This is a genomic window from Bdellovibrio sp. GT3 (assembly GCF_037996765.1).
In the GTDB taxonomy this organism is placed as follows: Bacteria; Bdellovibrionota; Bdellovibrionia; order Bdellovibrionales; family Bdellovibrionaceae; genus Bdellovibrio.
In genome coordinates this window covers 1-103661 of record NZ_JBBNAD010000003.1, presented here as the reverse complement: position 1 = coordinate 103661, position 103661 = coordinate 1, and the positions used below count along the sequence as shown (strand labels likewise).

The following is a 103661-nucleotide window of genomic DNA, read 5'->3' as shown; positions in this document are numbered from 1 at the left end:
TCAACCTCCATCATTACACTTATGCAGCAGCATCTTCAATACGTTTCGCATCAAGCTTCATCGCGCGGATGAGATTTATATCCCTTAGTTGACAGTGAGAGACCCAAAACCTTTGAAGCACGGCGTTCGCTGACGTCATGCCTTTCAATCAAATGTTGGGCTGCCAATCGCTTAGGTTTGGCTACCACTTTTTTGAGTGTACATCCTTGAGCATAACTATATCGAGAGCTTGATCCGCTACGATTCGTTTGAGCTTTGCATTTTCCAACTCGAGCTCCCGAATCCGTCGAGCTACGTTAACGTTCATATCGTTGTGTTTTTTCTTCCAAACCTGAATGGTGGCGATCGATATGCCGAGTTCTCTGGCTAGATCATCTTGCTTGATCCCATTCTTGAGACGCTGCAAAGCTCAGACAATTTATTCTTCCGTGAATCGTGATTTCATTGTCTTTCCGTTGATCAATTTTGACACAGCGGAGTTAAAAATCAAGTTGGATCTGTTTTTCCGGCAACCTCACTCAACCATTATCTAAATCAAAGACTCTGAACCAAATCGATCATACAAGCATGATAGCTTTTTGAAATCGACACGAAATTGACTTCTTCGTTTAGGTACCCCGTTTACCACGTGAATACCTGGATCATAATAAACAGCACCAATTTCGAGAGCACTAAGGAAGCGAACAAAGTCAGACCCTTCCCCTAAATAAACCATGTCGGAATATCTAAACTGATCGCAGTTATTGGATGCCTTTTTCTGAGATGGAACAAAGCAAACTTTATTATGCTTTTTGTTCCAATGCTCCATAAGACCACTGAAGTTCCATTTTGCAGCAATCTCACCGCGCTTCCCCACCAAGCACACTCCGCCATTAGTATCCGTAATTTTCCCCTTCGAGAATCCTTGAATTTCGATTTTCAACCCGGTGTTTTTGTTTATTTTCCCAAAATAATGAGGACTACTGAAGTTCATTCTATTCGGTTTCCCATTTTTATCGGGATAGCCATATGACTGTACAAACTGGTTTACACCCTTCACTACATATATTCCGCCGTCAGGCTCAGGCGTGAAAAGGGTGATGCGCCCAACTGGCATCTTTTCAAAACTCTTAGCTTGTACAGACTTTAACTCCCAACCCATAAAGTCAGGTTCGGACTTTCCATTATTTGAAATCCCCAGAAGGGCTTCCAAAGTGTAGCCTCCACAATTTACACCTTTACACGGTAAAATCTTATCATTGGATCTACGGCAGGATTTCAACCATCCCGACTTACTCACTTCTTTTAGAGATTTAAAAAGTTTATTCTTAGCGGAATTCGAATCTGAAAGAACACCAATATCCACCAACACGTCGTCGCTTGACTCTGCCACTTTTGCGACTTCTTTGGCAACCCGAGCCCCAGCAGACACAACAAGACCAATAACTCGCGAACCAGCAACTCCCAAGAATAGCACTCGTCCATGAACGCGCGTATCCTCCGCGAGCAATCGCGAATAGCTAATATCTGTCCCTCGAAGAAATCCAGAAAACCGAACCTCAGGATACTGAGGATAAAAAATTAACTTCGCTCCATTGGCCCCAAGAAGACAATTCTGTCCCTCCAGCCAATAGAAATCCAATAGCCCAAATAGGCTTTTCTTACCTTTTCCTTTGGTTACAGATAGAATTGGAAGAACGGACAATGCCTTGAAATTTGGACCAAAATAAATTTGATTTTTTGCATTGTCGTTTTCGGCCAGAATTTTTGCATACAACTCTGTACAGCCGTTTTCCCTAAACACACTACGAATTTTACTTAAACTGTCCAAAAGAATCCTCCAATGGACAGCTTAAATACTAAACAAATACTAGTGAATTTCTAAAACAACGAGCATCAAAAACTAGGCTATAGACTTAACGCAGAAGAAAAGGATTCGGTTTAAATGGCTTTTCTCGAGGAAGGCTTTGCAAGTGTTGATCAACCAGAAGTTTGTAGCATCTTACCAACGACCCGAGATCTTTCTCCAAGCTTTCCATTTCCCCTACAGCGTACTCCCGCCATTGAATTGTGGACTGTTCGAATGACGGACCGCTGCCACGTCCACTTTGGCTTAGAAGTCCTTTCGGTATTGCTCCCCTCGAAAAGGAATTCAACGCAGTAACGTTTGCAGCATCGATCTTATATGGTTTATAATTTATATGGCTACTAGATGTATTTGTCAGAACCAAAAATACTCTATCGAGACTTTCAGCAAAAATTAGCGCTACATAGAAGCCGTCGGACGCACGCTCAGTCACTCGAGTATCATAGATTGCAACCCAAGGAGTTCGCGACCAAGAACCTTTTCCAACACTTCCCTCAAATGCCAAATCACCGGAAATCGAATCTACTCCACAAAGGCTTTTTACCTCTTGAGGTAGTTCATAAACTCCCAACTGGAAAGCTGCTTGCTCAGAGGATATTTTATGACCCTTTGATTTATAAGCCTCCAAAAATTTAACAATATCCTGTGTTAATTTTCCCATTCGATTACGCCTCAACTAAATCATCATTAAATGTTAGCTGTTTAGCACTCTTGGTCTTTTTGTGCTTCATTGCACCTAACGTAGATACAATCTCTTCCGCCAAATGACGAATAACCGGCACAACTACCGAGTTACCAAAGCATTTATACGCGCGAGTATCAGAAACAGTAATTTCAAACGTTTCTGGGAATCCCATCAAACGAGCGCATTCACGTGGCGTCAGCCTGCGAGGATTTTTGTTCTTTTGCTCAATTAGAATCTCAGAACCATCTTTGTAGTATCTGGCAGAAAGAGTTCTTGCGATTCCAGATCTGTTCACAAGACCAAAACCAAATCCATTACCCTTTGCCTTGTGCTTCTGGGCATGCCTTTGAAGACCTGTCCAAAGACGATCAGACAAAGTGTACTTCGGATCAACAGAAGAGTCTTTTTCCAAGATATCACCCAGCTTATGACTGGCCTTAATCACATCAGGGAATTTAAAATTACGCTCTTTCGAGTCTACTCCCACAATATAAATTCTCTCACGGTGCTGAGGCACAAAATCTTTTGCATCGACAATCTGGTAGCTGACATTATACCCAAGATCATTGGTCAAAGTATCAATAATGACTTTAAAGGTGTTGCCTTTGTCATGAGAAAGAAGATTCTTAACGTTCTCTAACAAGAACATCTTTGGTCTGTGGTGCTCGATAATTCTGGCAACATCAAAGAACAGCGTTCCCTGAGTCTTATCTTTAAAACCATGCTCACGCCCCAGTGATTTCTTCTTAGAAACACCGGCAATAGAGAATGGCTGACAAGGGAAGCCCGCAAGCAATATATCATGTGCTGGAATATTAGCAGCGTCTACCTTCGTGATATCACCCGCCGGCTTGTCACCATAGTTGTCTGCATATACTTTCGCAGGATATGCGTCCCACTCACTGGTGAATACACAATCGCCACCAAGTTCTTCGAATGGCAATCTCATCCCGCCAATACCTGCAAACAAATCAATAAACTTGAAATTATGATCGCCATCTTTGGAATCTTTTTTCTTGGATTTCTTTTCAGAGAAATCCAGATCCAAGCCCTTTAATGTTGCATTCATATAGTGTGGAATCTCTCCCTCACCTTTTTCCCATTTGGAGATTTTTTGCGTCACTGCCTTCGCAGACATTTCAGGATACAGCAATTCACCAAACTCTTGCGCAGAGATTCCGTGTTTTGTTCTGAAGTTAATTAGATCATTTGGGGTAAGCTTCTTAGTGGCCATCTGTAGCTCCAGGCATGATTTGTAATAAAATTATTCCAATTAATTCCCAGACAATTCAAGTAAACAATATCCTGCAGTCCGTTATGCCTAACAAACCAGCATTCGGACACGTTTCATTTGAAAGCCAATCTGGTGGATTAAAATAGAACTATTAGAACGTAAGCAAAACCAATACCGCACTACAAACTACGTACGATCTTATCAAAAAGGACAGTTATGTCTCTCAATTCATGCTCCCAGATTCTAATGACTTTATACCCGAGCGTCCGCAGCTGCTTTCTGCGTATTTTATCCCTGAGAACATTTGATTCGATTTTCTTTTGCCAGAACAAGGCATTATTTTTGGGCTCGTGAAAATGCCGCGGGCATTTGTGCCAAAAACAGCCATCAATAAAGATGACTGTGTTCTGACCTACAATCTTAATATCGGGTTTCCCAGGAAGCGTTGAATCCAATCTATACCGAACCCCCAGTGAACGAAGGATTTGCCGCACATTTCTTTCAGGTGACGTATGCCGCGACTGAATTCGCGACATACAGTAGCTTCGCTGGGACTTGCTTAAGACATCCATGATCTAACTATAAACCATACGCATTAAATAGAGATTCATATTGGTAATGCTTTTTAGAATAGATTTTAGGCATAAAAAAACCGAAGACTAAGCTTCGGTGATTTCTGCCATGTTTTCAGAGAAAAAATGGCGGGGTGGACGGGACTCGAACCCGCGGCCTTCCGCGTGACAGGCGGACGTTATAACCAACTTAACTACCACCCCAGTGGTGTTTTGGAAGACTTGTTATAGCTATTGCGTCCCCGCAGATCAACATTATTTTTAAAATTTTTAATGATATTTTAAAGTCGGCCCAAAACTGATGCAGTGTGCTTCGCGTGGATCGCCGGGATTGCGTAAGAATTGTGCAAATGTAGGAAATCTCGGAGTTTTTCTGCCTTCGCACATGGTTTAATTGGCATTTTCCCTTCCACAGCCGATGACTCCCCCGCCCCGCTTTGCCATAATGGGGACATGATTATTCAATCCCCATCACGTAACGGCAAGCTCCTGATCATCGACGACGAAGAAGACCTTCGCGAGGTTTTAACCGCCATCCTTGAAGATTCGGCTTCGCAAATCGACACCGCAGCCAATGGCATTGAGGGCATCGAAAAGATGAAGTCGCAACACTACGATGCGGTTCTGTCAGATGAAAAAATGCCTAAGAAAAGCGGCCTTGAGGTCTTAAAGTGGATGCGCGAAAACGGCATTCAGACGCCGTTTATCATGCACACCGGTTACGGCCAAAAGGACATCATTCAGGAAGCACAGAGCCTGGGCGTCTTTGCCCTGATCGACAAGCCCTGGAATGAGAAAAAGCTGATTGAGACCGTCAAAACAGCTTTGCAAACTGGCACGGCTACGCCAAAATAATTTTGAACTACAGGAAGAAGGCTCTCATGGAAAAACTATTTTGGCTGGACATGGAAATGACCGGCCTTGATGTTGAAAAAGAACGTATCATCGAAGTCGCAGCGATCGTCACAGATCTGAACTTTAAAGAGCTGGATGTCTTTGAAACCGTAATCAAGCAGCCGCAAAAATTCCTGGATAGCATGGATGCCTGGAATACCGAGCACCACAAGAAATCGGGCCTGACTGCCAAGGTTCCAAACGGCATGCCGGAAGATCAAGCCGAAGCGATGTTGGTGGACCTGGTGAAAAAACACTGGCCAGAACCCAAGGATCGCCCGGTGATGGCAGGGAACTCGATCATGCAGGATCGTCTGTTCATTAATAAGTACATGCCGGATCTGGCAGGAAGACTGCACTATCGCCAAGTGGACGTGTCGTCATGGAAAGTGATCATCAATAACAAGTTCCGCTACATTTATCAAAAAACCAACAGCCACCGTGCTTTGGATGATATCCGCGAAAGCATCCAGGAACTTCGTCATTACTGTGATAACTTAAGTTTTAAAAAGTAATTAACGTCCCACCATCACAAAGGGGCCGGCGACATAGTCTTTTTGATATGCCAGGCCCCAACGGATCATCGCATACAACACGGGCTTCATCTCTTGCCCCGCCACTGTTAGTTCGTACTCGACCCCAGACAATTTATCCCGCCCCAGTTCTGAGCGCCTGACAATGCCGGAGTTTTCCAATTCCTTGAGTTGCCGGGTTAAGGTCGCTTGAGTGATTCCCGGAGTTAGTCTGCGAAGCTCGCCAAATCTTTTCGGAGTCTTGCGCAAATTATACAGAATGATCGCCTTCCACTTTCCCTGGATGAGTGAGGCCGTCAGTTCGGCGGGACAATTGAATTTCTTCTTTTTTACATTCATCTGCAACCACCCTTAATTTCCGCTTAATAACCACAGCTAGTATCAGATTTGATACTAGTTCATGAAAAAACCTATTTAATGAATTTACTGGTAACGTGATAGTATCCCTGGGTCAACAGCGAGGAAGCCATGTCGAAGTTTACCGTCACTAAATATGCTCCGGAACACCACACAGCCTTTGTTGAACTGAACACCGAATGGATTCAGAAGCATTTTGTCGTCGAAAAAATGGACCTGATTCAGTTAAATCAAGCGCAGGAAAGTATCTTGAATATCGGTGGCGAGATTTTTTTCATTTTGGATCAGGGCAAAGCGATCGCCACCTGTGCGATGGTTCCGCATGGGGAAAAGTCCTATGAGCTGGCGAAAATGGCGGTGTCACCGCATTACCGGGGACAGGGATTGGGCGACCTCCTGATTGAAACGGCCATCGCGTGGGCCAGAAAAAAGAAAGCCGAAGAAATCACCCTGCTTTCAAACACGGTGCTGACTCCGGCAATTACGCTTTACAAAAAACACGGCTTCGTGACCACGCATTTGGGTCCTCACCCCGACTATGACCGTAGTAATATCGAGATGAAATTAGTGTTGTAGGGACAGACCCTCATCCTGCAACTTGCGGTACAGGGTTTTGCGATCAATTCCCAAAGTCCTGGCTGTCAGATCTTTGACCCGGTCACATTTTTCAAAAACATATTGAATGTACTGCTTTTCCACCTCGTTCAGTGGGGCCACCTGATTCCCGTATCGGAAAACAAACGCATTTTGATTTTCCAAATCCAAATCCCCGTCCCCTGCCAACAACGACGGCTCGTCAAACATCAGGAAGGACGAAACATCAATTTCAGCTTCCGAACTTAAAACGACCGCTCGCTCGACGGTGTTTTCCAGTTCACGAACATTCCCGCGCCAATTTTGGGTTAACAGGAACTCCTTGGCGGCCTTGGTAAATCCAGTGACCTTGGAGCCGTTCAGTTCCGAGAATTTTTTCAGGAAGAACTCTGCCAAAGGCAAAATATCCTCACGACGTTCCCTTAATGGCGAAATCGTGATCGGGATAACATTCAGGCGGAAAAACAAATCCTCACGGAAACGTTTTTCATGAACCTCGGTGCGCAGATCCTTATGAGTCGCGGTGATAATACGGACATCAATTTGCCGCGTCTGATTTTCACCCACACGCTTGATCTCTTTTTCCTGCAACACACGTAAAAGTTTTGCTTGAAGTGAGAGGTTTAAGTCACCGATTTCATCCAAAAACAAGGTGCCACCATGGGCTTCCTCGAACAAGCCAATCTTCTTGTCATGGGCGCCAGTAAAGGATCCTTTGGCATGACCAAAAAGTTCGGACTCAAGCAGGTTCTCAGGAATCGCGGAGCAATTGATCGCCACAAAGGGCTTATCACTTCGCCCTGACCAATTATGAATGGCTTTGGCAAAAACCTCTTTACCGGTTCCCGACTCCCCTGTGATCGAAACGGTCGCCGTACTTTTCGCCACGCGCTTGGCAAGTTCCATGATCAGGCGAATGCTTTCACTTTTACCGATGATACCGTGAGGACTTAAACCTTTACTTTGATCAATGGCATCGCGCAGGTTTTTGTTTTCGCGATTCAAATGGTTATACTTAAATGCCCGTTGCGCCGAAATCAGCAACTGCGGAAAGTGAAGGGGCTTAACAACGAAATCATAAGCGCCGGCTTCAATCGCTGTCACCGCCGTATCCACGTCATTGGAAACTGTGATCAGAATAATGGGGACCATCAGTCCCTCGATGCGCATCTGGCGGATAAAATCCAATCCCGACATCTGCGGAAGATTCAAGTCCGTGATAATTGCATCGGGAACAAGTTTTCGCGTTTTCACATTCTGCAAAGCCTCTAACGGGTCTGCGCAGTGATGGACTTGAATGTCTTTTTGTCTGAAATAGGCGATGGCAAGCTCTGCCAAATCCAAGTCGTCTTCAATCAAAAGTATGTGTTTTGGAGAATTCATAATAATCCTGTGCCTCCATCAAAAGTGTGATCATTAAAGCGAGTGTGGAATTTAGCTACAACCACAAAGTCCCTTTATGCCCCAATCGTAATCTTTTTAAGAATCTTTCCTCAATAGATTTGAGCTGAGCACTTAGGTCCTGCGGCATCGGAAATGCACAATGCTTAGTTATCCAGAGCGTTAAAGATTCTGGGACGGAACAGAAGGAGAAACATTATGTTGCAAAGAAAAACACTTATTACCACAGCACTGGCTGCAACAACGGCACTCGCAATGGGCTGTGCCACGACCGAAACGAAAGAGGCCACTCAGGAAACTCCATCCAAAACATCACAGGCAGCGGCGCAAATGGGCGCGGCTTATTACACCGTGATTGATTTTCCGGAAGGGCAAAACACTGTCAGTGAAACAGAGAAAGTAAAACTTCGCCAGCTTGCGGGAGCCGCGAATGCCCACGGTGAAATTAAGGAAATTCAGGTTCTAGCCTGGGCCGATCGTGAGTATCCAGCTGAAGGTCAAAAAGTTCCAAGCAACGACAAGAAGCTGGCAGACGATCGCTTGTCAGCGGTGAAAGACTTCTTTAAAAAAGACATGCAGTCTGAAGCCGACATCGATGTTCACAACATGGCGAAGCGTCCGAATTTCTTTTCGGAGCTTGTGAACTCCGACGACAACAAAACAAAGAATACATTCGAAAACATTGGCGCGGCCCCTAACGACGTTGGTCCACGTCAGGCATTGATGGGAAACAAGGCTTCCAAAGCCGTGGTTCTGGTAAAATACGAATAGGAGGTATTTATGAATAAAGACGTACTTCAAGGAAAATGGAACGAGATCAAAGGCGAACTTCGCAAAACCTGGGGCAACATCACTGATGATGAGTTTGAAAAAACCAAAGGTGATGCCCAAGCTATCGCAGGTATCGTGCAACAGCGTTATGGACTTGCCAAAGAGGATGCTTCCAAAAAAGTGTCTTCATTGATGGATAAATACGCTGAATCGACAAAAGACAGCTTGCGCGAAAACCGCGATCAAGCAGAACGTAAAAGAAGTCATTAATTAAAGTTTCCGTGACTGGATCCTTCAGCGGTCACGGGTTCTCCGCCGCCCCTTTCAAAGTTTTCCGCCGAAAACTATGGGAGGGGCGGTCTCTCCTTAGGGAGCAAGCTCCTTCAAGTGAACACGCATCGAATTCAAAAGATTTCGCACCACATCCCGGACTCCCGCTTCGTCGCTTTGATCTGCCTTAGCCTCCAAAGCCCGCGCCATTTCCGTGAGGTTTGGAAATTCAAAAGTATCCGCATTCCCCTTGATCTGGTGGCCCATCTTTTTAGCAAGTTCAAAATTCACCGCATCGCTGGTTTCAATATCAGACAACTCACCAATACGGCGGAGCAAATATCTAACTTGGACATCGGCAGAAACTTTAAATTCATCTTCCATATAAAAAGCCTTTATCAAAGACTGCATTTTATTCGCAAGTCCCAGAATTCATCAAGAAGCGATTACCCATCCCTTTTCTCCTCGAAGTGTGGCATTTCGCCTCATTAAAAGCTTCTCTCATGGTTGTACTCGAATATATCCACGTTCCAGATGGCACCGCGGTTGCATTTCTAATTTCGCATGAAACACACAAGGAGAAAAACCATGAGACTAGTTACATCACTTCTATTTGCGGGATTTTTGACAGGCGCAGCGACTTACAGTTTTGCCGACGACATCAAGGAAACCACTAAAGAAGTCACGCAAGACACGAAAAAAGTCGTCAAAAAAAGCGCCAACCGCGTGGAAGAAACGGCCTGTGAAATGGTCAATGGCAAAATGGAATGCGCAGGAAAAAAGATCAAAAACCGCGCATCTGAAGCCACTGAAGAAGTTAAAGACATGGCCAACTAGTTTTCAGTTCTAATCACCGCTTCATCAGGAGGACATCATGATATTCAAAAACAAACTCATCATCGTAGCGGTCGCTGTTTTATGCTCCCCTTCCGTATTTGCACAAGACAGTACCGACTCCAGCAGTGACTTAAAACCTGGAGGCATGTTTATCGAGCCGATGTTGACCTATCAAACCGGCGACGTGAACGTTTCGTACCCCGCTCCTTTGAACGATTCCAAAGAAGACTTAAAAGGTTTCGGATTGGGTTTGCGCTTTGGAGTTCATGTCTGGGAATCCCTCTTCCTGGGGGCGGATGGCCGCTTCGCCAAACCCAACTATGACTCCTCCGCCCTGAACGGCGATGGCTCTTCCGATTCATACGATGCCGGTGTGACCCTGGGTGTGCAAACTCCCCTCTATGGCATCCGGGTTTGGGGTACCTACATTCTGACCGGCGGTCTGAATCCCGAAGAAATTAGCGGAGTGGATGTTAAGTTCAATGATCTGAAGGGCTACCGCATTGGTGCTGGTATCTATGTAAAAAGTGTCAGCATCAATCTGGAGTACCAAGACGCAACTTATGATTCGACTACAATTGAAAATGCCGGTCCCCTGTCTGGGAACCTAGATGGCATCGAAGGCAGAAACAAAAGCTATATCGTAAGCTTATCCTTCCCTGTCACTCTCTAACCACCCTTCCAACAAAGTGGGCAGTCTCATTGAGCCGAGCTGCCCGCTCCTCTATGCGTAGATGACGATTCTGTTAAGAAGTTGATAAAACTTGTCAGAATCAAGCAATTTTGTAACTACAGTCTCACACGAATCATCTCGGACCAAGAGGACTGCATCATCGCATACTGGATCTATGCCTTTATTTTATTATCGACTGCAATGGCAACCGCAGCCGGAGAGACCTCCCAAAAAGTAATTAATTTGGGCGTCCCATTTAAATATAATCGCAATCAGGCACTGGTTGAATATCACAATCTGGTCATTAGCTCATTCAATGATATAGGTTACAAAGTGGAAACAACCCTAAGAACGGCGCAAAGCTCTCGCGAAATCCTGTTGTCAGGACGAGTGGATGCTGTGGCTTATGATGATTTGAGTGATACACGCGAAGTCGAAAAGGTTGTTATTACCTCATTCCCCGTGGCAAAGACCTATGCCTCGGTTTTTCATTTGCGGTCCGAATCCCTGGATATTAAAAACCTTAAAAAATACAAAGGGACCATATCACTGAACAATTCGCGAATTCTGCAGATGGCGAAGCAGCGCAAGCTGAAATTTATCCAGGCGACCAATCCGTTTCATTGCATTCAGATGTTGCTTGAGAAGAAAGTGAAATACTGCATTTCTATCCGCGAAGTGGGCCTATCGGTGGTGAACGCCAATCCCGAAACCAAGAAAAAGATCGCCATGCTTCCGGAACCGTTTATGGAAACACCCGTGTACGTTGCCATGAGAAAAGAATTTGCGAAAGAGATGCCGAAACTGGAAGCGGCATTGAAAAAACGCCTGAGCGGTGATCTAAGCGCCTACCCCACGATTCGTGAAGTTCTGAATAAGAATCCATAAAAAAACCCCGCCTCATCAGCGGGGTTTTTATTATCGGTATGCGTTCCAAAAAGGGAACTGTTACCTCTAGTAACGGTAGTGTTCTGGTTTGAAAGGACCTGCTGGGTTCATGTGCAAGTACTTCGCTTGTTTTTGAGAAAGTTTTGTCAACTTCACACCTAGTTTGCCAAGGTGAAGAGCCGCCACTTTTTCGTCCAAGTGCTTCGGCAAACGGTAAACTGCGATCTCTTGGTATTTGTCGCGGTTCATGTAAAGTTCCATTTGAGCCAAAACTTGGTTCGTGAATGAATTCGACATTACGAAGCTTGGGTGACCTGTTGCACAGCCCAAGTTCACCAAACGACCTTTTGCAAGGATGATGATTTGGTTGCCGTTTTTCAAAGTGTGGATGTCCACTTGTGGTTTAACTTCGCGAACTTTTGAGTTCTTGTTGATCCATGCCATATCGATTTCGATATCGAAGTGACCAATGTTACAAACGATCGCGTTGTTTTTCATTTTAGTGAAGTGCTTTTCAGTGATGATATCGCAGCAACCAGTTGCAGTTACGAAGATATCGCCCATTGGAGCCGCTTCTTCCATAGTCACAACTTCGAAACCTTCCATAGCTGCTTGCAATGCGCAGATAGGATCGATTTCAGTTACAAGCACGCGAGCGCCCAAACCACGTAGAGAGTGCGCAGAACCTTTACCTACGTCACCGTAACCTGCAACAACGCAGATTTTACCAGCGATCATAACGTCCGTAGCACGTTTGATACCGTCAGCAAGTGATTCGCGGCAACCGTACAAGTTGTCGAATTTGGATTTAGTTACAGAGTCATTGATATTGATTGCTGGAACTTTCAATTTGCCAGCTTTCAACATCACTTCAAGATTGTGAACACCTGTCGTTGTCTCTTCAGAGATACCGATGATTTTCTTCAATTCTTTAGCGAAGCGTGGCTCATGCATCATGTTCGTCAAATCACCACCGTCGTCCAGGATCAAGTTGTAACCATCTTTACCCCAGCCAGTGATAGTTTGTTCGATACACCAGTTGAACTCAGTCTCAGTCAGACCTTTCCAAGCAAATACCGGGATACCCGCAGCAGCGATAGCAACAGCCGCGTGATCTTGAGTAGAGAAGATGTTGCAAGAAGACCAACGGATTTCAGCGCCAAGCTCTACAAGTGTTTCAATCAACACTGCAGTTTGGATAGTCATGTGCAAGCAACCTGCGATTTTTGCACCTTTGAATGGTTTTTGTTTGCCGAACTCTTTACGAAGCGCCATCAAACCTGGCATTTCAGTTTCAGCAATAGAGATCTCTTCACGACCCCATTTAGCAAGCTTAGCGAAAACCTCTGGGTTTTCCATAGCCTCTTTGCAAACCATGAAGTCACGGTTGTTTTTAGAAGTAGCTGTCTTATTAGAAGTCACTGCCATCGCAGCTTTCGCGTTGTTTTTTTTCATCGCTTTTCCGTTCGTAGTTGTAGTAGCCATTTTTTAAAACGTCCTTTGTTAAACTAAAAATTAAAATTTAAATTGTTAAGGCAGAGTCAGAATCTCGTAACCCGTGTCAGTCACAAGAACTGTGTGCTCATACTGGGCCGACAGTTTTCCATCAGCCGTATTGTAGTACTTGATCGAAGAGCCCGGGATGTTGAACTCAACCACATCCTCAACCCCTTGATTCACCATCGGTTCAACAGTGATACAATGGAATGGCACCAGGCGCTCGCCCTTGCCCTTTTTCCCGAATGCCGGAACAAAAGGTTCATCGTGGAATGTACGACCCACACCGTGACCACCGATTTCCTTAACAACTGTATAACCCTTGCGAGTCACATATTTGTAAGTTTCAAAACCGATATCCCCCGTGTAACCGCGAGGAGTGATCGCCTCAATCCCCTTGTCACGAGCCATCTGCGCGGTTTCCACCAGATCGCGAGCCTGATCAGAAACATTCCCGATCATATACATGCGCGAAGTATCCCCAAAGAACCCATCAATCCAAGCCGTCACATCGACATTGATAATGTCGCCATCCTTCAAAATAACCGAAGGATCCGGCAAACCATGACAAACCACTTCGTTCACAGAAGTGCACGTGTACTTAGGATACCCATGGTAGCCCAAGCAAGCCGACTTAGCCCCACGAGTTTGCATGAAATCAAAGGCAAGCTCGTCAATCTCCTGAGTAGAGATCCCAATTTTCACATACTTTTCAAGATAAGTAAGAGTATCAGCCGCAATCCTGCAGGCCACCGTCATTTTTTTGATCTCTTCAAGAGAAAGAGGCTTAATTCCCATAGGCAAAAGGTATAACACACCCCCACCCCCGAGCCAAGCCAAGGATTACCCAGAAACCACATAAGCCCTCCCCCTCCCCCTCCCCCATGCTCGCCCAAAGGGCGGCCAAAAGCGGCGCCAACTCGCCAAAAGCGAGGGCCAGCCATTTCGGGCGGCGTCGCAGACCAGCCCGAAAACGCGAACAAGTTCAACTATGGGGTGATTCAAAAGGCCCCAGGAGCAAGGCGGAGTGGGCCGCCCGCAGCGCAGGCGTACTTAATGTACGTCGGAGCGAGGACGGCCCGCTCCAACGCCGCGATGGGGTCTTTTCAATCATCCCGACTCGAAGGCAAAAAAAAAGCCACCCGAAGGTGGCTTTTTTCCATCTTAATGTAGCTAGAGACTACTTAAGGTGTTTGGAAACAAGTTTAGTCATGTCAAACATGCTAACTTGAGTTTTACCGCCGAAAACTTCTTTAAGTTTAGCGTCAGCGTTGATGTTACGTTTGTTTTTAGAATCTTGAAGATTGTTCTTCTTGATGTAAGCCCAAAGTTTTTTAACAACTTCAGTGCGTGGAAGTGGTGAAGCACCAACTACTGCTGCTAGAGCTGCAGATGGAGTCAAAGCTTTCATGAAAGCTGCGTTTGGCTTACGAGCAGTTTTTGGTTTAGCTGCTTTAGGAGCTTTTGCTGCTTTAGCTTTAGGAGCTGCTTTTTTAGTAGTAGCTTTTGCTTTAGGAGCTGCTTTTTTAGCAGTAGTTTTTTTTGCTGCAGCTTTTTTAGGAGCAGCTTTCTTAGTAGCTTTTTTAGTAGCTTTTGCCATTGTTAATTCCTCCGTTAGGATTATTGTCTTGTTTCTCTCGAATGAGTTAAGTGTCTATCTAAGTCCAGTCGTTTGTCCAAAAAAAAATGCACACCCCTCATTTTTTTTCGCACCCCCTCTCAAAACCGCATTTTTCCCTCTGAAACAGCCATTTCCACCTCTGAAAACAGGGGGAAAACCCCGAGAAACCGCCTTTTTCCCCTCGAGAAACAGGATTTCCAGAGGGAAAAAGGTCTAATTTTGGTTCACTTGCCACCTCTGGACTCCTCGAAAAACCCCGTTTTCCGAATAGAAAGGCATGAGTTTTCAGACGAGTTTCAAACAAATCCTAAGAGAAAAGATGGGCCAAGAGACGGCTTCTCAGGGAAATTACTCTTCTGTCATGGACTCTGATCCTCTTCACCTGGCTTACCTTTTGGGCCAAATTAACAAAGTAGAATCCCAAGCTCCCCGTGGACAATATCCTCGCCCAGCGGTTCGTCCACAACGCAAACCCCATGCATTCTCTCCTGTACAGCGCCAGTCCTATGAGTTCCTTAAATGCTGGGTGCACGGTCTTTCTGAAGGTTTCACTGAAACTGAATTAAGAAAAGCCTACCGTCAGGCCGCTTTGATTCTTCACCCCGACCAAGGTGGAAACACCGAGCAGTTCCTGAACCTTAAGGAACATTACGAAATCTTACGAAGCTTGTTCTAGGCTTTAGAATCCTTATATAAATCCGAATTGTTTATCATAAATGAACCAGAACTTTTCGGTCGTAGACCACCGCAAGCGGCTTCTCTATATGCAGATCATGTATGCCTTTGGGGCATTCATGTCGGTGTTCTATACCTTCAGATTCGCTGGAGCCTTTAAATCCCCCGAGTACACCAGCATCATGACTCCACTGTCGATCGCGATCATTCTGGGGCCGCCCTTGCTATGGTATCGCTTTAAACTGTATCGCACAGCGGCCGTGAGCCTTTTGATAACTTTGATTTTTATGATGATCCTGCTGATCTATGTGACCGGAGGGCTTTTTGCGCCCGGCGTATATTGGCTGGCAACCATTCCCTTGGCCACGGCCATTCTGTTTGGTACCCGCGGTGCCATCACGGGTTATTTCATCATCTTTGCGACTCTGGTTGTTTTTATCCTGAACAACCACATGGGAGTGGAACCAAATCTGATCCCCTCCCCCCAGGTATTTAAGGAAGAATTAATTTTCAATCTGATTGGTTTCCTGGGCTACACCAGTTTGACCACCCACGTTTATCTGCGCAATGAGGCGGCCTACGCCCAAACCCTGCGAGATAAAAACAACGACGTCGAAAACCTGCTGCGAGTCCTTTTACATGACATCGCCAACACCCTGTCCTCCATGACCCTGCAATTGATTCGCGCCAAGGAAGAACAGACCACCAGCACCACGGAGCTGGAAAAGATGGAGCGCGCGGTTCAGGAAATCAACAACCTCCTGACTCAAGTCCGACATTTGAAGTCGGTGAAGGACGGCAAGGCACGTCTGCCCCTTAAACCGATGTCTCTGGCCAAAGTCCTTAGTGATATTTATGAAAGCGCGGAATCTTTAGCGGGCCCCAAAGGCATCAAACTGTCTTTGGAGATCGGCCGCGAAAAAATGTTGGTAAATGCCGAAAAAACCATTCTAGGAAACGTGGTGCTGTTAAACATCATCAGCAACGCGGTGAAGTTCTCTCACCCGGGCGATCGCATTGACATTCGAGCTTTCACCAGCGGCACAAATGTTGTAGTCGAGATACAGGATTATGGCGTGGGGATCCCCGAAGCCATTCAAAAGAATCTATTTGATATTGGCAGTCAGACCAACCGCGAAGGAACTCAAGGGGAAAAAGGGACTGGCTATGGAATGCCTCTGGTGAAAGAGTACATTCAGATGTTGGGCGGAACCATTGCTGTGCTTTCCAATGAGTCCGCCACCGATTCACGACTTCAGGGCACACTAGTCACCCTGAAGCTGCCTTTGGCCAAATAGGCACTAAACCATTTTAAAGCGGATACGTTTCGGACCTGCGTTTTCGCCAAGGCGTTTTTTGCGGTCTTCTTCGTATTCTGTGAAGTTTCCAGGATAGAATTCAATTTTTGAATCCCCTTCGAACGCCATAATGTGGGTACAAACACGATCCAAAAACCAGCGATCATGCGAAATCACCACAACAGATCCACCGAACTCCAGAAGAGCTTCCTCAAGAGCACGCATAGTATTGACGTCCAAATCATTCGTCGGCTCATCCAGAAGCAAAAGGTTTCCGCCCTCTTTCAGGATTTTGGCCATGTTCACGCGGTTGCGCTCACCACCCGACAATTGACCCACTTTCTTTTGTTGGTCAGAACCGGAGAAGTTGAACCAGGAAACATACTGACGAGATGGAATTTCACGTGTTCCCAATTGGATCACATCAGCGCCACCAGAAAGCTCTTCAAAGATGGTTTTATCGGGGTTCAAAGTTTCACGAGTTTGATCCACGTAAGAAATCTTAACCGTCTCACCGACTTTGAATGATCCAGAATCCGGGGCTTCTTTACCCGTGATCATACGGAATAAAGTGGATTTACCGACACCATTCGGTCCGATAACACCCACGATCGCACCCTTAGGAATCGTGAAGCTTACGTCATCCAACAAAACTTTGTGATCGTAAGCCTTCGTGATGCCTTTGGCTTCAACCACGATATCACCCAAACGAGGCCCTGGTGGGATATAGATGGACATCTCTTGGATTTTCTCTGGAGACGCCTCTTTCAACAGGTTTTCGTAGTTGGAAATACGTGCTTTGGATTTAGCCTGACGAGCCTTAGCCCCCTGACGAATCCAGTCCAACTCTCTTTCAAGAGTTTTAGCTTTGCGAGCCTGATCCTTTTGTTCATTCGCAGTGCGCTTGTCTTTTTGTTCAAGCCAAGAAGTGTAGTTCCCTTTCCAAGGAATCCCCTCACCACGATCCAATTCCAGAATCCAACCAGCAACGTTATCAAGGAAATAACGGTCATGCGTTACGGCGATAACTGTGCCTGGGAATTTTGAAAGATATTGTTCAAGCCACGCAACGGATTCAGCATCCAAGTGATTCGTTGGCTCATCCAGAAGCAGGATATCCGGCTCAGACATGATCAAACGAGCCAAAGCCACACGGCGTTTCTCACCACCGGAAAGCTTGGTCACACCCATGTCGCCATCTGGACAACGAAGAGCATCCATGACGATTTCGATCTTTTGATCGACATCCCAAGCCCCCAAAGCGTCCAATTTTTCCTGAAGGGCACCTTGTTTGTCGATAAGTTTATTCATCTCATCCGGATCCAAATCAGGATCTGCGAACTTGTCGTTGATAGCGTTGTACTCTGCCATTACTTTTGGCAACTCGCCCATGCCCGCAAAGATGTTTTCTTTCACAGTCAGATTATCATCCAAGTGCGGCTCTTGCTCGAAGTAGCCCACTTTCATTGTTTTGGATGGGAAGGCTTCACCGATGAAATCCTTATCCACGCCTGCCATAATTCTAAGCAAAGTGGATTTACCAGAACCATTCAGACCTAGAACACCGATTTTTGCTCCGTAGAAGTAAGAAAGGTAAATGTCCTTCAAAACGAAACGATTTGGAGGATATACTTTACTTACACCTTTCATTGTGTAGATAATCTCTTGAGACATCAAACCCACCTTATAAGTTAATTCATGAAGAGCTAACTTATTTCAGAGTGAAAATGCTTGTCAAATGGTGTTCGAGCTATAACACTATCGCCTTCGCGCAGGATGCGCGTCCGATAATATAAAAATACAGAAAAGGTCCATGAGTAACGACATCGAAACAGCACGTACGACGCGTGCTAACACAACTGAGAAAGAAGCAACGACTGCTTCCACTGCTAAAGAGACAGGCAAAAGAGGCCTCTTTGGCAACCTCAATTCAGATCTTAAACAAGCTCTGGATACGTGGGATGTCTTAACTGAAACCATGGCCGAAAAGGTCGCCCCTGACCAAGAACAGCTGCAGGAAGTCAAAAAACTCCTGGGCGATCTAAAAACCAAGCTTGCTCAATTTGATGAGTAGCCCGCCGGCTCAATAGGCCCCCGAGAAGCTACTTAATTTTATATTCTTTTAAATGCAGAGCAAGCTGCGCATCGATCTCATTGCGAATGCTCGCAGGTACTTTTTTGCTATAAGCGATGTACATGGAATAGGCCGGCACATCGTAAATGAGCAAACTTTTCAGATTGTCGTTTTTATACTTTTGCGCGACACCGTCAGCGATTGATTTCAAATAAATAAAGGCACCATCTATGCGTTGGGTTTCAACCAGATTTGGTATTCTGTCACCAGCATCATCTCCGGCAACCGGGATATAATCTATGCGATGCTTTTTAAAAAAATCAGGGATCAAAGCCCCAGTCACCAGACCAACGGTTTTCCCCGAGAACTCTTTTATTGAGACGGCCCCATGGTTTTTGAAAAGACTTTTACGGACCACCATTGCCGGTTGTTCTCTCACCAGAGGTTGTACCGAGTAATCATAGATCTTCTCGCGCTCCGGCGTGCGCACCACCATTAACAGCAAATCCAACTGCCCCACTTCCAAGTCACGAAACTGACGTTTCAACGGCGACGCATTCCATTCGACCTTGTAGTGATGCTTGCTTAGGACATCGGGCAGAATCTTTTTACTGAAAAATTCAATAAACGCACCCTGAGGAGGATTCGTTTGTAAATCCGTCACATGGGGTGGAGAGTTGATCGCTCCGACACGCAGGACTTTACTTTCCTTGATGGCAGCTTCCGCAACAACTCCCACACATAAGATAAGCCCCAGCAAAAACTTCATGATTTAGGCAGTCTCTTGGATCCGCCGCGACACTCCGGGGAAATAAAGTTCAAAGCGTCTTTTTGCACTTCAAACTCGGCCGGAGTCAGGGCTTTTTGAGTCAGGGCGTGAAGCCCCTGATTGAATTCGGTTTTTAGAGCGTCATTCACCAGGCGCTGTCTATCAATACGGGACTTCCCTTCGAACAGCGCAGACACAATCAGGACCTTGTAGTGTGTTTCACTGGCAGGCCCCGAGTGCATATGACTTTCGTTTTCGATTTCCAGAGTCGATGGTGCTAACGCTGATGTTAGAGCCGAAAAAATACGTGCTTCACGATTCATACAAAACTACTACTGTTTACGACGTTTTTCGATTTCAGACTTGATGTAGTCCATGCCCATTTTCGCCATAACAAAGACGCCTTTTTCCTCAAGCTTTTTTTCCACGTCCTTGGCTTTGCGCAGAGCACGCCCTGCAGCCATGGCAGCCAAAGGATGCCCCACTGGAAGTGAGTCAAAGCTGCCATCTTTTTTCCATTCCTCAACCACCGTGTCGGCAATTTCCATCACTTTCGGTGCTTTTTGACGGATGATCTCAGAGCCGTAAAACTCCACATGAGGTTTTTCTTCCTCTCCCGCAGGTCCGCCTTCGTAGGCCATTTCTTCCGGAGCCAATTGATCATCCGCAGAGCCGGCATTAAAGGTTCCACTGTCCGGACCGGTCGCGTGAGGATGTGCGGAGACACCTTCGTTTTGCGCCTCCGTATTGATTTCATCAGAGGAGGATTTAGCGGAAGTCGTGGAAATCTCCTCCACTTCGTTCATCGCCGTTTCGATTTCAGTTTCAACCGCAGAATCAAATTCCACGTCGGAATCGCTCGCGTGTGATTTGCTGGCGTGAGAGTGTTTACCATGAGATTTTTGCTGCTTCTTGGACATAGGTCCCTCCCCTGACATACCTAAAGCGTAACGCTGATCCGGGTTAAATGGGAAGTCCCATCACAATTGAGCGGGCGCGTCGCCTGACCAACTGGGCCTTTGGGTATCCAGTCTAGCGGCTTCTTCCATAAGATGCGCCTTCATCTCGTCAATATCGTCGTTATACATCCATAAAAGCTCTTCGCGCAGCTTGGCCATGCGAAACATCTGCTCGCGACTGAGCGGCCTTAAGCTTTCCATAAGGCGATTCAGGCGCAAATCCACAGCACGTTTGAAGTCACCATAATCGAGATCATTTTCAGTTTCCAAAAAATCCAGGAATTCTTTGATTTCGGCATTCATCCTCACCCCCTGCCACTATTTTAAAACCTCAAGGCCCTGGTCTCGAGTTTATGGGGGTGATCTTGCCAAGAATCAGAACCAACCAGTACAATCAGGACATCTTTATGATCGGTTTTTCAAAAGGAACAACCATGGCTCCGGAAATGGCAGCAAGTTACATCGTCGGGATTTTTCCCTCACTGGCAACCACTGGTGCGCATTACTGGTTTCATCAGAAAAAAGTCAAAAGCGCTGCATTTCAACAACTGCAAAAAAATCTTTCATCCGTGCAAAAGTACTGGTGTGAAAGCCAAGGACGCGTGCTGCCACTGAACGATGACTCCCATCAAAAAGATGCCGATGCTTTTAAGACAAGTCTTTACATTATGGGAACCCTGTTTGCGTTTATGAGTTGGGCCGGATTTTTCTTTAACATGGTGGTCCTGGCCTCCACTCGCAAATTTGCAATTTCCAGATTTGAACAAAAGATTTTTAATTCCGACCTTTGCACGAAGAACCTAAATCCGGCGGAAATCGAAAATATACTAAAGGACTGCGAAGCATGAGTTCATTGGATATCATGGCCCGCGGCGAGGGATGGTTGGTTATCAACAAACCTCCCGGAGTTTCCGTCCATAATGACCCTCGCGATGTCTGTCACCTTCTTGAAAAACAACTAATTCCTGGCAGCTTTGAGGGAATTCATCCGGTTCACCGCTTGGATAAAGAGACCAGCGGAATTTTACTGCTAGCTTTAAACACTCGCATGGCAAAACAGCTGGCCGAACAGTTTCAGGCCCGCACCTGTGAAAAGTATTACTTCGCTTTGTTACGGGGTTCGATGCCTGCTTCAGAAGAGTGGCAACATTGGAACACGCCGATTTCAGACAAAGCCGAGGGCCGAGTGAATCCCCAAGGCCTGGCGAAAGACCGCGTAGAAGCCCGCACTGATTTTAAAGTCATCAAGTCAGACCAATATACCAGCTTGATTGAAGTGCGTCTGTTCACTGGCCGCCAGCATCAGATTCGCAAACACAGTGCGATTGCCAAACACGCGATTTTAGGCGACAGCCGCTATGGCGATCCCAAATTTAATAAGCGCATCGCTGAAATCTACAAAACGGACCGCATGTTCCTGCACGCCGGAAAGCTTAAGATCACAATTGACGGCAAAGAGCACTCGTTTGAGGCTCCCCGCGAGTTTTAGGTGCCTTTTTTATTTCCCAATTTTGGAATCAAGCTTTGACAGGAAGCTTGCAACCAGATCGTCACGTTCCTGCCCCGTGACCGGGCGTGCACCCAATGGATATTCTTTGTAAAGTTCTGTCGGGATTTCCAACAGGAATCTGGAAGGAACTGACGGACGAACCACGCCATTTTTTTTGCGCTGCTGACAGCGCGACATCACCAGACGATTTTTTGCCCGGGTCACACCGACATAGAATAAACGACGTTCTTCATCGATGTCGGAGCCCAGGTTTTTATGTGGCAAAAGATCTTCCTCAATCCCCGCCAAAATCACGACTGGGAACTCCAGGCCTTTTGACGCATGCAAGGTCATCAGTTGAACTTTGTTTTGATCTTCCTCTTCGTTGTGATCTTCACGCAGCATCATCGAATCCACAAAGGACTTGATGTATTCTACCTCGTGAGCACGACGTCCCAAGTACGCATCCAGGATACGACCCAGGATTTCGACCACCACCCACTTCTTTTCGGCCGAAGCCGGGTCCGCAGCGGTGTTCATGACGTATTCCTTGTAGCCCAACTGATCAAACAGTTCGACCAGCTTGCCACCAGGCGATGAGCCCACGTTGAAATCCAAGATGTGCGTTGGCAGATATTCGATGAATCCCAAAAGATCGTCGATCGCCTCCCCGGTTTTTTCCGGGATCTCGGCGTCTTTCCATAGGCGGCAGGCATCCAGGAAACTTACGCGGCGTTTTTGCGAAAACTCGGTCAGTTTTTCGATGGTCGTGTCACCGACTCCACGGGATGGAACATTGATGATACGACGAAGAGAAACTTCATTCGGCGAGAAGGATTGTTTTAAGTAAGCCATGATGTCTTTGATCTCTTTACGATCAAAGATCGAAGTCCCGCCCGAGATATTGTAGGCGATATTCGCACGACGCAGAGAGGCCTCGATCAAGCCACCTTGAGTGTTTGAACGATAAAGAACCGCAAAGTCCTTCAGCTTGTAGCCTTCTTTTAAGAAGTGCTGAATTTCCTGAACAACGAATTCACACTCGTCTTCTTCGCGCTCCAGGATAAAGACTTCCGGTAAGACACCAGTATCCTTGGCCGCTTCGGCTCTTAGAACTTTACCGTGACGGTTTTTATTTTTTGAAATTGCGGCATTAGCCACCGCCAAAATTTCACCAGACGAACGGTAGTTACGCTCGAGCATGATCACTTCGCATTTTTTGTGCTCATGCGGGAAATTCAAAATATTTTTGATCTCAGCCCCACGCCAGCCATAGATCGACTGATCGTCGTCACCCACCACTGTGATGTTGCTGTGGGGTTTTACGATTTGCTGAATCAAATCCATTTGCATGCGATTGGTGTCCTGAAACTCGTCCACCATTACTTGGGAAAACTGACTTTGGACTTTTTCCAGAATTTCAGGATGCGCTTTAAACAACTGCAAAGGCTTGATCAACAAACCTTCAAAGTCCACCACACCCAGATGCTCCAGACGCTTTTCAAATTTTGGCGCCAGAACTTCGACCATCTCATGATATTCATCGAAGCCCTCGTGCGTGTGCGCAGCACCCGTGCGACGGTCATTGATCATGGAAAGAATTTTATCGATGTCGAATTTATCTTTGCCGGAGTTCGCGATGTTCTTGATCAGCTCTTTTAGGACGGCATTGCAATCCGTCTGGTCGACAATACCGAAATGCGGGGAAAGACCGGCGTGTTTATGAAAACGACGCAGAATTTGAAGACCGAAGGAGTGGAACGTTCCCGCCCACAGTCCGTCACCGGCTCCGCCCAGTTTCGCTTTCACACGGTGTTTTAATTCACGTGCGGCTTTATTGGTGAAGGTCAAAACGCAGATTTCAGACGACTGCGCCACACGCTCAGAAATCATTCTTCCTGTGCGTGAAACCAGTACGGTCGTTTTGCCGGAACCCGCCCCTGCAAGAATCAGCAAGGGACCGAAGTTATGTTTAACAGCCTTTTGCTGTTCAGGGTTCAACCCCTTCAACCAATCCATGAAATCCAGTCTATCTTAGAATCGCGCTCGAGGAACGCCGGAAAAACAAAAGCGTCGCACTTTCGTACGACGCTTATCAATATTTGTCGCTAAGCGTGACGATGAAAACCGCCACCAGAGCCTATTTCGTAGGCAAATGCCTATACGCGGTTGTGGATAAGTGTACGAACCTCATCTTCGAATACGACTTCAATTTTATCTGAAGCGGCATCTTTGATGAAACCCAAACCGAATTTAGGGTGAGAAAGCTTGGTATTTTTCTCGAACTTGCCCTTCATGTTGTAAGTCGCCGTGGAAGCACCATCGTTGGACATCAACATTTCGTATTCATTTTTGTGGGAAGATTTGCGTGAGTTCATAGTTTGCTCACGTTTTTTAGCTGCAGCACCCGTCAATGGCTTACCAGTTTTAGTCTGAGCTTTTGGAAGAGAGTAAGTTTTTAGAGAACCACAGATTTCACACTTAATTTTCGCCGAAGTCGCAGACGTGTGAGCCAAAACTACATGGTATCTATCGGCATCACATTTTTTACAGAACGCAAAAAAAGATTTAGCGACTGGGGGTAAAGTGTTCATCGTCATTTTTCTTCCTATCTAGTATTGTTGTTTCAATTGATAAATCATTAGCTTGTCCTCTAATTTTTTTTGCGCGATTTCACCCGCACTTAAAAAGAAAGGACCCTCTTCCCGCTCGATACGCTGTTGGAAATCCAACATGCTGTTCTCGTCCTTGGGATCAATGAACGTGCCTGTCGGCCCGTAGTGCTCCAAGAAAGCCAGATCGTCTTCTTTGTTGAAGAATTTCTCCCAACAATGAGTATTGACCTGAACACGGTAAGTTATAGTTTTAGCATGAGAATGCACTGGAGCGTAAGCCCCAATCACCTCTAAATGTCCGTAATGCGAATGGAGCTTCAATGCTGGGCTGCCCCATTGAGTCATTCCAGAGCACTGTTCGACATTGGCATACCACAAACCAAAGGCCTTCGAGAGGAATCCAAGGCCGTAAAACTGCTCTTCCTTCGGTAATAACGAATTAACCGAACAAAGATTGTGGGCGACCCACTCCCCTTTATGCATGGTGGGGATAATGATGAACAATGAAAGTGGTACCCAATCCATCTCGTCCAGGGACTCGATTTCCTTTAAAACCTTGGAAGTTTTAATCGGACTTAGTGACGCGGGGTATTTTTTTGGATCCAAAACCTCACGAACCAGCTTCGACAATGCCTTAGGACGAGCCGCAAAGCCCGCCACAAAACCCGGCATCACTGCACAGTCGTAAAAAACCCAGCGAGGCATCGCCATATTGGACGGCCCAAAAGCCCGCTCTTCAATAGAGTAAATACGATCTGCAAAAGCAATTTCGGTGATATCCAGAGGATTTTTAAAGATGGGATTTTGCTTAAACCAGTCCAACTTATGGAAGGAACCGGGTTGAGCAATTTCGTTTTCTTCACGCACGAAAACGTAAGGACGAATATCCTCGTTGTTCAACCACTTCGCTTTTTGCAATAACTCATTAATCAAGTACGTACTCCAACCATTGTCTCTGGTCTGACCAGTTTATCAAATTCCTCGCCGCTGAGGAGTCCAAGATTTATGGATTCTTCGCGCAGCGTAGTGCCGTTTTTATGGGCAGTCTTAGCTATTTTTGCTGCGTTATCATAACCGATCTTCGGGTTCAATGCAGTCACTAACATCAAAGAATTATCGAGATGTTTTTTGATTTGCGCCTTATTTGCCTCAATTCCCGACACACAGTGATCAACAAACGACTCACACGCGTCTGAGATCAAACGTATTGAGTTTAGCACGTTAAACACAATCACCGGCTTAAAGACATTCAACTCGAAATGTCCCGTCGCCCCACCGACCGTCACGGCCACATGATTCCCCATCACTTGAGCACAGACCATGGTCATGGCTTCACATTGTGTGGGATTTACTTTTCCGGGCATGATCGAGCTTCCTGGTTCATTTTCTGGCAGGTGAATTTCACCAATGCCACAACGAGGTCCAGATCCAAGCAGGCGAATGTCGTTGGCGATTTTCATCAAAGAAACCGCAATCGTATTCAGCGCCCCACTGACCTCCACCAAAGCATCATGACTGGCCAGGGCTTCAAACTTATTTTCAGCAGTCACAAACGGCAGTTTTGTTTCGCGCGCGATTTCCGCCGCCGCTTCAACTGCAAATTTTGGATGAGTGTTTAAACCAGTTCCCACGGCCGTCCCACCCAACGCCAGCTCATGCAGATGCGGCAAGGTGTTCTTGATTCTATGAACTCCGTGCTTCATTTGTGTCGCGTAGCCGGAAAACTCCTGCCCCAGGGTCAACGGTGTCGCATCCATCAGGTGAGTGCGCCCGATTTTTACGATGTCATTAAACTCTTTTTGTTTTTCGGAAAGAGCCAAATACAATTTTTCCATCATCGGAATCAGACGGTGATGAATCTGCTCACTCACGGCGATATGCATGGCCGTGGGGAAAGTGTCATTCGAAGACTGCCCTTTGTTCACATCATCGTTGGGATGAATTTCTTTAGAGGGAAGTTTGACACCCATCATGTCCATCGCGCGATTGGCGATGACTTCGTTGGCGTTCATATTGGTTTGCGTACCCGAGCCCGTCTGCCACACCACCAAGGGAAAATGAGCATCCAGTTTTCCAGAGATCACTTCGTCTGCGGCTTTCACAATCATGTCCGCTTTTTTGGCATCCAGAATGCCCAGCTTTTGATTGGTCAGTGCTGCGCTTTTTTTCAAGATCCCCAAGGCACGAATCATTTCCCGTGGAAATCTGTCGCCACCGATTTTAAAATTTTCAGTGGATCTTTGCGTTTGAGCTCCCCAGAATTTATCTGCCGGAACCTGCACGTCACCCATTGTGTCTTTCTCTGTACGGAAACTCATTTACGACCTCCTGGAAACCATTCCAACATGGGCTTGCTCTGTTGGGTAAATCACAAGTTCTTGTATGTTCACATGAGCGGGGCGCGCCACGCACCAAGCGATGGTGTCCGCAATATCTTTGGGATCCAATGGCGTCATGCCCTCATAAACTTTGTCGGCTTTTTGCTGATCTTCAAAGCGGACCATCGAAAATTCCGAATTCACCATGCCGGGCTCAATATTGGTAATGCGGATTTTTGTACCCAGCAAATCCATGCGCAGACCTTCAGACAATGCACGCACTGCGAATTTTGTGGCGCAGTAAACTCCACCACCCGGATATGTCCAGCGACCCGCCACAGAACCCAGATTCACGATGTGACCGGAGTTGCGCTTCACCATGTGCCCGATAATTCCACGAGTGATAAACAGCAAACCTTTGATGTTGGTGTCGATCATGGTCTCCCAATCATCCAAAGATCCGTCCTGCATTTTGTCGGTGCCCTTGGCCAGTCCCGCGTTGTTCACCAGAACATCCACGAGCTGTAGATCCTTGTCGTGGGCTTTCATAAACTCACTCACTTCAAAGCGATCCGAGACGTCGAAACCAGCTTTGATGACTTTGATTTGCGGGAACTTTTTCAGCAAAGAGGCTTCCAGTTCAGCCAAACGCTCAAAGCGACGACCGGTGATAATCAATGAGTAATTCTGCGCAGCCAACGCTTCCGCCGTCGCCCAACCAATACCCGCCGTTGCCCCTGTAATCAGAGCCCATCTTTGCATATGCACCTCACTATGAAATTATTGTAGGCCCTGCCCTCTCAAATGCCCAGTATTCGCCGCCACGACATGACGCATCCAACCCCACCCACGGAGTACCTTTTGCGGGGGCGCCGTGTTAGGTTCGCCGCCTATGAAATGTCCATGCGGTAGCGAAAAAAATTATTCTGAATGTTGCGGTATTTATCACTCTGGCAAAGAGACGGCGCCAACGGCTGAGGCCTTGATGCGTTCCCGTTATGCGGCGTTTGCGAAAAATCAAATGCAGTACTTGCGCGATACAACGGATCCCCAATCTTTGGGCGACATCGATGATGAAGCCAACCAGGAATGGGCTGACGTTGCAAAATTCCTGAAGCTTGAAATCGTCAATGCTGAAGAGAAAGCTAACAAAGGCACGGTCGAGTTCAAAGCCTTCTATTCCGTTGATGATGAAGACTATGTTCATCACGAAGTTTCCACTTTCCGCAAGCAAGCTGGCGTGTGGTTCTTTAAATCCGGCAAAGTGAAGGAAGAAAAGAAATGAAATACTGGCTGATGAAGTCTGAACCCGATGTTTACTCCATCGATCAGCTAAAAAAAGACTCCACCACTTGGTGGGAAGGTGTTCGCAATTACCAAGCCCGCAACTTCATGCAAAAAGACATGCAAGTCGGAGACATGGTTTTGTTTTATCACTCCAATGCAACACCTCCGGGTGTGGCGGGTCTGGCGCGTATTTCTCACATCGCAGAGCCTGACAAAGCCCAATTCGATAAAAAGTCTGAATACTTTGAGCCGAAGGCTTCCAAAGAAAAACCTGTCTGGTTCTGCACTCAGGTTGAGTATGTGCAAAAGTTCCCTGAATTGGTCAGCCTGCAAGACCTGCGCGACAATGAGAAATTGGCAGAGATGCTGGTTTTGGCAAAAGGCTCACGTCTGTCGGTACAACCGGTGGATAAAAAGCACTTCGACATCGTTAAGAAAATGGGCGGAATGTAGTTTATGAAGTTGTTCCTGGCTCCGATGGAAGGTGTTGTCGACTGGGTGATGAGGGATACTCTGACCCAGATCGGTGGCGTGGATCAGTGCGTGACGGAATTCTTGCGCGTCACTGATCGCCTGCATCCTGAGAGCGTGTTCTTAAAAAACTGCCCCGAGCTTCGCACCGGCTCCCGCACTCGTGCGGGAACTCCGGTGTTCGTGCAGCTTTTGGGTGGGCATGCGGAGCCTTTGGCAATGAATGCGGAACGCGCAGCAAAGCTGGGAGCTTTGGGAATTGACTTAAATTTCGGCTGCCCGGCTAAAACCGTGAACCGTCATGATGGTGGCGCTTCATTATTAAAATCCTGCGACCGTGTTCACACCATCGTCGACACTGTTCGTAAGGCCGTCCCCGCTCATATTCCGGTCACTGCAAAAATTCGCTTGGGCTTTGATGATCCAACCAAGTGTATCGACATCGCGCAAGCGGTTGAGGCTGCAAACGCCACTTGGCTGACCATCCACTGCCGTACCAAAACTGATGGCTACAAACCACCGGCGTATTGGGAGTGGATCCCGCGTATCAAAGAAAAAACCAAAATCAAAATCATCGCCAACGGTGAAATCTGGAACGTCCACGACTTCCACCGCTGCGTTGAAGTCACTGGTTGCGACGACTACATGGTCGGCCGCGGAGTGATGAGCAATCCGTTTATCTTTAAACAGATCAAACAAAGTCTGAAGCAAGAATCCGTTGAAGAAATGAACTGGGAGCGCACCAAACCATTGCTGCCCCAGTTCTTTGCGGCAAGCACCGACTATATCAACGACTACTTCGCCGTGTCCCGCACCAAGCAGTGGCTAAAAGCTTTGTCTTTGAAAAATGGCGAAGCAAAACAAGTCTTCGACCAAATCAAGATCCTAAAAAAACCCCAAGAGTTCCACTCCGAACTTTTAAAAGTAACAACGTAATTCCAAAAGGTGCCTGCCGGTTTTTTGATACGCGGTGTGTATCAAAAAACCGGCAGGCGCCTTTTTTTATTCGTAGCGAAGGGCATCGATGGGGTGAAGTTCTGATGCTTTTTTTGCTGGATAAAGTCCGAAGACAATACCAATAAAAGCAGAGAAGAAAAATGACAGGCCTACGGCGTCCAGGGAGATGGTCATTGGCCAGCCCATGACGGAGGCTAGTGCTGTCGTCACTCCCCATGCGAGTCCGATTCCCAACAATCCACCAATCACAGAGACCACAACGGATTCTGCGAGGAACTGCATTAGGATATCCACCTTGCGGCCGCCGATGGCTTTGCGCAGACCGATTTCGCGGGTTCTTTCGGTGACTGAAACCAGCATGATGTTCATGATCCCGATACCGCCGACCAGCAAGGAAATAGCCGCGATCGAACTTAAAAGCATCGACATGGTCTTGCTGCTGCTTTCGATCGCCTGTTGAAGATCTGCCATATTGAAAATCTGGAAAGCATCGTCTTGCTGTGAAAGTGGTATGCGATGACGAGAATTCAAAACCTCTTTCACCGAATCTTGAGTTTCATCGATCAGCTCTTTTTGAGAGACCTCAACGTCCACCGAATCCACGTAGTTTCTTCCGAAAAGACGATACATCGCCGTCATCACCGGAACCACGATACGGTCATCCTGATCGCTGGGCCCCTGCCCGCCTTTTTCTGGCAACATGCCTATGACGGTGAAATTGATTCTGTTGATTTTAATCACTTCGCCAATGGGCGAGCGCTCGCCAAAAAGTTCTCTGGAAACGGTACGACCAATAACCGCGACGGTCGCGCGACGCTGATTTTCAGCATCCGAAAAAAATCGCCCCAGCACCGGTTCTGAATTTCTGACTTCCACAAAGGACGACGTTACACCGTTGACGTAGGTATTCCAGTTTTTATTCAGATAGGTCACCTGCCCGCGTCCACCTACGTTGGGCACAACATTTTTAATTGCAGGAATCTGCGCTTTCATCGCCGCCAAATCATCCATGGAAATGCGAATTCGCACCCCTGACTCTTGTGCGACACCGGCCACACGCACATTCCCCGCGCGCAGAATCAATAAATTTGAACCCATCGAGGACAGCTGCTTTTCAATGGATTGCTGAGCCCCTTTACCCAAGGCCAGCATCGTCACCACGGCAGCGACACCAATTAATATACCCAGCATCGAAAGTCCTGAACGGACTTTGTTGGCTGCGAGAGTTTTCCAGCCCTGATGAAAGTGTTCGATCATTTCACCGAAATGAAATTCTGAATCCAAAGACTGATTTGATTGATTGCTGCTTCGCTCCTGCGCAAGCGGCACTTTACGCTCATCACTTTGCACAACACCGTCACGCATACGGATCAAGCGATTGGCCTGCTCCCCGATTTCCTCCTCATGGGTGACGATCACGATAGTAATACCTTGGGCATTGAGGGACTTTAGGATCCCCATGATCTCTTTTTCGCTTTTGGAATCCAGATTCCCCGTCGGTTCATCGGCGAAAATAATTTTCGGTGAGTTGATCAAAGAGCGCGCGATAGCCACACGCTGTTGCTGCCCTCCTGAGAGTTCGTTCGACTTGTGGTCCCCGCGAGTGCCCAAGCCCACCTGTTCAAGCAGGCTTTGCGCCTTGTCCTGATCAAATTTCTTTTCAGAATACAGAAGTGGCAAAGAGACATTCTGCCACGCTGGCATACGGGGTAATAAATTGAACTGCTGAAAGATAAATCCGATTTCATCCCGGCGTAAAATCGCCAGCTCATCTTCGGAAAGTTTGGAAACCTCCCGGCCATGCAGCTTATAGGAGCCCGATGTCGGCACATCCAAAAGCCCCAGAATATGCATCAACGTGGACTTACCGGAACCCGACGGCCCCATGATCGCGACAAAATCACCGTCTTCGATAGTCAGCGTGACATCGCGCAGGGCTTCAACAATATTGTCGCCCATTTTGTATGATTTTTTGATGCCGCTGATTTCAATCATCTTGTTCTCTCGATCAACTATTTAGGTGGCCCGGATCTTTTTTTGTTTTGCCCACGATTGCCAAAGGGTGAAAACGGATTTGAGCCGCCCTGTTTTGAATCTGAAAGTTTCACATCTTGCACCAAGGCCACATCGCCCTCTTTGGCACCTTCCAGAATTTCGGTCTGGCGGCCATCGGTGATTCCCACTTTTACTTCCTGATTCACAGGTTTTCCATCAGGACCTTGCAAATTCAAATAAGTCAGACCATTTTGCACTCGTAGGGCTTCGCTTGCGACGACCAGAATGTCTTTTTTATTTTTCACATAGAACGTCACATTCGCGGTCATCCCACTGCGCATGAACTCGGGTGGTTTACCATCGGGCAAAGCATCCACGATATAAGTCGTCACGCTATTGACGGTCTTTGAATCAAATGCGATCTGATCCGCTGTAGCCTGGATCTTTTCACCGGGATAGGCATCCAATACGATCTCAGCTTTTTCTTTTAGTCTGATTTGCGATATATCGGTTTCGTCCACCTGGGCTTTTACGGTTAAACGGTCGGACATAGTGAAAATCGCATCCGTGGTTGTGAAGGTCTGCCCCTGCTCGACATTTCTAAGAATGATCGTCCCAGAAATAGGCGCCATGATCGGTGTTGCCAGATAAAGCTCTTCCCAGCGTTTCACTTCCTCGGCCCCTTTGGCGCGGGCTGCATCCAGCATTGCCGCACGCTCGGTGGAACTCATCATGGCGATAACTTGCCCGCGGAAAACCTTCTGACCTTCCTTCACCAGAACCTTGTCCATGCGCCCGGCTACGGGTGCTTTGATTTCCAGTCTGTTTTCCGGCTGCACTGTTCCCGTTGCCAGGATAGTGACTTCGATGTTTCCAATCGTCAGCGGAAATTTGCTGTAAGTGACTTCATTTTTTCGGTTTTGATCCCAGACGTAATAGCTGCCGCTACCAATCACCAAGACAGTCAAAATGATCCACGTGAGTTTTTTCTTAAACAAGTTCTTCATAGCAGTGCTCCCACGCCTTGCGCTCTTTCCCATGCTGCCTCAGCAACGATACGGTCTCTTTTTGAGCTTAAATACTGTTTGGTTTTAGTGATCAGATCCGTTTCAATATTATCCCAGTCTTCGAAGGACATCAGACCGTTATTGTATTTGGCCCGGGCAATATCAGCACGCGTTCTTGCCGCCTGAACAAAAGCATCATTCACCGCAAGCTGCGACACCGATTCAACGTAAGTCGTATAGGCCTTTTTCAATGTGGATAAAAGAGTGCGATCAATTCCGGCAAGATTGCTTTTAGCCGCATAAAGCTGAGAGGCCGAGCTTTTTGTCGCATAGTAATCACGACCGCCATTAAACAACGGCAAAGTGAACGTGGCCCCCAGGGTCCAACGATCCTGAGTGTTTGGATAAAAGCTTTGACCGTAATCACCAATAGACGCCGACAAATCAAGACTTGGGAAAAATCCTGATCGAGAACTTTTCAAAGAAGCCTCGCTGACGTCGACTTGTGCCTCATAGGTCTGGCGATCCGGAGTTAACGTCGCAATGGATTTGAAATCCGGCTCTTTACCAGTCGGTTCACGCAGCGGGATATCCTCGCCAATGGTGACGGTTTCCTCTGTATCAAGGCCAATGACCTTCTTTAGATCCGCCTGGCTGGTCTCCTGGGCATTATTGGCTTTCTGACTGTCCAATTGCGCTTGCTTGAAGTTTGCCTGTGACAAAAGCAAAGAGCCTTTGTTTTCGCGGCCACTTTCAAAGCGCAGCTGCACAATACGCAAGTTGTCGCTACGACGTTTCACAATGTCCTCAGAGATTTTTATGGAATCCCGTGCATAAATTGCCGACGCATAGGCGGACTTCAAATCATAACTCACTTGGGAGCGCGTGGTGCGCAAGGAAGCCACTGCCACGCGCGATTGTCCGCGAGCCTGATCGACTTTGGCTGAATCCAAGAAACCGCGAAACAGATTTTGCGAGGCACTGACTGTTGCCGAATAAGCCCCGCCAGAACTCGTGGAGGAGGTATCATCTGAAGCACCTGACTGCGCGTAGCCCAGTCCCGCTGAAAGCTGTGGATAGTATCCACTTTGATTGCTGCGAATATTGTATTCGCTGGCCTTAAATATTTCCTCTGAATACTGCAGATCGGAATTGTTCTTTTTAACCATATCCAGCGCCTGCGAAAAACTCAGGGATTGCTGCGCCTGTGCCAACACCGCCCAGGTTGTTGCGGATATTAGAATTATACACTTTCTATAAAAAGGCATGGTGTCCTCTTTCTCAAAATACAATTAGCTCCGGAATCAGAGGAGAAGTCAAACTTCTCTCCCTGATTGCAACCACATGTTAAGCGTATAAAACAATTGTTGAAGAATTAAGGAACGGCCTCATAACGAGGCGGAAATGACTTTTTATAAACAGTTCTATTGAATTCCTGAACCGTCTGCTTAAAGATTTCTTTGATGCGAGCCTGCTCGGATTTTGTCAAATAGACGTCCTGGCTTTGTCCCATCAAAAGCTTTACGGAGCCCTCATTAAGTGAGGTCGTACGCATATCCACACCAAAAGTGAGACCTTCCAACTTATTGGCTTTCATCGACGCACTCAGGTTCTTACGTAGAAGCTTTTCAATGGACTCACCGTGAGTACTGAGGGTGTTTCTGACTTCCGAAGACTTCACACCATCGTTCACGAAAGCAAAACGCATTTTTGCCGCATATTTGCTGTCGGCCACCCGATTCAGCACTTTTAGCTTTTCCTGCTCTGACAAAGGAGCCGTCGCCACAGCCACACAGTCATCGCCGGAACAGATGGACTTCAGTTTTCCCTTCTCCACACTCTCGGTCACGACTTTCGTGAAGAATTGCTTCTGCTTATTGACGGCTTCAGTCACGGCCTTCTCTGCCGAACGCGCTTCATGCAAAACACCGTCAAGATCCTTGGATTTCGACAAAGCCTCCGCCGTGCCTTTCATATTTGAGGCACCCAGACCCACAAAGTCCATTGTGAAACCGCCCTGAACGGCATCGTTTAAATTTGCATTTTCCCTTTTGGCCACCATCAAGCCGGGAGAAAACTCATCACTGGTTTTCACGTAGCGCTGCAACTCAGTCAGGGTTTGCTCACTCAGATTTCGCACACGGTAGCGTGTCATTAAAGCCGAATTGATTTTCTCAGAATCACCTTGATTCTTCCGGACAATGTCAAAAACCTCGGGCTGGAACGTTTCTCCGTCCAGCATCTTAGAATCTTTCAATTGGTTTCGCAGTGAAACGCGATCCTTTTCAACTGAACTGATTTTTGCTGACAACTCGGACTTCAAAGAAGAGCTGCTGTAAGTGGCCAGTTCACCTGGCTCACCTTTGCGAGCCCAGCGGGAGGCAATGCCCGCTTCATCTGCGGTGTCCCCCACTCCGGCACGGAAGTAGGTTTCTGGCGAATCGGTTTTACGCAGCAATTTGTTTTCAGTGAGGTAATTCACAAACTCATCATTGGAGTCCTTGAAGATCGCCTGAATTCTTTTCTCCAGATCCGCCGGCATCTTTCCTTCAAAGGCAAAACGCAAGGACTTAAAGTCTGAGTATTCAGAGATTTTCAAATCCGGAAACTCTTTTTGTAGTTCCTTCATGCGATCCAGCACCAGCTCCTTGTGGTAATTCGTTAAACTGGTCACCAGATTTTTATTCTTGAGAGTGTCATTCAGATACTTCATCTGACTGTTTTCGATATTCACGAAGTAGGCCTTGGCATCTTTGCCTTTTTCAGCCAGAGCGATGAACTTTTCATTTTGCGCAACCGTGGTTGGATTATAGTCCACATATTTGGTTATAAAACCATTACGGGTCACAACCGCAGCTTTTTCTAACCTCTCCAACAATAGGAAAACCGTTGAGCCCTCAGAATTCGCCTTCCCCATGGCGTTCAGCACGCGAGCACCCTTAAAGGCCGCACCGGCAAGCAGCAATGGATCCACAACCTGCCCTACCGCATAGCAGGCCATTTCGGCTTGAGCTTCAGGCTTATAGCAATTGAATTTGTGGTATTCCTTTTTAAGCTTTGCCTTGATCACCGCAGCCAGATCTAAAAGCTTGGCTTTTTGTTCAGCGCTGATTTCAGAATCTTTGGAATGGGCTTCCGGCGGTTTGGTATTTGGAACACTTCTGCTAATACTTTGCAAATAGGCTTTGCGATCCTGAACTTGCACGAAAAGTGCCGTCGCGGAAATCTTCTCCAAGTCCTCATCAGGCATTGATGCGTAACGGGGATCTTCTTTCACCAGGTCTTTTTTGCAAGCAAGAGACTGATTACATTGCGATATAAATTCGGAGCGAAGTTTTTCGTCGGCTTTAACTTTTTCCCAAGCGGCATCAATCTGACTGCCGACACCGACGAACATGTCTTTGATGGCAACACCCGTATCAATCAATGAGTTCGTATAACCGCGAAGGCATGCCTTCGTCTCTTCGAAGGCGGTACCGCCCTCGGCCTGCGCACATAGATCCGCAACTTCACACTTACGAATCAATCCCGCAAGTTTGCTGTCTTCTTTGACAAGCTCGTCGCACTTTAAAGCTTTGCTTTCGATCGCACACTGATTTGCAAATTGACTAAGAATACTATTCGATGACTGTGGGGAACAATTTTCCCGCATGCACGCGGAGAGCACACCAACAGTGGATTGAGCCCACGATTGTGATGTGAACAGAAGTAGGAATAACATTATGTAAACACGCACTTGCAATCCAGATTCCTTGTTCAGTTTTTGACTACAGTACTGATCGGCAATTCGCGAGCTGAAATATAGAGCTTCTCATATAAAAAATGTTGCTTTACGAAACCAGACCACCCCTTACTTGTTCGATTTGGTGTTAATACACCTTAACAGCACTTCGCGCCCCTAAACTGCGAGTTCATACTCGTGTTTGGGAGGTACGACGTATGAAAATGAGACACTTGCTTTTCACAATAAACTTTCCTGGGGGACGAGATTCAGATAACGTCAGATTCGATGATGGATCTTGCCCCACATACCTATTTCATTTTGTTCGCAGTCGGAGTTATTGCCGGCACGGTTGATTCGATTGCAGGTGGTGGCGGTTTGATTACGGTGCCAGCTTTACTCAGTGCAGGTCTTCCTCCGGCGATGGCTTTGGGCACCAATAAACTGCAAAGCACCTTTGGCAGTTTTTCTGCGGCATTCTATCACTTCCGACGAAAAACTTTTGATATCAGAAAAATGAAAGCGCTGATTCTATTTACATTCCTGGGTAGCGCCCTGGGTACTTTTTTGATTCAAAACATTGATGGATCATTTTTAGGAAAAGCCATTCCGTTCATGTTGATGGGCTTTGCGGTTTACTTTAGTCTTTCACCGCGCCTGGGTGATGTCGATCAACATCAGCGACTCCCCTACGCTGCTTTTTCAATCGCCATGGGAACATTGATTGGATTCTATGACGGATTTTTTGGCCCGGGCACGGGATCATTCTGGGCCTTGGCTTTTGTAAGCCTTTTGGGATTTAATTTGTCCAAAGCCACAGCCCACAGCAAAGTTTTGAATTTCGTCTCTAACATCACGGCGTTGTTTGTTTTTTTAGTCGGCGGGAAAATTGTCTGGTCGGTGGGATTAACTATGGGATTGGGACAATTTATCGGAGCCAGAATTGGCTCTCATCTGGTCATAAAAAAAGGGACTCGTTTAATCAAGCCCCTGTTAATTGCAGTTTCTGTCATCATGTCGATCAAACTACTCCTTTAGGAGTTGATCCAGTTTTCCCTCTTCATCCAGAGCTTTTAGATCCGTATAACCGCCGATCAACTTTCCGTTGATCAGGATGATTGGCACTGTTCTCCAGCCCGTTTCATTCTTGATACGATCAATTTCCTCAGGTTTGTCGGTCAAATCAATGACCTCGTACTTCATACCTTTGTTGTTCATGAAAGTGATTGCACGATCACAGTACGGACACGGATTTTTCTTGTACATTATAACTTTAGCCATGCAGCACCTCTGTCTAATTATTTTGACATAAAAACGAATACGGGTAAAGGTCTTGGGTAATATGAAGTGCCTACTCTGCGACAATCCCAATTCAGCCCGCTTCAAGGTCGTGAAAAAACCTGAGCGAAGTTATTATCACTGCGAAAGCTGTGATTTGATCTTTATGGCACCTGAAGAGCGCATGACGGCAGTTGAAGAAAAAGCGCGCTACGATTTTCACCAAAACGAGGATCAGGCCGGTTATCGCGCGTTTTTGACGCCTCTTATGAAGGACGTCGAAGAATTCGCCAGCAAATCCGGAAAAACCAATAAAGAGATTCACCTTTTGGATTATGGTTGTGGACCTACCGCATTTCTGGGTGCCTGCTTTGTGGCGAAGGATTTCCAGGTCACAAATTATGACCTGTATTATCAACCCGATCAGGATGCTTTAAGAAAGTCCTATTTCGTAGTGACCAGCACCGAAGTTTGGGAACATCTGCACACTCCCAAAATAGATATCGAACAGCAACTGCGCATGCTAAAACCCGGCGGAATTTTGGCAGTGATGACCTCTGCCCACAAAGGCGAAGCGCATTTCCATGATTGGCATTATCGCCGCGACCTGACTCATGTCTCTTTCTTTTCTGAAAAGACCATGGCCTTTGTTGCGCAGAAATATAATCTGAAAATTGTAAAAGCAAAAAGCCCTTATTGGGTCTTTAAAAAATAGATATCTACTGACGAAGCTCTGTGCGCAGGGACATTTCGTGGGGAACCGCAAAAAATTTTGCAACACCTTCAAGCATCTCATCCACATTGCGGGCTTTGGCACACACACCGGTTAAGGCGTTACCAAATGCCAACCACACGCTGGTGGTGCGCACATAGAAACGCACTTTTCTCATGGCCAGGTCCTCGCCAAAATAGTGACGGCAGCGTTCGATAAGTTTCAAAAGCACGCGACCGTATTCAGCACCTTCCTCTTCGGAAGTGCGAGGAGCCTTCAGCCCCTCTTTGCCGGAAGGAGGAGCAAAGCCCAGCTCCTCGCCCAGTTGCCATAGCATCCACGGACGAGCCGCAAGACCACGTCCCGCCATCGCCATGTCACAACCTGTTTCTTTCAACATCAAGACGGCATCTTCAACCGTTTGCACATCGCCATTTCCAATCACAGGAAAATCCACGGCCGCATGAAGTAGTTTGATTTGCTCCCAGTCAGCCCAACCGCGACGCTTTTGCGCAGCCGTTCTTGGATGCAAGCAAACCCAGGCAGCCCCTGAGTTGCGCAATCCACCGACAAAGGCCAAAAGCTCATCCAATTCTTTAGTGGAACCTACCGCACGTAACTTAACACTGACCGGAACGGCGGAGTTTTTAACAGTCATGCGCACTACTTCGGCGGCATAACCCGGGTCCCCCATCAATGCGACACCATAGTTGTGCTTAAGGGCTTTCTGTACGGGGCAGCCCATGTTGATATCAATTGCCTCGGCTCCCCATTCAACAAGTCGCTTTACGCTTTCTGCGATAGCGTCCTCTTCATTGCCAAGAATCTGTGGCACCAAGCCCGGCTCATGGGCCGCACGCATGGTTTCGGGTGTGGTTTCCAGATTTTCGCCAGGAATACGGCGTGAGTTCAGCATCTCCGTCGGCCAGATTGTGTAGGCATTCTCGGGCAAATATTCGCGCATCACTTCGCGCAACGCCACGTGAGTCAGCCCCACCATCGGCGCCAGACACAGAGGAAAATTAACTTTGCCATTTAAAATTGGTCTATGCAGACCCAACTTTACAGAACTCATGAACCGCCACAAACAAAAAGACTCCCAACCGGGAGTCTTTAACTAATACTCAAATTTAAAAACCACGACGCTTATGCAAGCTTACCGTTGGGTTCAAGAGCGTATTTTTTAACAAGCTCGTAACCACCAAACATCACTGTGCAAAAGAATAGGTCGCCAGCAACTTGATAGCCAAAGAATGGAATCGCAGCCACGTAGCATTGAACCAAACCACTGAATGTCATTGCATACATCCCGTCCATGATCCAAACACCGAAGTTTGAAACCAGGAAGAACACAGAACTTGCCGCCAATGAAAGACCACCGATGCGCGCCACTGATTTTTTCTCAGTCAGGAACCAGCCCATCATCACGATCAACGCAAAACCCGCGTAGACAAAGAATGTCGTTGAGTGAAAACCACCCAACAGCAAATCACTCAGTGCCAAAGCCACCATCGGCACCAGCATCGACAACTTTTTATCGTTGAAATAAGCGCCACCAAAAAGCGCCATAGCACCGATAGCTGTGAAATTCCAAGGATGCGGAATAATACGAGAAAATGCCGCGCCCAAAACCATCATTACTAGTACAATCATGCGTGTAGTCATGCCCGGAAACCTATCACTTGTTCATGCGGTTGTCTACAAGCTCCTGAACCACGCCCGGCTCAGAAAGCGTCGTAATGTCGCCTAGTTGATCTGGTTGATTTTCGGCAATTTTTCGCAAAATACGACGCATAATTTTTCCAGAGCGGGTCTTCGGCAAACGAGGCGCCCACTGAATCAAATCCGGGGTCGCAATCGGTCCGATTTCTTTACGAACTGTCTGGATCAGCTCTTTTTGAAGTTCCTCAGTCGCCGTGATTCCGGTCTTCAGGGTCACGTAAGCGTAAATCCCCTGACCTTTAATATCGTGCGGGTACCCCACGACTGCAGCTTCTGCCACATTGTGATTTGCCACCAAAGCAGACTCAATTTCAGCCGTACCCAAACGATGACCCGATACATTGATCACGTCATCCACACGCCCCGTGATCCAATAATAGCCATCCTCATCGCGACGACATCCGTCACCGGTGAAATAGTAACCAGGATATGTGGAGAAATAAGTTTCTTCGAAGCGCTTGTGATCACCAAAGACCGTGCGCATCTGTCCCGGCCAGGAATCGGCGATTGCCAACACTCCTTCACCAGCACCGTCAATTTTTCCACCTTCTGGTGTCAGCAAATGAGGCTGCACACCAAAGAAAGGCAACGTCGCAGAACCCGGCTTCAATGGAGTGGCACCAGGCATCGGTGTGATCATGAAACCACCAGTTTCAGTCTGCCACCACGTATCCATGATCGGACAGCGACTGTCGCCAACCACTTCGTAATACCAGACCCAGGCTTCCGGATTGATCGGCTCCCCCACTGTTCCCAAAATCCTTAACGAAGAACGATCACAGCCCTTCACCCATTTTTCCCCTTCACGCATCAACGAGCGCAAAGCTGTCGGTGACGTGTAGAACAAATTCACTTTGTGCTTTTCAACGATCTGCCAAAAACGTGACGGTGTCGGGTAATTCGGAATGCCTTCAAAAAACAAAGTCGTCGCACAGTTTGCCAGGGGTCCGTAGACGATGTAACTGTGCCCCGTCACCCAACCGACATCGGCAGAGCACCAGTAAATATCCTTATCCTGACAATCAAAGACGTATTGGTGAGTGACACTTACCCACAAAAGATATCCCCCTGTGGTGTGCAGAACTCCTTTAGGCTTTCCAGTGGAGCCGGAAGTATAAAGAATGAACAATGGATCTTCGGCATCCATGGGCTCGGCTTCACATTGATCGCTCACACCCTGAACCATATCGTGGTACCAGACGTCCAAGCCCTCTTTCATCTGCACATCTGTTTTGGAGTATTTTACGACCAGAACTTTTTCAACAATTCCTGCCTTGCTAACAGCCTTGTCGACATTGTCTTTCAAAGGAATTGTTTTGCCACCCCGGAAACCGGAATCCGCAGTGATAATGAACTTTGATTTTCCATCCAGCACGCGGTCGCTGATGGAATCCGGCGCAAAGCCCCCAAAGATCACCGAGTGAACGGCACCAATGCGTGCACAGGCCAGCATTGCATACACGGACTCCAATATCATCGGCATATAGATGGTCACGACATCGCCTTTTTTCACACCCATTTTTTTAAGAACGTTGGAAAAGCGGCAGACTTCCTGATGAAGCTCTTTGTAAGTGATTTTTTTTGAAGCTGTGTTGATATCATCAGCTTCCCAGATCAATGCAACCTTTTCTGCCTTGGTCGCCAAATGACGGTCAATGCAGTTATAGGCCACATTCAGCTTTCCACCTTCAAACCATTTGATACTGACTGGTTTTTTGAAAGAGGTGTTTTTAACTTTGTCCCATTTTTTAAACCAGTGCAGGCGCTCGGCCTCCTGCGCCCAGAATCCCTCGGGATCCTGAACAGACCGGGAGTACATGTCTTTGTATTTTTGCGGAGTGATCAGCGCGTTTTTTTCGAGGGAAGGATTGATAGGATAAACTTCATTATGCATAGAACAGCTCCTTCAGAATGAGCTTTTATCCTATTCTCATTTGATTATCGGTCAATTCTTTTTGCGCAGCTCGATCCATCTTTCGTACATGCGATAAATCAACATTCCTGACATCATACTGAAGACAAAAACAATTGCGGTGACTGAACCAGTTCCCAATGAAACCAAGCCAGGTCCCGGGCAATAACCACCCAGTCCCCAACCAAATCCGAAGATCACACTGCCCACGATAAGTGGTTTGGTGATTTCTGTTTTCTTGGGAATATAGAACTGAGTATCAAGAACCGGTGTCTTGCGACCACGAACCAAACGGTAGGTGATCATGTACACAGGTACCGCACCGATCATTACAAACAACAAACTTGGATCCCAACCGGCTCCGAAAGTTAAGAAATCCAAAATCTTCTTGGGCTGAGTCATGCCTGAAATAGACAAACCCACCGCAAATAGAACTCCCACCAACAATGCCGACCAGTTGCGAATATCTGCCAGTCTTTTCATTTTACAACCCCACAACGTGGCGCAGGAAATTCGCCATGACCATACCTGCAATCATAAAACAAATCGTGGCCACGATGGAGCGCACCGACAGTCTGGCCACGCCACATATACCATGCCCACTGGTGCAGCCACTTCCCATCAAGGTGCCAAAGCCCACCAACAACCCGGCAATCATGATCATCAGCGATGAGCGATTCACGTCGACTGAAAAATATTCCGGATGAAACTGATTCATCACCATACCGGCAAAGAACATCCCAAAAACAAAGAACCACTTCCATTCGGATTCGTAAGGGGATCTTTCCAGCAAGCCATTCAAAATACTGCTGACACCAGCCACGCGGCCGTTCAGAACCAACAACAACGAGGTCGCAACTCCGATAATCACGCCTCCAACCAATGCCATCACAATACTTTCCTGCATGTGTTTCTCCTAGTCGATCACTGGAATCTTTAAAAATCTTTTGCCTTGCGAATCAGCCTCAGGCAAACGACCCGCGCGTATATTGATCTGCAAACTTGGCAGCAACAATTTCGGTGTCGCCAGAGTTGCATCACGTTTAGTGCGGAACTCGATATACTGTTCTTCCGACGTCGTGCCATTGAGTTGAATATTTGACTTCTTTTCATCGCCCACAGATGTTTGACACATGAACTCGCGCCCGCCGGGCTGATAGTCATGGCAAACAAAGATGCGCGTGGTCTCTGGCAAAGAATAGATTTTCGTGGTGATTGAGTTATACAGATCCTTGGCCGATCCACCTGGGAAATCACAACGGCCTGTTCCTGAATCCGGCATAAATAGTGCGTCGCCAGTGAACAGAGCATCTTCAAACAGGTAAGACGAACACGCAGGCGTGTGTCCCGGGGTAAAGAACACCTTAAACTGCAAAGTTCCGGCCTGCACGACTTCATGTTCTTTTAACAGGCGATCAAAAACTTTTCCCTGGATGTCGGTTTTTGCATCCAGATCATACATATCGCGCCAAATCTTTTGCACTGTCGTGATACGCTCGCCAATACACAATGGAGCCTCAGGAAAACGCTCTTTAAAAAACTGCGCCCCCGTCACGTGATCGGCATGAACGTGGGTTTCAAGGATCATGCGCGGGGCAAGATTTTGTTCCTTGATATAGGCCAATACCGCTTCTGATGACTTATTGGACAACTTTGAAGCAGCTGGATCGTAGTCCCAAACGGGATCAATCACCACGGCGTCCCGGCTTTTGGGGTCATGCACGACATAGGTAATCGTCGACGTCGCCGGATCAAAGAAATGCTTCACCTCTATAGCCATCAATTCCTCACTGTAAAATATGCCCAAATTCTAAGGGTACGGACTTACTTTTGGTAGCAAATGCGCGTCAGAAGACAAGATAACATAAGCCGGCACAATTCAGATTGGCCTCACCACAGAGTATGATAGAATGCCCCCATGAATAATTTTGCAGACTTTGGCTTGATCCCCTCTTTAACCAGAACCCTTACCGAGAAACGTATTACCAAACCCACAGAAATTCAGCGCAACACTATTCCGCTATTGATGGGCGGCCAATCGGTGGTGGGAATTTCTGAAACTGGAAGCGGTAAAACATTGGCCTATGCATTGCCAATGCTGCACCTTCTTAAAAAACTTGAAGAGGAAGGCCACCCGGTGACGGCGGAGTCCTCCCCACGCGCGGTGGTTTTAGTTCCTACCCGCGAACTGGGAGAACAAGTTTCAAAAGTCTTTAAAACTTTGACCCATGACACTCGTTTGCGTGTCCGTCCCGCTCTGGGTGGAATGGCAATGGAACAGGCCAAACGAAATGTTTCCGGTGTGTTTGAAATCCTGTTGGCAACACCGGGACGCCTTTCACAGCTGATGGATCTGGATCAGATCAATTTGACTGACGTTTGTATGTTGGTTTTTGACGAAGCTGACCAGATGATGGATCAGGGCTTCCTGGATATGTCGAACAAAGCCTACTATGCGTGTCCTCAGGATGTGCAAACGGCTATGTTTTCTGCAACCATGTCTCCAACAGTACAGGATTTGATGGAGGAGATTTTCTCCAGTGCTGAAGTTGTCAAAAGCTCTGGCAGTGGCAAGGTCGTTAAAACTTTGACGACCAAAAATCTGATTGTGAAAGACGGCAATCGTTGGGAGCAATTGGATCGCTTGCTAAAACAAAAAGTCGAAGGCGGCACAATCCTATTCGCCAACACCCGCGAACAATGCGACAAGCTGGCGCAGGAAATGGAAGCCAAGGGACATGCCGTGGCTTTGTATCGTGGCGAAATGGAAAAGAACGATCGTCGTTCTAATTTAAAAAAATTTACCGCAGGCGAAATCAAATTCTTGGTTGCCACGGACCTGGCAGGACGCGGTTTGGATATTGAAAACGTTGATCGCGTGATCAATTACCACTTACCAAAACAAATGGATAACTATCTTCACCGCGCAGGCCGCACAGCCCGCGCTGGCCGCGAAGGAACCGTCATCAACTTGGTCACCGAGCGCGATGAGCCGTTGATCAGCAAGCTTGAGGGACGCAAATCCGACAATTACGATCGCTCAAAATATAACACACATCCCCGCGCTCAAGGAAAACCAGGCTCGGCGCCTAAAAAAGCCAGCCATAAATCTGGTGATAAAAAATCAATGACGGGAAAACCGGCGACTGGAAAATCATCCACAGGTAAACCTTTCGCGGCGAAATCCGCTCAAGGAAAACCTTCAGGCAAGACGCCGTTTTCAAAGTCGTCATCTGCTAAATCCAGCTCAGGCAAGCCAAGCACTGGCAAGCCCGCAAACGGAAAACCAGCGTCCCGCAAGTCGCCATTCAAGAAACGCTAAGACTGCCCAATACGGGCTTACCTGGGAGGTAAGTCCGTACCTTACGAAAGTAACTGCGCTAAAAGTATTGCTGCTCCTACAATCAAAACAAAGACTCCGAACATTGGTTTTAACTTGGTGTCGGAGGTTCTTTTTCCTAATTGTTGTCCCGACACAATTCCGACGACCGCCAGAGCGGAGATCTTTAAAACAAAACTCCAGTCCACACTCATTCCACCGATGGCATCACTGAAGAAACCAAAGAATGAGTTGAGGGCAATAATTCCCAGTGATGTTCCCACCGCGATCTTCATCGGTAAGCTATTCATAACCACCAATGCCGGAACGATAAGAAACCCGCCGCCGGCCCCTACGAATCCGGTTACGGCGCCAACACTTAAGGCCTTTCCGGCCGAAATCCATAAAGGATCTTTTTGCTGCGAGGTTTCCTTGGCGCGAGGTTTGATCATCGCCACTGAGGCCATTAACATGACCACCGCAAAAGCGATCAGAATAAGTGCATCCTTGCTGATCGACCCCACGCTAAAATCCACAACGGTCGGTACGGTCGGCAAAATCAGCCGACGAACCACCAGAACTCCGGCCATACTTGGAATCGCAAATACAGCCAGCGCGGATAAATTAACTTGTTTGGCTTGAGCCGCTTTGACAAACCCCACTGCACTCGTCAACCCCACAATAAAAAGTGAGTAGAAAGTTGCAGTCCCCGCAGGAACTTTAAACAGATAGACCAACAATGGAACTGCCAGAATGGAGCCTCCTCCACCCAAAAGCCCCAGGGATAGACCTATGACGACTGCACCTACATATCCCAACAATTCCATGACTTCCTCACTTTGAACTTTGCAAGCGTTGATAAAAACGATGCAGAATCATTCCGCCGAACATGGCACCAACAAAAATCACTGCCGCCTGAGAACCGCTGCCAACCGAAGTCAACGCCGGCCCGGGACAGTAACCTCCCAATGCCCATCCGAATCCAAAAAGCGCACTTCCGATTACCAACGGCTTGGAAATCTCGCGTGAGGTGGGCACATGCCACTTGGTATCTAACAGTGGACTCTGTTTTTTCTTAAACAGAAAATAGAATAATGCATTAACCGGAATAGCCCCCACCATCACAAAAATTAACGACGGGTCCCAGCCTTCACCCAGTTGCAGAAATCCAATTACTTTTTGGGGCTGAGTCATTCCGGAAACTCCCAACCCCAGGGCAAATAAAAAACCCACCCCCAAGGCCACTCCCACTCTCATATGATTTTGCTTTTTCATTTAAAACCCCACAACCATTTTCAAAACTGTTGCTGTCAACATTCCGATAGCAATAAACACCGCGGTAGCCACCAGAGAACGAGGTGAAAGACGGGATATCCCGCAAACACCATGACCACTCGTACAACCACTGCCATAGACCGTTCCAAAACCCACGATCACGCCCGCCAAGGCTATGACCCAGGTCTCGCGTGAAATCGTACTCTCCAAAGCTTGCGGCATTACCTGCCCCAGCACTGCACCACCTAAAACAAGTCCACCGATAAAGGCGAATCGCCATAGGTAATCACCTTTATTTTTTGTTAACAGCCCATTCGCGATCCCGCTGATGCCGGTGACCCGGCCATTCAGAATCAACATCAAAGAGGCCGCTAAACCAATCAAAGCGCCTCCGCTCAAGGCTGAAAGTATTGACTGCATCATCTATCTCTCCTTTGCGTAGCCTAGTTCGTTCCAACGAAGCATGCCGCCAACCAAATTGTAAGTGTTTACATATCCAAGTTCTTCACTAAGGAGAGTCGTTTGACCCGAGCGCGCACCGCTACGGCAGACAAAGACAATCTCCTGTTCTCTGGATTGCTCTTTTAAAAAAGACTCCAAATCCGGCCCGAGGGTGATCAGCTCTGAGTTGTGAATATGTCCCAACTCTCCCGTGAATTCCTCTGGTGTGCGAACATCGACAATGCGAATGTGGCCCAGCCTTTTCTTTAGTTCTTCGCATATTATCTCACGCATAAAAAAACTCCTTTTGACTCTTTTGATCCTAAATCATGCGTGGCCAGCCCATTATGATGGCCGACATAACGATTCCTTTGGGAAAAACCTAATCTAAAACAAATACGAGGACCCATAAGCAAGGAGTCTCAAAATGAAAAACATCCAAATTCAACACTTCTTTGATTCAGCCACATCGACATTGACCTATGTAGTTCACGATCCGAAAACCCGGGATGCGGTGATCATCGATCCCGTCTGGGACTATGATCCAGGCAGCTCAAAGCTATCCACAGGATCAATGGATAAAGTGATTTCATATCTGAATGAGCTTCAGCTTAAGCCACACTTTGTGATGGAAACCCATGCCCATGCAGATCACCTCTCCAGTTCGCAGCTCATTAAAAAAATCTATCCTGAAATAAAAGTCGCCATTGGTGAGCGCATCCTTGAAGTTCAGCGACTATTCAATCCTGTCTTCAATCTGACCAAAGACTTTAATACCTTCGGAGTGCACTTCGATATTCTTTTAAAGGACGAGGAAATCTTGCAGGCCGGCTCATTAAAAATTAAAACTCTTTTTACACCAGGTCACACGCCGGCGTGCTCCTCCTACCTTATCGAGGATGCTCTGTTTACTGGTGACGCGATCTTCATGCCGGATTCCGGTACTGGTCGCTGTGACTTTCCCGCCGGCAGTGCCGACGCCCTGTTTGATTCCATCACAAAGAGAATCTACACGCTGCCAGACACGACGCGGGTATTCGTCTGTCATGACTATCAGCCTGAGGGACGCGAACTAAAATTCCAAACAACAGTTGGTGAGGAAAAGGAAAAGAATATTCAACTAAAAGAAGACACCACAAAAGAGGAATTTGTGGCGTTCAGAAAAAACAGGGATACTGCTTTAAGCGCTCCCAAGCTTTTGTTGCCCAGTATTCAGATCAACATCCGCGCAGGGCATTTACCAGAGCCTGAAGACAACGGCGTCAGTTACGTCAAGCTACCCTTGAGACAGTAACTCATCCTTATTTAGAATTATGATCTCGCGGCCTCGTTGTTCAATGAGGCCGTCATCAACAAATTTTGCCAGCGTTCGAATCACTGTTGCGGCTGTCGTTCCACAAAAATCAGCAATCTCCTGCCGAGTCCAGGAGTGTGTTGGATGAAAATCCTTGAAGTAAACAACGGCCTCAGCGATCCGCGCAGTGACGTCCTTTTCGGTCAAAACAACCTGCTTCTCTTCGGCCCGGCGTAACTCCGCCGCCAGGGTTTGCAAAAGCTTTTCCGCCAGATCGCAATTTCCCTTCATACGGTCTCGCATTTCCTCTTTGGAAATCACATAAACCGTGGCATCTTCGATCACTGTAGCCGAAGCATGATATGGCTCCTGCGCAAAAAAACTGCGATGCCCAAATATTTGATTCTTTTTAAATAGACGGAGCAAATGATCTTTTCCCGACTCACTCCAGACCACCAGACCTACCAAACCTTCGATCAGAAAGTAGATGCTCCGTGGATCCTCTCCCATTTTGTAGAGGACATCACCACGTTTAAACTTTTCGACGCGAGCACCTTTAAAGACATCAACTAATTCCATAGCTAAAGACTACAGGCTAGCCACGAACCTGTGAAGCAAAAGGTATCCCAGAGATGCCCCCCTTCGCCCTGGAGAAAGTGTGTCCGTACCAAAAACCAAAAAGCCCCTGGGTTTCCCCAGGGGCTTTTTGGTTTTTTACAAGTATTTCAACGAAAACTTAGTTTACGTCTTTGTAGTCAGCGTCGATCACATCGTCGCCGTCAGCTTTTTTCTCGCCGCCAGCACCAGCGTCTGCACCTGGTGCACCTTGACCAGCATCACCTTGAGCTCCTTGCTTTTTGTAAAGCTCAGAAGTCATGGTGTGAGTCAAAGCTTGAAGCTTGTCGAAAGCCGCTTTCAATTCATCAGCAGATGCGCCTTTGTTCTCAAGAACTTTTTTAGCATCAGCGATAGCATCGTTCGCAGTTTTAACTTCCGCCTCAGGTAATTGAGAACCAGAATCCTTGATCAATTTCTCAGTTTGGTAAACCAAGTTGTCCAGGTTATTTCTGTGAGTCACTGCCTCAGCTTTTTTCTTATCTTCTTCTGCGTGACCTTCAGCATCCGCAACGGCTTGTTTGATTTCCGCTTCAGACATACCACTTTGTGCAGTGATCTTAATGTTTTGAGTCTTACCTGAAGACATATCCTTCGCCGATACGTGCAAGATACCGTTCGCGTCCATGTCGAATGTTACTTCAACTTGAGGAACGCCACGTGGAGCTGGTGGAATACCCACTAGTTCGAAACGACCTAGTGTTTTATTGTCGCCAGCCATCTTACGCTCACCTTGAAGAACGTGGATATCTACGGCTGGTTGATTGTCAGCTGCCGTCGAGAACACTTGAGATTTCTTAGTAGGAATCGCCGTGTTGCGCTCGATAAGCGGAGTCATCACACCACCCAAAGTTTCGATACCAAGAGACAATGGAGTCACGTCTAGCAACAACACGTCTTTCACGTCACCCGCAAGAACGCCACCCTGAACTGCTGCACCGATAGCAACAACTTCGTCCGGGTTCACTGTACGGTTTGGCTCTTTGCCGAAGAATTCTTTAACTGCTTTTTGGATTGAAGGGATACGTGTAGAACCACCCACCAATACAACTTCGTCAATTTCAGAAGCTTTCATACCAGCATCAGCCAAAGCTTTGCGGCAAGGCTCCATAGAGCGTTTAACCAGATCTTCAGTCATTTGATCGAATTTTGCGCGAGTCAATTTCGTTTGCAAATGCTTAGGACCTGTTTGGTCTGCAGTAATAAATGGCAAATTGATTTCAGTCTCTTGTGCAGATGAAAGCTCGATTTTAGCTTTCTCAGCTGCCTCTTTAAGACGTTGAAGAGCCATTTTATCGTTTTTCAAATCGATACCTTGGTCTTTTTTGAACTCAGTGATCAACCATTCCAAGATAACTGTATCGAAGTTGTCACCACCCAAGTGAGTGTCACCGTTCGTAGAACGAACTTCAACAACACCGTCACCAACTTCCAGGATGGAGATATCGAATGTACCACCACCGAAGTCGAAGATAGCGATCTTCTCTTCTTTTTTCTTATCCATACCGTACGCCAATGCCGCCGCTGTTGGCTCATTGATGATACGTTTGATTTCAAGACCTGCGATACGACCCGCATCTTTAGTAGCTTGGCGTTGAGCATCGTTGAAGTAAGCTGGAACAGTCACAACTGCTTCAGTTACCGGCTCGCCCAAATAGTCTTCAGCAACTTTTTTAAGTTTACCAAGAACTGCCGCACCGATCTCTTCTGGAGATACGTTTTTGCCTTGAACTTTGAATGCACAGTCATTGCCTTTAGCAACAACAGTGTAAGGAACCAGTTTGATTTCTTCAGAAATCTCTTCGAAACGACGACCGATGAAACGTTTCGCAGAGTAGATTGTATTCTCTGGATTCGTCACCGCTTGACGTTTAGCGATTTGACCAACAAGACGGTCACCGTCTTTTGTATAAGCAACAACCGATGGAGTTGTGCGAGCGCCTTCTTCGTTCACAAGAACTTTGGCTTCTCCGCCCTCCATAATAGCGACGCATGAGTTTGTCGTCCCTAAGTCGATACCAATAATTTTACCCATGTTTGATTTCTCCTTAAATGCCCACCTGGATTTGGCATTTATTAATTAAAGCTTGAATAACACAGGATAAATGTGGGTTCGGATGGCATTCCGTCAAGGTGCAGAATGAGTTTTTTTAGCCCCTCAAAACTGCCAAATTTACACTAGTGTTTTCAACTACTTATCAGACTCCACTTTAGCATCTGTAAGCGCCGCAAAAAACATCTAGACCAATACGACAAAATGGCGACACGCATCACCCGTTGCTGACATGGTGTGTATCAAAAAACCGGCAGGCGCCTTTGGGGATTTGATGGCTGATTTTTAATTTAGAACGGGGCTGCCTTACGGACTTTTAACTCGTGTTGGAGAGCATTTATGCAATGATGTTGCTTCGCTCTTCCCTTAAAAAACATTGAGTTCCTTAAGAACAAGAGTCCCTCTAAGCCCTGGCGAAACCCTTCATTCTCCAGGGCTATTTTTTTACCCAAAACACGACACTACTCTAAAATTGGAAACTTCCCGTGAACCTGATCTTTAGGAAGAGTATTGAAATGCCACCACTCATGCTCCAAAACTTTGAAGCCTTCGTTCTCCATCAGGTTTCTTAGAATCATGCGATTGCTAAATTGCAAATTGCTCAACTCCCCCGACTTCAAAAACTTCTGTTCTAGTTTTGGCTGAGCCAGATCCCGGAAGTCATCAAAGCCTGTGCCCATGTCCAGATAGTCCCCGTCTCGCTCTCGCAAGCTTAGATCCATCGCCATGCCGAAGTTATGCAAAGATCCCGGATAAGGTGCTGCTACATAGTTCTGAAAAGGAGTGCCTTCCAGGTACTGATAAAACTTTGCCTGAATGCTGCGCGGACGAAGCGCATCCCAGATAACAAACTTCAAGGTGGGATGTTTTTTCTTTAAGTTTTCACAGGCGCGCATGAACATCTCGTAGGTGACTGGCGCCACAAAGCAACGGCCAAAGCCCTCGTAAATATCCTGGCTCATAAAATTGTTCACGCTGGCATAGCGCATATCCAAAGAGACCTGATCGGACTCTTTGATTTCACGGAAGTTCTGTTCAATCCACTGCAATTCACTGGCGAAAGATGTCATGGATTCACTTTACAACGATTCACAATTCGATCAATGATTAAATCTCCCGTGGAGGTTACCCATGATTCCAAAGTTCGAAGTGTGGATTATAATTCAAAAACCCGTCTCTGAGGTTTTTGCCGCAGTCTATGACAACAAGAAAATCAGTTCTTACTTTGTAACGGGGCATGCCTCAGCGCCGTTGAAACAAGGTGAAACAGTTGAATGGGAATTCGCCGACTTCCCCGGTCCCTTTAATGTTAAATCCAAACAAGTCGTTCAGGACAAATTAATCATGTTCGAATGGGAAAACACCACCGGTGGTTGGAATAATGTCGAGTTTCACTTTGAAGCGTTGAACTCGGCTGAAACCAAAGTAAAAGTGTATGAAACCGGATGGCCTGACACCGAAGAAGGCATCAAATCCTCCTACGGCAACTGCATGGGTTGGTCACAGATGATCTGCGCCATGAAAGCTTTTTTGGAATACGGAATCAATCTGCGCAAAGGTGCTTACAAAGCATCAACTGGAGACTGAACTTTACGTTTTTCCCAGTAGCGATACAGATTCACAATTTCATTGCTGGTCAAAATCGGCATGGCATCTTTTAGCATGTCGTCGGACCAATCCCACCACTTCATTTCAGCCAGCATCGAGATTTCCGGATCGGAAAATCTTTTTCTGACAACTTCCCCGGGACTTCCGGCGACGATAGAATATGGTTCCACATTTTTTGCAACCAGAGTTCTGGCGCCGATGATACAACCATCACCAATGCGCACTCCCGGCATAATCATCGCTTCAGCACCAATCCACACATCATTGCCAATCACGGTGTCGCCGGCAGCACGATAGCCATTTTGAGCCTCGGCATAGACAGGATTATTTGTTATGAACGCGAAAGGATATGTCGAGATCCACTCTTTCCTGTGGCCCTGATTGCCCGCCATCATAAAGATGGCTCCGGAACCGATGGAGCAATATTTCCCAACATAGAGCTTATCCACATCGCTGCGATCACGAGGTAAATACCAGGCACACTCGTCAAAGGAGTGTCCGTGATAATAACCCGAGTAGTAACTGTGCTCACCCACAATTATATTGGGATGAGTTGTTTGATCTTTGAGGGATTTGCCGGCAAAGGGTGAGGAAAAATAGTTGTTTGTCATGCCCTAAATCTAAGCAACGACGGAACGAAACATCAAGCAGTCTATGATAAGTCCCGCATAGTACAAACTCTTCAGTGCTAAGCTTTCTGAAACTTCTTGATAACACCCGTTGCAAAGTAGACAACCGAACAAGATGCAAAGGCCGCAGCTCCCAAACCTCCGCCAATTCCTCTCGCAAGTGGAATCAGGAAAGTAAAGACCACACCATACACCAAACTGGCAACTAACACTCTTTTCCAACCAAGGCGGGATTTATCTGTCATCCCCACGAAGGTGGCACCAAAGAAGGCCCCTTGAAGGGCGCCATCCCAGTTCACACCAGACACTCTTAGGAAAATCACAAAGAGCAACGCCGGAAATGCCGAAGCTCTGACCGTTGGCCAATGTTTCTGGTGAATCAAAAAATATGTCGCTTGCGCCCCAAGCACTGAAACCAGCAAGACTCCAAACAACGTCATACCATCACCTTCAGTGCCAGTCCCAGAAGTGACGAGATAAAAGCGATGGTGCCCAAACGCCCGCCCATGCCTTTAAAGTAACGACTCATCACAAAGTAAATCAAAGAGCCAATCGCAGAGACCAGCAGGATCTCCCAGAATCCTTGCTCGGTGACTTTGGAACCCATGGCGACAAAGGCGCCCATATAAATGTTCGCATGAACGTGATTGCTTTCAATTCGCTTGGTAGCAGGGATAAAAGTTCCCAGCAGTCCGGTCAAAGCCGCAGCTTCGACCGTGGACATACCCATTTTTGCCTGAAAGAAAAAACAGGACATACATCCCAGTAAAAATGTGAAGAACTTAAGCAGCCAGAGCTGAAAGTATTGAAGTGGTAAAGTCATGGCTAATCCTAGCAAACAAAGCTAAACTCAATCAATGAGCCTGAATGATTTCTTAACCCAACATCCCCGCTTGACGAAGTCTTTTAAAAACTTTGTTCATGATTTCCAGGAAAAAATGGATGCGGAAACATTCACGTCCTTTCTGCACAATTTGGATGCAGAACTAAGCCGTGTGAGTGGGGAGCTTCAGACGGTGTCGCCGGATACTTTGCGCGCCCGCACCCTGCACCAGCTTGTGGATTCAGAGATTGACTCAGAAAAAGAAATCCAAGTGAGTTGCTTTAAGGGCTGCTCGGCCTGCTGTCACATGGAAGTTGAAATCACCAACCACGAAGCACAAATCCTGAGCCAGCTGATTCTTGATGGCCACCCGATTGATCGGAACCGCTTGCATCGCCAAAGTCTTCGTGAACTTCAAGACCCGCTATGGAAGCAAGGTATGCGCAATCAGGACAACCCTTGTGTCTTTTTAAATTCAGAAGGTTCTTGCAGTGTTTACGAACATCGCCCGGTAATGTGTCGCCGACACTCGGTGACGACTCCGGCAAAAAACTGCGAAACACTGGATGCGACGATCACTGTGCGCTACTTCCCGAAAGTGGATCTTTACATTAGTGCTGCAAATGAAGACAGCACCGTGTTGATTGGACCTATGGCGAAAATGATTTCACTGGAGCTTGGCGGTCGCTAGCTTTCATTGTATTTTTTGTTGGATCCCCGGGCTGATTCCACCGGGTACTTCGCTGCATTCTTTTTAAGTTTTCCTGCCAATGCCGCTGATAGGTCAATTTTATTCATCTGCGCAAATCTCAGCACAAAGAAAAAAACATCGGCCAGTTCGTCAGAGACTTGTTCTTTAAATTCTGCCGACTGCAATTTTTCCTGAATCTCTGCGTCCGATTTAAAGCGAAACAGATCCAAAAGTTCATTGGCTTCGGTCGACATGCCGATGGCCAGATCTTTGGGAGGATGAAATTGATCCCAATCCCGCTCGGTGCAGAATTGTTGAACCAGCTGACTTAGTTCTGAAAGTGAATCTGCATTACTCATACTCTACTTCTTCTTACTCTTGGAGTTCCACAAAGGTTTCGCTTTCATTACTTTCTTGAAGACAGGGCAATCCTTGTCATGGGCTCCCGGTAAGTACCCCGCGCTCAATAAAAATTCGTTCACGATTTCCCCGCCCGTAAATTTGAAAGTCTTTTTGAACAACTTCACCCATTCTTCTTTGCTTAATGGATGATGATGCGCGAGCCACTTTTCAAAGGACCCAAATTCTTTTTGCAGCAGCAAAATAGCCTTGGCATTTTCGATGGCCGCGTTGATTTTAAGCCGATTGCGAATCACGCCGGGATCTGCCATCAAGCGTTTGCGATCAGCCGCCTTATAGGCCGCTATCTTTTTGATATTGAAGTTATGATAAGCCTTCCGAAATGAATCCTGCTTTTTTAGAATGGTTTCCCAGCTAAGCCCTGCTTGATTGATCTCTAAAATCAAACGACAAAACAGTTCATTGTCATCGTGTATAGGAAATCCATAGGCCTTATCATGGTAGGGCTTATGAATGGCTTTTTTCTCTTCTGACATATGAGTGATGGCGCGGCAGTATGACATCTCGACCTCGATCTGATCATCCTATCAACTTTGTGCACATTTACAATTTTAATTGCGTCAAACTCCCGCTACACTTATGGCAGCAGGAGTTTTTATGGCGGTACAACTTGAAATGGGTCTGGATACATTTGGCGATGTCACTTATGATTTAAATGGCAAAAGTCTTACCCAAGATCAGGTGATTCGCAATGTAGTCGCTGAAGGTGTTCTGGCAGATCAATTGGGTTTGGATTTTTTTGGTGTGGGCGAGCATCACCGTGATGACTTCGCTGTTTCCGCACCGGAAATAGTCCTTGCCGCGATCGCAGCCAAGACCCGGAAAATTCGCCTGGGATCCGCCGTCACTGTGTTGAGTTCCGACGACCCTATCCGCGTCTTCCAAAGATTTTCAACCATCGATGCGATTTCCAATGGTCGCGCCGAAGTGATTATGGGACGGGGCTCTTTTATCGAGTCTTTTCCTCTTTTTGGATTTGATTTGGAAAAGTATGAGGAACTATTTGAAGAGAAGCTGGATCTATTTGCACAACTTTTAAAAGGCAATCCAGTGAACTGGCAAGGTAACACGCGAGTGCCCGTGACGAATCAAAGTGTCTATCCCCAACCCGCAGGAAAGCTGAAAACCTGGATTGGTGTGGGCGGAACACCTAAATCAGTCTTGCGTGCCGCTCACTATGGATTTCCCCTGATGCTCGCAATCATCGGTGGTGATCCCAAGGCGTTCAAGCCATTTGTGGATCTGTATTACAAATCCCTGAGCCAGTTTAATCAAAAGTCTCAGCCAGTGGGCGTCCACTCCCCTGGATTTATTGCCGCCACTGACGAAGAAGCCAAGGAAACCATCTGGCCCCATTATCGCAATATGATGAATCGAATTGGACGTGATCGGGGCTGGCCACCGATCACCAAAGAGCAATTTGAACATCAAATTGGTCCTGAAGGATCACTGTATGTCGGGTCACCTGAAACAGTCGCCGATAAAATCGCCACGACGGTCAAACACCTGGGAGCCGCACGCTTTGATTTAAAATACAGTCTGGGTACATTGCCCCATGAGGACCTGATGAAGTGCATTGAGTTTTACGGCACCAAAGTAGTTCCTTTGGTTCGCGCCAAGATCGCATAACTATGGATTCACGTACTCGGCCACACCCTTTAGACCGTTTTGTGAATAAATGAACAACAATGAATTGCGCTGACTATCGTAAGCAACACTACTTGCACAAGTGATAGTGGAATTAGGCAGAGTCAGCGGAGTTTCCGCGCCGGCATTATTTAGATCATACTTATACAGCTTTCCATCCGTCCCGCAGGTATAGATATAGTTTTTGGAAAGATCCGCGGTGCGATTTAGAGCAAAGCGCGAGAAGTTGCGTGGAGTCGTAAAGAATGTTCCCATGGTTCCACTGCCATTCGCATTAAACTGAGCGATACGCTTTAAATTGTACTCTGGAAGCAACCACATATTTGTGACGTAATCAAAAGCCCCCTGATAACCAGAGTCCTTAGTTAAACCGGTAACCAAACAAGCGTTCAATGCCGTACCGTCAGCACAAATTGTGCTTGGAGTGGTAACGCCTCCTCCATAGTAGACAACCTTCGTCAAAGTATTGGCGATGGAATCCCACAAATTGTAGCGTGAATCTACCGCACCGTAAGTTGAATTATAGCTAAAGGTGTTCGTCAAAATTGCGTTGCTACTCATGGCAACAATAGCCGGACCGTAATCATATCCAGTCCAAACGTCCGACCACAATCCAGTGGAGCGCGTGATTTTCGAGAAGTAACTGCCTCCACGAGGCATATAGATATCACCATTCGCCGCGACCTGCATACGTGATGGATAGTTATCAGATGAAGTTCCCAACGGACTTTCAAACGCAACAGATCCCACACTTGGAGTGCCTGCCCACTGAACACCGGCAACAGTGTAGATTGTATTCCCCGGCATAAATTCACGAATACGAATATCCGTTAAGTCAAACACAGTAATATAACTTTGCCCTGAGGAGTTCCAAGACTTCACATCCGTCAAATTGGCAAAGCGAACAGCAAGCGCCTGACGTCCATCATCTGAACCCAGTCGATCTCCCACCAACGTTTTAATTTTGCCATCAGCCGCAATCGTGCGAACTGCCTTGGCTTTGGAGTCGATATAGAAAATCTGTCCCTGACTGTTAAAAGCCAGCGCCTGCGCAGAAATAGCACAGTTGTTTTGCGGAGTATCTTCAGCACAGGTCCCGGCTTTGTTTGTGCCATAAAGCTGAACCCACTTCAGGGTTGCAGGATTGAATTTGAAAATCGACTGAACGGAGCCATTTCCATTGTAGGCTGCATAGGCATTACCGCTGCGATCATGATAAAAGTTTGCAAAGTCACGGAAACCACCGCTGGCCTTGATGTAACCCGGAGCCGGCAGAAAACTAACACCGGTCACTGGATCCACTTGGGCAGAAACGCGGCCCTCATTTGTGGCCGTCGAGAACGGACAGTTTGCATTACCACCGATTTGCATCCACCAAATCAAATTATTGATATTGCCCGAATCATCAAAGGTCATATAGTACGAGGCCGTCGTACACTTTGTATTATCCTGGCTGCTGGAAAAGGTATTTCCCGTACCCGTGAACGTGATCGTGCTGATGGTATCTGCAGCTGCCGTGTATTTTCTTAACTTATGCCCGCTGGCATCACGGAAATAAACATCCCCATTTGCCGCCACCGTCAGCTTCGTAATATCCGCCGTTGCCAGATAGTTCAAAGCACCTGAAACGTAGTCACCGGAAGTTGAACCACCACCAATAAATCTGGTGACGGTCATTGGGCTGACGCGGGTATTGATCTTACGAATAGATCTATAGTCCGCCACCAGGATGTCATTATTGGTATCAACCCAAATGCCATTCACCGATTTAAATTTCGCGCTGGTAAGAGGTCCACCATCACCCGACGCCGTCGCCGCATAGGTCGCAAGCATTTCATACACACCCGTTGTCGGATTCACCCAGGCCAAGCCACGGGTATCGACCACAAAAATACGTCCATCATCCAGAACCGCTAAAGAGTTGTTTCCGGAAGGCAACATCACCGCTGATTTTGCACTGGAGCCCAACCCCAGATCCGTATTCCCAGCAAGGAAGTTCACGGATCCTGAATTCAAAGGGTTACTGACGATATTCGTCGAGAAGCCCAAGGCATCTGTTACTTTCAGTTTTATGCGGAAGTAAGTTCCCACCGGAGCCGAAAGCACCGCACATCCCGTGAACCCTGCTGTCACGGAACAACCGCCGTTTGCCGTATTGCCCAATCCCGAAGCCAAAGTCCCGGCCTCTGTGGAATCATCGGTCGTGTAAAGAATTTGGATCGGAGAAGCCGACAATCCCGTTACGCTGGAAATATTCCATTTCACGTAGACTGAATTCCCTGCACCGGCAACCAAATCTGTTCCCGCTGGTGGAGTTCCTGGAGTGTCGGTGGCCGTCAGTTGAATGGCACTAATCACTGGAGGCAGTGGTGAATTGTACACGATAGAACCTGAGTCAACGCCACTGGTTGCGGCATTCGTTGAAATGTTTCCAACTGCATCCATCAACCAAATGTAAATCGGATAAGTTCCTGAAGACAAACCCACGTTGTAGTAGATGCTGGATGTACTCAAAGTTTTTGCTGCCGTCAGACCATAAGAACTGACTGAAACCCAGCAACCATCGGAGGACGTTGGAATACTGCTGGTGGTTTGCATACAAATTTTAGAAATATTAGTAAGTGCATCAGAAGCAGAAACCGCAACCTTTACGTTGTTGTTTGTCGTGGTCGTCACCCCATTATTCAAAGTGAAGGACGACAGAACTGGCGCACCGCTGTCAATCGTGAAGGAATTTGAGGTGCTGGTCGTCGCATTTCCTGCTTGATCAGTCAAAGTCACACGAACACGCGCAGATGATGTATTCCAAGACGGAGCCGCGACAGTATTTAGATTGTAAGCCTTGGCAGAGTTCAAGCCTGCCGTCGCCGAAAGATTACCAAAGGAAGTCCACGAAGAACCATCATAAATTTCAACGCTGAATGAAGAACTGGATGGCACGTTTGCCTCTGTCACAATCCAGTTAATACTTAGGGTGCCGCCACCTGCTGCTGCCGTTGGTGTCGTCAAGGAGATGGCGGGAGCTGTTGTATCCTTGATTATGATTTTAGAAGATGATGATCCTACGTTACCGGCCACATCCGTTTGACTTGCACTTAAAGTGTAAGATCCATCAATCAAAGCCGTCAGATTCAAATTCGCAGTCCAATTGCCACCAGAACATGCGGCAGTCACGCCGGATAATCCAGCAATAGTCACAGTGCTGCCATCTTCTGAACATGCTCCGCTAATTGTATAAGAACTGACCGAACCCACTGGAACTACAATTGGACTTCCCGCAGGAGTCGCAATAGTCACCGCAGGCACCACCGTGTCCACCACCCAGGAGTACGATTGCACGGCACTTTGATTGCCGGCAGTATCCGTTGCGTAGACTTGGAACTGATGGTTTCCTTCTGCCAGAGCACTATAGATCACACCTGATGAACACGAAGTATAGGCACCGCCATCAATCTTACATTGATATCCTGCGACTGCTCCACCACCCGTGTCCGTGGCAACAAATGAAAATACAGCCGCCGCCGAGTTCCAATTTGCTGCGGGTTTACCGGTAATTGAAAGTACGGGAGCGATCACATCCACTGTCCAACTGAAGTTTGCTACGGCTGAATTATTTCCTGCGGTATCGGTCGTGTAAACCTCAAAGGTATGCACGCCACCGGCTAGCGCATTGTAAGTGACTCCGGATACACATGAACTTGCTGTGACGCCGTCCAGACTGCAGTAGTATCCGGCGATTGCACCACCGCCAGAATCACCGGCGCTGAATGTGAATTGTGCTGTCGTGGAATTTGTCAGCGCGGCAGGAGTCGTCAACAACGTCAAAGTTGGCGCCGCCAAATCCACGGACCATGTGTGAGAGTGAACAGTGCTGGTATTTCCTGCGGTGTCTTTGACTCTGACGTCAAAAGTATGACTGCCTTGAGTCAGTGCACTTAAATCGCGCGGGCTTGAGCAATCAGCATAGCCTCCCCCATCAAGTTGGCAGGAGTATCCGTCAATCGCACCACCACCAGAATCAGTTGCTGAAAACAGAAACTGCGCCGTCTGGGAATTCGTCAAGGACGCCGGTGTTTGATCCAAAGTTAAAACCGGCAACGTGGTATCCACAACCCAGTCATAATTAGTTGCGGCGCTGGGATTTGAATTGTTATCGATAGAGCGCACACCAAAAGTGTAACTGCCTTGCACCAAAGAATTGTACGATTTCGGAGATGAACATGCCGCCCACGATCCGGAGTTTATTTGGCATTCATAACCGGTGATCGAACCACCCGAAGGGGCCGTCGCCGAAAAAGTAAATGTCGCTGTCGTTTGATTTGTCACTGAGTCGGGATAAGTGATAATGGACGCCATCGGAGTCGATGTATCCACAGTCCATGCATACGTTGTTGCTGTCCCCAGGTTACCCGCTGTGTCCGTGGCTCTGACTTTAAATGTATGTCCACCATCAGACAGACCCGCATAAGATTTAGGCGTGGAGCAACTTGCATAGGCCGCGGCATCAAGTGCGCACTCATAACCGGCAATACTGCCCCCGCCAGTGTCACTTCCGACAAAAGAAAAATTCGCACTTTGAGAGTTTGTGGTTGCCAGTGGTTTTGAAGTTAATGTGACAGTGGGAGCCGTCGTATCGATGGTCCAATTATATGTCTGAATGGCTGAATTATTACCAGCACCGTCGAATGCCCGGGCTTTGAAACTGTGAGAGCCAGCTGCAAGCACCAAACTTGTAATTGCAGTACAGCTTGCATAAGCGCCGCCATCCACACTGCAGGAATAGCCAGCCAGACCGGAACCACCACTGTCAGTCGCTGACAATGTAAATGACGCCGACAAGGAATTCGTCAATACACCGGGACCAGTTAGTGTCAAAATCGGAGCCGTTAAATCAATATGCCACGTCTTAGAGTCAGGAACTGAAACATTTCCCGCGGCATCAACAGCACGCACTGCCACTGTGTGATCACCCTCAGCCAAACCACTAAATACGGCAGGACTAGAACACGCGGTCCAGGCACTGGAATCCAGTTTACATTCAAAATAGTCTATACTTCCGACACCGTCATCACCGGTAAAGGAAATACTTTGTGAAGATGATTTACTCTGCGCCAATGGCTGAGTCGTGATGGTCACCGTCGGAATAGCTGTATCCAAGGTGACACTCACAGAGGTCGGTACTTGAGAGATGACTCCCGCAGAATCCTTTGCCCAAAGGTAAAGTGTTTTTACGCCATCTCCGCTGGAGGCAATTGTATAGTTCAAGTCCTGAGAATTGTTTTGCGTACAAGTGACTGGGAAATCCGCCGACGAAGCTGGAACCGCTGCACTTTCATTGATTAGCAATCCTTTAAAAGAATCACAGGACGCCAATGCGGCCCCTGTGTATAGAGTCACAGTAACACTTCTGGAGTTGATGGGATGAGTGCTGGCCTGCGCAGGATTCGAAATCACAAAATTCACCGGCTGCGGCAGCACATTATTGGTGATACTCAAAGTTGAAGTGACAACCTTGTGCTCTTTAGTCAGATCCACGGCGCTGCTGCCGTCATTCTTCCCTATCGTCAAAGTCAACGTATGGCTGCCTTGGGAATCCCCTGAAGGTGTATATAAAAACTCACTTCCAGTTCCGACAACCTGATCATCCAATTTCCATTGATAGACTATATCGTAGGCCGTGGACCAATGAACGGCATGCGCCTTAAGTTCCAACGCAACTTTTTCCTGACCGGCAGCAGGTGTCGCTACTGACTCCACATAAGGTGCCGCATCCAACAAAGTAACTGGACTGAATCCAAACAAGTTCGTGAAGCGAGTCGTTGCCTCGTCACTGGCAATCAGAATGTCATAGGCCTGTTGCGCACTTGAAGCGCTGTTCAACATCGCCATCAACAAAGTCAGATTCTTTGGGTCCGTGTTAAGTGCATTAAAAAGGGAATCTTTTTGGCTCGTGTACATGACGAAACCCAATAAAGATGACGCCATCGTGACGTCCTGATTTGCGCTGCCAGTAACTGGACGATAGTAGACTCGTGAAGAGCAATCACGTACTTCCACCAGCAAAGTCCCTGCATAGTCGGACTTTCCGATGGCCTGACTGGAAAAGCTATATTTGCCATCGGCATCAATGGTCATTGAATCCAGGGCTGGTGACTCCAGCTCTCCTGAAGATTTCATCTTATATAGATAAGCAGTTGGTGATGTGCAACTCTGCCCTAAGGTCTGAACGGACATGCCTGATGTCGCTGAATAGCCTACAAGCTGCCCTGTTACATTTGAAAGGCCACTCAACTCGGCCAACTCGGATAATTTGAGTTCCAGTGTGCAGGAGCTTAACAGAATAGAAAACAGAAATAGGACAACAGTCCTACTGAGATTACTCCCAAATTGCTTTCTAATACGAGCCAAGTTAAGCATGACATCTTATCGGTCAAGAAATCTTGAATCTTGAAACTTTATGAGCAAAAGAACATTTAGTGTTCGGGGATGAATGTCTCACCGAACACAAAAGTGAGTTGGACTTTAAAAGCGAATGCGTCCCACGGGACGATTCATTGAATCAAACACGGTCAGATACATTCGGTCGCCTGCCACAGGCTCCTCAAAGTTGACGTAAAGACCATCGCGGTATTTTGCAAAGTCCGGACGCTTTCCTGAGTAGCTCAAATAGCTTTCGTACTGGGTATTCGCGAAAAGAGTGATATGCCCAGCTCGGCCCATATAAACCAACAAAGCCTGATAGTAATATGACTTTGGATTTTTTGCGGCTTTCATTACGATGCTCTGGCTGATAGCACTGTTGCAGGAGCGTACATAATCAATTTCAGCTACTTTGGATTTATAAACGGAGAAATCGTGCAATAACATGCACTCCAGATATCGCTCCCCCACCAAATCCACCAGCATCGCCGTATTCAATGTGCTGCCGTTTTCCTTAGGCAGAACATCACGCTTCAAATCGATCGCCAAAGAGGTGATCAAAGACAAGGTGCGATCTGAAAGAATCTGCCCCATGTTGGTCACAAAGCGATACAAGGCCGCATAGTTTTCGTGATTTTGGAAGTAAGCCTGGCCATCGATCTCCAGGTTCACAACCTGGTCGTAGGTCAAACTGGTGCTCACCATCCACAATGCTTCGTGAAGCAAAATGGCCGCTTGTTCGGCTTCTTTCAAAGAATAGAACTCCTCCATCAGAACAGTGATTCTGCTGCTTGCGCCACTTGCCGCAAACATCACAACCTTGTCCGAGGACATCTTCAGCATTCTTGCATATTGCTCGTGAATTCCCTGGCGAGTCGCCTCTGAAATATCGCCATCCTTTACGCGGTAATACTTACGATCCATCGTCGGATAGATCGCAGACATCAACACCCCTTTGACCGAGGACTTGATCGGCATGGTGTCGATTTCTTCAAGCAGACGCATCAGGCCCGGAATGTTTTGCGGGGATTCTGGCTCCTCGTCAAAACGAAGATTCGCGGAAAAAAATGTTTCCATAGTTTCACCGCTGCGAACGCCGCCGCCACCGTTTTGAACTTCACGCACAGCGTGCGCACTAAGTGCCTGAACCAATACCAATACAAACAGAATTTGTTTCACGCTTCATCCCCTTTAAGCTCAAACAACTGAATGGACATGCTGTAGACTTTGTTCTTGCCCGGCATTGCTGCCAGCTCCTGAGACAACATACGACGGAATTCACGGATACGTTCTTTGGCATAGGCCAGTTGATCAGCATCCACGCCGAAAACCACTGAAGACAAGTCACGAGTTTCCACCGGATCCACTTGCAATGAGCGCTGTGCTCGGCCCAGCATCTGGCGATGGAAATTCTGAATCGCCGTTGAAGGTACGTCTGAGGATGTCGTCGAATCAGGATCCGAAGGCTTCCATTTGCCGTTTTCTTCCTTCAGCAAGCCCACCTGCATCAAGCGATCAATCGTCGCTTCCGCCTCGCCCACTGAGATTTTCAATCGGTTGGCGATTTCAACATGGTTATGATTCATTTCTGGAAGATCGATCAATTCCAGGACGGCCAGATTCTGCCAATCCGCGATCAGATGAAAGTCTTCATCAGCAATTTTTTGAGAACCCATACGATGGGATTTCAAACGTTCTGCCGCAGATTTTTTTGCAATCTTACTGCGAGCATGTTCCGCCTGAACAAGGTCAATGAAGTACGCCCGTTCTTTTCCTTTGAGCTGCAATTTTTCAGCGATCAATGCTGCTCGCGAATCGGATAAACCGGCTTTGGAATTCAAAACTTCACTTAGACGGGAAACTGAAACACCGATATCCCGCGCGAAAGCACGCAATGAATAAGATGGATTCTTGCGTTGTCGCTTGCGAAGTTCTTCAATCAAAATGCTTCTGTAAGTGCTCTTCATAATGGACCAGATGTATCCCATTTGGGTTACTTTTTTACAACTGCGTAACAAGCTGATTCGAGCAAGTGTTTCGGGATCGTCCATGAGAGTTTGACGCAGCCGACAATCGCATTTAAATAAAAATTGGCTCACATTATTAAAAATTCATTCAAGATATGGTTAAAATCGACCGACTTTTAGTACGTATGAAAGATCGGAACGTCTCAAAACCATTCGAATATTTCGTCCTTTGGTTATCATTGTTGATAACGCTGTCTGGATGTTCCCTCAGTCTGGAATTATCGAGCCTATTTGATGGCAAAGTAACAGGCAGCATCAATCTATCCCAGGCAACCTCACTATCTTGCACAGAGCCAAATACTGTGGGCATTTACGCTGTCCAAAATGGCGCAATTTCTGCGACACCAATCAAAACTGCGAGCGTCGCAGGTGACGGAAAATTCCAAATTCAACTCGAGGAAAGTGAAGAGAAACTACTCACTCAAGGGCGCTTCATTTTGCAAGCTTCCCTTTGCGGAAAACGCATGAGTCGTCCCGTTACAGGATTCACAGAGCAAACTATCGATATTTCGAGCAACTTGGTTCCGTTGATATCCTCATCCCAAATTGCCAATATACAAACCTGGGACCAGCTTGCCCCAACAGAAATTTCGTCATTGTTAACAGAAATCAGCTCAATCGAGGCTGACTCAAGTAAAGAACTTTTTGATGCATTAACCGACGGGTCACACAACGATTTAAAGCTTCGTCTGGAACAAGCTTTTAATATTTCCGACATTCAATTGATCAAAGACACCACGGCACCGGAAATGCAAAGCTGGACAGCACCAAGCTCCATCGTCGAGGGTTCACCACTAACATACCAGGCAAGTGTCAAACACTGGTATTATACGACAGCTACCATGGCTTATGACTGGCGCTGGGATGGTGCTGCACCAACCACAAACGACACCATCAACATTCCGCTTACCAAAAACTCGCAAGGCACTCACACTCTGCTTTTCCAAGCGGGTTTTTCTGATGGCAGCGGTGGAATTGATACCGCAAAAGGTGTCATCAGCAAAAATCTTTCAGTAAAAATTCCCAACACTTATCCAGCCCAGGTTCCGCCTGCAACTTTGGTTTCGGCTTCACCAACGAATTCCCTGGTCGCAAGTATTTCCCTGAACACGGGAGCATCACTTGAGAACTGTGCGACATTTTCAGGTATTGCCTTTTCTGAAGTTCCTACTTCCATCGGTTTGACGGCAGGTAACTTCACATCTTCCTGTTCAACCACAGGAGCCCAAACATACAGCTACACTTTTGCCCCAGGCGATGGAGCAAAATCCATTTATGTCTGGACCCGGGATAATTCTGGATTCATATCCTCTTCCCCACAGATTGTTTCCCTTGTTCTGGATCAAACGGCTCCGGCACTTACGATTGGAGCCCTCAACTCTCTTTATCGCGGTGGTCAAACTGCAAGTATCAGTTTCACAGCAACTGATCTTACGACGAATATCAACTCCCTGAAACTTGTGGTCACTGACGATGGATCTGCGGCGTCCAGCGAAATCGACATCACAAATGCTAGCAGTCCTTTCGGTCTGACTCTTCCTGCAATTTCCACATCCAAGGCGGCGGTGAAGTTGATTGCCACTGATGAGGCTGGCAATTCGCATGAGGTCTCTTCAGGACTTTTTACTATTGACTCAATTCTGCCGGCGGCACCAAGTCTTAGTTTGTTGACGGCATCGTTAACCAAGGATTCACTGGTTAACTTCAACATTCTAAATTGCACCGACTACAGTTCTGTTTTAGTTACAGAAAGTAGCGTGACTCCAAATCAGATTTCCAGTGGATGGATTGCCTGCAGTGAAGTAGTACCCTACACGCATGCGATAACCGGCGACGGAACTCATACTATTAAAGTCTGGGCAAAAGACTCTGCCGGAAATATTTCCGCCACAGCCGGTACTCTGACAGTTACGCTGGATTCAATAGCACCAACACTGACATGGGTGACACCAACTGCAGACGTTTCGATCAACACGGCCATGACAGTTTCCTGGAAGGTGACCGATCTGCATACCTCCACCGCACAAAACACAGTGCTTACCTACAGCACCGATGCTGGTGCGAACTGGACGACTCTTTCCACAGCGGCTCTTCCTGCAACGTCGGCGACCAATCAAACTTATTCCTATGCGATGACGGCACCCGCAACCATCTCGACGATGATGTTCCGGGTGACTGCCACAGACTCCTTGGGAAATATCCGTACTTTGAATCGCACCATCGTCGCCGAATCCGAAGCGCCTGATCTTTTGAGTTTAACTTTGGCAGGTGGAAATACCATCGTGGGTATCACCTCGATCAACGCTCAATTGGCAGTCAACCATCGAGCGTCACCAACGAACTTGATGCGTCTGATAGAAGGTGTTGGCCCTACCGACATTAACGCCGCGACTTGGGTTCCATTTTCAGCCAGCGCATTTACATTTGAACTAGGAAAAACTCCTGGTGGCAAAACCATCTATGCACAGGTTAAAAATTCCGCCGGCTTTGAAAGCAACATCATTTCCTCAAACATCACTTTGGAGTTCGGTGCACCTCCAGTCATCACGGTGATTTCACCTAAAAATTCCGACGGGCCTTTTGATGGCGGAAATGCCGTAAATATCCAGTGGACTTGCACTACTTCCGGCAGCACCACTTTGGATGCGGCTCCCATCACAATTTCCTATAGTGCTGATGATGGTGTCTCGTATCAGGTTATTGCAGCCAACATTGCCAACTCTGGAAGTTACTCGTGGTCATTCCCGGCAACACTAACCACAAACAATCCTTTCAAAATTTTGATTGCCTGTAAAACCGCCGCCGGAGTTATCACGACGGGTCTTTCTGAGCTGACTAACACCAGCTGGAAAGTTCTGGTTGGAAACCCGGGTAATATGGACTACGGCGTTCACATCAACTCAGTGGATTTGTCGGCTTGGAACGCTGTCCATGGGGACGCGACGAATAACCTTTATTCGGGCACAAAAAACGGAATCATTCGTGTGGACCGCAAGTCAGGTATTGTCGATGAATGGCTGGGTGTTTTGGGCGCCCCGGGCTGTCCGACGGCCCTATCTACTCCAGCAAATATTCGTTTCACCAATCCTCGGATTGTTGACATCACCAATGATCAAATGACCATTGTTTCTGGTCTTTGTGCATCTATAACCAGAATAAATATTTCTGACAAAAGCATCGTCTGGCACCGCGTGGTTCCCGAGATTTCCTGGAAAGAGAATTCACTGGATTTCTATTTGAAGAAAGGAAGCGGATACTATTACTTCCCTTCCATCACACCATTGGGTGTGCGCTATAAATTCTGGATGCTGGATTTAAGCTCCACTTCCACCACGGCTGTGCATATTATGGGTACGCCAGAATGTACTGAAGACCTTCCAACTGTGCACCTGAATACAGATGCAAAAACGGCAGCCCTTCATTGCTCAACGGCAAGTGCCATTGTGGTATCTCCGGATCAGCAGACTATTAAATACTATCTGGAAACCAAAACCAGCGGCATGTATGTCGCAAAAATGGAACACAACTCTTCCCTGCAAACTTATGTTTATACAAGCATCCAAAGTACCAGCAGCAATGACAGTGTGCTTTCACGCTGTATGCAAATGGGCAGCAATAGTTCCAGATATGTTTGCGTCAATGCCACCGGTCAATCAAAACGCGTCAACTACTTTGACACTGCAACAAATGCGGCTCTTTCCGCCAACGGTCATGACTTGGCGACTTTCAACAACAGCGGTTCCATGCAAATGAGCTTCGGTGCTTCCAACACTGCAGTCTATGCAGCGATGAACACAACAAATCAACTTTTCGAGATTAAGTTCGATGCCGATGGAAAACTCACTTCAACACAAATTGGTGGGACACCATTTTTCACATTCGGAAATGGCTCAGATCCTGGTAAAGTGGCCTTTACCGGAATTATGGGTATGGCGTTTTATGAGCCGACTAACACCTTGTATGTGCGCGGTGTGAACCATTTACGTCGAATCACTCTGGACCCGGCAACTAAAAAAGCCACCATGATCGATACTGCGATGAATTCAAATCCACTGGGCAATAGCGGTGTCTTCGGAGACCTGGCTATCAATCCAGCAGGAACAATCATTGCCGCGAACTCCACAACCAATGGTCTTTACCCATGGGCGGCAATGAGTCTAAGCAGTTGGACCACCACTTTGAATCCGGCAACCTCCGCATACAGTGTATCCGGTACCACTGGATATTTTGGTGGAGGATTTAATGATGCTTCATCACTGGTGCTGGGAAGTTCTTTTGCGTATACAACACCTTATTTCCTCTATGACCCTCAGGCTTCATCGACATTCCTGTCTGACAATGCTTTCTATTTCAGTGCATCCACTGACAAAAACTTTTCGCAAAATCTTTGGATCTATCGAAGTATTGGCGGAACGATCACCTCGGTCGCGGGAAAATCCGGCGCTGCAGGTCCGTCCGCTTCACCAACCGGTACCTCGGCCTTGGACACATCTTTTTCCTATATCTACGGATTGCAACCTGCGACAGCAGATGGCAGTGGCAATACGGATTTGCTGGTCTTTGATTCATCGAAACTTCGCCGGGTGAGTTTACTGACAGAAAGTGCAAATCCAAAAGTTTATGATGTCATTGATTTCGCCAGCCTCCCCAACTATCCAGGTAACCGGGTGTGGAGCCATGGTGTTCATGATACGGCTACGGGCTGGAGTTATTTGGTCGTTTCATCCCATGATTCTCCGGATGGAAAATCCCACCTGTGGGCGGCTCACGCTACTTCGGGTTTTGAGGAGATTTCCCTCGCTGGTTTAAATGTCCCGGGCCTCAAGGCGACCTTCGGAAAAGACATCGGACTTAAGATCACGACCGTGGGTTTATTGATGATAGATTCCACTAACAAACGCATACTCATCCACCCGCTTAAGTAGCTAAAACTTAAACAGATTACCGGTGCTCCACATGTCCCCCTAGCAATACTCAGGAAACACCGGGAACGTTCGTCCAGAGTTCGGCTTGAATTGAGTCAAACAACAAAGAATTGGTTTTGACCCCAAATCCCTCTGCTATTCTTGAAAATGAGTCGTGTTCCGTTTATGGGGGATGAAATTGAAACAGACCATCATCACAAAATTTAAGCGCATTGGCGTTAAGCCAGCCATCTTGTTAGCTGGTGCCACCGTGACGATCTTTTCGTTTCAGAACTGTGGCGAGGGCTTTACCGTCATCAGCAATTTGCAAAGTATTGAAGGCACCAATCAGCCTGAATACGTGGATGAGTCCACGGATGTCACAGCCGGTAAACAGCTCTATGCACAAAACTGTGCTGGCTGCCATGGTGCTTTCGAAAATTCAACAGTGTCAGGCAAATCACTCATCGATATCAAAACTGCGATCGCCAACACTCCTCAAATGTTTGCCTTCCAGGCTTTGTCAGATTCCCAATTGGAACTGATTGCTCTGGCTTTAAATCCGGGTTCGCCGGGTACAACAACTCCGACACCATCTCCTTCGCCAACTGCGACGGTTTCACCTTCGCCTACGGTGTCTCCAACTGTAAGCGCAACACCCTCGCCGACAGTTTCGCCTTCCCCGACAGCAACGGCAACGGCAAGTCCGTCCCCTACTGCATCACCGTCTCCATCGCCAACAGTAACTCCTTCGCCGTCACCGACAGTGCCTGCGAATACGTTTGCCTGCCAACCGGGTGAGGACCCAGGAGTTCGTGATCTGCGCCGTCTTTCGCGTCGTGAGTACCTACAAACATTGAAGTTGCTCTCTTACGGCAAAGTATCCATTGATTCCCTGCAAACAGACATCGACAATCTTCCGGCCGATGTTGTGACCGGAGTTTTTGACACTACGGACTCGTCAGTTTCCGCAGCTCATATCGAAGCGCATATGACTCTGGCTAAAAAAGTTGCCGGCTTGTTTGTCGCAAGCTCCACTTGGAGATCCTCGGCAATGGGTAGCTGTAGCAGCATGACTGATTCCTGCTGGAATAACTTCTTTAATGGTTTTGGTCGATTGGTCTTCCGCCGCCCACTGACCACAGCAGAGCAACAGACTTATAAAGACCTCTATAACTCTGAATACGGCGGCAATCTTAATGACGGTTTGACGGTTGCAATCATGGCTATGTTGCAGTCACCGAATTTCCTCTACAAGATCGAACTGAACGGAACTCCAGTGAATGGTCGTGAAGATCTGGTTAAACTCACCGACTACGAACTTGCATCACGTATCGCCTTCCTGGCAACGGGGCGCGGTCCAGATGCGGCTTTGCTAACTGATGCAGCGAATGGCAACCTGGCTACGGCAGATGGTTACAAAACTATCGTCAATCGCGTGTTCGCAACAGCAGATTCCAAAGAGCACGTGGGCGAATTCTACAGCCAGTGGTTGGGTATCAACCGCATGCCTTCATCAAATCACTCGACCTGGTTCCTGGGCAATGTGCCTCGCGCCTCCATTCAACCAGAAGCCGTGCAGGAGATGAAAGACTTCACCAACTACTTCACTTACACAGTGGCTGGTACTTACAAACACCTTATGGCTTCCAATGCGTCGTTCACGCAAGGCACAGCACTGACGCAAATTTACGGTGTCGCAAAAGGTGTTGATTTGCCTGCGGCAGAACGTCAGGGAGTCATGAGTCGCGTCGGCTTCATGTTCGCTCCAACAGATAACACAAGTCTGGTGCATCGTGGTCTGGTGGTTCGCAGAAATCTTCTATGCGATTCCATCCCACTGCCTACAATTGGTCCGGATGAAAAAGATCTGTTTGCACCACCGATCCCGGATCCAACGCAATCTCAACGTCAGCAAATTGAAACACGCACAGCAGCGGTTCGCTGCCAGGCCTGCCACTCGTTGATCAACCCAATGGGCTTTGTTTTGGAAAATTACAATGCCTTCGGGAAATACCGCACGGTGGAGAGTATCTTTGATTCCACAGGCAAGATCATTGCCAGCCACCCGGTGAACTCAAAAGTGAAACCTAACATTGAATCCGCCAATGACCCTGAGGTGAATGGTCCGGCAGAAATGGCTCACGCCATTGCCAACTCTTCCCGCGGTCCGGCTTGTATGGTTAAACAATGGGGCACTTACACGATGGGCCGCGCGATCACTGCCGCGGACAACTGCTCTATGAACACCAGCTTCTCACAACTGACGGATCCGTCCAAAGCGAGTTCCAGCGGTGACCAGCCAGGTACTATTTTAAATATGATTAAATCACCGGCGTTTGATGCAAATTTCCGTTTGCGTAAACGCGGGGCCCTTTAAGAGGTTCGTATGCATTGGAATAAATTATCACGTCGCCAGTTTTTAAGAGGTTCAGGAACATTCGCCTTAGCCCTGCCCTTCTTGCCATCCATGCTGCCTTATGCGGAGGCGCAAACGGGTCCAAACTTAAAAAAACGTTTTATCGCCATCCACAATGGTCACTGTCAGGCCGTGGAGCAATGGTTGCCCGACCCAGCCAAGTTCACTTGGACGGAGTCGCAAACTTACGCTCGTCAGGTGGCATTGTCGGCAATTCCCGGCGCTATGTCGCCGGTTTTGGGTACGCAGTTTGATGCCCTTCGCTCGAAGCTAACTATTCTTTCCCGCTTGGATCCTTTATCTAAAACTCCAAATCACAATGCCGAGTGCATGCTGACCGGCGGTGTGGTTTCTGAAGCAGTCTCCAGTATCGACCAGGTTATTGCAAAATTCCTGTATGGGGGCTCACCGCTGAATTTGTATGTGAAGTCAGTGGACGACGGAAACTACAACGGGGCCTCGCAAATGAGTGTCCTGAATAAACAATACGTTCAGGGGCAATTCAATCCTTCGGCCGTTTTTTCAAATATGTTTGGAACCTCAACCGGCACCACAACACCAACTGCGGATCCCAACAAACTGACTCGCCGGGATATCCTGGTGGCCGATAAAGTTTTTGCAGAATACCAGTCACTGCGCTCGAACAAACGTCTTTCAAAGGATGACTTGGCCCGCGTTGAGCAACACATGGCCCTGATCACAGACCTGCAAAAGAAACTAAACTCCAGCATCGTAACAACCACTCCACCGGTGGCTTGTTCGTCCCCGTCAGGACCAAGCAGTTCTCCGACGAAGTCCTCGAATCCAGCGGATTTCCAAGTGGTGATTGACCAGATGTTTGATGTGATTGAAGTGGGAGTCAAATGTGGCAAAATCCAAGTGGCTACTTTGATGATGCACGTTTACGACTATTTCAGTGGCTCGGTCAATTTTGTTCCTGGCATCACCGGTTCAAACCGCTTCCACGAGGATATTAATCACGCCGGTACGGCGGAGTTGCGTACGATGAAGCTTGCAATGATGACTTTCTTTGCAAATCGCGTTTCCCGTTTCTTGACCAATATGAACACAGTCGAAGACACCAATACCGGTGCCACCTATCTGGATAATTCCCTGATTTTCTGGGGCAATGACCAAGGTACAACGAAAGACACCAATGCTCATAACTCTGTGAACAATCCGGTCTTGCTGGCTGGAAGTGCTGGTGGCTTTATTAAGCCCGGTCGTCACATTGATTACGGTCCGTCTTATGGCTCCACTCGCCGCCCTATCGGTGGCGACGAGAGCGCTTACAAACGGGGCCGTCCTTACAATCAATTGCTGATAACAATCATGCAAGCCATGGGTATGCAGCCCGCAGATTATGAAGTGGGCACCACTCAGGGTTACGGTGTGTATGGCACCTTGGAATCGAGTTACACTTACCTGGGAGTGAATCATCGCAGGGAGATCCTGCCACTGATCACGGGCTAAAAATTCAAATCAATAAAAGGGGCCTCACAGAAGGCCCTTTTCTTTTGGTATCTAATTCCTATCTTATTTCCCACTTTTTGATCCTGATATTGCTTTTTGGTTTCAAAAAATGATACCTTCTTATTGCCTCTTGCGAGCCCCTGGGATCAAGGCCATTCTGCTTTCAGACACCACCACCCTAACAAGGAGGAAGTAGATGAAAGCATTTATTCATTGGCTATTGTTCTCTGGTCCCACAATAGAAGACGTCGCCGTTCTGGAAAAAGAATTCGGCGAAGGTTACCAGAACTGGAGTGATATAAAGTATGGATATTCAAATTCAGAAAATAAAATCTGTTCTTAAAGAGCAACTAAAAAAACGCAAGATGACCTACGAGGATCTGGCGCAGGAAATGGACGTTTCGGTTCCCACCATCAAACGCTGGATGGGTGATCACGATCTTGGTTTGAATGACCTCTTTAGAATTTGTGAAATTCTGGATTTAAATCTTTCAGATTTACATGCACTCTCGGCAAGTACAAAAGTCGCACAGGGCCCGGCCCGTCTGAGCGATGAACAACAAAAGTTTCTGGTTAAAAACATGAACTATCTGGCTTTTTTCCTGCAGATCCATGATGGAAAAACGCCTCAGCAAATTGCCGAGAAATACAAGCTTAACAAACTCTCTGTCGACAAGTATCTGGTGAAACTTGAAAATCTGGGAATGATTAAAGTCACCGGCAAACTGCGTGTGAAGTCCACCTTTGACGGCTCTGTGAACTTTGGCAATGGCATCCTGTCCAAAACCTATTATAAGCGCTGGATCGATGGCACTGGTGATTTCTTTACCAACATCATCACAGACGCCTTAAACAAAGAAGCATCCATTGATGAAAAAACACGCGATCACAAGTCCTTTGCGACCTACTCCAGTCAATCCATCAAATTGACCAAAGAAAGTTATTTGAAATGGGCGACCGAAGCGACGGCCGCCATCACCCAGCTTCATGCAATCAGCAAAATCGAGGAAAAGGCTTACGGTGAGGACGAGTTGATGACGGCGGTGATTTTGAATGCACACACCTTGCTGCCGCAGAGCTCGAAGTTCTTAAATGACCTGGATGATATTGCCGGAAAAATTGAAAACTTATAGAAATAAAAAAGGCACCTCAGGGGTGCCTTTTTTATTAGAACGGAAACGACAGCCCCGCTGTTACGGTCGTTTGATTGAATTTGTCGACGTATTGGTCCATGTTTTCATAGACCGTGTCAGATTCAGATTTACCATCATTATAAGTTCGGTAGGCGCCCTCAACATTAATTGATAAATGGCGAAACACCAGGAAACCAATTCCGGCGCGAATCGCAGTTCCAGTGATCTCGTCTTTCTCGGTGGCTCCCTGCTGAGTGATATTTAACTTGTCGGCGATGTTATACCCCACCCACAAATTCCAACGTCCCAACCACATCCCCAAATCCACGCCATAAGATTCACGGGTGAATTCATCCTCATGAGTGTCGTACTTGATTTTCCCGCCCGATGCCGCCATGTACTCACCGGCAATCCACGCGGCATTATCAAAGACCCACCCCAAGCGGGCTCCGTAAGAAATGCTACCTAAATGAGTGCCATCCAGTTTCTCAACGCCCTTAATCGCCTCGCCCGCCGGCGTGAACTCGATGGCCGTCGAACCGGAGACTTCGTAGGCCGCCATAGGTTCGAACAAAACCATGGCGTGAGAATTTAATGCGAATAAAGACAACAAAAGGACCAGCGCACACTTCATGCAACCCCCGATGTATCATTCTGAGACTAAATTCTGAATTTTTCGTCTAAGATTTTTGCAAATAAACCTTTGGTCCAGTCCGAAATCGACCGATAAATTATTCAGCTGTTAGTAATGGGATAAGGGAAATCAAATGATCAAAACAATCGCATTGGGGTTTGTAAGTCTGTCACTGGTCGGAGCCTTCATTACTCTCTCTCCGGCGCAACCTTCAGAATTTAAAATTGAAGCCACACAAAAGATGGCTTTCAAAACGGAAGGCGCTTGTATGTCGCGCATCCTGGACAAAGCCCCGCGCATCGCTGCTAAAGAAGGCTGCCGCCTCGGATAAGAAAAAGGCCACTGCTCAAGTGGCCTTTTTTTATATTATTTAAATTCTATGCCTTTGGTTTTTTCCTGCAGGGCCTCTTCCACCCAGAATTGCACTCCGTGGTGGCCTTGGATGTTTTTCATATACTGCTTAACCATCGGGTCTTTGATCTTAATACCGTAATTCACGAATCTGAAAACCACAGGCGCAAAGAAAGCGTCGGCGATACAGAACTCCCCAAATAGGAACGGCCCCTCACTCACTTTCAAGGCATCCTTCCACATTTTTATAATGCGTTCAATATCCTCGCACGTGCCAGCAGTCAGATGCTTAAGAGGTTCCGTGCGTTGCAAGTCCATGGTTAAATTGGTGCGCAGGTTCTGAAAACCCGAATGCATTTCTGCCGCATAACTACGGGCTAACGCTCTGGTGCCAGCGTCCTCAGGCCACAACTGCGCCTGTGGAGAAAGCTCGTTCAGGTATTCTGCAATCGCCAAAGAATCCCAAATCACACGTTTACCTTGCTTTAGAACGGGAACCTTGCCGGAGTCTGTGTACTTGGCAATTTGTGCTGCCGTGTTTTTTTCATCCAATTTGATTTTGATCTCTTTAAATGGAAGACCTGATTGCACGGCAACCAGCCATGCACGCATGGACCAAGAAGAATAAGTTTTGTCACCAATAATAAGATCGAAGAACGGTTTGTCGCTATGAACATGAAAAGCCACGATGAAACTCCTTGCTTAGTTAACGGTTTTCTACCGACCGGTCGCAAAAGTACACCAATTTAATTGGTATAACGGTTGCATTTGTGAGTTCTTTGCCTGGAGGAGAAGCCATAATGAAACCACTGTGTCTGATTTTGAGTTTAATAATGTCGTTCGGTACAGCCCCCGCCTTTGCGTCGCGCGTTACATGTAGTGCACGGGACAATGGATGGGAAGAACATTGGGGAGGTCACGACAGTTGTGGATCTTGCCATGATAAACACGGTGACTGCATTGAAACATGTTCTTTGGAATACTCAACATGTGAAGCGGTGGGAACTGACTATCTTGGAAATCAAATCAGAGTAAAAGGCGCTGGCGATGATCGCTGGAATGCCGAACAGGTTGCCGTAAATCTTTGCCAACGCAATTTCGCAAACTGCACAGTTGTTAGCTGCAACAACGAAGCAGAAACAGTGTCATCACGTCGCTGCCCAAAACGCCCGGAAAACCCACCGGCTCCGCCGCCAAAACCTGCGCCTCGCCCACCTCAACCGGGACCGGGCCCAAAACCACCAGCACCAAAACCAAATCCACCGAAACCGGCACCGAAGCCGCCTGCGCCTGCTCCAAAACCAAATCCTCCGAAGCCAGCACCCAAGCCGCCTGCGCCAGCTCCGAAGCCACCAGCGCCAGCTCCGAAGCCACCAGCTCCGGCTCCAAAGCCACCAGCTCCGGCTCCGAAGCCACCAGCTCCGGCTCCGAAGCCACCAGCGCCGGCTCCAAAGCCACCAGCGCCGGCTCCAAAGCCACCAGCGCCGGCTCCGAAGCCACCAGCTCCAGCTCCGAAGCCAAACCCTGGCAAGCCCGGTGGCCCGGGTCGCCCTGACGGCCCCGGCAAACCGGGACCTGGTAGACCAGGCCCTGGCAAACCTGGTCCGCGCAATATGAATGTGGAAACTTCAGAACTTCTTCAAGTTGAAGGGAACTAAAAAAATGAATGCACTAAGACTGACACTAATTACATCCAGCATTCTGATTTCAAATTTTGCATTCGCAAAACCAGTGACTGTCAAAGATTGGTCACTCGATGACACCAGCTCTGTCTGCGTTGCTTCAACTTTACGAAATGTCGGCGGTCAAACGTACCGCTTTGAATTGCGTTTCGAAAAATCCGGTAACACTCCGGTAGAGGCATACATCCGCGATGCCTCTGGCTTAGCCACAGCTTTTCGCTTTACTACGGAAGTCAAACCCATCCAAAGTTTTGCATTCATTCCATTGCAAAACGCCGATGGCTCACTGTCTTTCTGGCAGGTGCCGACCGATACAAATGCACTCGTAGCATATATCAAACGCCAAACTCGTTTGTTGGTTCAGGCATTGGCGCCCAATCAACCCGCAAAGGCGATTGATTTTTCACTTCGCGGCTCCAGCGATATAGTTGATGCTCTGGCAACTCAGTGTGCAGGTGGTAAATCTTTGGTGGCTGTGGATTTTGAAAAATTCTTCGTGCCGGCAATGACAGCGACAATGGACCCGTTTAAATTCAATGCAGATCAATCCGCACAACTTCGCTCCCTGTATCAGGAATCATTCAACACCAACACCCTAAGGGCGTCTTACCAACGCCAGTTGACGGCATTGAATTCCCAATATGCAAAACAAATCCAGGAGCTGGGTCAGGTTACAGGATCCTTGGATCAATTGACCACGAAGGAGCTCGTAACCCTGCGCAGTCAAAAATCCGCACTTGAAATGAAAATTCAATCCTTGGATCAGCAAATCATCACGCAGCAGAGTTTAATCAACTCCAAAGAAGCGGAAGTCGTTCAGGCGAATGCCGTTTATGATGATGCATGGAAAGTGCTGGCACCCTATGAGGCTGAACATCAACGCCTTAGTACACTGGCACAAAACTCCAAGACCGATCTTTCGAAATACCAAGGTCAATTGTCCAACATTGACCAAAGTATTCAAAGCAAACAGTCCGAGCTCAACTATTCCCAGGATCAGGTTTCCAATCTGGATCGCCGTTTGTCCCAGCTTGATAGCGAAATTCAAACGGCCCGTCAGTATGCCAACGCCACCGATTCCATCTATCGTGGTTTCGACTATAACCGCGAACGCCATGACCGCATTCAATGGCATCCGATCACTGAATATTGCAGCAGAGGCGGAAGTGAGTACTGCAACAGCCTGATGAACAAAGTCAGCAGCTATGCCGAAAACGAAACCTACAATATTCAAAATCGCTTAAGTCAAAACGTGTCTGTGACTCGCACTCAGCTTGATTCAAAGTTGCAGTCCTACACTTCGATCGCAAATCAGATCAATGACTATCAAAGCGGTGTGATTCCGCGACTGCAAAATCAAATTTCTGATTTGCGCAGTCAGCGTCCTGCCATTGAGGCAGCCGTGTCACGCACCCGTGATGAAGTCACCAACAGAAACGCAGCACTTCAGTCCTATGATCAAAGTGTTGGCTATGCTGCGAAGAAAGCCGACGTTAATGCGAAAGCAGCCATCGTCGTCAGTCGCCAGAACGAACTCAAGTCTTTGGAGCAGACTCAAGCCAGCTACCAGGCGACTCGTTCCCAATCGGTGGCAGGTCTTTCCGCAACGGATAAAAAAATCCAGGATGTTCTGGCCAAGATTCAAGCCACTCAAGGTCGTGAGTCTGAACTGAACAAGGCCCTGGCTCCTTACTTTGCAGAAAAAACCCGCATTGAGGCTGCCATCCTGGAGTCCACGAATCTGATCAACCAAAATCGCGCGGAATTCGCTACGGTCATCGGTAAAATATAAAAGCAAAAAAGGCGGACCCAAGAAGTCCGCCTTTTTATTTAGTCATGTTTGGATTTGGACAAGATTGAAAATTTACTCTCTGCATGAGTCGACGACGCAAGGAATCATGACAAAAGTGACACTCCAAGTCTTAACAATTGGCAATATTAATTTGCAAGAGTTCCGTCAATGGGACAGAACATTGTCCAAGATTAACCGCATATAAGTGATCAATATGGGATCGCGTTTCTACCGGACACCGTAAACGTCTGTCTATGAGAGGTATAAAATGAAAGCAATGCTTTCCGCAGTTTTAGTTGTTTGTTCGATTTTCTTCGCAATCTCGGGCAATGCCGCTTCCCTATCCCAAGGTATTCCTTACTACGGTGAAGAGTTTTACAAAGACCTGGCAAACGGCGCTTCCAATGGCGCATTGGTCGCTCGCCTGCAGCAAATTCTGCGCGGCGAACACAAACAGATTCCTGGCAAGTACGATGAAGTTTCAGAGCATTGCTCTGGCGAAGGTTGCTACCAACACATTTCTTTGGGCTACGATGGTGCTCGCGCTTGGTTGATGGGTACTTACTACCTGACTCAAGTAAACGGTCACTACGCTGTTAGTGACGTTTATTGTGGTGTTCTTCGTACAGACGAAGAATTCCCGGCTTCCCGCGGACCCGCTCCTGGCAAATACCCAGATGGCAACATCCTGAATACAGAGCACACTTGGCCACAAAGCCGTTTTTCCGGCCAATTCAACACAGGCATGCAAAAATCAGATTTGCATCACTTGTATCCAACAGACAACGAGTTGAACTCCATCCGTGGCAATTACGAATTCGGTGAAGTTGCACGTGATGCTAAAAAATTGAAATGCCCCGTTTCCCGTTTCGGTAAACCAGCAGTTGGCGGCAATGACGTGTTTGAACCACCTCAAGCCCACAAAGGCAACGTTGCTCGCGCCTTGTTCTATTTCTCTGTTCACTACAGCCTGCCAATCAGCCCGCGCCAGGAAGCGTTCTTGCGCAAATGGGACAAAGAAGACCCAGTGGATGATGAAGAGATGGCTCGCAACAACGCGATTCATATGATTCAAGGTAACAGAAACCCATTCATCGATTACCCTGAATTGACTGACAAAATTAATAAATTCTAAATTGAATTCAAAAGAGCCAAAGGAAACTTTGGCTCTTTTTTTTATCTGATCTCTGACAACTTTCCCCGGTCCAGATTTTCTTTTTCAGACCATTTCGATAGCCTTGCCAAGAATCCACCTAAACAAGGAGTTCGTTGTGAAGCTATCGCTCATCATTGCAACATTATTGTCCGCTTTCGTCGCCGCCAATGCTTTTGCCGAAGTTTCAGATCTTGAAAAAGAACTGGCAAATCCATTCGCCAATCTTACGACTCTGCCTTTGCAATACAACTTTTACACCAACACTGCGAAAAGCTACCAAACACAAACAGTGTTTAACGTTCAGCCGGTGTTCGCAGCTCAAATGTCTGAAAGCTGGAGTCTGGTAAATCGTGTGATCATCCCCACGGTTACTTCCCCACTTGCAGATGGCACAGACAGTGCCTCTGGAGTATCTGATCTGATATACCAGGGCTTCTATGTTCCAAACACTTCCGGTCCATGGGCATTTGGCTATGGCGCGATGATCGCTTTACCCACTGGAGCGGATGAGCGAATTTCAAGTGGCAAATTCGGCGCAGGGCCTGCCCTCGGTATCGTTCATACTTCCGAATACCTTTCAGTGGGCGGCCTGATCTATCAGAATTGGTCCTTTGCCGGAGACGATGACCGGAAGGATGTTAATTTACTGACCATTCAACCACTCCTTTCCTATCGCATGGGTGGCGGCTGGTCTTTCTCCCCTTTGAATAATATTACATATGATGCGACCTTGAACGGCGAACAGTGGACCGTCCCGGTGGGAATCTCTTTTACAAAACTTCTTCTTCGCAAGGCCGTTCCTCTGAATCTGGTTTTCGGCGCATTTGGTCGCGTGGTGCATCCCGATGGAGCCCCTGATGTGGAGGGCAAAGCCCAGATGAATTTAGTATTTTAGAAGTTGCAACTTACATTCTAAAAACGAGCCTTTTCTGTCTCAAAACCGGGTCAAAGATCTGCTAAAATCACGCGAATTGATACAATTCCAGATTTGACCCGGATCAAAACAAATCAAACATAAACTTATATACAAGAATACCGATACGTTCTGCATGAAGTTCGAGAAGGGTCCTTCTTATAAACCTATGCAAATGCCCATATACCGTGAAAAGCGATTGCTCCTTTTTATCCCCTCAGCGCTTTTGCTCATCGCTGCTTTGGCTATTGTCACGCTTTGCCCGGTGAAAGACTCCAAGGACTCGGTGCGAATTTTTGCCAACCAAAGTAAAAAACCAAAAACTGCCATTGCCCAAAACATCAAGCCCCACCGCTCCCCCAGTTCCATGGCCAAGTAACCCCGTGCCAACGAACAAGCTGCACCGGAAATGACGAAAATATAGAATGACGGTAACTTACTTAGAACTGGAGGCCCCATGTTTGCCGCTCGCTATATACCTGGAGAACACAAACTAAAAATTGAAGATATTCCGAAACCGACGGCGGGCCCCCGTGAAGTCGTACTTAAAATTCGCGCGGCCGGCATCTGCCATTCGGACCTGCACGTGTTGCACGGTGAAGTGTCCTACGATCATCCTTTCACCATGGGACATGAGGCCTGCGGTGAAATAGTGGAAGAAGGGGCCGACGTAAAAGGGCAATTCAAAAAAAACACCCTGTATGCGGTCCACGGACCTAATCCTTGCGGCGATTGTGATTTCTGTCGTGCGGGAAAAGACAATCTGTGTGACAGCCCGACACGGCAGTTTATTGGCTTAGGCACGGACGGCGCTTATGCGGAATACTTAAAAGTTCCAGCACGAAATATCGTGGAAGTCCCCGCCGGAATTTCAGCAGAGGTCGCGGCTGTGGCCACCGACGCCGTACTTACCCCGTATCACGCGATGAAAACTTTGGGCGAGGTGCAAACCAACTCTTCTGTTTTGGTTATTGGCCTTGGTGGATTGGGAATGAATGGTGTACAGATCGGCCTGGCATTGGGTGCAAAAGTTGTCGCCTCTGATTTGCGCGAGGAAAGCCTGGCTCTGGCAAAACAAATGGGCGTTCAGGAAGCCTACAACTCCAAAGATCTGGATACGAAAATCAAAAATAGAAAATTCGACGTGGTCGTTGACTTCGTGGGAGCCGAAGCAACATTTAAAACAGCACAGAACTATGTGAAGAACGGGGGCACTATCGTACTGGTTGGTTTGGGCGCCATGACGGTTCCTGTTTCAACCATAGCCTTTGCCAGCTTTCAATTGCGGGTGCAGGGATCCTTTTGGGGAACTCATCAGGAGATGAAGGAAATCTTTGAGCTGATCGCGCAAAAGAAAATAAATCCTCAAGTTGAGACCGGTAAAATGAATGAGGTCAATCACTGGCTGACGGAACTTTCGGAAGGAAAAATCAAATCCAGAATGGCGCTCCTTCCCTGACTGAATCATTCGGAAGGAGCCCGTAAAAAATCTTAGTTACAGTATTTACCCCAGGTGTTGGCTAACTTATCACCGACACCGATGTGCAGGGATGCACTGCCGTAGTGACCGATCGCGCGGATGCGACCTGCTTTACGCATTTTGCAAAGTTCAGAGAAAGCCTTCGTTGCTGTGGAAGTACTTGCAAAGCGCACGTCAACTGAAGTCCCGTAGGGATGACGGCCTGCTGCTCCACCAACGTTTTTGTTGTAGGGTTCGGGTCTCCACCAGTTGTAAATCTGGCTGACTTTCAACCCCTTCGCCTGAAGATCTTTGATCACCTTCACTGCCGTGATTGGATACTTCCACGTCGATTCATCCGGATGAATCAATACATGGGTTTGACTGGATCCATAAGTACATTTGAATGTGTTGTAGCTGCTTGGATTTGGACGAATCAACTGAGCACACCATGAAGAGTTCGAAGTTTCGGATGCACATCTTGCCAAAAACTTTTCTTTCTTATCAAGTCCCAGACGAACTTGATTTTCCTGGGAGTTTGACGCCTTCACACAACCGAGCGCCAAAATATCATCACCGACTCCCGTGTCCGCTGTTTCAGAATGATCATGACCGTCGTGGCCTTCGTCCTCGTTTTCACCATTAACGATATGGTCCACGATATCTTCTGAATCTGTGGCTGTGGTATCAGTTACTGCGTCGGTTGCATCTGTGGAATCATCTACTGCGAAATTCTGCTCATTTTCAATTTCGGAATTTTCTGTCTGTTCTGTGAATTGATACTCACCACTATCTGATCTTTGACAAGAAACGGAAACTAGACCAAGAGTCGCGGTCACTACGGCACTGAATAAAAGTTTTCTATTCATCGTTCTCCCTCTGGCGCCTTGTTTTTGCGCAATAACAGAAGGGTAACCTTGCAACGCTGCAATTTTGAAAACCGAATGACAGATGTGCAAAGAACTGGTGGTAAGTTCTGAGACTTTGGTTTGAAAAATTATGAGACTATTTAAGCAACGATAACGAGATGCGAGAACGCTCGGAACTGAGCGAGTTTATTCACAAATTCCTTGTTGGCTGACAAATGGTTGAATTGAAAGCCGACCTCTGCTATTCTTAGGGGAATGGTTTACTCAGTTGTTCGCACTCATTCTATTTCCAAAACACTTCCACCTCAGTGTGGATTGGTTTTGAAGTTTATTTCTTAAGCCGCAGAGTCAGCCTCTGTGGCTGATTTCGTCATTTAATTTTCAAAAATTAAATCCCAAAAATTGAATCACTCTACAAAGGAGTTTAGTTATGGAAAACCTTCCATCTCTCGTTATCACTCATGATGACTATCATAAAATTTCAGCCATTCTTTCTTTTGCCAAGGCCTCCGTTGCCGAGCAACTGGAAGAGGAATTAGGCCGTGCTCACCTGGTTGCTAATGAAGACCTCAGCAAAGATGTCGTCGCAATGAACTCGTCTGTGACCTTCATCGACCTGGACGCGCACAAGGAGCAATCCGTTACCTTGTGCTACCCGAATGACGCCAATATCGAGGAAGGCAAAGTTTCAATCCTGGCTCCCATTGGCGCAGCTCTTATTGGTCTGCGTGTAGGTCAGGAAATCAGCTGGCCGCTGGCTGATGGTAAAGTTAAACGCATTCGCGTAAGTGCCGTTTCCCAAAGTTCAATCTGAGCCCGTGCAAAGTCCGGTGCGAATGTGCACTTTCCTGAGGAGCCTTAGAAAGACTGATAGCCTATACCCAGAAACAAACCTCATAAGGAGGAGTTATGGCTACAGTTGGTAAAAAAGGCGACAATCACAGAGAAGGTGCCGTTCGCAAACGCAGCCAGGTGTTCAACTCGCACACCGAACGCTGGGTCGAGCGGGATTCGACGACGGGACAATTTATCAACGTAAAAGCGGATAATAAACCGTTCAAAGGCGTGCGCAAAGAACGATAATTCATTAAGCCTGGATCAGCGTTTCCGATAAGAGGGTTCTACGAGGAGCCTTCATGAAACGGATTCTAGGCTTAGGTCTTGCTGTCTCCAGCTGCGCCTTTGCGTTTACATTAACTTTTCCTACCAGCTTAGAGCTGAGTTCAAGAACTCCAGCTCAGGCACCGTTTCATTCCGCAACAGAAGACGAAATGGCCCATCCGCCCTGCCTGAATCAGGATCATATTCGCCGTAATAATTTGAAAAACTTCATCGCGAAGTATTCTGATATTTCAAAACTGGAATTGCCTGCAATCAGTGAAGTCTCTGGTATTCGTTTCGTGAATGAACACCCCGAGCTGGTTTATCGTTTCATGCAATTGGTAACGCCACCGGATGACCGTATTTTCAGCAGTAACAAACTGAAGCCCGACGAAATCAAAAAAGCCTTTGGCAAACCGAATGGCTGCGAGAAAGTGCTCTGCGCAGTTCAACGTCTGTTCGGCAAGGAAGAAGGTCCACTGATTCTTTTACTTCTGACAGAATACGACTTAAATCTTTCTCACTATGTCTGGAACAATGCCGCTTCGTGGAGAGCCTCTGAAATTCGCGACATCATGAAAGCGATTGAAGCAACTCCCGGACACTTACTGCCATTGGACTTGAATCAAAAAATGATCCATTTCAAAAGAGGCTTCGGCTATAAGGGCTTGGATAACGTGATTGCCAATGCCTCGATCGAAATCTTTGATATCTGGAATGAGGAAAAGCAACCTATTCGTCAGTACTCCATATATCACGAGTTTGCCCACAACTGGAGCTCCATGCATGCGAACAACATCGATGTGTCTCCAGAGTGGATAAAGATCTCTGGTTGGCAGTCACAGGAAGGCGATCCACGCCTGGCTGATAATTGGAAAATGCATCCTGGCACCGAGCAGGTTTCAATTTATGCAAAAACAAATCCTTTCGAGGATTTTGCTGAAAGTGTCTCCGCCTATCGCTATGCCCCTCACCGTCTGAAATCCGTAAGTCAGAAGAAGTACGACTTCGTAAAAAATGTCGTTTATGGTGGCATGGAATTTAATGGCTCCTGTCCACGCGCCAGCGACTTTACTTTGAAATATGGCACTTCCTTTGCCCATTTTGACCTGGAGGCTGACGAGAACTTTGTCACTTCCGCCGCCCACCGTTGTTTCAGCCAAAACATTGCCGTGTTACGCGATCCACGATTGAAAGCAGGATTCTTATCATGCTTAAGTATTCGCTCGGCCACGGAAGTACTACGCAATTACGGTCAGGTTTTTGACGATGAAAATAAACCTTTGGCATTGTTTGACATTATCGGCGATGCCCGCGTTCGCTTCCCGACAATCGAACGCCGTGGCGCCGCCGTTTTGCAAAGTATCCTGACAGAAAATCTGTTGGTTCACCAAGCGGAAATGCAAAAGGCTGTAGCATCCAAAGAATGCGATTACGCTTTTGATGCCGCCAAAACTGAAGAGCAGTCCAAAGTACTTGGAGTGAAAAACTACGAATTGTACTTTGCCATCAAAGACCTCAGCCGTCTTTCCTGCCTGGCTCAGGTTGAAAGCAAAGTTACGAAAGTGACGCCGGATTCGATTTTCAAATCTTTGAAAGAATATTTTTAGTCTCTGGATTTTCGCTGAACCTTACGGTTCAATGAAGTGAAATGAGACTAACCACTTTAATATTGTCCATTACACTTCTGACTTCATGTCAGTCTTTTCGCGACTACTTTTACCGCGAGGGCATTCGTCCATTTACAAGTGATGGTTGCAGCATGAGTCCCAATGGGATTGATGACGAACCTTATGCGTTTTTAGAATGTTGCGTAAAGCATGACTACGCTTATTGGCAAGGTGGAACGACAGAACAAAAAGAACAAGCCGATCAGGCTCTTCGCACCTGTATTGCCAGTCACTCCACTGAAACTATTGGAAGAATTTATTATCGCGCTGTGAGCTTGGGAGGTGGTCCCCAGTTTTCGACCCAGTTTCGCTGGGGCTATGGATGGGAGCACAACCGGGGTTACAAGCCCCTGACCAGTCAGGAACTTTACTTTGTGGAAAATGAATCCCGAAATATACGTTGGGATTTGATTTACAAATCCCTGCACAAACCGGATTAAACCTTAATCAGCGTCCGGGCCTTCTGGCTGTTCAGAACCTTCCGGTTCCCCTGGTGTGGCAGGTTCGTTTGGCTCTCCGCGCTCAATTTGATCTGCCTTTTCCGCTTCCTCTTCGGAATCCACAGATTCTTCAGGCGGAAGTTCCGGCTTCTCTGTTTTCAGCTTTTCCTCTTCAATACGGGACGGTGTTTTTGCAAGGACACTGTTACACGAAGGTTTAGCTCTGAAAAAATGCTTCCACATTTCTTCGCCGTCCTTACCTTTGATTTCAGGTTTTTGTAATTCAGACCCCATGTAGGAACTGGTTTTGGAGTACTCCTTAAGTTTTTTCAATCTTGGCAGTTTGCGCTCCCCATCGCACTCCCCTTGGGAGGCCTTACCACCTTCTGCGATGAAGCTATAGGCTTTTGGTGGAGACTTTCTGCGCGCCAAAGCGGCTGAACCGGGGTTTAGGATCGGTTGAAGGAGCAGAACACTGACTAAGATGGTGATTTTTTTAAAGCTGATTTTTAGCATATTAAAAATGCTATCTGAAACCCACGGATCAAGCAAGACACTGACAGACCTCGTCTAAGATTTTGACACTCAAACGATACCTTTCCATTAATACAGGGTCGTGAGTTTCCCCCCGTTTCATAAGGCCATCAGGTATAACCACCTCATGAAAAAACACCTGGTTTTAATTGTCCTGACGATGACTTGCCTAATCTCCGCTTGCGGACCCGACGCCAACCTTTCCAACCTTGATCTGAACGCTAACGATACAGCCATCATTAATGGCACCAAGGTCTCCACCAGAACTGGTGATGGCTCCCGCGGGGTTGTGCTATTCCTTCCCGTAAATAGCATCGGTATGGCGACAAGCATTTGCACGGCCACCCTGCTTAGTGATCATAGCGTTCTGACAGCGGCGCACTGCTATGACAAAAAGAACCCGACACTTGCAGGGTTTAAAGTCATCTTTGCCAATAACAAGGGCATCGCAACCCGCGAATCACTTAAACGTGAGGGCACTCACGTGGTCACGCACAAAGAATATCGCAAAACCAAAATCGGTCTTTTGAATGATATCGCCGTGGCCTTCTTTGACGGTGGTATTCCAGAGGGCTTTGAGCCCGTAGACATCGAACGTGATATGAACGTGAACTATCAAAATCGCTTTTTGAATGTTTACGGTTACGGAAAAAACCGCGACTCCCGCGAGATCATGTCTGTGGGTTTTGGAAGTGCGGGTGACCTCTACAAAGCCGTTATCAAATTGAACGGCGCTTATGGCTTGATGCAGGACCGCTACAATATTTTAAGCAAAGGCAACACGCAGTTTATTTGTAGTGGTGACTCCGGTGGTGGCCAGTTTATCACAGTGAATGGCAAGCCCCGCCTGGTGGGTGTCACGTCTTCGGTCACGGGAGTTAAAGACTTCCTGGGTCACGTTTCTTGCACTGAAGGGCGCTCGACAGCGATGAAGGTTGCTTACTACGCCAAGTGGATCGATGAAGTTCACGCGATATACGGAAAATAAAAAAAGGCCACCCGCGAGGTGGCTTTTGCTTTTTATCACAGAATTATCAAATTCAATCTGATTCACGGCTCCCCATGATACAAACAAGTATTGTGGGAAAATCGCCTCATGGGTGCACGCTTCTCGTTTAGATTGATCAAAATTACTTGTTGCCTTTTGTCCGTCATATTTTTTTCGACGAAGTCTTACTGCGCGTTTCAACTGCGCGATGTTAATCCACAACAACTTGCCAACTCCATCGTGGCGTTGATGTCTTTTTCTGCTATCCCCGATCTGGCTTCAAGCTCACTCGCAGTGAACAACGCTCAGACAGGCAATCCCGCCATCGCCATGACTCAATTCGGAGGCGGATTTACTATCAGCTCCTCCACACCGGTTTACCTTGAAGGGGCCGCAGCCTACAGTCGCTACGATCCCAAATTCATTGCTACAGATGGCACGGAGACTCGTTCTGTGCCGCTAAAGTGGAACTCCGGAACTCTTCAAGGTGGTGTGGGTTGGGACTTTAATATCTATGATGGCTGGGTGATCCGCCCGATTTTCAACTTCTCCCTGGGCATGATCTTTAGTGATACAGAGATAGGCGCCTCTGTTATTGCCGACTATAAGGGAATGGAGAACTGGGACTTTCTGGACAATGGCAACCTGACGGTCGGAGGCATGGGCGGAGCAGTGATGCTGGCCTACGAATTTCATGACGACCAGGAGGGCCGCGATGTGGACCTACAGCTTCGCTATTCATACATCCATTTACAAAGTATGGGAGGCAGCCGTTCTGTGAGTGGATATTCTGATTCAGAAACCACGAACATCTACTATCGCTGGCGCGCTCCTATGTTTGATTGGCACCTTCTTGGTGAGCCCTTTCGCTATGTCCTGGAAACATCGGGCTCTCACTACATGGGCGATCAAACCGGTGTTTTGGGCTTTCATTATTTGGCCACTGTCGGAGCCGGGGTGGAGTTGGACTCCAGCGCCTATCCCGTGTGGGTAACCAGAACCCGCTTAGTGGGACGCTACATGTTTGGAGATAACGTCAGCGGTTGGTCCGTGGGCTTGGCGTGTTCGTTCTAAAAACGTTGTGTGCTGTGCAACAATCAATGTGCCAATCACTATTTTTATGTGTCTAAAATATTCTTTCATTGCACATTCGCTTAAGGTAGAAACTGAATGTGGGTGCAAAGAATCGATCTACCTTATTTGGTGAAATTACAAAGTCCAGTCAGATGGTTCAAAGAACCTTGGACTTCGATTGGGCGTCCACCGAATTGGGGCCAATTGAGAGTTGGGATTTTGGCTTAATCAATTCCTTGCGTATTCTTTTTAATTGCCCTGTCGGGATGTACTGCACCTGGGGCCCCGAACGCCGAGTGCTCTATAATGATGCCTATGTTCCGATTTTAAAACATCGCCACCCCAGAGCACTGGGTTCCCCACTTCATGATGTGTGGCCCGAGGTTTGGGACCAAGTTGATGAGATTGCCACAACAGTTGAAACCGGAGGAACAGTCCTTGCCGCCGATGTGCAATTCGACATCGAAGTCGAAGGCAAGCCTCGGGAAAACTATTACACCTACGGAAACTCGCCCCTGTTCAATGCCAAGGGGGAAATCGCCGGCATGCTGTGCACGATACTCGACACCACTGTTTCGGTGATCAGAAATCACACCACAGAGGAAAACCTCGCAAAAACCATTCGCGAACTGCAGGCCGCAAAAATGACCGCCGAAAATGCAAATCTGGCAAAATCAGCATTTCTGGCAAACATGTCCCACGAAATTCGCACTCCCCTGGGAGTCATTCTGGGATTTTCTGAAATTATCGGGACTCAGGACCTTGAAGCCGAGGAGCGAGAGCAGTACTTCGAGGTCATCCAACGCAATGGGGCTTCACTGACTCGCATTATTGATGACATCCTTGATCTGTCCAAAATTGAAGCCGGAAAATTCGAACTGGAAAAATCACCGGTGAATATTCGTAGCCTTACTGAAGAAGTCTTGGGCATGTATTCGGATCAAGCCGCAAACAAAAACATTCAGATCAAATCCGACCTTGAGGAAATCAAGGATCTTGTTGTGATCAGCGATTCAGTTCGTATCCGGCAGATTTTATTGAACCTCATCGGCAATGCAGTCAAGTTCACTTCGACGGGATCTGTGAGCATCTTTTGTCGTGTCAGCCAAAGAGCTGACAACCAGAAAGAAGTCACCTTCCAGATCGAAGACACCGGCATTGGTATGACTCAAGAGCAAAGTGACCGTTTGTTTCAACCCTTCACTCAGGCGGATGCCACATCCACTCGCCGCTTCGGGGGGACTGGACTGGGGCTGGCACTCTCAAAGAATCTTGCGCATGCACTGAATGGCGACGTCAGAATCGTAAATTGCGTCACCGGTAAAGGATGTATCTTTGAATTTTCATTCCAGGCAGAGGTGACCAATGCGCTTCCACAACCGAGCACTCCGCAGAATGAGCAAAATATTACTGATACTTCGCTTGAAGGTTTCAAAGTTCTTGCCGTTGACGATTCACCTGACAATCAAGAATTGATCCAGACTATTTTATCTCACGTCGGTTTGGATGTTACTGAAGTAAAAAGCGGCGAAGAAGCTATCAAGGAAGTCTTACAACGTAACTATGACCTTGTCCTGATGGATATACAAATGCCCGGCCTTGATGGCTTTGGCACCCTTTCAGAGCTGCGCAGCCGAGGCTTTAAAGCCCCGATCATCGCCTTAACAGCACACGCCATGAAAGAGGACCGCGACCGAGCCCTTGCGGCGGGTTTTGCAGACCACGTGACCAAACCGATAAACTCTCATGCGCTTGTGCAGACGATTCGCTCTTACCTAAAATAAACCGCGCTTAAGTTAACAGTCCCCATGTCTGCAAAAGATCACTATCCCGATGCCAGCGTTCGCCGATATCGGTCCGATAGAACATATTCGGGATTTGAATGTTTTTGATTTTAGAATAAGCCTCTTTGCGAGCCTCATCCATCGTGGAACCCGCCCCCGAGACCACCAGCGAGTAACCCGAGGTACCGGTCAACAGCCACTCACCGTCGACCTTCTTTACTTCACAGGGATAAACGCCATCTGCAATGGGTTTCTTAAATACGACCGGGGCATCTTCAGAAAACTTTCTGAAAGTATCGTTATCTGAAAATGGAAAAGGCGGCACTGCAACCACGACTGCAAGCTGTAGTCCTTTTTTTGTGCGCAATTGAAAATCCTGACCAGCAGCGAGGGCATACATAAACTCGCCCCATTTGGACAGTATGCCTTCCAATTGCAAGTTCAGCGTCGGATAACCAAAGCGTGGCGTGAACTCCAGAGGGTAAACTCCCCGGGCATTAACTATACAGTTGATATCAAAGTATCCCACATACCCTTGAATTCGGGATTCCATTTTTGCCAAAGTCTCGCGAAAGATTTTCGTATCAGAGGCCCAGAATCCGGTCGTACCCATTTCTCCGGTGGCAGGTCCGATATCTCCATTCATTAATTTCTTATGTTCAAAGTTAATCAGCGCCGGCAGGATGAATTTCCGACCGTTAAAGAAAGCCCCTACGGCCACTTCAACTCCCGAGACAAACTTTTGGATTTGAAAACTGCGAATCTTGCGGCCCCAGCCCTTACGATAGCGTTCAAGGATGGTGACGACGTCTTTGCCGTCTTCTTCCTGCCCTACGTAAGAGAGCACTTTATCATTCTGGGCCTTGCCGCTGGGCTTGACCACATAGCGTCCTGGATTGTCTTTGATGAACTGAATGGCACTGTCAAAATCCTGGAACTCCCATGACGGAATTTTGGTAAGCCCTGCGGCCTTCATTTCCTCAGAGCCAAACTCCCGATCAAATTCCAGGCGATCTGAATATTTGGTGCCGCCGACAACTTTATGACCTTCTTTACGCAGCTTTTCGCAGATGTCACCGAAATCGGAATCATCGAAAATAATCGCATCTGCCCAGGATTTATGTTCTTCCCAATTTTCTATTTTATCGACGAAGCCATCCCCGACTTCTTTCTCAGTTTTAGACAGGACCGTGTATTTGACTTCGTGACCTTCTTTAAGGATTTGCGAGGCCAATGCATGCAATGAGGACCAACGAGTCACAAATAGAAATTTCATTCCTATATTGTAGGATGGATTCGAATAAAAAAAAGGCTTCGAACGAAGCCTTGTGGGTTTACATTATTTGCTTCCTTACGAAGCCAATAACGCAACTCAGAACCGATATCGGTTCTGCAGTGCAGCCTCGCCTATAGCTTGGCTGCCGCTTTATATTTTGAAATTAGTGAGACTCAAGAGCCAGATTAAAATCGAATTCTGAAATGGCTTCGATGCCATCTTCTTCCAGCAGATCTTGCAACTCTACCTGAGCATCAAGATTCTTATTAACATCGTCGCTGACGAAACTTGTTTGGAAGATGATTTTCTTTTTAGAGTTCTCAACACCGATCACAGCTACTTTGCCGTCGATGCCTGTGATGAATACGCCACCCAGCTCATCAGCTGTTGCTTGAAGTTCTTTGATGTGTTTTTTGATAAGTTCAGCAGCTTCAGTTTTAAAGTTTTTCATAGACAAACCGTTACCATCCGACGGGGTTTTTGAACATAAAAAAACCCCGCGAAAGCCATTGACGCACCACCCAAATAGCCACTCCTCACGGACTTTCAGCACTAACTCCCGTCAGTCATGTTTGCCGCTTTACAGTTCGTGGAACATTTAAATCTCTTTGTCAGCCCAAATTGCCCGCAGTATATTTGTTCTAATTCCTACTAGAGATCATCGGAAATGGAATTGAATTTGAACAACCTTGGCTTAAATCTTTCTAGTTTTTCCGCAAAACTTCTTGCTGTCAGTCTTTGCACCATCATGGCCGTGCCGTCCGTGACTTGTGCAAAACCACTCGTGCTAAAGTTTGCTGGCGAGATCAAGACCTTGCCAGCAATAGCCTGAAACAAATCAATGACGATCTTTATTCATGCCACGCTTATCGTCTCTTTGCTCATTCTTTTCATCAAAATCCATATCATCCGGTTGGTCATCAATTTCATTTAAATTTGAAGCTTTTCTTTCCTCCGTAAGACGGGACTTATCAGAACGTCTTTGCTCGTCGTTCTCACGATCAGATTGAGGATTTACTTGAGAGGAATTTCTTCTCTCCTGATCTTGTCCCGTACGACCTTGATTAGAGGAATTGCGATTCTCATCTGGTCTAGACTGTGGATTTTGATTCGGCATAAAAACTCCTTTTGATAACCCTTTATTGGGTACCTCAAAGTACCTTTATATCTACCGATCCCCTATCGAGAATGTGATGACTCTCGACAGTGGAATCACCATCAGGAAATAGAAATGCCTACTTTCGTAGGCACTTCAGGACTAGAATTAAGTTTTATATTTTAGAACGAGAACTCTTATGTTCCACCACGAATTAAAAACAAGAGAATCAGAATAGGAATAGGAATTCCGAGCGCCCAGAGTAGAATCCAGCCAATGGCGCCTTTAGAGTTTTCAATCGGATTATACGTCTTCATTAGAAACCTCCTCATTTCACCACGTCGATCATGCGACGATCATTACATAAAGCCCCAATCATACCGCCCAATACTGAAGCGATCATCGCAAGGACGATGGCCACAAAACTACTCCAACCAACTGCTTTAAGAGCTGTGGCGGCGGCTTTTCTCGCTTCCTCTAACGTCTGATCAACCTTCTCTTTTACCACTACGATGGTTTTATCAGCCTCTTCCGGAGATATCCCCGCTTGTGCCGCCAAATAATTTTTTGCACTTTCCTGATCTCCACGAATTAACCGGGAGGAAAGTCCTTTTACAACCATCTCTGGATCGGAAGCGAGCTTTCTACTGCCCAGGCTGTCTTGAATAAATTCCTGGATTAAGGGAGCTTGAGTGGAAGCGATACCACCTGCCGCCGCGGCCGTGGCGCCTAAAGCTGCGCCAGTGACTTTACCTAAGGCCGCAACAGAAGCCATCGCGTGACACACAACTAAAAGCGTGCAAATGCCACCCACCAAAAGCCCCTGCATCACACCAACCACATCAACTTTGCGACGAGCAATTCGGACTGAATAGTAGCTGCCAGCAAAATTTCCGACTATCATTGCAACTACGATGCTTACTCCAGCAAAAACGCCCGCATTTTTGGCTGTTGATCCATCCTCCAGACCAATTCCACCGAACGCGACAGACAGTGCTAACAATCCAATAATAGTAACGATACCGATTACCACACCAGCAAGAGCTGAGCGCCAACACACTAGATGACGATGCTCATATGAATCAATATTGGCCATATACACATCCTTTCCCTATTAAGTGAATGGTGGATGAATTCCTGACCGTTACAACTGCTTTGCCGTATTAATGTCCTAAGACAGATGTCATTTAACTATTTATGGTGAATGGTCATAATTAATACTGAACGCTTGATGAAATGCACAGACCTAGCAACCATTAGATATGGAAAGCATTACAGCGCTGGGATTAGTAGCCGGAGTTTGCACAAGCCTCTGCGGCTTGCCTCAGGTTATAAAGATTTACAAAACTAAATCTGGAAAGGACGTCTCATACAAGACGTACATCATCCTCAGTATTGGAACTGCTCTTTGGATTATTTATGGAATTGCTAAAGATGATCTGGCAATTACGATCACGAACTCATTAAATATCGCGATTAACTTTTTACTTCTCACTCTTAAATTTAAATACCAATAGCTTTGAAAACTGGGGCTCAATTCACGAGCCCCTTCCTTTGTTGGAAACAGAACCAGCTTAGTAATCAGAACTTGGACAAGATTCCGTAACCATTCTTTGCGCCGACTTCAGATCCTCACGAGCTCGTTCAACTTCTTGTGGATATCTTTTCAAGCAGCTGCCCTCCATAAGGTTCAAATAGAACTCATAGAGCTTTGCGGCTTTTCTTGCCCCATCGCATATTCCCGCAGCCGGTTTATTCAGTCCTTCGCGCTTCACAAACGCATCATGGACAGGATCGAGGGCGCTATTTTCACAAGCAACCACTGGTGCTTTGTATTTACCCTTCCCATACATGCCGCCAGCAGACTCGCCCTGATTTTTTCCGGGTGCCTTATTTGAAATACCTGGTGGTCTCATTTCTGAAGCTGGAATCAAATTCTTTGGATCTTTTCCACCCGCACTCTTAGCAGCCATCACTTCCTGGCATGCCTTGAAACTCGAACAAGGACTGACTTTTTCGTCATTAATCCGATACATGGGCCAATCAAAGTATTTATTGAAAGACTGCCTCTTACCATCCGGATATTTAATATCCACGAGTGCAAAGCTTCCGTTCAGAGGCTTACCCTGATGAAATCGCATTAGAATCGATTGCTCGCCCAGTGAAGCATTTTGATCTGACTTGTAGGTCATTTTTAGATAACCATAACCCTGTGCCAAACCATCCACACATTGCCCACTCCAACGATGAGCCCGCGTCGGAACGACTTCTGGATTCAAGAGCTGACAGCCCTCTTGAGTACGAACCATTGAAAACGGAGGATTTGCGATAATGAATTTTCTGATTTTGTCACATTCAACTGAACGTGAATCACCTTGCAAGCATTCTACCGGCTCGAGCGTGCCCACCATCATCAGCCATCCATGGGTTGACTGTGCATAGAGACTTTTATCCACGATTTTGCCGTTAACCATCTGGACGACGAAGGCTTTGGTTTTCGCTCCTGAGGGTGAAACCCTGCTTAACCAATTCATTCCTTGCGCCAAACCGTTGGGACAATCGCCGCCCCAAGACCACTCATAATCAGTGGACATCCAAATTCCTTTTAAATCCAGACGGCACCCTTCGACCGATTGGATCTTAAGGGCCATGGACCCTGCATTTGATTGAATCGAAAATCCCAGCATGAATGCCAACAAAATAAGACGCACATGAACTCCTTTTATAATTTTGTATAGACAGGACTTTTTAAGGCATCTGACGGGCTTTTTATTAATTAAATTGATGAAATTTGAAATGACTTCAAATGCTATTTGAAGATCAGATTCTTTATTACTCTTTATGTGGAACCCCTGCGGCGTTGAATTTCTGCACCCGATGGTTGCTATGATCGGCGACCCAACAAAAGCACACACAACGCAACTGACGAAGTTGCTAAGAACACGGCCGCAATTGGTAAAATTTGTTGCGCCTTGAGTACACCGATCAATACAGATGCAATCGCACCTGAAGCCATTTGTAAAAAGCCAATCATTGCTGCAGCACTTCCGGCATTCTTAGCAAACGGGGCTAGGGCTAACGAGGCAGCGTTTGGATTGGAGAACCCCACGCAGGATAGATATAGGAATAAAACCACCAACGTCCCTATTAAGCCGAAGGCACCATAGAAGGTTCCTAAAAAAAATGCGGCTCCCATGCTGACCATTCCGATAAGTCCACCAAGTAAGATCTTGCTGTTAGTAAAACGCTTTAAAAGAATCACGTTGACTTGCGAAGCACCGATTAGCCCTGACGCCAGCAACGCAAAAATAAATCCGTAAGTCTGTTCGCTGACTTTGAATATTTCCATAAAGATCGTCGGTGAAGCCGCTAGATATGCAAACATTCCAGAAAACCCGATGGCTCCGGCCAAAGCGTAAGTATAAAAACGTGGATTTTTAAGAATTGCCCAATAATTTTTTACGATCATCAGCGGGTGCAAGGATTGCTGTTTGTTTGGGACATAAACTGATGGAAGAAAGAACACTGATAAACACAATACAAAACCACCCAGGGCCGCAAGCACCCAAAACAAAGACTGCCAACCCAGGTAAGTGGCTAAAAGACCACCCACTGTCGGCGCTAAGAGTGGTGATAAACCTAAAATTAAAATCAGAAGCGATAAGACCCTGGCGCTTTCTTGAGAAGAAAAATAGTCCCGGACCATTGCCATTGCAGTTACGCCGGCGGCACAGCCACCAATCGCTTGGATAAAACGAAAAAATATTAATGCTTCGACGGACTTTGAAAAAGCACATCCGATGGATGCTAAAATGTAAATAAGAAGTCCCATATAGAGTGGAATTTTTCTGCCGAAACGATCTAAGAACGGTCCGTAAAATAATTGTCCAGCAGCTAAGCCGACAAAATAACTGGAAAGTGACATGGCCACTTGTGAAACTGTCGTGCCCAAGCCTTCTGCCATCTTAGGAAAAGCTGGTAAGTACATGTCAATCGAGAATGGTCCCAACGCCGTAAGGGCACCAAGCACAAGGATCAGGGATGTTTTATTAAAAGTCTTTTCGCTCACATGAATCCTCGTTGGAAATTTAATTGCTAAAAATCGACCTGAACAGCCACGATGAAGTCATTGGGGCTCACCGGGGGCTAGTAAGATTTTGTGATTCCAAGGTTCGGGCGATGGATGCTTCAAACTCTTTGGCGAAATCTTCGGCTACCCGTCCTTTCATGAAGGCTGGGTTGGTGATTGTTTCGATCAGTTTTTGCGGGGTCAACTCCAAACCAAACCATTGAACACCCTCCGCATCGACGTGCGACCACTCGGGGCCCATATCTTTAAAGCCCATACCCTTGTACATAACAACGCCTTCCGCTGTATTATAGGTGTAAAGGCGTTGTGCCTGAGCATTAAACTGCGCAGGGCGATCCGAGCTGAAAACACTGCTAAAGAGCTCCAACAATATCGCTGAATAGCCGACACGGCGTTGTCCAGAACCTTTGGAAATCGCGAATTTCACTGGCTCAAAAATCTGTCCGGTATAAATAGCAAAAGGCTTCGTTGTATCAGCATGCATGTAATTTCTTAGAGCATCGTCCACCATTGGAGGAATCGCGGATCTTCCGTCATGAACGTAGTCTACCAAACCAGGGCGCGGAAGCTCGTAATGGGGACCAAAGAATTCCTCCATGGGAAGAACTTCTAAATTGGTTGTATAAGCTAAATCCTTGGTGCTGAAAGGTGACGATTTCGACGGCAGGAAGCGGATATCCAGATCACTCAGACGTTCTTCCCAGCGATTGGTTTCTTTATTGAAATACCGATACTGAGCATATGTTGAGCGAGTATAACCGATACTCCCAACAATTTTCCCGGGAGTATTATTTTCGTTGGCTTCCCTAACGACAACATAGTCAGTTTTTGTAAGAGCAGAAAACGCTTTAGCGACTAGCTGCTCGATGAAATCAGGAGTCCAATTTCTGCGCTCGTATTGACCTAGAGAAAACTTAAGAACGTCTCCCAGGCTATCATCAAGACGTTGCTTTCCGGCGATATTGGCCCGATCCATTGCGATCCACAATTCATTAGAATTCATTTCACCAACAGAACCGGTCTTTGAAATATCATTGAAGATGCGTCTACCAAGATCGCCTTTGTCCCAGCCGTATTCTTCAGACAATTTTTCGAGCTCTTTCAAAACTTCCCGCGGAAGACCCTCATGTACCTTGATTTCGTGTTTTTCGATAAAAAGAGGTCCACGTCGATACGTGGTTTTTTCGTAGTAAGTCGTGCTAAAAATATCCGAACCATTGGAGCGGCCTACGTAATTCGAAATGGGAATTCTTTCGATGTTGGCCTGCGCGGATGTTTGATCTGTAAAAAAAAGTCTCGCTTTGGAATTTGATTTCTTGGAAAAAATGGACCGCTGAAGCTGTTGCAATTCACTCGTCAAAGCAGGGACATCCGGTATCTCCTGGGGCTGCAAATCACGCGTTCTGGCATTCCTCCACAGAAGCTGATACTTGGTATTGGCAGGTCGAGTAATCGAGGAGGCAAAGACACTCTCACAGGTAACAGGACTGGCGTCCGCCGCACAGGCAAGAACCAGCGTAAGGACGCTTACCACGTGTCTAATATATCGACAGTATGATGCTCTGGCCATGGCTCTAACCTCACTTGAGTCTATCGCAGACTCTGCCCTTTTGAGATTGCAAAGCATGTGCTGGGACGGCTTAAGAGCGAGGCTTCGCTCCAGCTGCAAAAAAGGCCTGGGAGACGAGGCCTTCGATCAACCCCTTGCCTTCATCATTAGAGTCCTCAGTTCCATAGCAAAGCATCCCCCCGGCTATGAGGGCCTGGATAGTCGTTGCAGCCAATTGTGGGTTTTCGCACGTAAAAAAGCCCGCAGCTTTTCCCGACGATAGCAATGCCGCGATACGATCATTCCCCGCCTCTACGGCGACTGTATTGAGGGCGCGATTCTGTTTGGTATTCACACAGGTGGTGACAAACGAAAGCCAAACTTGCGCATGCAAACGCGAAGAATCCACCCACTTAAAACACGAACGAACATAGGCTTCGAGCATTTTATCAGGTGTTTTGGCACTCGACATCGCGTCGATAGCGAAACGTTGAAAAAGAAGGCGCACATATTTGATCGCAAAAATGCGCAGCTCTGCTGGATCTTTGAAATAGTGAAGTAAAGCAGTTCTTGAAAGATCGGTATCACGCGCGATCATCTGCATTGTTACCTGATCCCAACCTTTTTTTGCGTAAAGCTTCAAGGCGCTTTCCAAAATCAAAAAGGCTTTGCGCTTGCCTTTCGGGTCATCCATGCGCAGATAAATTTCACTAAAAACGGTGTAAGTCAGGTCATCTTTAGGGATTCTCATATATATAAATTATTGTCTAAAAACCGATACTTACAACGTTATTTCGACATGGTCTGAAGAATTTTTGGCGCATCGCACTGTGGGCGGATATATTTGCCACAACTTAAAAACAAAGCGGCCTTGCCCGCAAGGAGAAAAGTATGAAAACGTCAATGTTATTGGGATTCGCAGTAGTAGCAATTTCTTTGTCCGCGCAAACATCTTTCGCTCAAGACAAAATGTGTTTCAGAGCTAAAAGCGGCGAAGCAACAATTAAATCTCTTACAACTAACAAATCAGAGAATGCATGGAAAATTGAAGCTTCTATAGAAGCTCCATCATTGGATGAAAATGGGGAGTTCATTCCACCAAGATTTAACTTGAAAGCTAAATCCGCAACTATGGAATACAACACTATCGCAATTCACTTTCCTGACTTTGGCGAGGGAAATTTTATCGTTGAATGCGACGGTGGAATGGTCGAGTTGTCTGCCGCGGTTAATGGTCTTTATGCGAATTCAAAATCTCTACGTGGTGCTATTGCTTCCGACAACACTTGCGGTGAATCAGATGCTGTTATCGTTCTTAAAAATCTTAATTTAGAAGAAACAGTTTGCGCTGAGTAATTCCACTGACGCGACAAATAGCGATTTCGCAAAAAAAGCCATTCGAAAGAGTGGCTTTTTTTATGGGCATAAAAAAACCCGCATTTCTGCAGGTTTGATATTTCTCTCAGAGGCTCATTTCCGGAGAAACTTCCATCAGAACGCATCCGATGAACAAAATTTGGTAGTGAGAGGCGGACTTGAACCGCCGACCTACGGATTATGATTCCGTTTTTCTAACCAAAAGTTCAATATTTTTTTCTAAAAAAGCTGCTTCGCGTTATAATGTTTGGTTTAAAATGCACCATTTGAGGGCATCAAAATAGACCTCACTTCTTTCAAGACTCACTGTTTGGGTCGGGATGTATGGAAGACTGCGATAATATCCATGCGGCAAATAGCACGAATATTTGATACTGTTCCTCCCTCAATCTTTCGACAGGGATCGACGGCAAAGTTGCAATCCTCTCAGGGAGTGGAGTTAAAAATGTCTTACGTTCTTCAACAAGAATTGTTTCTGAAAACTTTGTGATCAAATGATCAACAATAGTCGTTTTTAAATCATCGGCTTTCTCTTTCATAAATACCCCTTTCATCTTGAAAAAGATAAATAGGGGTTTTCCCATTTGAATTATTCCTTAAACATTCGATGATATTTTTTACTCAGGGTCTTAGATTGATCCCTCATTGGATGTGAAGTTTGGATCGTCCGAAGAATAGCACCGCAAAACTGTAGTTCATTCTGATGCGCTTGGATTAAATCATTTGCGAAGCTCAGCTTAGCCTTAGAAAGAAGTCTCCACTCAATTCGGTAAATTTCCTCATCTATACTCTTAAACTTGTCGTTAAATTGAGCTATCTGCTTCTTAAACCTAGCTCTCTTTTCTTCTTTCATTCGTGTCTGATCTAACTTTCTCTTAAGTTCAGAGACTTGGTGGGATTTGGAGTAACAGCTAATAACCAAATTAGTAGATTTAAAGTAAGCCCCAAGAGATTTCGATATTCCTCTAACATATAGCTCTGGCTGGTAAAAAGAGTTACCAGTCTTCAGAATCCAATAATCTTTTTTTAAATCATCCAAAGGAGCTGAGCATTTTCCAGCAAGATAATGACGACAGATATCCAGTCTTGTCAGATAAAAATGAAGATTTAGCTTTGCGACACTATTAAGAAGCATTCTTATTGCGACCCAAGCTGTAACCTTCAAGAAGAACTCCCCCTTTAAAAGAATTTTTATAGAATTGTGATTTATTTCGACATTCACGCCACCGCGAACATAAATCTGCCTGTAACGCCCCAAACAGTTGGCTTCAGATAGCTTAAAAAGTGTAAATACTTCTTCAAGGATGAGTTCATGCTTATTTTTCCTTTCCCAGTCGTATGAAAAAAATGGTTTTTCAAAAGGAATTCGCAGCTCAAGCGTATCGATCGCTGGAAGATCAACTAGTCTTATCACTTTTCACCTGCCTGGCCTTTTCATTCAATTCGTTTTTTGAAACAAATCGTACTTTTATAAAACGTGCGCCGACAAATTTGCTTGTATAATAGAAGACACCCAGTCGTTTTAACACTGGTAGATTCAATGGAAGACCTTTTAATGAAGTGGTGTCTTCGTTCATGTGGCCAAAAACCGCTGCATGAAACAAATTTTGATGAATCTGAAGCTGACTCACTAAATTTGCTTGCGTCGCAACCAAGATATACTGCTGATACTTTCGTGCGGAGGTTACCAGATGTTGGAGATTCTTAATTAGATCTTGGTTTAACTGATAGGCCTCATCTTTTGAGGAGGCAGTTGAAAATGACTCAAGCATCTCATCAACAACGAAGAGCCATGGCTTCTTTCCTTTAAGATTCACATCGTCAGCACGCCATGCCTCCCCAAGAGTTTCGTAATGGCCTAGATTAATCGAACGCTGGTATTCTCTTCCTTCTTTGATTTTTTCGAGAAGCCTCTTTTTTCCTTCCATAGTACCAGAATCAAAAATGTTAATGCCCGCCACTTCAGACAATGATGCAAATGATCCATGAGGATCAGAAATGACTACCTCACCATTTCTATGTTTTTCCAAGAATGCCAGAATGTAGGCTCTAAGGAAGGATGTTTTGCCTCCACCTGAGCGAACCATCAAAATCAAAGTATGATCTTCAGGCTCAAACTGCTTTCCATTCTGGTCCGAGAATAAAAAACTCGTTCTTTTGAATTTGAATATTCCTTTTCCACTGAAGTTTGCTTTTTCAAAGATTATAGATTTTTTTTCAAATCTAACACCAACAAACTTGTCGTCATTAAATAGCTCGGAAAGCAACGCAAGATTATCTGAGAAGCTCATGCTCGTTTTGTTTGGTTTAAAAATATAAGCACCATTGCTCCACGATCTTCTAATTTCGGTATGATCATTTGCGAAACCATTTCTTTTCAATGTTTCAAGCGTATAGACATTTCTATTCGCTAAATTGTTTCGCAAATACGAAATCACAGCGATCAGAAAAGTTATAAAAATAGCGACGTACACGGAGGCACGGGACGGATCTTGCCGTCCCCATGCGATAAATTTGTCCCAATTCATCTCAATTACTGTTTTTAGATAAATCATGCGAGCCTCGTTACCTTTGCATTGCTGAAGCCTCTTCTTCCCTCAAATTCATAAGCACGTCCCTCAATAACAACTCTATCGCCAACTTTGATTGGGCCAATTTCCTTCAATTTGACTGAGTACAGGAGCGATTCAGTAAATTGCTTGT

106 protein-coding genes, 2 tRNA genes and 1 riboswitch are annotated in these 103661 nt (G+C 46.9%); of the genes, 44 read left to right on the top strand and 64 right to left on the bottom strand.

Features of this window, described 5'->3' with window-relative positions; translation table 11 throughout:
* Nucleotides 1-181: 181 nt before the first annotated feature.
* The 6 genes from AAAA73_RS17390 to AAAA73_RS01625 form a co-directional block, all read right to left on the bottom strand.
* The gene (locus AAAA73_RS17390) at nt 182-406 is read right to left on the bottom strand and encodes a transposase (RefSeq protein ID WP_445292017.1); all 225 of its coding nucleotides are present in this window, start codon (nt 404-406) and stop codon (nt 182-184) included.
* A 123-nt stretch (nt 407-529) separates the two neighbouring features.
* Nucleotides 530-1810 carry an MvaI/BcnI family restriction endonuclease gene (locus AAAA73_RS01640; RefSeq protein WP_340596405.1) on the bottom strand — a complete coding sequence of 427 codons (1281 nt, stop codon included), beginning with the start codon at nt 1808-1810 and terminating at the stop codon, nt 530-532.
* Nucleotides 1811-1895: 85 nt separating this feature from the next.
* Complete coding sequence (locus tag AAAA73_RS01635) at nt 1896-2507, bottom strand: MrcB family domain-containing protein (RefSeq protein WP_340596404.1); 612 nt, start codon at nt 2505-2507, stop codon at nt 1896-1898.
* A 4-nt stretch (nt 2508-2511) separates the two neighbouring features.
* On the bottom strand, nt 2512-3765 hold the full coding sequence (gene dcm / locus AAAA73_RS01630; RefSeq protein WP_340596403.1) for a DNA (cytosine-5-)-methyltransferase: 1254 nt from the start codon (nt 3763-3765) through the stop codon (nt 2512-2514).
* 179 nt (nt 3766-3944) lie between these two features.
* Nucleotides 3945-4337, bottom strand: coding sequence for a very short patch repair endonuclease (locus tag AAAA73_RS17385; protein ID WP_445292016.1), 393 nt, complete (start codon nt 4335-4337; stop codon nt 3945-3947).
* Nucleotides 4338-4464: 127 nt separating this feature from the next.
* Nucleotides 4465-4541 (bottom strand) — tRNA-Asp (locus AAAA73_RS01625).
* Nucleotides 4542-4790: 249 nt separating this feature from the next.
* Here AAAA73_RS01625 and AAAA73_RS01620 point away from each other — a divergent pair.
* Together AAAA73_RS01620 and orn are read left to right on the top strand one after the other, a co-directional pair.
* Nucleotides 4791-5192, top strand: coding sequence for a response regulator (locus tag AAAA73_RS01620; protein ID WP_340596402.1), 402 nt, complete (start codon nt 4791-4793; stop codon nt 5190-5192).
* 26 nt (nt 5193-5218) lie between these two features.
* Entirely contained in the window at nt 5219-5746 is a 528-nt protein-coding gene (gene orn, locus AAAA73_RS01615; protein ID WP_340596401.1) for an oligoribonuclease, read from the top strand.
* Here orn and AAAA73_RS01610 read toward each other — a convergent pair whose 3' ends face one another.
* On the bottom strand, nt 5747-6103 hold the full coding sequence (locus AAAA73_RS01610) for a winged helix-turn-helix transcriptional regulator (RefSeq protein WP_340596400.1): 357 nt from the start codon (nt 6101-6103) through the stop codon (nt 5747-5749).
* A 129-nt stretch (nt 6104-6232) separates the two neighbouring features.
* On the opposite strand from AAAA73_RS01610, the gene AAAA73_RS01605 reads away from it, so the two are divergent.
* Nucleotides 6233-6697, top strand: a complete 465-nt coding sequence (locus AAAA73_RS01605) for a GNAT family N-acetyltransferase (protein ID WP_340596399.1) — start codon at nt 6233-6235, stop codon at nt 6695-6697.
* On the opposite strand, the gene AAAA73_RS01600 is transcribed toward AAAA73_RS01605, so the two are convergent.
* Nucleotides 6686-8098 carry a sigma-54-dependent transcriptional regulator gene (locus tag AAAA73_RS01600; RefSeq protein WP_340596398.1) on the bottom strand — a complete coding sequence of 471 codons (1413 nt, stop codon included), beginning with the start codon at nt 8096-8098 and terminating at the stop codon, nt 6686-6688. The genes AAAA73_RS01605 and AAAA73_RS01600 overlap by 12 nt on opposite strands.
* A 216-nt stretch (nt 8099-8314) precedes the next feature.
* Here AAAA73_RS01600 and AAAA73_RS01595 point away from each other — a divergent pair, with 216 nt between their 5' ends.
* Both AAAA73_RS01595 and AAAA73_RS01590 read left to right on the top strand, forming a co-directional pair.
* On the top strand, nt 8315-8887 hold the full coding sequence (locus AAAA73_RS01595) for a hypothetical protein (RefSeq protein ID WP_340596397.1): 573 nt from the start codon (nt 8315-8317) through the stop codon (nt 8885-8887).
* Nucleotides 8888-8896: 9 nt separating this feature from the next.
* Nucleotides 8897-9157 (top strand): CsbD family protein, encoded by a 261-nt coding sequence (locus AAAA73_RS01590; RefSeq protein ID WP_340596396.1) that lies wholly within the window; start codon nt 8897-8899, stop codon nt 9155-9157.
* A 96-nt stretch (nt 9158-9253) separates the two neighbouring features.
* On the opposite strand, the gene AAAA73_RS01585 is transcribed toward AAAA73_RS01590, so the two are convergent.
* On the bottom strand, nt 9254-9541 hold the full coding sequence (locus AAAA73_RS01585) for an Hpt domain-containing protein (protein ID WP_340596395.1): 288 nt from the start codon (nt 9539-9541) through the stop codon (nt 9254-9256).
* Between the two features lie 204 nt (nt 9542-9745).
* Between AAAA73_RS01585 and AAAA73_RS01580 the strand changes: the two genes are divergently transcribed.
* From AAAA73_RS01580 to AAAA73_RS01570, 3 genes are all read left to right on the top strand, one after another.
* Nucleotides 9746-9994: a hypothetical protein gene (locus AAAA73_RS01580; protein ID WP_340596394.1), complete on the top strand. Its 249-nt coding sequence runs from the start codon at nt 9746-9748 to the stop codon at nt 9992-9994.
* Nucleotides 9995-10031: 37 nt separating this feature from the next.
* Nucleotides 10032-10667 carry a hypothetical protein gene (locus tag AAAA73_RS01575; RefSeq protein WP_340596393.1) on the top strand — a complete coding sequence of 212 codons (636 nt, stop codon included), beginning with the start codon at nt 10032-10034 and terminating at the stop codon, nt 10665-10667.
* A gap of 201 nt (nt 10668-10868) precedes the next feature.
* Nucleotides 10869-11555, top strand: coding sequence for a substrate-binding periplasmic protein (locus AAAA73_RS01570; protein ID WP_340596392.1), 687 nt, complete (start codon nt 10869-10871; stop codon nt 11553-11555).
* Nucleotides 11556-11621: 66 nt separating this feature from the next.
* Here the strand turns inward: AAAA73_RS01570 and ahcY are convergent, their stop codons facing one another.
* The 3 genes from ahcY to AAAA73_RS01555 form a co-directional block, all read right to left on the bottom strand.
* On the bottom strand, nt 11622-13040 hold the full coding sequence (gene ahcY, locus AAAA73_RS01565) for an adenosylhomocysteinase (protein WP_340596391.1): 1419 nt from the start codon (nt 13038-13040) through the stop codon (nt 11622-11624).
* 45 nt (nt 13041-13085) lie between these two features.
* Complete coding sequence (gene map / locus AAAA73_RS01560; protein WP_340596390.1) at nt 13086-13850, bottom strand: type I methionyl aminopeptidase; 765 nt, start codon at nt 13848-13850, stop codon at nt 13086-13088.
* 382 nt (nt 13851-14232) lie between these two features.
* Entirely contained in the window at nt 14233-14652 is a 420-nt protein-coding gene (locus AAAA73_RS01555; protein ID WP_088614146.1) for an SWIB/MDM2 domain-containing protein, read from the bottom strand.
* Between the two features lie 298 nt (nt 14653-14950).
* Here AAAA73_RS01555 and AAAA73_RS01550 point away from each other — a divergent pair, with 298 nt between their 5' ends.
* Nucleotides 14951-15349: a DnaJ domain-containing protein gene (locus AAAA73_RS01550; protein WP_340596389.1), complete on the top strand. Its 399-nt coding sequence runs from the start codon at nt 14951-14953 to the stop codon at nt 15347-15349.
* Between the two features lie 40 nt (nt 15350-15389).
* Nucleotides 15390-16646: a sensor histidine kinase gene (locus AAAA73_RS01545; RefSeq protein ID WP_340596388.1), complete on the top strand. Its 1257-nt coding sequence runs from the start codon at nt 15390-15392 to the stop codon at nt 16644-16646.
* 3 nt (nt 16647-16649) lie between these two features.
* Here AAAA73_RS01545 and ettA read toward each other — a convergent pair whose 3' ends face one another.
* Complete coding sequence (gene ettA / locus AAAA73_RS01540; protein WP_340596387.1) at nt 16650-18320, bottom strand: energy-dependent translational throttle protein EttA; 1671 nt, start codon at nt 18318-18320, stop codon at nt 16650-16652.
* A gap of 139 nt (nt 18321-18459) precedes the next feature.
* Here ettA and AAAA73_RS01535 point away from each other — a divergent pair, with 139 nt between their 5' ends.
* Nucleotides 18460-18720, top strand: coding sequence for a hypothetical protein (locus AAAA73_RS01535; protein WP_340596386.1), 261 nt, complete (start codon nt 18460-18462; stop codon nt 18718-18720).
* Nucleotides 18721-18748: 28 nt separating this feature from the next.
* Here the strand turns inward: AAAA73_RS01535 and AAAA73_RS01530 are convergent, their stop codons facing one another.
* The 4 genes from AAAA73_RS01530 to AAAA73_RS01515 are packed head-to-tail and all read right to left on the bottom strand — an operon-like array spanning nt 18749 to nt 20751.
* Entirely contained in the window at nt 18749-19489 is a 741-nt protein-coding gene (locus AAAA73_RS01530; RefSeq protein ID WP_340596385.1) for a substrate-binding periplasmic protein, read from the bottom strand.
* The gene (locus tag AAAA73_RS01525; protein ID WP_340596384.1) at nt 19486-19812 is read right to left on the bottom strand and encodes a BolA family protein; all 327 of its coding nucleotides are present in this window, start codon (nt 19810-19812) and stop codon (nt 19486-19488) included. The genes AAAA73_RS01530 and AAAA73_RS01525 overlap by 4 nt, the downstream gene beginning before the upstream one ends.
* A gap of 9 nt (nt 19813-19821) precedes the next feature.
* Nucleotides 19822-20409 (bottom strand): hypothetical protein, encoded by a 588-nt coding sequence (locus tag AAAA73_RS01520; protein WP_340596383.1) that lies wholly within the window; start codon nt 20407-20409, stop codon nt 19822-19824.
* A gap of 60 nt (nt 20410-20469) precedes the next feature.
* Nucleotides 20470-20751 (bottom strand): hypothetical protein, encoded by a 282-nt coding sequence (locus AAAA73_RS01515; RefSeq protein ID WP_340596382.1) that lies wholly within the window; start codon nt 20749-20751, stop codon nt 20470-20472.
* A gap of 62 nt (nt 20752-20813) precedes the next feature.
* Here AAAA73_RS01515 and AAAA73_RS01510 point away from each other — a divergent pair, with 62 nt between their 5' ends.
* Together AAAA73_RS01510 and AAAA73_RS01505 are read left to right on the top strand one after the other, a co-directional pair.
* Nucleotides 20814-21296, top strand: a complete 483-nt coding sequence (locus tag AAAA73_RS01510) for a hypothetical protein (protein ID WP_340596381.1) — start codon at nt 20814-20816, stop codon at nt 21294-21296.
* Nucleotides 21293-21937 (top strand): RluA family pseudouridine synthase, encoded by a 645-nt coding sequence (locus AAAA73_RS01505; RefSeq protein WP_340596380.1) that lies wholly within the window; start codon nt 21293-21295, stop codon nt 21935-21937. The genes AAAA73_RS01510 and AAAA73_RS01505 overlap by 4 nt, the downstream gene beginning before the upstream one ends.
* Before the next feature lie 9 nt (nt 21938-21946).
* Here the strand turns inward: AAAA73_RS01505 and AAAA73_RS01500 are convergent, their stop codons facing one another.
* The 5 genes from AAAA73_RS01500 to AAAA73_RS01480 form a co-directional block, all read right to left on the bottom strand.
* The gene (locus AAAA73_RS01500; protein WP_340596379.1) at nt 21947-23956 is read right to left on the bottom strand and encodes an ATP-dependent helicase; all 2010 of its coding nucleotides are present in this window, start codon (nt 23954-23956) and stop codon (nt 21947-21949) included.
* 140 nt (nt 23957-24096) lie between these two features.
* Complete coding sequence (locus tag AAAA73_RS01495; RefSeq protein ID WP_340596378.1) at nt 24097-24453, bottom strand: hypothetical protein; 357 nt, start codon at nt 24451-24453, stop codon at nt 24097-24099.
* Between the two features lie 96 nt (nt 24454-24549).
* The gene (locus tag AAAA73_RS01490; protein WP_340596377.1) at nt 24550-25485 is read right to left on the bottom strand and encodes a hypothetical protein; all 936 of its coding nucleotides are present in this window, start codon (nt 25483-25485) and stop codon (nt 24550-24552) included.
* Complete coding sequence (fumC, locus tag AAAA73_RS01485) at nt 25482-26870, bottom strand: class II fumarate hydratase (RefSeq protein WP_340596376.1); 1389 nt, start codon at nt 26868-26870, stop codon at nt 25482-25484. Before fumC ends, AAAA73_RS01490 begins: the two co-directional genes overlap by 4 nt.
* Nucleotides 26871-27632 (bottom strand): SDR family NAD(P)-dependent oxidoreductase, encoded by a 762-nt coding sequence (locus AAAA73_RS01480; RefSeq protein ID WP_340596375.1) that lies wholly within the window; start codon nt 27630-27632, stop codon nt 26871-26873.
* A 130-nt stretch (nt 27633-27762) separates the two neighbouring features.
* On the opposite strand from AAAA73_RS01480, the gene AAAA73_RS01475 reads away from it, so the two are divergent.
* From AAAA73_RS01475 to AAAA73_RS01465, 3 genes are read left to right on the top strand one after another with little or no spacing between them, the layout of a single operon-like run.
* On the top strand, nt 27763-28155 hold the full coding sequence (locus AAAA73_RS01475; RefSeq protein ID WP_340596374.1) for a YchJ family protein: 393 nt from the start codon (nt 27763-27765) through the stop codon (nt 28153-28155).
* Nucleotides 28152-28610 (top strand): EVE domain-containing protein, encoded by a 459-nt coding sequence (locus AAAA73_RS01470; RefSeq protein ID WP_340596373.1) that lies wholly within the window; start codon nt 28152-28154, stop codon nt 28608-28610. The genes AAAA73_RS01475 and AAAA73_RS01470 overlap by 4 nt, the downstream gene beginning before the upstream one ends.
* Before the next feature lie 3 nt (nt 28611-28613).
* The gene (locus AAAA73_RS01465) at nt 28614-29564 is read left to right on the top strand and encodes a tRNA dihydrouridine synthase (protein WP_340596372.1); all 951 of its coding nucleotides are present in this window, start codon (nt 28614-28616) and stop codon (nt 29562-29564) included.
* 66 nt (nt 29565-29630) lie between these two features.
* Here AAAA73_RS01465 and AAAA73_RS01460 read toward each other — a convergent pair whose 3' ends face one another.
* From AAAA73_RS01460 to AAAA73_RS01445, 4 genes are all read right to left on the bottom strand, one after another.
* On the bottom strand, nt 29631-31580 hold the full coding sequence (locus AAAA73_RS01460; protein ID WP_340596371.1) for an ABC transporter permease: 1950 nt from the start codon (nt 31578-31580) through the stop codon (nt 29631-29633).
* Between the two features lie 17 nt (nt 31581-31597).
* Nucleotides 31598-32587 (bottom strand): efflux RND transporter periplasmic adaptor subunit, encoded by a 990-nt coding sequence (locus tag AAAA73_RS01455; protein WP_340596370.1) that lies wholly within the window; start codon nt 32585-32587, stop codon nt 31598-31600.
* Nucleotides 32584-33855, bottom strand: a complete 1272-nt coding sequence (locus AAAA73_RS01450; RefSeq protein WP_340596369.1) for a TolC family protein — start codon at nt 33853-33855, stop codon at nt 32584-32586. The genes AAAA73_RS01455 and AAAA73_RS01450 overlap by 4 nt, the downstream gene beginning before the upstream one ends.
* 107 nt (nt 33856-33962) lie before the next feature.
* Nucleotides 33963-36308, bottom strand: coding sequence for a hypothetical protein (locus AAAA73_RS01445; protein ID WP_340596368.1), 2346 nt, complete (start codon nt 36306-36308; stop codon nt 33963-33965).
* Nucleotides 36309-36599: 291 nt separating this feature from the next.
* Between AAAA73_RS01445 and AAAA73_RS01440 the strand changes: the two genes are divergently transcribed.
* Nucleotides 36600-37346 (top strand): TSUP family transporter, encoded by a 747-nt coding sequence (locus tag AAAA73_RS01440; RefSeq protein ID WP_445292018.1) that lies wholly within the window; start codon nt 36600-36602, stop codon nt 37344-37346.
* On the opposite strand, the gene AAAA73_RS01435 is transcribed toward AAAA73_RS01440, so the two are convergent.
* Nucleotides 37335-37589 carry a glutaredoxin domain-containing protein gene (locus AAAA73_RS01435; RefSeq protein ID WP_340596366.1) on the bottom strand — a complete coding sequence of 85 codons (255 nt, stop codon included), beginning with the start codon at nt 37587-37589 and terminating at the stop codon, nt 37335-37337. The genes AAAA73_RS01440 and AAAA73_RS01435 overlap by 12 nt on opposite strands.
* Before the next feature lie 61 nt (nt 37590-37650).
* Here AAAA73_RS01435 and AAAA73_RS01430 point away from each other — a divergent pair, with 61 nt between their 5' ends.
* Entirely contained in the window at nt 37651-38301 is a 651-nt protein-coding gene (locus AAAA73_RS01430; protein WP_340596365.1) for a class I SAM-dependent methyltransferase, read from the top strand.
* A gap of 4 nt (nt 38302-38305) precedes the next feature.
* On the opposite strand, the gene AAAA73_RS01425 is transcribed toward AAAA73_RS01430, so the two are convergent.
* The 6 genes from AAAA73_RS01425 to AAAA73_RS01400 all read right to left on the bottom strand — a co-directional run bounded on the left by AAAA73_RS01425 (nt 38306) and on the right by AAAA73_RS01400 (nt 43712).
* Entirely contained in the window at nt 38306-39373 is a 1068-nt protein-coding gene (locus tag AAAA73_RS01425; RefSeq protein ID WP_340596364.1) for a tRNA-dihydrouridine synthase family protein, read from the bottom strand.
* A 71-nt stretch (nt 39374-39444) separates the two neighbouring features.
* Nucleotides 39445-39951 (bottom strand): DUF6580 family putative transport protein, encoded by a 507-nt coding sequence (locus AAAA73_RS01420; RefSeq protein WP_340596363.1) that lies wholly within the window; start codon nt 39949-39951, stop codon nt 39445-39447.
* A gap of 25 nt (nt 39952-39976) precedes the next feature.
* The gene (acs, locus tag AAAA73_RS01415; protein WP_340596362.1) at nt 39977-41914 is read right to left on the bottom strand and encodes an acetate--CoA ligase; all 1938 of its coding nucleotides are present in this window, start codon (nt 41912-41914) and stop codon (nt 39977-39979) included.
* A gap of 51 nt (nt 41915-41965) precedes the next feature.
* Nucleotides 41966-42415, bottom strand: coding sequence for a YeeE/YedE family protein (locus AAAA73_RS01410; protein ID WP_340596361.1), 450 nt, complete (start codon nt 42413-42415; stop codon nt 41966-41968).
* Nucleotide 42416: 1 nt separating this feature from the next.
* Entirely contained in the window at nt 42417-42839 is a 423-nt protein-coding gene (locus AAAA73_RS01405; protein WP_340596360.1) for a YeeE/YedE family protein, read from the bottom strand.
* 9 nt (nt 42840-42848) lie between these two features.
* Nucleotides 42849-43712, bottom strand: a complete 864-nt coding sequence (locus AAAA73_RS01400; RefSeq protein WP_340596359.1) for an MBL fold metallo-hydrolase — start codon at nt 43710-43712, stop codon at nt 42849-42851.
* Nucleotides 43713-43850: 138 nt separating this feature from the next.
* Here AAAA73_RS01400 and AAAA73_RS01395 point away from each other — a divergent pair, with 138 nt between their 5' ends.
* Nucleotides 43851-45254: a DEAD/DEAH box helicase gene (locus tag AAAA73_RS01395; protein ID WP_340596357.1), complete on the top strand. Its 1404-nt coding sequence runs from the start codon at nt 43851-43853 to the stop codon at nt 45252-45254.
* Between the two features lie 41 nt (nt 45255-45295).
* Here AAAA73_RS01395 and AAAA73_RS01390 read toward each other — a convergent pair whose 3' ends face one another.
* The 4 genes from AAAA73_RS01390 to AAAA73_RS01375 are packed head-to-tail and all read right to left on the bottom strand — an operon-like array spanning nt 45296 to nt 47261.
* Nucleotides 45296-46078, bottom strand: a complete 783-nt coding sequence (locus tag AAAA73_RS01390) for a sulfite exporter TauE/SafE family protein (protein ID WP_340596356.1) — start codon at nt 46076-46078, stop codon at nt 45296-45298.
* A 7-nt stretch (nt 46079-46085) separates the two neighbouring features.
* Nucleotides 46086-46526: a DUF6691 family protein gene (locus AAAA73_RS01385; RefSeq protein WP_340596355.1), complete on the bottom strand. Its 441-nt coding sequence runs from the start codon at nt 46524-46526 to the stop codon at nt 46086-46088.
* Nucleotides 46527-46949: a YeeE/YedE family protein gene (locus AAAA73_RS01380; RefSeq protein WP_340596354.1), complete on the bottom strand. Its 423-nt coding sequence runs from the start codon at nt 46947-46949 to the stop codon at nt 46527-46529. It lies immediately after the preceding gene.
* A complete protein-coding gene (locus AAAA73_RS01375) occupies nt 46950-47261 on the bottom strand; it encodes a rhodanese-like domain-containing protein (RefSeq protein WP_340596353.1) in 312 nt (103 codons plus the stop codon).
* 133 nt (nt 47262-47394) lie between these two features.
* On the opposite strand from AAAA73_RS01375, the gene AAAA73_RS01370 reads away from it, so the two are divergent.
* A complete protein-coding gene (locus AAAA73_RS01370) occupies nt 47395-48261 on the top strand; it encodes an MBL fold metallo-hydrolase (protein WP_340596352.1) in 867 nt (288 codons plus the stop codon).
* Here the strand turns inward: AAAA73_RS01370 and AAAA73_RS01365 are convergent.
* The 3 genes from AAAA73_RS01365 to AAAA73_RS01355 form a co-directional block, all read right to left on the bottom strand.
* Complete coding sequence (locus tag AAAA73_RS01365) at nt 48244-48840, bottom strand: Crp/Fnr family transcriptional regulator (protein ID WP_340596351.1); 597 nt, start codon at nt 48838-48840, stop codon at nt 48244-48246. The two genes, AAAA73_RS01370 and AAAA73_RS01365, sit on opposite strands and share 18 nt — an antisense overlap.
* Before the next feature lie 157 nt (nt 48841-48997).
* On the bottom strand, nt 48998-50911 hold the full coding sequence (gene dnaK / locus AAAA73_RS01360) for a molecular chaperone DnaK (RefSeq protein ID WP_340596350.1): 1914 nt from the start codon (nt 50909-50911) through the stop codon (nt 48998-49000).
* Between the two features lie 479 nt (nt 50912-51390).
* Nucleotides 51391-51999 (bottom strand): M15 family metallopeptidase, encoded by a 609-nt coding sequence (locus AAAA73_RS01355; protein ID WP_340596349.1) that lies wholly within the window; start codon nt 51997-51999, stop codon nt 51391-51393.
* Nucleotides 52000-52060: 61 nt separating this feature from the next.
* On the opposite strand from AAAA73_RS01355, the gene AAAA73_RS01350 reads away from it, so the two are divergent.
* Nucleotides 52061-52516, top strand: a complete 456-nt coding sequence (locus AAAA73_RS01350) for an SRPBCC domain-containing protein (protein ID WP_340596348.1) — start codon at nt 52061-52063, stop codon at nt 52514-52516.
* Here the strand turns inward: AAAA73_RS01350 and AAAA73_RS01345 are convergent.
* From AAAA73_RS01345 to AAAA73_RS01335, 3 genes are all read right to left on the bottom strand, one after another.
* Entirely contained in the window at nt 52492-53148 is a 657-nt protein-coding gene (locus AAAA73_RS01345) for a CatB-related O-acetyltransferase (protein ID WP_340596347.1), read from the bottom strand. The genes AAAA73_RS01350 and AAAA73_RS01345 overlap by 25 nt on opposite strands.
* A gap of 77 nt (nt 53149-53225) precedes the next feature.
* Nucleotides 53226-53606 (bottom strand): hypothetical protein, encoded by a 381-nt coding sequence (locus tag AAAA73_RS01340; protein ID WP_340596346.1) that lies wholly within the window; start codon nt 53604-53606, stop codon nt 53226-53228.
* Complete coding sequence (locus AAAA73_RS01335) at nt 53603-53989, bottom strand: hypothetical protein (RefSeq protein ID WP_340596345.1); 387 nt, start codon at nt 53987-53989, stop codon at nt 53603-53605. Before AAAA73_RS01335 ends, AAAA73_RS01340 begins: the two co-directional genes overlap by 4 nt.
* Nucleotides 53990-54023: 34 nt before the next feature.
* Between AAAA73_RS01335 and AAAA73_RS01330 the strand changes: the two genes are divergently transcribed.
* Entirely contained in the window at nt 54024-54680 is a 657-nt protein-coding gene (locus AAAA73_RS01330; RefSeq protein ID WP_340596344.1) for a YkgJ family cysteine cluster protein, read from the top strand.
* On the opposite strand, the gene AAAA73_RS01325 is transcribed toward AAAA73_RS01330, so the two are convergent.
* Both AAAA73_RS01325 and AAAA73_RS01320 read right to left on the bottom strand, forming a co-directional pair.
* Nucleotides 54677-55039, bottom strand: coding sequence for a nucleotide pyrophosphohydrolase (locus AAAA73_RS01325; protein WP_340596343.1), 363 nt, complete (start codon nt 55037-55039; stop codon nt 54677-54679). The two genes, AAAA73_RS01330 and AAAA73_RS01325, sit on opposite strands and share 4 nt — an antisense overlap.
* Nucleotides 55040-55042: 3 nt before the next feature.
* The gene (locus AAAA73_RS01320) at nt 55043-55603 is read right to left on the bottom strand and encodes a DNA-3-methyladenine glycosylase I (protein ID WP_340596342.1); all 561 of its coding nucleotides are present in this window, start codon (nt 55601-55603) and stop codon (nt 55043-55045) included.
* A gap of 94 nt (nt 55604-55697) precedes the next feature.
* On the opposite strand from AAAA73_RS01320, the gene AAAA73_RS01315 reads away from it, so the two are divergent.
* Nucleotides 55698-56729: an LLM class flavin-dependent oxidoreductase gene (locus tag AAAA73_RS01315; RefSeq protein ID WP_340596341.1), complete on the top strand. Its 1032-nt coding sequence runs from the start codon at nt 55698-55700 to the stop codon at nt 56727-56729.
* Here the strand turns inward: AAAA73_RS01315 and AAAA73_RS01310 are convergent, their stop codons facing one another.
* From AAAA73_RS01310 to AAAA73_RS01300, 3 genes are all read right to left on the bottom strand, one after another.
* Nucleotides 56730-62924, bottom strand: coding sequence for an Ig-like domain-containing protein (locus AAAA73_RS01310; RefSeq protein WP_340596340.1), 6195 nt, complete (start codon nt 62922-62924; stop codon nt 56730-56732).
* A gap of 345 nt (nt 62925-63269) precedes the next feature.
* A complete protein-coding gene (locus AAAA73_RS01305) occupies nt 63270-64346 on the bottom strand; it encodes a hypothetical protein (RefSeq protein WP_340596339.1) in 1077 nt (358 codons plus the stop codon).
* Nucleotides 64343-65155, bottom strand: coding sequence for a TIGR02147 family protein (locus AAAA73_RS01300; RefSeq protein WP_340596338.1), 813 nt, complete (start codon nt 65153-65155; stop codon nt 64343-64345). Before AAAA73_RS01300 ends, AAAA73_RS01305 begins: the two co-directional genes overlap by 4 nt.
* Nucleotides 65156-65289: 134 nt before the next feature.
* Here AAAA73_RS01300 and AAAA73_RS01295 point away from each other — a divergent pair, with 134 nt between their 5' ends.
* From AAAA73_RS01295 to AAAA73_RS01280, 4 genes are all read left to right on the top strand, one after another.
* Complete coding sequence (locus AAAA73_RS01295) at nt 65290-70119, top strand: hypothetical protein (RefSeq protein WP_340596337.1); 4830 nt, start codon at nt 65290-65292, stop codon at nt 70117-70119.
* 172 nt (nt 70120-70291) lie between these two features.
* A complete protein-coding gene (locus tag AAAA73_RS01290) occupies nt 70292-72478 on the top strand; it encodes a DUF1588 domain-containing protein (protein ID WP_340596336.1) in 2187 nt (728 codons plus the stop codon).
* A gap of 9 nt (nt 72479-72487) precedes the next feature.
* Nucleotides 72488-73990: a DUF1552 domain-containing protein gene (locus tag AAAA73_RS01285; RefSeq protein ID WP_340596335.1), complete on the top strand. Its 1503-nt coding sequence runs from the start codon at nt 72488-72490 to the stop codon at nt 73988-73990.
* A gap of 305 nt (nt 73991-74295) precedes the next feature.
* On the top strand, nt 74296-75123 hold the full coding sequence (locus tag AAAA73_RS01280) for a helix-turn-helix domain-containing protein (RefSeq protein WP_340596334.1): 828 nt from the start codon (nt 74296-74298) through the stop codon (nt 75121-75123).
* A 34-nt stretch (nt 75124-75157) separates the two neighbouring features.
* Here AAAA73_RS01280 and AAAA73_RS01275 read toward each other — a convergent pair whose 3' ends face one another.
* Nucleotides 75158-75757: a hypothetical protein gene (locus AAAA73_RS01275; RefSeq protein ID WP_340596333.1), complete on the bottom strand. Its 600-nt coding sequence runs from the start codon at nt 75755-75757 to the stop codon at nt 75158-75160.
* A 133-nt stretch (nt 75758-75890) separates the two neighbouring features.
* Here AAAA73_RS01275 and AAAA73_RS01270 point away from each other — a divergent pair, with 133 nt between their 5' ends.
* Nucleotides 75891-76088, top strand: coding sequence for a hypothetical protein (locus tag AAAA73_RS01270; protein WP_340596332.1), 198 nt, complete (start codon nt 75891-75893; stop codon nt 76086-76088).
* A 35-nt stretch (nt 76089-76123) separates the two neighbouring features.
* On the opposite strand, the gene AAAA73_RS01265 is transcribed toward AAAA73_RS01270, so the two are convergent.
* Nucleotides 76124-76795 (bottom strand): glutathione S-transferase family protein, encoded by a 672-nt coding sequence (locus tag AAAA73_RS01265; protein ID WP_340596331.1) that lies wholly within the window; start codon nt 76793-76795, stop codon nt 76124-76126.
* A 287-nt stretch (nt 76796-77082) separates the two neighbouring features.
* Between AAAA73_RS01265 and AAAA73_RS01260 the strand changes: the two genes are divergently transcribed.
* The 6 genes from AAAA73_RS01260 (at nt 77083) to AAAA73_RS01235 (ending at nt 83110) form a co-directional block, all read left to right on the top strand.
* A complete protein-coding gene (locus AAAA73_RS01260) occupies nt 77083-77766 on the top strand; it encodes a hypothetical protein (protein ID WP_340596330.1) in 684 nt (227 codons plus the stop codon).
* Nucleotides 77767-77770: 4 nt separating this feature from the next.
* On the top strand, nt 77771-79582 hold the full coding sequence (locus AAAA73_RS01255) for a hypothetical protein (protein ID WP_340596329.1): 1812 nt from the start codon (nt 77771-77773) through the stop codon (nt 79580-79582).
* 177 nt (nt 79583-79759) lie between these two features.
* Nucleotides 79760-79857: riboswitch (purine riboswitch) on the top strand.
* A complete protein-coding gene (locus tag AAAA73_RS01250; protein ID WP_340596328.1) occupies nt 79851-80717 on the top strand; it encodes an endonuclease I family protein in 867 nt (288 codons plus the stop codon). Its footprint overlaps the riboswitch before it by 7 nt.
* Nucleotides 80718-80853: 136 nt before the next feature.
* The gene (locus AAAA73_RS01245) at nt 80854-81633 is read left to right on the top strand and encodes a hypothetical protein (RefSeq protein WP_340596327.1); all 780 of its coding nucleotides are present in this window, start codon (nt 80854-80856) and stop codon (nt 81631-81633) included.
* A 154-nt stretch (nt 81634-81787) separates the two neighbouring features.
* Nucleotides 81788-82030, top strand: a complete 243-nt coding sequence (locus AAAA73_RS01240; RefSeq protein ID WP_340596326.1) for a hypothetical protein — start codon at nt 81788-81790, stop codon at nt 82028-82030.
* Between the two features lie 78 nt (nt 82031-82108).
* The gene (locus AAAA73_RS01235; RefSeq protein ID WP_340596325.1) at nt 82109-83110 is read left to right on the top strand and encodes a zinc-binding dehydrogenase; all 1002 of its coding nucleotides are present in this window, start codon (nt 82109-82111) and stop codon (nt 83108-83110) included.
* A 32-nt stretch (nt 83111-83142) separates the two neighbouring features.
* Here the strand turns inward: AAAA73_RS01235 and AAAA73_RS01230 are convergent, their stop codons facing one another.
* The gene (locus tag AAAA73_RS01230; RefSeq protein WP_340596324.1) at nt 83143-83979 is read right to left on the bottom strand and encodes a hypothetical protein; all 837 of its coding nucleotides are present in this window, start codon (nt 83977-83979) and stop codon (nt 83143-83145) included.
* Nucleotides 83980-84409: 430 nt separating this feature from the next.
* Between AAAA73_RS01230 and rnk the strand changes: the two genes are divergently transcribed.
* From rnk to AAAA73_RS01210, 4 genes are all read left to right on the top strand, one after another.
* The gene (rnk, locus tag AAAA73_RS01225) at nt 84410-84793 is read left to right on the top strand and encodes a nucleoside diphosphate kinase regulator (protein ID WP_340596323.1); all 384 of its coding nucleotides are present in this window, start codon (nt 84410-84412) and stop codon (nt 84791-84793) included.
* A 95-nt stretch (nt 84794-84888) separates the two neighbouring features.
* Entirely contained in the window at nt 84889-85062 is a 174-nt protein-coding gene (locus AAAA73_RS01220; protein WP_340596322.1) for a hypothetical protein, read from the top strand.
* A 53-nt stretch (nt 85063-85115) separates the two neighbouring features.
* Nucleotides 85116-86690, top strand: a complete 1575-nt coding sequence (locus AAAA73_RS01215) for a hypothetical protein (RefSeq protein ID WP_340596321.1) — start codon at nt 85116-85118, stop codon at nt 86688-86690.
* Between the two features lie 41 nt (nt 86691-86731).
* Nucleotides 86732-87190 carry a helicase gene (locus AAAA73_RS01210; RefSeq protein ID WP_340596320.1) on the top strand — a complete coding sequence of 153 codons (459 nt, stop codon included), beginning with the start codon at nt 86732-86734 and terminating at the stop codon, nt 87188-87190.
* A gap of 3 nt (nt 87191-87193) precedes the next feature.
* Here AAAA73_RS01210 and AAAA73_RS01205 read toward each other — a convergent pair whose 3' ends face one another.
* Nucleotides 87194-87706, bottom strand: a complete 513-nt coding sequence (locus AAAA73_RS01205; RefSeq protein ID WP_340596319.1) for a hypothetical protein — start codon at nt 87704-87706, stop codon at nt 87194-87196.
* Nucleotides 87707-87851: 145 nt separating this feature from the next.
* Here AAAA73_RS01205 and AAAA73_RS01200 point away from each other — a divergent pair, with 145 nt between their 5' ends.
* The 3 genes from AAAA73_RS01200 (at nt 87852) to AAAA73_RS01190 (ending at nt 91570) form a co-directional block, all read left to right on the top strand.
* The gene (locus AAAA73_RS01200; protein ID WP_340596318.1) at nt 87852-88712 is read left to right on the top strand and encodes a S1 family peptidase; all 861 of its coding nucleotides are present in this window, start codon (nt 87852-87854) and stop codon (nt 88710-88712) included.
* Between the two features lie 156 nt (nt 88713-88868).
* Complete coding sequence (locus AAAA73_RS01195; protein WP_340596317.1) at nt 88869-89786, top strand: hypothetical protein; 918 nt, start codon at nt 88869-88871, stop codon at nt 89784-89786.
* Nucleotides 89787-89938: 152 nt separating this feature from the next.
* Nucleotides 89939-91570: a response regulator gene (locus AAAA73_RS01190; protein WP_340596316.1), complete on the top strand. Its 1632-nt coding sequence runs from the start codon at nt 89939-89941 to the stop codon at nt 91568-91570.
* Nucleotides 91571-91577: 7 nt separating this feature from the next.
* Here the strand turns inward: AAAA73_RS01190 and AAAA73_RS01185 are convergent, their stop codons facing one another.
* Both AAAA73_RS01185 and AAAA73_RS01180 read right to left on the bottom strand, forming a co-directional pair.
* Nucleotides 91578-92846 carry a phosphoribosylglycinamide synthetase C domain-containing protein gene (locus AAAA73_RS01185; protein ID WP_340596315.1) on the bottom strand — a complete coding sequence of 423 codons (1269 nt, stop codon included), beginning with the start codon at nt 92844-92846 and terminating at the stop codon, nt 91578-91580.
* A gap of 163 nt (nt 92847-93009) precedes the next feature.
* Complete coding sequence (locus AAAA73_RS01180) at nt 93010-93297, bottom strand: hypothetical protein (RefSeq protein ID WP_340596314.1); 288 nt, start codon at nt 93295-93297, stop codon at nt 93010-93012.
* A 216-nt stretch (nt 93298-93513) separates the two neighbouring features.
* Between AAAA73_RS01180 and AAAA73_RS01175 the strand changes: the two genes are divergently transcribed.
* Nucleotides 93514-93678, top strand: coding sequence for a hypothetical protein (locus tag AAAA73_RS01175; protein ID WP_340596313.1), 165 nt, complete (start codon nt 93514-93516; stop codon nt 93676-93678).
* Between the two features lie 6 nt (nt 93679-93684).
* On the opposite strand, the gene AAAA73_RS01170 is transcribed toward AAAA73_RS01175, so the two are convergent.
* On the bottom strand, nt 93685-93963 hold the full coding sequence (locus AAAA73_RS01170; RefSeq protein ID WP_340596312.1) for a hypothetical protein: 279 nt from the start codon (nt 93961-93963) through the stop codon (nt 93685-93687).
* Nucleotides 93964-94270: 307 nt separating this feature from the next.
* Entirely contained in the window at nt 94271-95038 is a 768-nt protein-coding gene (locus tag AAAA73_RS01165; protein WP_340596311.1) for a hypothetical protein, read from the bottom strand.
* Nucleotides 95039-95204: 166 nt separating this feature from the next.
* Here AAAA73_RS01165 and AAAA73_RS17380 point away from each other — a divergent pair, with 166 nt between their 5' ends.
* The gene (locus AAAA73_RS17380) at nt 95205-95459 is read left to right on the top strand and encodes a SemiSWEET family sugar transporter (protein ID WP_445292015.1); all 255 of its coding nucleotides are present in this window, start codon (nt 95205-95207) and stop codon (nt 95457-95459) included.
* 57 nt (nt 95460-95516) lie between these two features.
* On the opposite strand, the gene AAAA73_RS01160 is transcribed toward AAAA73_RS17380, so the two are convergent.
* From AAAA73_RS01160 to AAAA73_RS01145, 4 genes are all read right to left on the bottom strand, one after another.
* Nucleotides 95517-96653: a hypothetical protein gene (locus AAAA73_RS01160; protein ID WP_340596310.1), complete on the bottom strand. Its 1137-nt coding sequence runs from the start codon at nt 96651-96653 to the stop codon at nt 95517-95519.
* A 173-nt stretch (nt 96654-96826) separates the two neighbouring features.
* Nucleotides 96827-98011 carry a multidrug effflux MFS transporter gene (locus AAAA73_RS01155; protein WP_340596309.1) on the bottom strand — a complete coding sequence of 395 codons (1185 nt, stop codon included), beginning with the start codon at nt 98009-98011 and terminating at the stop codon, nt 96827-96829.
* Nucleotides 98012-98078: 67 nt separating this feature from the next.
* Nucleotides 98079-99566 (bottom strand): hypothetical protein, encoded by a 1488-nt coding sequence (locus tag AAAA73_RS01150; protein ID WP_340596307.1) that lies wholly within the window; start codon nt 99564-99566, stop codon nt 98079-98081.
* A 106-nt stretch (nt 99567-99672) separates the two neighbouring features.
* Complete coding sequence (locus tag AAAA73_RS01145) at nt 99673-100332, bottom strand: TetR/AcrR family transcriptional regulator (RefSeq protein ID WP_340596306.1); 660 nt, start codon at nt 100330-100332, stop codon at nt 99673-99675.
* 140 nt (nt 100333-100472) lie between these two features.
* Between AAAA73_RS01145 and AAAA73_RS01140 the strand changes: the two genes are divergently transcribed.
* On the top strand, nt 100473-100937 hold the full coding sequence (locus tag AAAA73_RS01140) for a hypothetical protein (RefSeq protein WP_340596305.1): 465 nt from the start codon (nt 100473-100475) through the stop codon (nt 100935-100937).
* Nucleotides 100938-101098: 161 nt separating this feature from the next.
* Here AAAA73_RS01140 and AAAA73_RS01135 read toward each other — a convergent pair.
* From AAAA73_RS01135 to AAAA73_RS01120, 4 genes are all read right to left on the bottom strand, one after another.
* Nucleotides 101099-101172 (bottom strand) — tRNA-Met (locus AAAA73_RS01135).
* Between the two features lie 82 nt (nt 101173-101254).
* Nucleotides 101255-101497 (bottom strand): hypothetical protein, encoded by a 243-nt coding sequence (locus AAAA73_RS01130; protein ID WP_340596304.1) that lies wholly within the window; start codon nt 101495-101497, stop codon nt 101255-101257.
* Between the two features lie 50 nt (nt 101498-101547).
* Entirely contained in the window at nt 101548-102372 is an 825-nt protein-coding gene (locus AAAA73_RS01125; protein WP_340596303.1) for a hypothetical protein, read from the bottom strand.
* On the bottom strand, nt 102356-103513 hold the full coding sequence (locus tag AAAA73_RS01120) for a hypothetical protein (protein ID WP_340596302.1): 1158 nt from the start codon (nt 103511-103513) through the stop codon (nt 102356-102358). Before AAAA73_RS01120 ends, AAAA73_RS01125 begins: the two co-directional genes overlap by 17 nt.
* Nucleotides 103514-103661: the final 148 nt, after the last annotated feature.

What these genes read in the sequence shown, in the direction of transcription:
- AAAA73_RS01635 (WP_340596404.1), bottom strand. Translation starts at nt 2,507, where the DNA reads ATGGGAAAATTAACACAGGATATTGTTAAATTTTTGGAGGCTTATAAA.
- dcm (WP_340596403.1), bottom strand. Translation starts at nt 3,765, where the DNA reads ATGGCCACTAAGAAGCTTACCCCAAATGATCTAATTAACTTCAGAACA.
- AAAA73_RS17385 (WP_445292016.1), bottom strand. Translation starts at nt 4,337, where the DNA reads ATGGATGTCTTAAGCAAGTCCCAGCGAAGCTACTGTATGTCGCGAATT.
- AAAA73_RS01620 (WP_340596402.1), top strand. Translation starts at nt 4,791, where the DNA reads ATGATTATTCAATCCCCATCACGTAACGGCAAGCTCCTGATCATCGAC.
- orn (WP_340596401.1), top strand. Translation starts at nt 5,219, where the DNA reads ATGGAAAAACTATTTTGGCTGGACATGGAAATGACCGGCCTTGATGTT.
- AAAA73_RS01610 (WP_340596400.1), bottom strand. Translation starts at nt 6,103, where the DNA reads ATGAATGTAAAAAAGAAGAAATTCAATTGTCCCGCCGAACTGACGGCC.
- AAAA73_RS01605 (WP_340596399.1), top strand. Translation starts at nt 6,233, where the DNA reads ATGTCGAAGTTTACCGTCACTAAATATGCTCCGGAACACCACACAGCC.
- AAAA73_RS01600 (WP_340596398.1), bottom strand. Translation starts at nt 8,098, where the DNA reads ATGAATTCTCCAAAACACATACTTTTGATTGAAGACGACTTGGATTTG.
- AAAA73_RS01595 (WP_340596397.1), top strand. Translation starts at nt 8,315, where the DNA reads ATGTTGCAAAGAAAAACACTTATTACCACAGCACTGGCTGCAACAACG.
- AAAA73_RS01590 (WP_340596396.1), top strand. Translation starts at nt 8,897, where the DNA reads ATGAATAAAGACGTACTTCAAGGAAAATGGAACGAGATCAAAGGCGAA.
- AAAA73_RS01585 (WP_340596395.1), bottom strand. Translation starts at nt 9,541, where the DNA reads ATGGAAGATGAATTTAAAGTTTCTGCCGATGTCCAAGTTAGATATTTG.
- AAAA73_RS01580 (WP_340596394.1), top strand. Translation starts at nt 9,746, where the DNA reads ATGAGACTAGTTACATCACTTCTATTTGCGGGATTTTTGACAGGCGCA.
- AAAA73_RS01575 (WP_340596393.1), top strand. Translation starts at nt 10,032, where the DNA reads ATGATATTCAAAAACAAACTCATCATCGTAGCGGTCGCTGTTTTATGC.
- AAAA73_RS01570 (WP_340596392.1), top strand. Translation starts at nt 10,869, where the DNA reads ATGGCAACCGCAGCCGGAGAGACCTCCCAAAAAGTAATTAATTTGGGC.
- ahcY (WP_340596391.1), bottom strand. Translation starts at nt 13,040, where the DNA reads ATGGCTACTACAACTACGAACGGAAAAGCGATGAAAAAAAACAACGCG.
- map (WP_340596390.1), bottom strand. Translation starts at nt 13,850, where the DNA reads ATGGGAATTAAGCCTCTTTCTCTTGAAGAGATCAAAAAAATGACGGTG.
- AAAA73_RS01555 (WP_088614146.1), bottom strand. Translation starts at nt 14,652, where the DNA reads ATGGCAAAAGCTACTAAAAAAGCTACTAAGAAAGCTGCTCCTAAAAAA.
- AAAA73_RS01550 (WP_340596389.1), top strand. Translation starts at nt 14,951, where the DNA reads ATGAGTTTTCAGACGAGTTTCAAACAAATCCTAAGAGAAAAGATGGGC.
- AAAA73_RS01545 (WP_340596388.1), top strand. Translation starts at nt 15,390, where the DNA reads ATGAACCAGAACTTTTCGGTCGTAGACCACCGCAAGCGGCTTCTCTAT.
- ettA (WP_340596387.1), bottom strand. Translation starts at nt 18,320, where the DNA reads ATGTCTCAAGAGATTATCTACACAATGAAAGGTGTAAGTAAAGTATAT.
- AAAA73_RS01535 (WP_340596386.1), top strand. Translation starts at nt 18,460, where the DNA reads ATGAGTAACGACATCGAAACAGCACGTACGACGCGTGCTAACACAACT.
- AAAA73_RS01530 (WP_340596385.1), bottom strand. Translation starts at nt 19,489, where the DNA reads ATGAAGTTTTTGCTGGGGCTTATCTTATGTGTGGGAGTTGTTGCGGAA.
- AAAA73_RS01525 (WP_340596384.1), bottom strand. Translation starts at nt 19,812, where the DNA reads ATGAATCGTGAAGCACGTATTTTTTCGGCTCTAACATCAGCGTTAGCA.
- AAAA73_RS01520 (WP_340596383.1), bottom strand. Translation starts at nt 20,409, where the DNA reads ATGTCCAAGAAGCAGCAAAAATCTCATGGTAAACACTCTCACGCCAGC.
- AAAA73_RS01515 (WP_340596382.1), bottom strand. Translation starts at nt 20,751, where the DNA reads ATGAATGCCGAAATCAAAGAATTCCTGGATTTTTTGGAAACTGAAAAT.
- AAAA73_RS01505 (WP_340596380.1), top strand. Translation starts at nt 21,293, where the DNA reads ATGAGTTCATTGGATATCATGGCCCGCGGCGAGGGATGGTTGGTTATC.
- AAAA73_RS01500 (WP_340596379.1), bottom strand. Translation starts at nt 23,956, where the DNA reads ATGGATTGGTTGAAGGGGTTGAACCCTGAACAGCAAAAGGCTGTTAAA.
- fumC (WP_340596376.1), bottom strand. Translation starts at nt 26,870, where the DNA reads ATGAGTTTCCGTACAGAGAAAGACACAATGGGTGACGTGCAGGTTCCG.
- AAAA73_RS01480 (WP_340596375.1), bottom strand. Translation starts at nt 27,632, where the DNA reads ATGCAAAGATGGGCTCTGATTACAGGGGCAACGGCGGGTATTGGTTGG.
- AAAA73_RS01475 (WP_340596374.1), top strand. Translation starts at nt 27,763, where the DNA reads ATGAAATGTCCATGCGGTAGCGAAAAAAATTATTCTGAATGTTGCGGT.
- AAAA73_RS01470 (WP_340596373.1), top strand. Translation starts at nt 28,152, where the DNA reads ATGAAATACTGGCTGATGAAGTCTGAACCCGATGTTTACTCCATCGAT.
- AAAA73_RS01465 (WP_340596372.1), top strand. Translation starts at nt 28,614, where the DNA reads ATGAAGTTGTTCCTGGCTCCGATGGAAGGTGTTGTCGACTGGGTGATG.
- AAAA73_RS01460 (WP_340596371.1), bottom strand. Translation starts at nt 31,580, where the DNA reads ATGATTGAAATCAGCGGCATCAAAAAATCATACAAAATGGGCGACAAT.
- AAAA73_RS01455 (WP_340596370.1), bottom strand. Translation starts at nt 32,587, where the DNA reads ATGAAGAACTTGTTTAAGAAAAAACTCACGTGGATCATTTTGACTGTC.
- AAAA73_RS01450 (WP_340596369.1), bottom strand. Translation starts at nt 33,855, where the DNA reads ATGCCTTTTTATAGAAAGTGTATAATTCTAATATCCGCAACAACCTGG.
- AAAA73_RS01445 (WP_340596368.1), bottom strand. Translation starts at nt 36,308, where the DNA reads ATGTTATTCCTACTTCTGTTCACATCACAATCGTGGGCTCAATCCACT.
- AAAA73_RS01440 (WP_445292018.1), top strand. Translation starts at nt 36,600, where the DNA reads ATGGATCTTGCCCCACATACCTATTTCATTTTGTTCGCAGTCGGAGTT.
- AAAA73_RS01435 (WP_340596366.1), bottom strand. Translation starts at nt 37,589, where the DNA reads ATGGCTAAAGTTATAATGTACAAGAAAAATCCGTGTCCGTACTGTGAT.
- AAAA73_RS01430 (WP_340596365.1), top strand. Translation starts at nt 37,651, where the DNA reads ATGAAGTGCCTACTCTGCGACAATCCCAATTCAGCCCGCTTCAAGGTC.
- AAAA73_RS01425 (WP_340596364.1), bottom strand. Translation starts at nt 39,373, where the DNA reads ATGAGTTCTGTAAAGTTGGGTCTGCATAGACCAATTTTAAATGGCAAA.
- AAAA73_RS01420 (WP_340596363.1), bottom strand. Translation starts at nt 39,951, where the DNA reads ATGATTGTACTAGTAATGATGGTTTTGGGCGCGGCATTTTCTCGTATT.
- acs (WP_340596362.1), bottom strand. Translation starts at nt 41,914, where the DNA reads ATGCATAATGAAGTTTATCCTATCAATCCTTCCCTCGAAAAAAACGCG.
- AAAA73_RS01410 (WP_340596361.1), bottom strand. Translation starts at nt 42,415, where the DNA reads ATGAAAAGACTGGCAGATATTCGCAACTGGTCGGCATTGTTGGTGGGA.
- AAAA73_RS01405 (WP_340596360.1), bottom strand. Translation starts at nt 42,839, where the DNA reads ATGCAGGAAAGTATTGTGATGGCATTGGTTGGAGGCGTGATTATCGGA.
- AAAA73_RS01400 (WP_340596359.1), bottom strand. Translation starts at nt 43,712, where the DNA reads ATGGCTATAGAGGTGAAGCATTTCTTTGATCCGGCGACGTCGACGATT.
- AAAA73_RS01395 (WP_340596357.1), top strand. Translation starts at nt 43,851, where the DNA reads ATGAATAATTTTGCAGACTTTGGCTTGATCCCCTCTTTAACCAGAACC.
- AAAA73_RS01390 (WP_340596356.1), bottom strand. Translation starts at nt 46,078, where the DNA reads ATGGAATTGTTGGGATATGTAGGTGCAGTCGTCATAGGTCTATCCCTG.
- AAAA73_RS01385 (WP_340596355.1), bottom strand. Translation starts at nt 46,526, where the DNA reads ATGAAAAAGCAAAATCATATGAGAGTGGGAGTGGCCTTGGGGGTGGGT.
- AAAA73_RS01380 (WP_340596354.1), bottom strand. Translation starts at nt 46,949, where the DNA reads ATGATGCAGTCAATACTTTCAGCCTTGAGCGGAGGCGCTTTGATTGGT.
- AAAA73_RS01375 (WP_340596353.1), bottom strand. Translation starts at nt 47,261, where the DNA reads ATGCGTGAGATAATATGCGAAGAACTAAAGAAAAGGCTGGGCCACATT.
- AAAA73_RS01370 (WP_340596352.1), top strand. Translation starts at nt 47,395, where the DNA reads ATGAAAAACATCCAAATTCAACACTTCTTTGATTCAGCCACATCGACA.
- AAAA73_RS01365 (WP_340596351.1), bottom strand. Translation starts at nt 48,840, where the DNA reads ATGGAATTAGTTGATGTCTTTAAAGGTGCTCGCGTCGAAAAGTTTAAA.
- dnaK (WP_340596350.1), bottom strand. Translation starts at nt 50,911, where the DNA reads ATGGGTAAAATTATTGGTATCGACTTAGGGACGACAAACTCATGCGTC.
- AAAA73_RS01355 (WP_340596349.1), bottom strand. Translation starts at nt 51,999, where the DNA reads ATGACATCTTTCGCCAGTGAATTGCAGTGGATTGAACAGAACTTCCGT.
- AAAA73_RS01350 (WP_340596348.1), top strand. Translation starts at nt 52,061, where the DNA reads ATGATTCCAAAGTTCGAAGTGTGGATTATAATTCAAAAACCCGTCTCT.
- AAAA73_RS01345 (WP_340596347.1), bottom strand. Translation starts at nt 53,148, where the DNA reads ATGACAAACAACTATTTTTCCTCACCCTTTGCCGGCAAATCCCTCAAA.
- AAAA73_RS01340 (WP_340596346.1), bottom strand. Translation starts at nt 53,606, where the DNA reads ATGACGTTGTTTGGAGTCTTGCTGGTTTCAGTGCTTGGGGCGCAAGCG.
- AAAA73_RS01335 (WP_340596345.1), bottom strand. Translation starts at nt 53,989, where the DNA reads ATGACTTTACCACTTCAATACTTTCAGCTCTGGCTGCTTAAGTTCTTC.
- AAAA73_RS01330 (WP_340596344.1), top strand. Translation starts at nt 54,024, where the DNA reads ATGAGCCTGAATGATTTCTTAACCCAACATCCCCGCTTGACGAAGTCT.
- AAAA73_RS01325 (WP_340596343.1), bottom strand. Translation starts at nt 55,039, where the DNA reads ATGAGTAATGCAGATTCACTTTCAGAACTAAGTCAGCTGGTTCAACAA.
- AAAA73_RS01320 (WP_340596342.1), bottom strand. Translation starts at nt 55,603, where the DNA reads ATGTCATACTGCCGCGCCATCACTCATATGTCAGAAGAGAAAAAAGCC.
- AAAA73_RS01315 (WP_340596341.1), top strand. Translation starts at nt 55,698, where the DNA reads ATGGCGGTACAACTTGAAATGGGTCTGGATACATTTGGCGATGTCACT.
- AAAA73_RS01310 (WP_340596340.1), bottom strand. Translation starts at nt 62,924, where the DNA reads ATGAAATCTTCAGGAGAGCTGGAGTCACCAGCCCTGGATTCAATGACC.
- AAAA73_RS01300 (WP_340596338.1), bottom strand. Translation starts at nt 65,155, where the DNA reads ATGGGATACATCTGGTCCATTATGAAGAGCACTTACAGAAGCATTTTG.
- AAAA73_RS01295 (WP_340596337.1), top strand. Translation starts at nt 65,290, where the DNA reads ATGGTTAAAATCGACCGACTTTTAGTACGTATGAAAGATCGGAACGTC.
- AAAA73_RS01290 (WP_340596336.1), top strand. Translation starts at nt 70,292, where the DNA reads ATGAAATTGAAACAGACCATCATCACAAAATTTAAGCGCATTGGCGTT.
- AAAA73_RS01285 (WP_340596335.1), top strand. Translation starts at nt 72,488, where the DNA reads ATGCATTGGAATAAATTATCACGTCGCCAGTTTTTAAGAGGTTCAGGA.
- AAAA73_RS01280 (WP_340596334.1), top strand. Translation starts at nt 74,296, where the DNA reads ATGGATATTCAAATTCAGAAAATAAAATCTGTTCTTAAAGAGCAACTA.
- AAAA73_RS01275 (WP_340596333.1), bottom strand. Translation starts at nt 75,757, where the DNA reads ATGAAGTGTGCGCTGGTCCTTTTGTTGTCTTTATTCGCATTAAATTCT.
- AAAA73_RS01270 (WP_340596332.1), top strand. Translation starts at nt 75,891, where the DNA reads ATGATCAAAACAATCGCATTGGGGTTTGTAAGTCTGTCACTGGTCGGA.
- AAAA73_RS01255 (WP_340596329.1), top strand. Translation starts at nt 77,771, where the DNA reads ATGAATGCACTAAGACTGACACTAATTACATCCAGCATTCTGATTTCA.
- AAAA73_RS01250 (WP_340596328.1), top strand. Translation starts at nt 79,851, where the DNA reads ATGAAAGCAATGCTTTCCGCAGTTTTAGTTGTTTGTTCGATTTTCTTC.
- AAAA73_RS01240 (WP_340596326.1), top strand. Translation starts at nt 81,788, where the DNA reads ATGAAGTTCGAGAAGGGTCCTTCTTATAAACCTATGCAAATGCCCATA.
- AAAA73_RS01235 (WP_340596325.1), top strand. Translation starts at nt 82,109, where the DNA reads ATGTTTGCCGCTCGCTATATACCTGGAGAACACAAACTAAAAATTGAA.
- AAAA73_RS01230 (WP_340596324.1), bottom strand. Translation starts at nt 83,979, where the DNA reads ATGAATAGAAAACTTTTATTCAGTGCCGTAGTGACCGCGACTCTTGGT.
- rnk (WP_340596323.1), top strand. Translation starts at nt 84,410, where the DNA reads ATGGAAAACCTTCCATCTCTCGTTATCACTCATGATGACTATCATAAA.
- AAAA73_RS01220 (WP_340596322.1), top strand. Translation starts at nt 84,889, where the DNA reads ATGGCTACAGTTGGTAAAAAAGGCGACAATCACAGAGAAGGTGCCGTT.
- AAAA73_RS01215 (WP_340596321.1), top strand. Translation starts at nt 85,116, where the DNA reads ATGAAACGGATTCTAGGCTTAGGTCTTGCTGTCTCCAGCTGCGCCTTT.
- AAAA73_RS01210 (WP_340596320.1), top strand. Translation starts at nt 86,732, where the DNA reads ATGAGACTAACCACTTTAATATTGTCCATTACACTTCTGACTTCATGT.
- AAAA73_RS01205 (WP_340596319.1), bottom strand. Translation starts at nt 87,706, where the DNA reads ATGCTAAAAATCAGCTTTAAAAAAATCACCATCTTAGTCAGTGTTCTG.
- AAAA73_RS01200 (WP_340596318.1), top strand. Translation starts at nt 87,852, where the DNA reads ATGAAAAAACACCTGGTTTTAATTGTCCTGACGATGACTTGCCTAATC.
- AAAA73_RS01190 (WP_340596316.1), top strand. Translation starts at nt 89,939, where the DNA reads ATGGTTCAAAGAACCTTGGACTTCGATTGGGCGTCCACCGAATTGGGG.
- AAAA73_RS01185 (WP_340596315.1), bottom strand. Translation starts at nt 92,846, where the DNA reads ATGAAATTTCTATTTGTGACTCGTTGGTCCTCATTGCATGCATTGGCC.
- AAAA73_RS01180 (WP_340596314.1), bottom strand. Translation starts at nt 93,297, where the DNA reads ATGAAAAACTTTAAAACTGAAGCTGCTGAACTTATCAAAAAACACATC.
- AAAA73_RS01175 (WP_340596313.1), top strand. Translation starts at nt 93,514, where the DNA reads ATGGAATTGAATTTGAACAACCTTGGCTTAAATCTTTCTAGTTTTTCC.
- AAAA73_RS01170 (WP_340596312.1), bottom strand. Translation starts at nt 93,963, where the DNA reads ATGCCGAATCAAAATCCACAGTCTAGACCAGATGAGAATCGCAATTCC.
- AAAA73_RS01165 (WP_340596311.1), bottom strand. Translation starts at nt 95,038, where the DNA reads ATGGCCAATATTGATTCATATGAGCATCGTCATCTAGTGTGTTGGCGC.
- AAAA73_RS17380 (WP_445292015.1), top strand. Translation starts at nt 95,205, where the DNA reads ATGGAAAGCATTACAGCGCTGGGATTAGTAGCCGGAGTTTGCACAAGC.
- AAAA73_RS01145 (WP_340596306.1), bottom strand. Translation starts at nt 100,332, where the DNA reads ATGAGAATCCCTAAAGATGACCTGACTTACACCGTTTTTAGTGAAATT.
- AAAA73_RS01140 (WP_340596305.1), top strand. Translation starts at nt 100,473, where the DNA reads ATGAAAACGTCAATGTTATTGGGATTCGCAGTAGTAGCAATTTCTTTG.
- AAAA73_RS01130 (WP_340596304.1), bottom strand. Translation starts at nt 101,497, where the DNA reads ATGAAAGAGAAAGCCGATGATTTAAAAACGACTATTGTTGATCATTTG.
- AAAA73_RS01120 (WP_340596302.1), bottom strand. Translation starts at nt 103,513, where the DNA reads ATGATTTATCTAAAAACAGTAATTGAGATGAATTGGGACAAATTTATC.